Origin of the sequence: Flavobacterium pasteuri, assembly GCF_048286615.1 — a bacterium.
GTDB lineage: Bacteria > Bacteroidota > Bacteroidia > Flavobacteriales > Flavobacteriaceae > Flavobacterium.
On the sequence record NZ_JBLVPN010000006.1, the window covers coordinates 57672 to 173014 of the forward strand.

A 115343-nucleotide genomic window follows, 5' to 3' on the forward strand; every position below is an offset into this window, starting at 1 on the left:
GTAGGATGTGGAGCACAAGGTTTGAACCAAGGTTTGAACATGAGAGATTCTGGATTGGATATATCTTATGCTTTGCGTGCAGAAGCAATTGCACAGAAAAGAGCTTCTTTCATGAACGCCGCTGATAATGGATTCAAAGTGGGAACGTATGAAGAATTAATCCCAACAGCTGATTTGGTATGTAACCTTACACCAGATAAGCAGCATACTGCTGTAGTTACCGCAATCATGCCTTTGATGAAAAACGGATCAACTTTGGCTTATTCTCACGGTTTTAATATTGTCGAGGAAGGAATGCAAATTCGTAAAGACATCACTGTAATTATGTGTGCGCCAAAATGTCCAGGATCTGAAGTACGTGAAGAATATAAAAGAGGTTTTGGTGTGCCAACTTTAATTGCGGTTCACCCAGAAAATAATCCAAACGGAGAAGGTTTTGAACAAGCAAAAGCGTATGCAGTTGCTACTGGTGGTCATAAAGCAGGAGTGTTGAACTCTTCATTTGTAGCCGAAGTAAAATCGGATTTAATGGGAGAACAAACCATTCTTTGTGGAATGTTACAAACTGGTTCTATTTTATGTTTTGATAAAATGGTTGAAAAAGGAATCGAGCCGGCTTATGCTTCAAAATTAATTCAGTACGGTTGGGAAACAGTAACTGAAGCCTTGAAACATGGTGGAATTACAAACATGATGGATCGCTTATCAAATCCTGCAAAAATTGAAGCATATGAATTAGCAGATGAATTAAAAGACATCATGCGTCCGTTGTTTCAAAAACACATGGATGATATTATCTCTGGTGAATTTTCAAGAAATATGATGATTGACTGGGCTAATGATGATATTAATTTATTGACTTGGAGAGCTGCAACTGCAGAAACTAACTTCGAAAAAACAGCTCCAACAAGCGCAGATATTTCAGAACAAGAGTATTTTGACAATGGTGTTTTGATGATTGCGATGGTGAAAGCAGGTGTAGAATTAGCTTTTGAAACAATGACTCAAACAGGAATTATTGAAGAATCTGCGTATTACGAATCTTTACACGAATTGCCTTTGATTGCAAATACTGTAGCCAGAAAAAAATTATATGAAATGAACAGAATCATTTCGGATACAGCAGAATACGGTTGTTATTTATTTGACCATGCTTGTAAACCATTATTGACTGATTTCATGAAAACTGTAGATATAAATGTGATAGGGAAACCTTTTTCAACTTCTAACGGAGTAGATAATGCGGTTCTAATTGCTGTAAACAAAAGTATTCGTCAACATCCAATTGAAGAAGTAGGTGAGTGGTTGAGAGAATCAATGACCGCAATGAAAAAGATAGGATAATATAATAAAATTACCACACAAGAGGGTGTGTTGGGATTAGCTCTATATCATTTGATTTCATAATATTTTGAATTAGTTAAAACTTATTAAAAAATAAATGGATATGGATGCTTGTACATTCACTTGACTTTAAACGAGCTTAAAGTTGAGTGAAGTAGTCCCTAAAAGATTAAGAGTAGTTAAACTATTTGTGTTTATATTTTTAATAAACCATGTTTGAAAATTAGTAGTAGAATTCCTTGATTGGAACGAAATAGTTTTGGTTGATTATTGTTCAAAAAATCATCGTTTTTAGTACTAAAATAATTGTTGTTAAATTTTGTTGATACAGAAGGTGAGGTAGATTTAAATCTAACTCGCCTTTTTGTGTTTTACTTATTTTAGCAAAAACAGCAAAAATTAAACAAATTAGGATTAAAAGTGCTTTTTAATTTGAGAATCTATTTTTTTTAGCAAGTATTTATAATTTAAATAATTTCAAGAATAGCGAGAGATTTAATACTTTTATAAAAAATTATAACATGAGCTATTACAAAATTGAAAATCTAGAACAATATTTTAAACATTACAATAAATCAGTTCGTGAACCTAGAAAATTTTGGGGTAAAATAGCAGAAGAAAATTTTACTTGGTACCAACAATGGGATAAAGTTGTCGAATTTAATATGGCTGATGCCGATATCAAATGGTTTACTGAAGCAAAAGTCAATATTGTAAAAAATTGTATCGACAGGCACCTTGCTAAAAGAGGAGAAAAAACAGCAATTATTTTTGAACCAAATGATCCTTCGGAAGAGGCATTACACATAACATATAATGAATTGCATCAACGTGTTTGCAAAATGGCAAACGTATTGCGTGAACAAGGCATAAAAAAAGGAGATAGAGTTTGTATTTATTTACCAATGATTCCTGAATTAGCAGTTTCAGTATTAGCTTGTGCCAGAATTGGAGCCATACATTCGGTTGTTTTTGCTGGATTTTCAGCTACAGCCGTAGCCACTCGTATCAATGACAGTGAATGTAAAATGGTTATCACCTCAGATGGTGGTTTCCGTGGTAACAAAACCATTGATTTAAAAGAAATTATTGATGAAGCATTAGAAAAATGTCCTTGTATCGAAAAAGTTTTAGTAGCAAAAAGAATTAATTCTAATATTACTATGAAAGAAGGACGTGACCAATGGTTACAACCGCTGTTAGATCAAGCATCAGATAACAATGTTGCCGAAATTATGGATTCCGAAGATCCATTGTTTATACTGTACACGTCTGGTTCAACCGGTAAACCGAAAGGAATGGTGCATACTACAGCAGGGTATATGGTGTACACCGCTTATACTTTTAAGAATGTTTTCAATTATGAAGAAAACGATGTTTTTTGGTGTACAGCTGACATTGGGTGGATAACCGGACATTCCTATATTCTTTACGGTCCATTATTAAATGGAGCAACAACAGTAATTTTTGAAGGAGTTCCCTCGTATCCTGATTTTAGTCGTTTTTGGGAAGTAATCGAAAAGCATAAAGTAACACAGTTTTACACTGCACCAACAGCAATTCGCGCTTTGGCAAAAGAAAATATAGAATTTGTACAAAAATATCCATTGAAGTCGCTAAAAGTTATTGGATCCGTAGGTGAACCAATAAATGAAGAAGCTTGGCACTGGTACAATGACCACGTAGGTGATAAAAGATGTCCTGTAGTAGATACATGGTGGCAAACAGAAACAGGAGGAATTATGATTTCGCCTTTGGCATTTGTCACACCAACAAAACCTACGTATGCAACTTTACCATTACCGGGAGTTCAACCGGTATTAATGGATGAAAAACGCAATGAAATAGAAGGAAATCAAGTAGTTGGTAGTTTGTGTATTAAGTTTCCATGGCCAGGAATTGCCAGAACTATTTGGGGTGATCATCAACGGTATAAAGACACTTATTTCTCTGCTTTTCCAGGTAAATATTTTACTGGTGACGGTGCTTTGCGTGATGAAGTAGGGTATTATAGAATTACCGGTCGTGTAGATGATGTGGTAATTGTTTCTGGGCATAATTTAGGAACAGCGCCTATAGAAGATGCGATTAATGAACATCCAGCCGTTGCTGAATCAGCAATAGTAGGTTTCCCGCATGACATCAAAGGAAATGCTTTGTATGGTTTTGTCATACTTAAAGAAACTGGAGAAACAAGAAATAAAGAAAATCTGGCTAATGAAATTAATCAGCACATTTCAGATCATATTGGGCCAATAGCTAAATTAGATAAAATTCAATTTGTTTCCGGTTTACCAAAAACCCGCTCTGGAAAAATTATGCGAAGAATCCTTAGAAAGATTGCCGAAGGAGATTATTCAAACTTTGGAGATATATCAACTCTTTTAAATCCTGAGATTGTAGAGGAAATAAAAGAAGGAAAACTATAAGTTAATTAAAAGCCGTTTGAATAAAACGGCTATTTTTTTGAATAGAAATTATAAAAATTGGACGTATTCTGTACCAAATAATTATGTAAGTTTTATATGAAATAATATAGTTGCTTTCTCAAACAAATCCATAAATTTACTTCTATATGAAAAATAAAGAAGTTTTAATTATTGGAGGTGGTTTAGCAGGATTGACTGCGGCGATTCATTTGTCCAAAATTGGACTTCAGGTTACTGTAATTGAAAAAAATGAATTTCCAAAGCATAAGGTTTGCGGCGAATATATATCTAACGAAGTCTTACCTTATCTCAATTGGTTGGATTTAAACATAGCCGATTTAAACCCTTCAAACATAACAAATCTTGAGTTTTCAACAGCAAGTGGAAAAGTAATTAAAAGTGTTCTGCCTCTTGGCGGTTTCGGAATTAGTCGTTTTGCTTTAGATGAATATTTATATAAAAAAGCATTTGAAAACGGATGTAAAATTCTTCAAGACAATGTAGAAAACATACAATTTGAAGACAATCAATTTATAGCTACGACTGCTAATAAAACTATTTTAAAATCGGAAATAGTTATTGGTGCATTTGGAAAACGTTCTAACATTGACCAAAAATTAAATAGAGATTTTATTCAAAAAAAATCATATTGGCTAGCTGTTAAGGGGCATTATTCGGGAGATTTTCCAAATAATAGCGTTGGTCTTCATAATTTCAAAGGAGGATATTGTGGTGTTTCTAAAGTCGAAAAGGATATAATTAATATCTGTTATTTAGCAGATTACGAGACGTTTAAGCGGTTTAAAAATATAGAGGAGTATCAAAAAATTGTGGTTTCAGAAAATCCATATTTGAAAGTAATTTTAGAAAAGAGTAAATTGCTTTTTGAAAAACCTTTAACCATAAGTCAAATATCTTTTGATAAAAAACAAGCTGTAGAAAATCATATTCTAATGATTGGCGATACCGCAGGACTCATTCATCCATTGTGTGGAAACGGAATGGCAATGGCTGTTCATAGTGCTAAAATTGTTTCAGAATTAGTGGGGAAATATTATACCAACGAAATTAAATCCAGAAATGAACTTGAGGAAAAATACATTCAGGAATGGAATTTTAATTTCAAGAAAAGACTCAAAATGGGTCGGTTGTTATCGAATCTTTTGCAAAAGCAAAAATTTTCAGCTGTATTGATGCGTATATTAATTATATTTCCATTTTTATTATCAAAAATTATAAAGAATACGCACGGAACTCCCATAACTCTAAATTCATAAATGTTTCTAAATACCAAATTCAGAACCGATACACTTGAAACGATGGATGATTTTGCCATGGAGGGAGAAATCTTGCGTGATGCATTGGATAAAATAGCCAAAATCAATCAGCTTTTAGGAGGGAACCAGCTAACTTTACAAGGCGTTCAGGATTTGACAAGTAGTATTTCAAAATCAAATGAAATTGTAATTGTAGATGTAGGTTGCGGAAACGGTGATATGTTGCGGACTTTAGCTGATTTTGGATTGAAAAACAAGCTGAAATTCCAGTTAATAGGCATCGATGCCAATAGTTTTACAATTAGTCATGCACAACAATTATCTCAAAACTATCCTAATATTAGCTATCGTTGTGAAGATATATTTGATGCATCATTTAAGAAATTAAAATATGATATTGTGCTGTGTACTTTGACGTTGCATCATTTCAAAGACAATGAAATTATTGATTTATTAAACTTGTTTTATGCGAATTCAACTATTGGAATTGTTATTAATGATTTACAGCGAAGCGCAATTGCCTATCGATTATTTCAAGCATTGTGTTTTGTGTTTCGATTGAATGAGATGTCTCGTGAGGACGGATTAACTTCGATTTTAAGAGGTTTTAAAAAAGAAGAGCTGATTCAGTTTTCTGAAAAATTAAGTTTTAAGAACTATAAAATTCATTGGAAATGGGCTTTTAGATACCAATGGATAATTTCTAAAATATGAGTGTAAAAATCAAAACCGTAACAAAACAGTTACCAAAATATTCCAGAACAACTGAAGAAATCATTCCTTTTTTGGATGCTTGGCTCGTTGGGCAAGACGAACGCTTCATTAGAAAAGTAAAGAAAATTTTTGAAGGAGCCGCAGTTGATAAACGGTATTCCATCATGGATCCGATTGAAGTATTTACCAAAACTTCTTTTGAGGAAAGAAATGATATTTATGTTCGTGAGGTGATTGATTTAGGCGAAAAAGTTTTAGAGAAAGCCTTGAAAAAAGCGAACTGGAACCCTGAAGATTTAGATTATATCATTACAGTAAGTTGTACCGGAATCATGATTCCGTCACTAGATGCCTATTTGATTAATACATTAAAATTACGTCAGGATATTGTACGACTTCCAGTTACCGAAATGGGTTGTGCAGCAGGAATTTCAGGGATTATTTATGCTAAAAATTTCTTGCAGGCAAATCCCGGAAAACGGGCTGCCGTAATTGCTGTTGAAAGTCCAACGGCAACATTTCAATTAGATGATTTTTCGATGGCGAATATAGTAAGTGCTGCAATTTTTGGAGATGGTGCAGCTTGCGTTTTACTTTCTTCACATGAAGACGATGAAGGTCCTGAGATTGTAGCAGAACAAATGTATCATTTCTATGATAATATTCACATGATGGGTTTTAAACTAACGAATTCTGGATTGCAAATGGTTCTGGATATTGAAGTTCCAGAAACGATTGCATCACATTTTCCGGATATTATTCATCCATTTTTAGAAAAAAACAATCTAAAAATGGAAGATATTGATCATTTAATTTTTCATCCCGGAGGAAAGAAGATTGTTCAAACTGTTGAAAGTTTGTTTTCTGATTTGGGTAAAAATATAGATGATACTAAAGAAGTTTTGCGTTTGTATGGAAATATGTCAAGCGCAACTGTTTTATATGTTTTGGAAAGAATCATGGACAATCAGCCCAAAAAAGGAGAAAAAGGATTGATGTTGAGTTTTGGTCCGGGTTTTTCAGCACAAAGAGTTTTGCTAAAGTTTTAACAATGGAGAGTCAAAAGATTATATCTAAACTACCGTATTCTAAGCCGTTTTTATTTGTGGACGAAATAGTCCAAATCAATGAAAATGGGGTGGAAGGAACCTATACTTTTGATGAAAACCTTGACTTTTATAAAGGACATTTTAAAGATAATCCAATAACACCAGGAGTGATTTTGACGGAAGTTATGGCTCAAATTGGATTGGTTTGTTTAGGAATTTTTTTATTAGATGATTCATTTAATAAAACTACTTCAATCGCCTTAACATCAAATGAAATAGAATTTTTAAAACCTGTTTTTCCTAAAGAAAAAGTGACCGTTATTTCAGAAAAAATATACTTTAGATTTGGGAAATTGAAATGTAAGGTAAGAATGAAAAATGAAAAAGGAGAAGAGGTTTGTACAGGAATAATCGCAGGAATGGTAATTTCTAAATAAATGAAAAAACGTGTCGTAATTACTGGTCTTGGTGTTGTTGCTCCAAATGGAGTAGGACTTGATGCGTTTACACATGCCATCAAAAATGGAATTTCGGGAATCAAGCACGACGCTGAGTTGGAACGATTGCAGTTTTCTTGCCAAATCGCTGGAAAACCAGAGATTTCTACTGAACTAGCATTGCAATACTTCTCTGAATTGGAATTGCGAAATTTTAATTCTACTGGGATTTTATATGGCGTAATTGCTGGAATTGATGCATGGAAAGATGCTGGTTTATCGTTGGAAATAAATGAAGAACCAGATTGGGACAGCGGAACTATTTTCGGTACCGGAACTTCTGGAATTGATAAATTTCGCGAGAGTATTTATAAAATAGATGATTTTCAAACGAGAAGATTAGGCAGCACCGCCGTGGCTCAAACTATGAATAGTGGTGTGAGTGCTTATCTGGGAGGGAAATTAGGTTTAGGAAACCAAGTCTCCACTAATTCTTCGGCCTGTACGACTGGAACCGAAAGTATTTTGATGGGTTATGAAAGGATAAAATCAGGACAGGCAAAACGCATTTTGGCAGGAAGCACAAGCGATTCGGGACCTTATATTTGGGGTGGCTTTGATGCAATGAAAGTTTGTACTTTTAAGCATAATGAAAATCCAACACTTGGTTCAAGACCAATGTCTGCAAGTGCTTCGGGATTTGTTCCCGGAAGTGGAGCAGGAGCTTTGGTTTTGGAAGATTTAGAAAGTGCAATAGAACGCGGAGTTACAATTTATGCCGAAGTTTTGGGTGGGAATATAAATTCCGGTGGTCAACGCGGACAAGGAACCATGACTGCTCCAAATCCTATTGCTGTGCAGAAATGCATCCAGAATGCTATTATTAATTCTGGAATTTCTGCTGATGAAATCGATGCGATTAATGGACATTTGACCGCCACATCCAAAGACAGTCTGGAAATTAAGAATTGGAGTGAAGCATTGAGAAGAAAAGGAAAAGAATTTCCATATATAAATTCCTTGAAATCAATGGTAGGTCATTGTTTATCGGCTGCGGGAAGTATTGAAAGTGTGGCTTCAATACTGCAATTGCATCACGGATTTGTTTTTCCGAACATCAATTGTGACGATTTGCATCCTGAAATTACAGCAATAATTGATGAATCCAGAATCCCAAGACAATTAATCGAAAAGGAATTAAATATAATTGCAAAAGCCAGTTTTGGTTTTGGAGATGTGAATGGATGCATAATTTTTAAGAAATACATTTAGTCACATAATGTCAGGTAATTTTGAATTCAATGCATTAAAAAAAAGCAAAAAATATGAATAAAGAACAAACAATAGAAGAATTAAAAAATATAGTAAAGCCGTATATTCAAAATCAAGAAGCATTTGATTTGCTTACGGAAGATACTGATTTCATCAATGACTTAAAGATTAATTCTGCTAATTTAGTAGATGTTATTTTAGATATAGAGGAGAAATATGACATTGTAATTGATAATGAAGCTATGGAGCGTATGGTGAACGTAAAGTCAGCATTGGAAATTATTGAAACTAAATTATCAGAGAAAAATTAGTGAATCAGCTGTAAAAAAGTCTGTAAAATGATTGGAAACGATATAGTAGATTTGGCTTTAGCCAGAAAAGAAAGCAATTGGAAACGAAACCGGTTTTTAGATAAAATCTTTACTGCAAAAGAACAATTACTCATTGTTGATAGCCAAAATCCTGAAATAATGGTTTGGAATTTATGGTCTCGAAAGGAAGCTGCATATAAAATCTACAATCGAGAAACTGGAATAAGAGGGTATTTTCCTTGGCAACTGGAATGTAGTTATGAAAATGAAATTTCGGGTTCAGTTTCAATAAAAGGGAAAACCTATTTTACTAAAACGATAATTTCTAAGGAATTCGTACATACGATTGCCGTAGTGAAAAAAGATAATTTTGATACCGTCAAAAAATTAAATTCAAACGACACCATTATAAAATCGAATGGAATTCCTTATATAATTGATGAGCAGACTAAATTGATCAAACCAGTATCCATAAGTCATCACGGTCGATTTTGGGAAGGAATTACTCTGATTGATTAGAATAAATATTATTTTATTCCCAGCCTTGATTTTAATTTTAAGAATAATAATGCCGTTTTGTACGCATCTTCCGCAGATGAATTTCGATCACTTTTAGGAATATTATATACCGCGCAAAGTTCATCAAGAGAAAATTGTTTATCATTGATATCATGCAGTTTTCTATGCATAATATCAACATCTAAAGCTTCGTTTTTCAATCTCCCACAGTCAAGTCGTTCTAATGCAGCATTGATCATTTCTACATCAAAATCAATGTGATGACCCACTAAAACGGAATTTCCGATAAACTCTATCAATAATTTTATGGCTTCAGCTTCGCCAAGTTTTTTCATTTTGCTTTCCACCAAAAATTCATTTGAAAGACCGTTATCATGAAGAAACTTGTATTGTAGTAACACAGCCTCGAAACTATCCCCGATAACTATACTATTATCGATTACAGAAAAAGAACCAATAGATAAGATAACATCTTTAACAGGATTCAAACCCGAAGTTTCTGTAGATAAAACAACAAATCGGCTTGATTTCTTATCAAATTTAGAAAGATAGGTTTTCCAAAATTCTGGATATTCTTTATTAATACTTTTTAACCAGTCTAACATAATTATGAAAATTGAGTAAGTTGAAATTTATTTTTTATTAATTCTTCCAATTCTCTCATAGGAGCCAAAGCATTCTTTAATTTTTCCTTATCAATTTTTGATAATTCATTCAAATTTATAAATTGACCTGAATTATCATTTTTTAAGCCTTCTAAGGTTCTAAATTTTGATAAAATCAAAAAGGCTTCAGCACAATTAAGGTAAATTTCAGCATGTTTAGGGTCTGCAATTGCTAACTGCTTGAATCGCTGAAAGGTGTTGTTGATTCCTCGAATATCAAAATTTAAGGTAAACAAACGAGCACCATCAATCAATGGCATCAAAGCACGTGTTTTTATGTCAAATTTATCTTTGTTTGGACCTTCTTCTTCCACAATGAAATTTTTGAAAAAAGTCAGTGGTGAATTTTTTCTCAAAGCATCGTTTCCTAAGAAATCAAAGAACAGAGTGTTGTTTTTTGCATTTTTGAAAACAACATTTCCAATAGCATCTTCGATTCTTTGTTCTCCAAAAGTGATTTCATAATCAAAGAAAATACTGCTTAAATCATTGCTATTTTCACCTGGAGTATTCATCCAGCTGTCGTATTGTTTTGTCCAGTCAGTCAGTGATTTACACCAAAGCATATTACTTCCCATATGCCCGTTAGGACATAATTCATAACCAATTTTTTCAAGCGTAGCTGTTGTTCGTTTTCCAAGTTTAAGAAAATAATCTTTTACCTCACGATATTTATCAGCCGAAACGTCTTCGAAAATTAAAATACTATCTTGATCGGTTAATAATAGCTGTTCTTTTCTTCCTTGACTTCCAATACTTAGCCAGGCAAAACGGGCAGGAGGTGAGCCTAAATCTAAAATGGATAACTCTACAGAACGTTTAATTATTGCTAAATTAATTTCGCTGGCAATATTAAAAACGTGAGAAAGCGGTATGTTTTTAGAAATAGATGTTTGAATCAAATCTGTTAAACGTTCTCGAATTTGTTTTAATTCTTTAGGATTTTGGGAACGCTTAATTTCTTTAATTAAAACACCAGGATTATTTGCTTGCGCAACTATCAAATCATGTTCAGAAATAACTCCTTTTACATCAGATTTATCAGTTCCGTCGTATGTTACACATAAATGGGTCACATTATGTTTCAACATGAGCAGTTGAGCTTCGGCCAAGGAAACATTTTCCACAACAGTAATAACGGGAGATGACATTATTTTATCTACTGAAACGGTTACAGGGAATCGACCGGTTGCAATTTTGGAACGCATATCACTGTCAGTCACAATTCCTATTGGGAAATTATTGTCACAAACGATAACATTGTTTTTTAATGTTTCAGTCATTAATTGAGCAACTTCTTGCGCAATTGCAGTAATAGTTGTTTTTAATGGTGAAATAGTATAGGATAAAGATTGAAAATATTGCATTTCCGACTGCTGGTCAGAATAGAAAACATTGTCAGAGATAAGTTTGCCCTTTAAATTTTCTTTATCATTTGGATTTCGCGTATTTGTTGCAAAACTCTCCAGCAAAAAGTTTAGAACTTCTGAATTATTTACCACAAAAGGACGAAAAGTAGCTATTGGTATAGCATAAACAATACTTTCTTCTCTAGCTTTAGCCGTCATCATGTAATTATTCTTGGCAAAAAAGGGACGTAAACCAAAAATATCACCTTCATGACACTTATTTAATAAAGTTTCTTCTGCATCTGAAATCACAGATAAATTGATAGTACCTGAAGCAACAACATAAAAACTGTCATGCAAAACATCATTAATTTGGAATAATGTTTTATGTTTTTCTAAATTTACAACGCGAATACTTGTAGCTATCTCGGATAACTCCTCAAATGTCAAATGATTAAATGGTGGGTATTCCTTTAAAAAATCGGCAATGTGCTCAGCAATTGTATTCATAAGATAGTCAAATAAATGATGTTTTGTTGGTAAAAATAGTAAATTTAAAAATTATAACACAACCTACAATGAGGCGAAACAGTTAAATTATATATTACTTAATTTTTTCATAAATTATATGGTTAATATGATGAATTATAACAACTTTTTTTACTTTTATAACTTAACTAATACATCTAAATCATGAGATTACTTAAAAAAATCCACCATTTGCTTATTGCATTTTTGATTATTAATTCTTTAAATGCCCAAGAAAAACCAACCAGCACAAAAGAAGTGGTTACTGGACAAATTAATGGCGCTACAGTTACAATTAATTATGGCAGTCCATCAGTGAGAACAAGGGAAATTTGGGGTAAATTGGTTCCGTTTAATCAAGTTTGGCGTGCAGGTGCTAATGATGCAACAACTTTTGAAACCGATAAAGAAATTACTGTAGAAGGATCAAATTTACCTGCAGGAAAGTATTCTTTTTTTGTTTTACCAAATGACAAGGAATGTATCATAATTTTCAATAAAGAAGCTAAACAATGGGGCGCTTATAAATATAAAGAAAAAGAAGATCAACTAAGAGTTACAGTTAAGCAAAAAGTTGCAAAATCTAAAGCTGAAAAATTAGCGTATACAATTGATAAAAATACTATTACTTTGAGTTGGGATAATTGGGATATTCCAGTTTCTATAAAATAAGTTTCTTTTAATTATAAAACAGTATTACCAATAGGTGATGCTGTTTTTATTTAGTTTAATCTGCAATTACAAATATTTAATAATAAATTCTATTTTACATAATATAAATTATAGTGCATTTTATTACAATAGAATAGTATAGCTTTTTAAGAAATTTGAACACAAATGAATCTATTATTATTATTATTATGAACAATTTATTGAAATAAAAGAACCGAACAATAAATTACTAAGTTCGGTTCTTTTGATAAATTTATACAATTGCATCTGAAACGTCTAAAACATGAGTTTTCTTAGATTCTTTTAATGTTGAATACCCATAACACGCAACTACAGCCAAACATATTAAAGGTAAAATAAAAGAAAAATTCACCTCAGGAATAAAACCAAATAATTTAATATCAGCAAAACCTGAACCACCTAAATCCAAAATACTTCCTTGCATAACCGGCATCAATGCGCCACCAACGATAGCCATAACTAAACCTGCGGACCCAATTTTTGCTTCATCTCCCATATCTTTTAGTGCAATACCATAAATAGTTGGAAACATAACGGACATGAAAATAGAAATACAAACCAGCGAAATTAATCCAGACATTCCTTGTAATACAATCGCTCCAGCTGCGCAAATAACTCCTCCAATACCAAATACCATTAATATTTTTGATGGATTTATGGTTTTCATTAAACCAGTTCCAATCCATCTGCCTAATAAAAACAAAATCATAGCCGCTATGTTGTAATATGTGGCTGTTAATTCTAATCCGAATGTTTTGTTAATGTTGTCTACGTATTGAAAAATAAAGGTCCAACACATAATTTGCGCACCAACATAAAAGGCTTGGGCAATTACGCCGTGTTTGTAATTTTTATTGGCAAATAACTTTTTAAATGATTCAGATACTGACATTTTATCTTCTTGTGCTGTTTTAGGCATTTTTGTTAAAATAATAATGATTAAAATCACTAAAACAAAAATTCCCAATCCAATGTATGGAATGCTAATAATATCTAAATCATTTTCACGAATACTGGCCAACTCACTTGAAGTTAAAGCTTTATACGCTTCTTGTGTATAGTCATCTGATTTTATTTCTTTAATCACTAAAAACTGCGCCATCACTAGTCCAGTTATTGCTCCAATTGGGTTAAATGCCTGCGCTAAATTCAAACGTTGCGTTGCAGTTTCTTTATTCCCAAGGAATAAAATCAAAGGATTTGAAGTAGTTTCCAGAAACGCTAATCCACACGTAATCACCCATAATGAAACAAGGAAAAATGTATAACTTTGGTAATGTGCCGCCGGATAAAATAAAAAAGCACCGGTTGCATATAAAATTAGGCCTAAAATTATTCCTGATTTATAACTGAATTTTCTAATGAATAATGCAGCCGGCAATGCCATAAAGAAATAACCGAAATAAAAAGCAAATTGTACTAATGAGGCTTGGGTATTAGAAAGTTCTGGCATCACTTTTTTGAAAGTAGAAACCATTGGAGTTGTTAAATCATTAGCTATTCCCCACAGCGCAAATAATATGGTTATTATAATAAATTGAAAAGCGAATTCCTTACTGACTACAGGGATTTTTTTGAATTGATTCATTGTTATATTGGTTTAATTGGTTAGATATGAATAGTTGCTGATTCCTTGATTTTCGTTTCTATTTTATCAAATCCAGATAAAAAATCTTCTATTTCAGATGGAGAAATCACAGGATTTGCGCCTTCGTTTTGGGCAACAATTGCACCAACGGCACTGGCAAAATTAATGGCGTATTGTGGGTCTTCTTCATTGAGCAACATTATAATTAATGAAGCTAAAAATGAATCCCCGGAACCCACGGTATCAACTACATTCACTTTGAAACCACAATTGTGATAAAAAGTATCATTGCAATACAATACAGCGCCATGAGATCCTAAAGTGACACAAACCGTATCGGTATTAGTTTCTTTTGCAATGAATTTAATATTTTGCTCCAATGACCTTTTATTCGAATTTAAATCTTCGCAAATTTCATTTAACTCATCATCGTTAAACTTAATGAAATCAGCTGCATGCAATAAATCCAAAACATTTTTCTTAGTGTAATGCGGCACTCTTAAATTCACATCAAATATTTTATATTTAGCTACTGCTAAAAGTTGCTCCAATGTTTTTCTGGAAACTAAATCTCTTGAAGATAAACTCCCATAGACAAAAAAGTCTGCTTTTTCAACAATAGTAATATTCTCATTTGAAATTTCAATTTTGTCCCACGCCGATGGATAATTGATGTCATACGAAGCATTTCCTTTTTCATTCAAAATAACGTTGACTAAGCCTGTTGGATAATTATTCTTTACTTGAACAGCATCGGTGTTAATTCCTGAAACATTCAAATATTCTATTAATTCTTTTCCGTTTAAATCGTTCCCTACTCCACTGATAACGGAAACCTCCCCTCCTAGCGAATTTAGTCTTGAAGCTACATTTAGCGGAGCTCCACCAATTTTTTTGTGCTCGAGAAATACATCAAAAAGGATTTCTCCAAAACAAACTCCGTTTAATTTCTTTTTCATTTTTTTTGTAATTTTTTAAAAAAAGCATTGAATAACTACTTTTTTTAGGTTTAATTATTGTTGATTTTTATACCATTTGTCTACCATTTTCTTCATAAAAGCAAGACTACCTTTGGCGAGATCTTCTGAGTTGTATTTAGAAGGTCTCCACAAGGAAGTTGGGCCAACCAATGCTGTAATTTCTGAAGAAAAATTCTCCAGAACTAACGGACCTTGATAGTTAATAGTCGCCAAAGCTTTGAAAAAATCATCCCAATGCACGTTGCCTTCGCCGGTCATACCACGATCACTTTCCGTTATATGCACGTGTTTTAACCAGTTTCCTGCACGAATTATGGGGTCATAGAAATTATGCTCTTCAATATTCATGTGAAACGTATCGAGGTGTAATCCTAGATTTGTTGTTCCAATAGATTCAATCATATCAAGAACTTCATCTGCAGCAGTAAAAACGTAACTTTCATACCGATTAATGGGTTCGGGAGCAATAGTGATATTGCTTTTGTTAGCATAATCAGCAACTTCCGTAAATACTTGCTGAATGGTTATCCTTTCTTCTTTGGTACAAGGATTCCCGGTAAATGTTCCAATAGCGGAATGCAAAACCCCTCCTAAAAAATCACCATCCATTTCAGCTACTTTGTCAAGAGCTGATTTTATAAGTGAGGTTGCTTGTTCAGGATATAAAGGAATGTGACAGTTTGCTGGTAAATTGAATGTACAACGACCTGAAATACGATTATCGTCTAGTAGTTTTTTTGTTGTTTTAGCATCGAAATCTAATGAACTTGGCAAGATTATTTCAAGCATATCAAAACCATATTCTGCGGTCTTTTCTATTGCAAAACGTCCTCCATCGGTACTCCATCCGGGGATAAATGATAAAATTGTTGTTCCAAAAATTGGCATATCTATATAATTTTGAATTTATTTATTAAAATAACCACCATTCTGTTTTTACTCCAATAAAAGAGCCCCAACGTTTTTGGTTCACTTGTAAAAAAGGAGAATAGTTATGATTGCTTGCGTAATCGTTGTAGTGCGCTAACGTGCAAACAAGGCGAATATGCGGACGGCTCCAAGGGTCTTTTTTTCCTAATGGAACGATGGTAGGAACAAAAGAAAATTTCCACATATTGGCTTCGGGATTATCACCATCTTTTCGTACGGCATAATGTACTTCTTCAATTAAGTGCAACCATTTCGTTACATAATAGAAGCTTCTAAAACCCACTACGAAATCTGTTTTTTGATTATATAATTGATTACCATTGAAATACTCATCTGTATTTGTGCTTGTAGAACCGCCTTTACTTTTGGTGAAAACGCCATATCCGTTGATACTGAATTTCTGCGAAAGGTTTAGCAGAAAATGCTCCACCATGGTAAAGGAATACGCATTTGTATATTTTCCTTCAGAATCTGGAGCTCCGTAAGTTGCCCAGGTAAAAGTATTTCCATTATCACCTCCATTTGCAATTCCGGAACCATATCGAACTGATAGCTGATTGAACGAACCCGGTAAAGCGGTTTTGAATGGATTATTGAATTTAATACCAGCTACCCAACCTTTATCTGACGGATAATTTTTTGAAGCATTTTTTGAATTGGCAGAAACATAATGAAACTCACCCAAAAGTTTGATGATATTATCATTTTTCAAATGAAAACTGTGTTCGCCAATCCAAACCATGCGTTGGCGAATAGCAGGATTTGTCGCACCTGCAACGGTAACTTCATAATTATAAGGATACACATTTGTTGAATCAGCAGAAGCAGGCATCAACATCGTCAGTTCCGTATTTTTATGGCTTACGCCAAAACCTTGCGCAGAGTGATCATCAAAATAAAAATAATCACTGATGTGAATGTCATCATAACGACGGAAACGAGACCCAGCCCAAGCGGACCATTTGCTCCCCATGATATTTCGGGCTTCAATATACGCTTCGGGAAGGATAAAAGTCAGTCCATTATTGGAACGGGAATTTACATTCCCTACAAATTGTCCATTAGCTGAGTACATTCCTAAACGCATTTGAAAAGTTACGTTTGTGCTGTCTTTACCGTCAATTTTTGGAGAAAAGTGTATTGCAGGTAATATATCGATATAGTCTGTTTGTTCTAAACGTCCACCTAATGATCCTTGACCTGAAAGATTCAAAGGTTTCCACATGTTTCCTTCACCATTTGGCGAAAGCCCAACTCCAATCCTACCCGTTGTTCCCAACGAAAAATTCGAATTAGTTATTACCACCTGTGAATAAATTTGTATAAACAAGATTGAAAATAGGAAAGTAAAAAGTATTTTTTGCATGTAAGTATTTATTAAAAAAATGGTTTGAATAAGTTTTTTGGCAGTTTTAAGTTTGTAAAAATGGCACGTTTAGGTATTGAAATTTTATTGTTTATGACTTTTAAAATATTCAATATGCGAATTGATTTATTGAAATAAATTTAGATTTTTGAAAAATTATATATTTTTAAGTAATGAGCGTCATTTTGATTATTATTTTTCAAATGTATTATTTTTTTTTAATTTGCAATAAAAAAATCTATTTAAACATCTAAAATATTTAAATATAGGCTTAATTATATGCTTTTTTAATAAATATTATTCGATTTGTTATAAATAACATATAACGTAATAGTGACGTTTAATTTTACAAATTGCCAAAATGACAAAAAAAATATAATTACAAATAAATCATTAATTTTGTAGTGCTATAAGATTCAGTAAAACATTGTGTCTTTTAAAAACTAATTATATTATTTGTACTCTTATGATGTCTAAAATAATTCCAAATATATCTGTAGACTGCGTCGTTTTTGGGTTTGACATCAATACCAAATCGCTAAACGTATTATTAATAAAACGCTTTTTAGAATCTAAGGAAAATCAAGAGCCATTGGTAAATGATTATGTTCTTACAGGATATCATACATTAGAAGATGAAACCATAGATGAAACTGCTACCAGGGTTTTGAAGGAGTTAACAGGACTTGATAATGTTTATAAAAAACAATTTAAGGTTTTTGGAGACCCAAATCGTTTGATGAATGAAAAAGATATTATTTGGGCCAAAAATGAAAATTTTAATGAGCGAACGATAACTATAGCCTATTATTTTTTATTAAAAACTCAAGAAGTAAATTTAGAAAATAACAAATATGATCCGCAATGGTTTCCAGTTAATGATTTACCGGAATTAGGATTTGATCACAAAGATATTATCAATGAAGCCTATGCTGATTTAAAAGAAAAAGCATTATATAAACCTATTATTTTTGAGCTTTTACCAGACAAATTTACCTTCAATGAATTACAGGATACCTATGAATCTATTTTAGGAAATGAAATTGACAATCGCAATTTCAGGAGAAAACTGCTAACAAAAAAGTATATTATTACACTAGATGAAAAGCAAGTAGGCGTTTCAAAAAGGCCCTCTCAACTTTTTATGTTCAGTAAAGATGTTTATCAAAAAATGTATAAGGAAACCTATTTAATTAATATTTAGATTGCTGTTTTCTTTTAATGATCGATTGATATCAATTTATTATATAAAGTAGGAAAGTGTTTCGATTCGGGTCTTAATTATTTACCTTTGCAAAAAATTAAAAAATCCCAATTTTCATGAGCGATTCCGAAATGACAAAAACAAGATATATCAAATTGATCCTGATCCTAGGCTCATTAACAGCTTTAGGTCCTTTTTCAATCGACATGTATTTGCCTGGTTTTGCAGGAATTGCCAAAGATTTGAATACTTCTGTAGCTAATGTTTCCATGACTCTTTCCAGTTATTTCATTGGAATTTCTGCTGGACAATTGCTTTACGGACCATTATTAGACCGTTTTGGACGAAAAAAACCACTTTTTATAGGACTCTTAGTTTACATTTTAGCTTCTTTAGGTTGTGTTTTTGTAACCGATATTGATACTTTCATAGGTTTGCGTTTTATTCAGGCTATTGGCAGCTGTGCAGCGACTGTAGCATCTGTTTCTATGGTTCGTGATTTATTTCCTGTGAAAGATATTCCTAAAGTATTTTCTTTACTAATGTTAGTTGTTGGGCTTTCGCCAATGTTAGCGCCTACAGTTGGAGGTTATATAACAGAAGATTATGGTTGGCATACTGTCTTTTTTATATTGATGTGTATGGGAATTTTGATTCTTTTAGCAGCTCAAATTGGGTTGCCAAATACGTTTAAGCCAGACACTTCAATTTCATTAAAACCAAAACCAATTATTTCAAATTTCATCAGTATTGTAAAGGAACCACAGTTTTATACCTACGCGTTTACGGGTGCTATCGCTTTCTCAGGATTGTTTACTTATGTAGCGGCCTCCCCTATTTTATTTATGGACATTTTTAAAGTTGACGGAAAAACGTATGGTTGGATATTTGCTTTTATGTCATTAAGTTTCATCGGTGCCAGCCAGCTGAATTCATTCTTGTTACGAAAATTCACGAGTGAACAAATGATTTATGGCGCATTAATCACGCAATCTTTCATTAGTATTTCTTTTCTTATTTTGGCCATGAATGATCTTTTAGGCTTATACGAAACTATTGCGATGTTGTTTTTATTTTTAGCGTGCTTAGGAATTTCAAATCCCAATACAGCCGGACTTACCCTTGCTCCTTTTTCAAGAAATGCGGGAAGTGCTTCTGCATTAATGGGTGCGATTCAGTTAGGATTAGGTGCTTTAGCATCTTTTGCAGTGGGTATTTTTGTGAAAAATTCGATGTTGCCAATGGTTATCATTATGGCAGTTACAACAATTCTAGCATTGATAATTTTAATTTTCGGAAAACGAAACATAAAAAAAACTATCACAACTTCTCAAGATGAAGGAATTGCAATAGTTCATTAATTATAGATTTGACTTATTGTTGTTTTGGCTCCGTTTTTATTTTTTTATCGGGCCTGATAATCATACGTAACGATTGATCTTTGGCAAAATAAGCAATCATCCAATTGAAGAATGTTTTCACTCTGTTGCGATACGTTATCAATGAAATCAGGTGAATAAATAACCAAATTATCCAGGCAAAAAATCCTTTGAAATGCATTTTTGGTTTTGGTAAATCAACCACAGCCTTATTTTTACCAATAATAGCCATAGATCCTTTATCATTATACGTAAAGGGTTTTAATGGCTTTTTTTTACTCATTCGTTTAAAGTTATTAGCTAAATTTATCCCTTGTTGAATCGCAACTTGAGCCACTTGCGGGTGACCATTGGGAAAATAAGTATCAGTAAGTTGAATACAAGTATCCCCTATAGCATAGATGTTTTCAGTAGCATTCACTTTGTTGAAGGCGTCCGTAGCCATTCGTTTTCCGCGGCCATAACTTTCAGCTGGAATTCCTTCGAATATTTTTGCAGAAACTCCCGCTGCCCAAATTAAATTCTTGGTTTGAATGGTTTCCCCATTTCCAAAATACACGGTGTCATCAATATAATCCACCACAGTAGTGTTTAATTTTACCACGACACCCAATTTTGTCAACGCTTCCAGCGTATCTTCTTGCGACGCTTTACTCATTGGAGATAACACAGCATTAGCGCCATCAACCAAATAAATATTACTTGCTGTAGTACTTAATTCCGGATATTCTTTCAGCATAATATTTTTACGCATTTCAGCAAACATTCCTGACACTTCAACTCCTGTTGGACCTCCTCCGGCAACTACAATCGTTAACAATTTTCTGCGTTCACGAATGTCTTTGCAAATGGCTGCTTTTTCTAAATTTTTCAATAAAGTATTGCGCATCACAATGGCGTCATTGAGCGTTTTCATTGGGATAGCATTTTTCTTTACGTTTTCCATTCCAAAATAACTCGTTTCGGCTCCAGTGGCAAAAACCAAGTAATCGTATGCTAATTCTCCATTGTTGAGAATGATTTTATTTTCTGAAGGATTTACTTTTAATAAATTTCCCAGACGGAATTGTAGATTCTTTTTTCCAGAGAAAAATTTTCGAAAGGGATAACTTATACTTGACGGTTCTAAAAAAGCCGTTGCAACCTGGTATATAAGTGGTGCAAAAAAATTATAATTGTTTTTATCTACTAACGTTACATTAATTCCTTTTTCATTTACCAGTTCTTTAGCAAGATTAATTCCTGCAAATCCGCCTCCAATTATTACAATTTCCATATGGTAATATTTAATATTCAATTAAAAAAAAACATCCATAAATATACAATATTTATGGATGTAATTAATGTAACAAGTATTAAAAAACGTATAAATTTTACTTCATTTTTTGTCTTTTAACCGGTTTTTCAGTTGGCTCATTTTTGTTTTGCAACAAATAGTTAGCTAATAATTTTTCGATTAATTCATCTTTAGTCAAATGATGAAAAACTGTTTTTATTTTTTCTTTTAATTCTGCAGCAACATCATGATTGGGTTTAGTCTTGAAAATTTGCTTCGCCCATAATAATGTGTTATTTTCCTCGATACTGGCAACAGTTGGTTTTTTGAACTGTGTAAATTTTATTCCTAATTCTTTTTCGAAATCAGCAATTTCAACTACTTCTTCCGGTTGTAAAACCGTCAAAGAAAGTCCCTTTGCTCCTGCTCTGGCAGTTCTTCCGCTACGATGTACATAGGCTTCGTAAACATCAGGTAAATGATAATTAACCACATAAGAGATTTCCTTAACGTCAATTCCTCTTGCCGCTAAATCTGTTGCTACTAATATATTGATATGTCCTTCACGGAATTGCTCCATGATTCTATCTCTAATTCCTTGCGATAAACTGCCGTGCAATGCACCTGACGAAAACCTATTGATAGCTAAGTTTTTAGCTAATTTATTGACCGCTGCTTTTGTTTTACAAAAGATAATTCCGCGCTCTCCTTCTTTAGAATTCAAGAAATGCATTAAAATATCTAGTTTTTCAATAGGATCCACCACAATATATTCATGGTCAATCCCTTGGTTCCCTATCGTTTCCATGTTGGCGCTAACTTGCACCACATTTTTATTCAAATAGTTTTGAATTAACTGTTTTATAGTTCCAGGCATTGTTGCCGAGAATAAAAAAGTCTTGTGTACAGCAGGTAACTCGGCTACAATTTCATCTAAGCTTTCTTTTAGAATAGTTACCATTTCATCGGCTTCATCGAGCACAAGAAATTTGGTTTCTTTTAAGTTTATCGCTTTGCGCTGAATCAAATCAATCAATCTTCCGGGAGTTGCCACAACAATATGTGTAGGTGTTGCAAGTCGTTCGATTTGTGGTTTGATTGGAATTCCTCCACAAGTTGCTGCAATAGAAACTTGAGGTAAATATTTAGCAAAATCTTCTAAGTTTCTAAAAATCTGGTGTCCTAATTCACGTGTTGGAACCAAAACAACAGCCTGTACAACAGGTAAATTAGTATCTATTAATTGTAAAATAGGCAATCCAAATGCTGCTGTTTTTCCTGTACCTGTTTTAGCAAGTCCAACCAAATCCGTAGTGTTTGATAAAAGTAACGGAATTGTTTTTTGTTGAATTTCTGTTGGTACAACAATTTTCAATTCGGTAATCGCTTTTAATATTGGTGCTGAAATTCCTAAATCAGAGAATTGTTTTGGCATTTTTTTGGATTTTATATTTTATAAAAAATAGTTGTTTTGTAAACATAATTTTTAGCCCCGATGGAAACGGCATCCTGTTGTGGTCTCGTTTTTTTACGAGATCACAACAGATATAGTGTAAAGCGGGATTAGCTCCTTGAAAAAGAAATATTAATCTTCATCTGGTTCGTTCATGATTTTCTCACGATATTTTTTCCCGGTTAACAATACCAGTTTCAATTTGTAATCGTCAACAAGCCATTCGCGGTAATTTTTACTGCACTGACTCAAACATTTTGAATAGCGCTTGATTCGGCAATCGATATCATCATCCAGTAATTTCCCTAATGCTTTTGCTTCTTGTAATGTATCCGAATTGTCTACGCACATGGCCGCGTGCTGTTCCAATGATTTTTCGAGTACTTCTTTGGAGCGTAAATTTTGCTTGATGATGAGTTTGTGCTCTTCATCGACATCAAAAGTTACTACTTCGGTTTTACTGAATTTTGCACGGATTTCAGGAGGCATACTGTATTTGAAGTACAATTCAATTTCAGTATCATCACGTAAATTTTCTAAATAAAACTCGGGTGATTTGAAGATGTGTTGCCAGTTTACCGGCTCACTCCATAATCCAAATCGTGCGGCATTATTACCTAAATCGATAACACTAAAAGTATCTTTGTTAGGTAATTTTCTGGAACCACGACCAATCATTTGGTAATATAAGGTCAATGATTTTGTAGCTCTGTTCAGAATAATAGTTTCTACGGTAGGCTCATCAAAACCGGTGGTGAGAATCCCAACTGATGTTAAAATTGCATCCGGAGTATGCTTGAACCAATGTAAAATATCCTTTCTTTCCTCGTTATTACTGGTGTTGTCTAAGTGACGAATAGCATAACCGGCTTCTCTAAACGTTTCATATACATATAAAGATGTATTGATTCCATTATTGAAAATTAAGGTTTTCTTGCCCAAAGATTTCTCGGTATAGGCATGCAATAATTTTTCCTGCATGGCCATATTCGTGTATAAATCATCAGATGATTTAACGGTATAATCCCCATTGATACCGACTTTTAACGAAGTCAAACCTACATCATAACTATATGTGACTGCTTTGGCCAAAAATCCATTTGCAATCAACGAGCTAATGGTGTCCCCTACGATTAATTCATCGTAGCTTTCGTGCATTGGTAATTTAATATTTGAACTTAAAGGTGTTGCGGTAACGCCTAATATGAATGCATTTTTGAAAGAGCTTAATAATTTTCTGAAGGAATTGTAATGCGCCTCATCGATGATTACCAATCCTACATTATCTAAATGCAGTTTTTCATCATTGATACGGTTTTTCAAAGTTTCGACCATGGCCACAAAACAAGAATAATCGTTTTGGTCCGGAAGTTCTTTTACTTTACTGTTGATGATTTTGTTTTTTACATCAAAACCCTTCAACATTTTTGAAGTTTGCTTACACAACTCAATTCGGTGTGTTAAAACAACTACTTTTTTATCGTGTTGTGATAAATAACGGCGTACTATTTCTGAAAAAACCACAGTTTTCCCACCACCAGTAGGCAGTTGATATAACAAATGGTGTTGTGGAGGTGCATTATCTATGCGTTCAAATATGGCATCAATATCGCCTTGTTGATACGCATAAAGTTCTTTTTTGTCTTCGATTTCTATTTCTAAAGTGTTTTGGGACATTGCTTATTGTTGGATTTTTGCAAAAATACACCTAAAAAACAGTTTAATTGTCAATTTTAATTAAAAAAAACAGGATTGATTAAATAAAATTGAATTATGCAACCGCTCAATATTCAAATCGCTCTATTATAGCATTAAACTCCGGTTCGTTGAACCACTTCTGTTCTATGGTTTCCGTATGAATTCCTATTATTCTTTTTTTGAAATCATTGAGTATTCCATTTGCAATCAAGAAAATAACGGCTTGCTCAAAAGAATTGAACATACTTTTAAAAAATAAGTCTTGCTTTACGATATGCTCAGAGGAGAATGTTTGTGCAATTTCTATATTGTAGAGCATTACATCAGCAATTAGGAATGGATCTAAGCCTAAAAGTGCAAAATGCTTGATGTATTTTTGGGCAACGGAACGCCTCATTTTGGGTCTACTGCGTCTTCCTGCCTTTTTTAAAGGGTAATATTCATTCGAAATTTTGAGTTTGCATTCCTGCAAAAGCGTTTCTTCCTTTGGATTAAAAACAAAATTATAATAGACTTTTACGGGGCTGAATTTCTCGTACAATTCAATAATTTGTTCTTCGAGTTGCTCCTTATTAAGTTCGGCTAAATATTTTTTTAAATCGCGTTTGCTCATTATCAAAGTTTAAGAATACAAAAGTAATTTACTTTAGGAAGGAATGCATCGAAAATCAATGATAATACTTAATTTTGTCAATTATCACTTAAAATAAAATAAATGCTTAAGATTTTTAAGGTTACAGCAATAGTAGAAGGTATATCTGCCTTATTGTTATTTTTCTTTGCTATGCCAATGAAATACATTTTTAATGATCCTATTTATGTCAAACATATTGGAATGGCTCACGGCGTATTATTTACTGCCTACATCATTTTGGCAACAATTTTAAAGTTTAGTGAAAAGTGGGATTTGAAAAAGTATTTTATCATTTGTATTGCGTCAATTCCTCCTTTTGGCACTTTTTATATAGAAAAGAAATACTTAAAAAATGTATAAGTTAGTAGAAAAAATATTCAATTTTTTATATCCTATATTCAGAAAATGGGGATTAGGCAGCAGTTTTGCTTCATACCTGAGCCTATTTATTAATATAGCTCTCCTTTGCGTTTTATCATATGCTATTTATGTAGTCTTTCGTCTTATTTTGGTAACGATTATGGCGGTAATCGCCCAGAAAACTAAAACCAAATTTGATGATTTATTAGTGTCTAATAAAACGGCTAAATACATCGCACATTTAATTCCGCTATTATTTATTTACAAATCGGTTCCAATAATTCTGGAGCGATATGAATATTGGGAAGGTGTTTTTGGAAAACTTGTAGGCATTTATATTGTATTACTTGTTTTATGGATTATTCGAACCATATTCAATGCATTACGAGATTATTTAAAGCTAAAACCAAGATACAGTGATAAACCTATTGATAGTTTTATTCAGGTAATCATGATTGTGCTCTGGGCCGTAGGAATTACAGTGATTATTTCCAAATTATTTGATATTGATCAAAAAGAGCTTTTAACCATTTTAGGAGCTGTTTCTGCAGTGATAATCTTGATTTTTAGAGATACGATTTTAGGTTTTGTTTCTAGCGTTCAAGTATCCATAAATGATATGGTTCGAATTGGTGACTGGATTACAATGGATAAATTTGGTGCCGATGGAGATGTAATTGAAATCAATTTGGCAACAGTAAAAGTCCGAAATTTTGACAATACAACCACCACAATTCCTACTTACAGTTTAAGCTCCGATTCGTTTCAAAACTGGCGCGGAATGTTGAATTCAGATGGAAGACGTATCAAAAGACACATTCTTATTAAAACGAGTAGTATTCGATTTTTAGGAGAAGGAGAATTGAGTGACTTAAAGAAAATACATCTTATATCAGATTATATTGACACCCGAAAATTAGAAATAGACGAGTATAATGCTCTCAATAAAATTGATAAATCAATTGCGATTAACGGACGAAATTTGACTAATTTAGGTTTGTTTCGAAAATATATTACAGAATATTTATTCAATTATCCGGGATTAAATAAGGATATGTTGATGCTTTGTCGTCAATTACAATCTACATCACACGGAGTTCCTCTCGAGGTTTATGCCTTTTCACATGACAAACGATTTGAGAATTACGAGTACATAATGTCGGATATTTTCGATCACATTATTGCTTCTGTAAAATATTTTGATTTGGAAATTTTTGAAACGGTATCCGAAAATGATTTCAAAGTATAAAAAATTTAAATGTATTCTACATTAAAATGAGCGGAGAAAAAGACTTAGGTAAGTTGCTCAAAACAATGAAGCCGGAACATATTTTAGGAGAATATGTTTTTTGTGTGGTTCATGATTTGACAAATCTAAATCTTAACGATATCATGATGACATTCAAAGAGCAGGAAGGTACTACCATAGTGATCAAGAAGGAACTTGCCGATAGTCTAAAATTAGAATATTCTTTTATTGCTTCTTGGGTTACTTTAACAGTTCATTCTTCACTACAAGCTGTTGGGTTAACCGCTGCTTTTTCTAATGCTCTTTCGCAGGAAGGAATAAGTTGTAATGTGGTAGCCGCTTTTTATCACGACCATATTTTTGTAGATAAAAAAGACACTGATAAAACAATGGAAATCCTTAATCAATTTTCAAAATAAAAGCGAAAATATTAAATCTAATTACAAGCGATTCTTAACAAATTCTATTTCGGTTTTTCCGTGTGCTTTTGGTTTTCCGTTACCATCTAAATTTACCATTGTAGTGTGATCAATCGTAATAATTGTTTCGCGTGTCATCATATTTCTAGCTTCACATTTTAGCGTTAGCGAAGTATTTCCAAATTTTAAAACATCAATACCAATTTCTATAATATCACCTTGTTTTGCTGAGCTTCTGAAGTTGATTTCCGACATGTGTTTGGTTACAATTCTGGTATTTTCTAATTGAATAATGGTGTATAATGCCAATTCTTCATCAATCCAAGCCAATAATTTACCTCCAAATAATGTTCCGTTAGGGTTTAAATCTTCTGGTTTTACCCATTTCCTAGTATGAAATCGCATAATTTTTCTTTATATCTACAAAAATAAACTTTTCTTATGGCTATTTTCTTTATTTTTAAAGAAAAAAAAATGAGCGAACGTGATACTTTTTTAAAAGAATTCAGAGGACAAACAATAGGCTCCGTAACCAATCAATCTTCAACCGAAGAATCATTTCAAAATGAAGTACTTAGACCTATTTTAAAACTACAAAACGATTTGTTTATAGCTTCATTTATTAATTATGTAGCAAAAAATAAAGCAGACTTTTATAGCTACACCGTTGAAAAAAAGTTATCGGTTATAGAAAATGCTATCCAAAAAGACATCAAGTTTAGAAATGCTTTAAAAGGAATGATAATCGCATTATTCACTTTGGATGAGTATGCCGTATATAAAAAAAACTCGTCAAATATCAATAAAAGAATGATGAGTATGCTAATTGAAAGATTAAAAAGCCAAGTCCAATTGTTTGAATTAAAGGAAAACTAAAAAAAGGAATCTTGATTTTTTTAGTTTTAGAAATATGTTAAAAGGAATTGATTTGTTGTTTATTATTTAAAAAACAGCGACATATTCATTCAAATTTTACAATTAAATTACAATTTGACAATCGTAATGTTTTATACAATAAATCTTAATTAAGTATAAATGTTTATGTCATTTGCACGAATTTTTTCATTATAATTGTTAAAAATAAAGTTATGAAGGAAGAATATTTTAAATGGCATTCACCCAATCTTAACAGGGATATTGAAATGTTAGTTTTTGGACACGCAGGATATCCTATTATTTTATTTCCAACTTCGATGGGCAGTTACCATGAGAATAAGGATATGGGATTGATTGATTCCGCAAGATGGTACATCGATCAGGGGTTAATCCAAATATTTTGTCCGGACAGCATTGACAAAGAAAGTTTTTACAATAAAAACATACATCCCATTCATCGTATAGAAAATCATGTCAAATACGATAAAATGATTTGCCACGAAATAGTTGAAAAGGTAAAGAATAATACTTCCTCAGGAAAAGTTGTTGTTGCGGGTTGCAGTTTTGGGGGTTATCATGCGGCAAATTTTGCTTTTCGCCATCCAGGTTACGTGAGTCATGTATTTTCGATGAGTGGTGCTTTCAACATTAAAAGTTTTATGGATGGTTTTCACAATGATGATGTGTTCTACAACAGTCCTGAAGACTATTTATATGGACTTGATGATTATGAATTATGGAATATGGATATAGTTTTAGGGACTTCTAACTGGGACATTTGTTTTGATGCTAGTCTAAAATTAAGTAAAGTTTTGAGTGACAGGAATATTCATCATTGGTTAGACATTCGTCAGGAACGCAAACATGACTGGCCTGTTTGGAAAGAAATGTTTCCACATTATTTATCAAGAATTAAATTTTTTTAAAATTATAAACGTATCAAGATGAAAAAAATCGGAATTTTATTTGGAATGGAAGACACCTTTCCGCAAGCATTTATTGATCGTGTCAATTCAAAAAACGAAAAAGGAATCATTGCTGAAGCGGTTGCTATTGATAAAGTGGTTCAAAATAAAGATGAAGAATATGCTGTAATTATTGATCGAATTTCGCAAGATGTTCCTTTTTATAGAGCTTATCTTAAAAATGCTGCGTTAACAGGAACTAATGTAATTAACAATCCTTTTTGGTGGAGTGCTGATGATAAATTTTTCAACAATGCTTTGGCGGATACCCTTGGAGTTCCGTTGCCTAATACGGTAATTCTTCCTTCAGCGGAACATCCTACTGATACCACCGGAAAATCATTCCGAAATTTAAAATATCCAATGGACTGGGAAGGAATTTTTGAATACATAGGATTTCCAGCTTACATGAAACCGTATGCTGGTGGCGGTTGGAAAAATGTCTACAGATTAGAAAACAAAGAAGAGTTTTGGGAAAAACATCAGGAAACAGGACAATTAGTAATGATGTTACAAGAAGAAATTGTTTTTACGGAATATTTCAGAGTGTATTGTTTGGGCTGCAAAGCCGTTCGAATTATGCAATACGAACCTAGAAATCCGCATCATTTGCGTTATGTAATTGATGGTCCGCCGGTAGATAAAAAATTATTAACAACTATAAAAGACTACACTTTACGCCTTTGCAAAGGTTTAGGATATGACTTTAATACGGTAGAATTCGCAGTTCGTGACGGAATACCATATGCTATTGATTTTGGAAATCCCGCACCTGATGCTGAATTGACTTCGGTGGGTGCTGAGAATTTTGAATGGGTGGTGGAAGAATCTGCAAAAATGGCTATTGCTGCCGCAAAAAAACAAAAGCCAGGAAAGATAAATTTGACTTGGGGAACTTTTATAAAAGATGCTGCCGGAGGAAAGTAATCAGCGTTCAGTGTTTAGTTTGAGAAATCTCAACCATAAGGAACTGTATATAGAAATATTTAATTTTAAATAAAAATTTTGTTGATTATGAAATGCCCTAGCCCCGATTAAAGTGAAAATCCTTTTTTTGTCCTGAACTTTTCAGGACAAAAAAGATTGAAACGGAAAGCGGGACACGAGCTAAACGAACTGACGGAGTAAATAGCTCCTAAAAAAATAAATTAATGAAAAAATTACCCGTTTTTACACTTGGTGTGGAAGAAGAATATCAGATTATTGATCCAGAAACAAGAGATTTGCGGTCGCATTTATCAAAAATTGTTGATGGTGCTAAAATAATTTTAAATGAGCAAGTTAAGGCTGAAATGCACCAATCTGTGGTGGAAGTTGGAACTAATATTTGTCATAGTGTTAATGATGCCAAAAATGAGATTCGGTTTTTACGTTCTAAAATTGTTGAATTAGCGGATAAACAAGATCTTATTGTTGGTGGTGCCGGAACGCATCCTTTTTCAAAATGGCAGGATCAACCCATAACTGACGACCCAAGATACCACGATATTGTTAATGAATTGCAGGATGCGGCACGATCTAATTTGATTTTTGGAATGCATTGTCATGTAGGAATTGAAAACCGTGAAATTGGTTTGCAATTGATGAATCAGGCTACGTATTTCCTGCCTCACATATTTGCACTTTCGACAAATTCCCCTTTTTGGGAAGGTAGAAAAACAGGCTATAAGTCGTTTAGAACTAAAGTTTTTGACAAATTTCCAAGAACTGGATTGCCGGAATATTTTGACTCGGTGAGTTCCTATGAGAATTATTTAGAGACTCTGGTAAAAACAAATTGCATCGATAATCCAAAGAAAATTTGGTGGGATTTACGCTTGCATCCGTTTTATAATACGATAGAATTTAGGATTTGTGATATGTGTTTAACGGTTGATGAAACCATTTGTATTGTAGCTATTATTCAAGCAATTGTGGCTAAACTCTACAAATTAAATATGAATAATACGAGTTTCAATATTTATCGATTGGCTTTGATAAAGGAAAATAAATTTCGTGCAGCTCGTTATGGAATTGATAATAATATGATTGATTTTGGATTGCAAAAAGAAGTGGAAACTAAAATGCTTATCCTAGAATTATTAGATTTTATTGACGATGTTGTTGATGAATTGGGAAGCCGTGATGATATTAATTATGTTCATGAAATTTTGAAAAATGGAACCGGAGCAGACAAACAATTAACCGTTTTTGAAGAAACAGGTGATCTTTCTAAAGTGGTAGACTTTATAACTGGTGAATTTACAAGGGGATTATAAAATATAAATTATCTTTGCGTATTGTTTTTTAAAAATACCTATGTCGAATAAAATTATAAAAATAGCGCTTTTAGATATGTACAAAGGAGAACCTAATCAGGGGATGCGTTGTATAATTGATGTAGTTAACAGGTTCAGTCCTGTAGTTAGTTTTGAAATATTCGATGTTCGGGTAAAATGTGAATTGCCGGATATTAAAGAATTTGATATTTATATTTCAACCGGAGGTCCGGGAAATCCATTGATTGGTGACGGAAATTGGGATGTGAAATATTATGCTTTTATTGATTCGTTGAATATATGGAATAGTGAAAATGCAGTTAAAAAACACGTACTGTTTATTTGTCATTCTTTTCAAATGGCTTGCTTGCATTTTGGGTTGGCCACGGTGTCCCGAAGAAATGATACTTCTTTTGGTGTAATGACAATTCATAAAACGAAAGAAGGAGCAACAGACCCTTTATTTGAAGGGCTAGCAGATCCTTTTTACGCAATAGATTCCAGAGATTATCAAGTTGTACAGCCAAAACTTAGTGTTTTTGCCAAAAAAGGAGCTAAAATTATTTCACTGGAAAAAATTAGAGACCATGTTCAATACGAGCGCGCTATCATGGCGGTTCGTTTTACGGACTATTTTGTAGGTACACAATTTCATCCCGAAGCAGATCCGATAAGCTTTGTCTCTCATTTGAGAAACAAACAGGCAAAAGAAAAAATTAGGGCTATGAAAGGGAAAAGGAAGTTTAGAAACATGCTGGAAGATTTATTAGATGATGATAAAATATACCGAACTAATGAAACTTTGATTCCAAACTTTTTGCGAGCAGCTATCAATGACTTGATGAAAACCAAGAAAATGCTTTCTAATTAATAAATTCATTTTGAGATGATTTCAAAATATCGGGAGTTATTTAATGCTCAATTTACAGAAACAAAATATCAAGAATTTAAAGATGATATTGCTTCCGATTTTAACTATATGCCTACTTTTAGATTAGGTGAAACTCCTTTTTTTATTTCAAATGAGCTAAAAGCACAATTGATTGAAGGCTGCAATGAAGTTATAGCTTTCATTCAGAAAGAAGAATTTAAATTACTTACAGATAAATCATTAGAACTAAATCATAAAGTTCCAAATGAGGATGAGCATACCACTTTTTTAGCAATTGATTTTGGAATTTGTGAAGAAGATGGAGTTGTTATTCCTAAACTTATTGAAGTGCAAGGATTTCCTTCTTTGTATAATTATCAAATTAATTTATATGAAAAATTCAAGAACCACTATCCATTCCTCAGTGAGTTAACCCCATTTATCAATAACATTGAACCTCAGGAATATCTTGATATTTTAGAGGATGCGATTTGCAATAAGCATCCAAAAGAGAATGTTATTCTACTCGAAATTGAACCTGAAAGACAGAATACTAAGATTGACTTTTATTATTGCCGAAGAGATATTGGTATGCCCATAGTTTGCGTTACTGAACTCATAAAGAAAGGCAAACAACTGTTCTATAAAAACGAAAAAGGTGATGAAATCCGAGTAAAAAGAATCTATAACAGGGTTATTTTTGATGAATTGGATTTGCGAACCGATTTAAAATTAAACTTTCATTTCTCTGATGAACTTGATGTAGAATGGGCCGGACATCCCAATTGGTTTTTTCGAATCAGTAAATTTATTTTACCATTCTTAAAAGGGAAATATTTCATCGAAACAACTTTATTAAGTGAGCTCAAAGAAATCCCACAAGATTTAGAAAATTATGTTCTAAAACCACTCTTTTCCTTCTCAGGAACAGGAGTTATTTTTCATGTAACAAAAGAGGATATTGAAGCAGTTGTCGAAAAAGAACTTTATATTCTACAAAAAAAAGTAAACTATCTTCCTATTGTGCAATCTCCTGATGGAAAAGTAAAAGCCGAAGTGCGTGTACTTTGTATTTGGAAAAAAGAGGACGCAGCACCTACTCTACTTTGCAATTTAGTTAGATTGAGTCGTGGAGAAATGATTGGTGTAAAATTCAATAAAGACAAAGATTGGGTAGGCGGGACACTTGGATTATTTGAAAGGTAAATTAAATTAAGTTTTAAACGTTATTACATCTCATCACTATTTTCATTCTACTTTTAATTTTTTTCCGTTTCAAATAAGTAATTCAATTCTTAATTGTAGTTTATGTTTATGGACACTATTTAAAATTTACTTTTAAGTTTATTCTTTGGAGATAATGTCAATTTAACGCATTGAAATTTTTTAAAATGCAAATTGATTAGAATTTAATAAGTTATAACTGACTAAATAAAACTAAAAAAAGTATTAAAACAGATTTTCAAGTGTATTTAATTTTTTAAAATATTTTTTTTTGTTTGTTTTAGTAGATTAGGGATAGTGTTTAATGATTTTTTTTATGTGATTCCCTTAATAATTTGAAAAAAATGGAATTATTCAATAAATTAACATAAAAAAAATTAAGGTGTTTTTTTTTTCTTTATTATTGTAAGGTTATAATAATTTAAGAATAATATACAATTTTAATAATTAACAAATGAATAGAAGAGAAGCACTTAAAAGCGTTGCGTTTTTGATGGGAAGCGCAATCTCATCAACTACGATGGGCGTTTTATTTGAAAGTTTTACTTTGCCTGAAAAAGAGAAGAATCGAGTATTTTTTTCTGTTTCGGATGAGGAAGTTTTAGCTGAATTTGCCGATATCATTATACCGACTACAGCAACTTCACCAGGAGCTAAAGCCGCTGGACTTGGCGCTTTTATTCCTATGATGATTAAAGATTGTTATCCAGCACAAATGCAAGAGATTTTTGCTTCTGGAATGAAAGATATGCAGGCAAAATGTTTGAAAGATTTCAATAAAGATTTCTTACTAATGTCAATAGAAGAGCGTCAGAAATTAATGGGAGATTTAAGAGACGAAACAATAGCTAATGGAAAAGCACCTTCTTTCTTTTTGATTGCAAGAGATTTGACCCTTTTAGGTTATTATTCTTCAGAAATTGGTTGTACACAAGCACGTGAATACCTTCCTGTTCCTGGTAGATACGATGGAAGTGCTGAATACAAACCTGGACAAAAAGCTTGGGCTACCAACTAATTGTTAATGAATCTTTTGTTTTAAACTATTTAATTAAATAAAAAAACTAGACGTGAATATAAATACCAATTTAAAAGCGGAAAATACATACGATGCTATTGTAGTAGGATCAGGAATTAGTGGTGGTTGGGCTGCAAAAGAACTTACCGAAAAAGGTTTAAAAGTTTTGATGTTAGAACGCGGAATGAATATTGAACACATTACAGATTATGAATCTGCAATGAAAGCTCCTTGGGAATTTGAGCATGCCGGAAAAATGACCGAAGAACAAAAAAGAACACATCCAGTACAAACTCGGGATTATCCATATAATGAAGCTACTGAAAAATGGTGGGTTAATGACTTAGAATGCCCGTATACAGAAGACAAACGTTTTGACTGGTACAGAGGATTTCATGTTGGAGGAAAATCTTTAATGTGGGGTCGCCAAAGTTACCGTTTTAGTGATCATAATTTTGAAGATAATGCCAAAGATGGACATGGAAATGATTGGCCTATTCGTTATAAAGACCTTACTAAATGGTACGATTATGTGGAGAAATTTGTAGGAATCAGTGGGCAGGCAGAAAACTGGCCTTTATTACCAGATGGTAAATTTTTACCTCCAATGGATTTAAATTGTGTAGAAAAATCAGTTAAAGAAAGACTTGAAAAACATTATAACAAAACACGTATTCTTACTATAGGACGTACGGCTAACTTAACTGTACCTCATAAAGGACGTGGTAGTTGTCAATATAGAAATTTATGTAGTCGTGGTTGTCCGTTTGGAGCTTATTTCTCAACACAATCATCTACATTACCTGCTGCTATGGCTACTAATAGATTAACGGTCAGACCCTACTCTATTGTAAATCATATTATTTATGATAAAGACACCAAAAAAGCAAAAGGTGTAATGGTTATTGATGCAGAAACAAATGAAACTATGGAGTTTTATGCCAAAATTGTTTTTGTGAACGCATCTACATTAGGATCAACCTTCCTTTTATTAAATTCAACTTCAGAGGCACATCCAAATGGAATGGGTAACGCGAGTGGACAATTAGGACATAATTTAATGGATCATCATTTCCGTTGTGGTGCTGAAGGAAGTGCTGAAGGTTTTGAGGATAAATATACGTACGGTAGAAGAGCCAACGGAATTTATATTCCACGATATCAAAATGTAGGTGGTGATAAACGTGATTATTTAAGAGGTTTTGGTTATCAAGGTGGTGCGAGTAGAGGATTATGGCATAAAGAAGTTGCTGAATTGGCTTTTGGTGGTGATTTCAAAGATACGATGTCTTTACCTGCTGATTCCTGGAGTATGGGATTGGGCGGATTTGGGGAAATGTTACCTTATTACGAAAATAGGGTTTACATTGATCACAGCAAAAAAGACAAATGGGGTCAACCTGTTTTAGCAATTGACTGCGAAACCAAGGATAACGAAGCTAAAATGCGGGAAGATATGATGAATGACGCTGCAGAAATGCTGGAAGCTTCAGGAATCAAAAATGTAAAAACATACGATAACGATTATTATCCCGGAATGGCTATACACGAAATGGGTACTGCCAGAATGGGGAATGACCCTAAAGATTCAGTTTTAAATAAATGGAATCAAATGCATGAAGTTAGTAATGTATTTGTTACAGATGGTTCTTGTATGCCTTCTATCGCTTGTCAAAATCCATCATTAACATTTATGGCTTTAACGGCTCGTGCCTGTGATTATGCAGTAAAAGAATTAAAAAAAGGAAATATTTAGGTTCATCATTATGAGAAAATTAAGAATGGGCATGGTCGGTGGTGGCCAAGATGCATTTATAGGTGCAATTCACCGCTTAGCCGCCAATATGGATGGACTAATTGAATTTAGTTGTGGTGCATTAAGTATAAAACCAGAAACCGCAATTGCATCTGGTAAAGCCTTGTTTCTTCCAGAATCAAGAACGTACTTAACGTATGATGAAATGATTAAAGCTGAAGCGGCTTTACCTGCTGACGAAAGAATAGATTTTGTAACTATTGTTACTCCAAATTTCGCACATTTTGCACCTGCAATGATGGCCTTGGATCATGGTTTTAATGTAGTAATTGAAAAACCAATGACTTTTTCATTAGAAGAAGCAAAACTATTGAAACAAAAAGTAGAAGAGACTGGATTAATACTTTGTTTAACACATACCTATTCAGGATATCCAATGGTCAAACAAGCGAAAGCAATGATCAGAGAAGGAAAACTAGGTAAGATTAGAAAAGTTTTAGTAGAATATCCTCAAGGATGGTTAAGTAAACTTTCTGAAAGAGAAGGAAATGCACAAGCTGCTTGGAGAACAGATCCTACAAAATCAGGAAAAAGTTCTGTAATGGGTGACATTGGAACACATGCATCACATTTAGCTGAATATATTACGGGTGCTAAAATTACAGATGTTTGTGCTGAACTGAACACATTAGTCGAAGGTCGTGTAATGGATGATGATGGCGCAGTATTATTGAAGTTTGATAATGGTGCAAAAGGAGTTTTAATTGCATCTCAAGTTGCTGCTGGTGAAGAAAATGCTTTGAAAATTAGAGTTTATGGTGAAAAAGGTGGAATCGAATGGTTTCAACATGAACCAAATACTTTAATGGTTAGGTGGTTAGATGAACCTGCACAAATTTTAAGAGCGGGATCTAATTATGGATCTCATTTATCTTCATTTGCAACGCATAATTGTCGTACTCCCGGCGGACATCCAGAAGGTTATTTAGAAGCATTTGCTAATATTTATCGCAACTTTGCATTAACATTGGGTTGTAAATTAGATGGTACAGAACCTACCCCTGAAATGTTAGATTTCCCTTCTGTTGAAGATGGATTAAGAGGAATGGCATTTATAGATAACGTAGTAGCATCATCACAATCTGATAAAAAATGGACTCCTTACGTTTTGTAATAAAAAGGAATTCATAAAAGTTTTAGACAAAAAATATTATGACAACAATACAAGGTCCAGCAGTATTTTTAGCCCAATTTATCAGTAACGAAGCTCCTTTTAATTCCTTAGATGGAATATGTAAATGGGCCGCTGACTTAGGTTTTAAAGGTATTCAAATGCCAACATTAGATACTCGATTCATTGATTTGCAAAAGGCTGCAGAAAGTAAAACGTACGCCGATGAACTTAAAGGTACAATTGCTTCTTACGGATTAGAAATCACGGAATTATCAACGCATTTACAAGGTCAGTTAGTTGCAGTTCATCCGGCTTATGATGACTTTTTTGACGCTTTTGCTCCGGTAAATGTACATGGTAATTCTAAAGCCAGACAAGAATGGGCAGTGCAACAATTGAAATATGCTGCAAAAGCATCCCAAAATTTAGGCTTAAATGCACATGCAACTTTTAGCGGATCTTTGCTTTGGCAATATTTTCACCCTTGGCCACAAAGGCCTCCCGGCTTAGTTGAAGACGGTTTTGCTGAATTAGCAAAACGTTGGTTGCCAATTTTAAATGAGTTTGATCATAATGGGATTGATCTTTGCTATGAAATTCATCCAGGAGAAGATTTATTTGATGGAGAAACCTATGAAATGTTTTTGAAGGCTGTAAATAACCATTCCAGAGCTTGTTTGCTGTATGATCCGTCACATTTTGTATTGCAACAGTTAGATTACATTCAATACATTGATTTTTATCATGAAAGGATTAAAGCTTTTCACGTAAAGGATGCCGAGTTTAACCCTACTGGAAAACAAGGAACTTTTGGAGGATATCAAAGTTGGGTAAACCGTGCGGGACGTTATCGTTCCCCTGGAGATGGCCAAATTGATTTTAAAACTATTTTTAGCAAACTTGCACAATATGATTTCAAAGGTTGGGCAGTTATGGAATGGGAATGTTGCATAAAAAATCAAGAAGATGGAGCACGCGAAGGTGCCGAATTTATAAAAAATCATATTATAAAAGTTACCGACAAAGCATTTGATGATTTTGCTGCTGTGGAAACAAATAAAGCTTTTAATAGAAAAAACTTAGGATTATAAAACTTAAATAGAAATATAAATGAAATTAAAATATTTGCTTTTTGGGGTTGCTTTAATTAGCTTAACCTCATTTTCTAATGATAATTTAGATACAAAATATATTAAAGCCACTAAAAAATCAAACGCTATTTTTCAAACATCTGATGGAGAAAAATTAATTGCTAAATCTGATTGTATTGGATGTCATAAATTAGACAAAAAACTAATAGGTCCCTCCTATTTAGATATTGCAAAAAAATATCCATCTAATGATAAAAATATTGCTTATTTATCAGGTAAAATCATAAAAGGTGGATCTGGTGTTTGGGGAACAATTCCTATGTCAGCGCATTCATCTTTGAAAAAAACTGATGCAACTTCTATGGCAAAGTATATTTTATCACTGAAAAAATAATAGTAACAGGTGTTTGTAAATTTTTCCTCGTTGTAGATTATTTAAAACTTACGATTTCTTACAATATTTTATTTCTATTAATCAACGATATTAAAAAATAAATGAAACAAAAAGAAGACGAAAATAAAATCATAAATAACCGTCGTGATTTTATAAAAACTACGGCTATAGCTGCTGCAGCTTTTATGATTGTTCCCCGTCATGTTTTAGGAAGAGGGTTCGTAGCACCAAGTGATCGTTTATCAATAGCAAGTATTGGTGTTGGTGGAAAAGGAAAATCTGATATTGCTATGTTTGCCAGTAGCGGAAGAGCTGATATTTCATTTTTATGTGATGTTGATACTAGAAGAGCCGCTGCAAGTGTAAATGCATTTCCCAAGGCTAAATTCTACAAGGATTGGCGTGAAATGTTAGACAAAGAACATAAAAATTTCGATGCCGTTTCAGTTTCTACTCCAGATCATAATCATGCTATACAAGCACTAGCTGCAATGCAATTAGGCAAACATGTTTATGTTCAAAAACCTATGGCACATGATATGTACGAAGCGCGTATTTTAACTCAAGCTGCCAAAAAATATAAAGTGGTAACCCAAATGGGAAATCAAGGAGCCTCAAATGATGGTACGAGAATAATGAAAGAATGGTATGAAGCTGGCTTAATTGGTGATGTTCACACTATTCATGCTTGGACAGACCGCCCAGTTTGGCCTCAAGGTATTCCTTGGTCTGTCAATAAAGCGGACATTCCAAAAGAATTAGATTGGGATTTATGGTTGGGAACTGCTCCTTACAAAGAATACGTAAACAAATTAGTACCATTCAACTGGCGCGGTTGGTGGGATTACGGTACTGGTGCATTAGGAGATATGGGTTGCCATTTATTGGAAGCTCCGTTTAGTGTATTGAACTTAAAATATGCAAAAGATGTTCAATGCAGTGTTGGTTCTGTTTATGTAGATGAATTTCAAAGAGGTTATTTCCCTGAAAGTTGTCCTCCTTCAAGTCACGTAACCTTAACTTTTCCAAAAACAGAAAAAACAAATGGTGACATTGCAGTACACTGGATGGATGGAGGAATTCAACCTGAAAGGCCTACTGAATTAGGACCTAATGAAATTTTTGGCGATGGTGGAAATGGAACATTATTCACTGGTACTAAAGGAAAAATGATGTGTGATACGTATGGTTTAAATCCTCGTTTACTACCGCTTAGCAAAAATGAAAATCTAAATGTAGCTCAAAAATATAGTAGAGTAAAGGATGGCTCTGAAGGTCATTACAGGCAATGGGTTGAAGCCGCAATTGCAGGTTACGGGAAAAAAGAATTGAGTTCTCCTTTTGAAATTGCCGGACCATTAACTGAAGCTTTATTGATGGCAAATCTTGCAATCAGAGGGTATGATGTAATGAGAGAGGAACTTGGAGAAGAAGTATATCCGGGACGTTCTGCAAAATTATTATGGGATAATGATGCTATGAAAATTACCAATTTTGATGAAGTTAATCAATTTGTAAAACGTGATTATCGTCAGGGTTGGAAAGCTTTAACCTTATAAACAAGATTAATTATTAATTCAAAAAATTAAAAATGATTAAAAATATTTGTACTTCATTAATTGTTATGATACTAATTCAAACCGCAAATGCACAACAAGTTCCAATAGCAAAAGGATTTAAATCAATATTTGATGGACAATCAACAACAGGATGGCATACTTACGGAAAAAAAACTGCTGGTAGCGGTTGGAAAGTTGAAGATGGTGTATTGCATTTTGATCCTACTGCTGCACAGAATGGACAAGGAGGCGATTTGGTAACTGATGTAGAATACGAAAATTTTCATTTAAAATTAGAATGGAAAGTCGCAGCAAATGCAAATAGTGGTATTATTTTTTATGTGAATGAGGATTTGACAAAGTTCGAAAACACCTATGAAACAGGATTGGAAATGCAAGTATTAGATAATAATGGTCATCCAGATGCTAAAATTGAAAAACACAGAGCTGGTGATTTATATGATTTAATCAAAAGTACTTCGGAGCCTGTTAAACCCATTGGAGAATGGAATTCTGTTGATATTGTATGTAAGTTCGGGAAACTGACAATGTTATTGAATGGTGTAAAAGTAGTTGAAACTACACTTTGGGATGCTAACTTTAAAACTTTGGTATCAGGAAGTAAATTTGCTACTTGGCCAGGTTTTGCAGCATTCAAAAAAGGGAAAATTGCATTACAAGATCACGGAGATAATGTGTGGTTCAGAAACATTCAGATAAAAGAATGGAACTCTATGAAGATAACAACTGGATGTGAAGCCGGTATGTAACAGACTGTTTAACATTAAAAATTAACCAAAACCAAAAAAATAAAAACTTAAAAACCAATGAATACTACTACTCGAATTAAATTATCCATAATGATGTTCCTAGAATTTTTTATCTGGGGAGCTTGGTTTGTAACCCTTGGTACGTTTCTGGGGAATAATTTAAAAGCATCTGGATCAGAAACAGCCGCAATTTTTTCTACACAATCATGGGGCGCTATTATTGCACCATTTATTATAGGATTGATTGCTGATCGTTATTTTAATGCTGAGAAAATTTTAGGAATACTTCATCTTATCGGAGCATTTTTGATGTATCAAATGTATCATTCTGAAGAGGTTGGAATGTTTTATACTTACGTACTAAGTTATATGATTTTATACATGCCAACATTAGCATTAGTAAATTCAGTTTCTTTTAATCAAATGAAAGATCCGGAGAAAGAGTTTGCTAATATTAGAGTTTGGGGAACTATTGGTTGGATTTTAGCTGGTTTGTCAATTAGTTTTATTTTCCATTGGGATACTGCAGAAGCAATTTCTCAAGGATTTCTTAAAAACACGTTCCTTTTAGCAGGAATTGCAGCTTTAGTTTTAGGTATATTCAGTTTTTCTTTACCAAAAACACCACCAAAAGTAAGTGATGAAAAAATAAAAATTGGAGATATAATTGGTCTTGATGCTTTAAAGTTATTGAAAGATAAAAACTTCGCTATCTTTTTTATCTCATCAATTCTTATTTGTATTCCTCTTGCCTTTTATTATCAAAATGCACATCCATTTTTAACAGAAGCAGGCGTCGAAAATCCTACAGGAAAAATGGCAATTGGTCAAATATCTGAAGCTTTATTTTTATTATTGATTCCTGTTTTTTTTACTCGTTTTGGCTTTAAGAAAACCATCTTGGTAGGAATGTTAGCATGGGCAATTCGTTACGTTTTATTTGCTTATGGTAATGGAGATGATTTAAGCTTCATGCTTATTATAGGTATTGCTTTACACGGTATTTGTTATGATTTCTTTTTTGTTTCTGGTCAAATTTACACCAATTCAAAAGCAGGAGAAAAATATAAAAGTGCTGCTCAAGGTCTAATCACACTGGCCACTTACGGAGTTGGTATGTTGATTGGTTTTGCAGTTGCTGGCTGGATAACGGACAATTATAAAATGTTAGACGGCGCTATAAATTGGGAAATGGTTTGGATAATACCTGCTGGAATTGCTTTAGCAGTATTCCTTCTTTTTGCACTTTTATTCAACGAAAAAAACAAAGTTGAAGACACTTCTTCTGCTGTATAAAAAATAAAAAATGAGCACTAATTTAAATAGAAGATCTGCCATAAAAGGAATATTAGCCGGAACAGCGGCTATGGGAATTCCTTCTGGATTTTCTGTTTTGGCTATGCCAATGAATAGTACAGAAGCACAATTAGGCACGTTGAAAGGAAATATAAATCATTCCGTTTCTCGCTGGTGTTTTGATAGTCTTGATTTGGACACGCTTTGTATAGAGGCTAAAAAAATAGGGATTGCAGGTATTGATTTAGTTGGACCAAAAGATTGGCCTACACTGAAAAAATATGATTTAGTTTCTACAATGTGTAACGGTGCTGAGATTAATTTAGTCGATGGTTTCAATGAGATTAAGTTTCATGAAACGCTATTAAAGAACTATACTGATATGATTCCGTTGGTAGCTAAAGCCGGTTATAAAAATCTAATTTGCTTTAGCGGTAGCAGAAGAGGAAAAACAGATGAAGAAGGTTGGAATAATTGTGTTCTTGGTTTACAAAAACTAATTCCATTAGCTGAAAAGCATAATGTTATTTTGGTAATGGAATTGTTAAACAGCAAAATTGACCACAAAGATTACCAATGTGACAGAACATCATGGGGAGTAGAATTAGCAAAACGCTTGGACTCAGAAAACTTTAAACTCCTTTATGACATTTATCACATGCAAATTGATGAAGGTGATGTGATTAGAAACATCATAGATAATAATCAATACATTGCACATTTTCATACAGCTGGCGTTCCTGGACGAAATGAAATTGATAATACACAGGAATTAAATTACGAAGCAATAATGAAAGCAATTGCAAAAACTGGTTTCAAAGGTTTTGTAGGACAAGAATTTATTCCTAAAAACCCTGACAAACTAGCTTCATTGAAGCAGGCTATTACAATTTGTGATATATAACTAATCTAATAAATAACCCATGATAAAAAGAAGAGAATTTTTAATTAATGCTGGTTTAGCATTAGGCGCATTAGCCATTGCTCCTACATTTGCTTTTGACTCTAAAAAAAGACCCATCGGAATTCAATTATGGACACTGCGTGATACTTTACCAAAAGATGTCAAAGGAGTTTTGTCACAAGTTGGTAAAGCGGGATTTTGTGAAGTTGAAACTTTTGGTTACTCAGCCGACAAAGGTTTTTTTGGAACCTCAGTTCGAGATTTTAAAATGATATTGGATGATAATAATTTAAAGGCCACAAGCAATCATTTTGATTTTAATTCGATGATCAAAGATGGTTCGACGGATTTAGTTCAAAATTACATAGAAACTGCCAATTTATTAGGTAGTGAGTACGTAACAGTACCATATATAGTTTCAGAATTGAGAGGAACTACCGGTGATGATTACAAAAAACTAGCTTCACAAATTAATAAAGTGGGTGAACTTTGTAAAGCCGGAGGTTTAAAATTAGCCTATCACAATCATGCTTTTGAATTTACAAAATTCGGAGCAACTAACGGATATGAGATTTTATTGAATGAAACTGATAAAAATTTAGTTAGTTTTGAAATGGATTTATACTGGGTTTTTCGTTCTGGAAATGATCCTTTGCAATTATTTAAAAAATATCCCGGACGTTTCACTATGTGGCACGTAAAAGATATGGATAAAGTAAATCCTGATTGGAATGCCGAAATAGGAACTGGAGCAATTGATTTCAAATCGATTTTTGCTCAAGCTGAACTTTCTGGAATGAAACGTTTCTTTTTAGAGCACGAATCAAACTACAAACCAAATCCGATAGAATCCGCAGTAACAAGTTTTAATTACATTAAGAAGAATTTAATCTAAGTGTTTTAGAAATAATAAATTATAAAAAAAGGGATACTTATTGTATCCTTTTTTTATAATTTATTATTTATTTTACTCGGTAATATTAAAACTGGCAACATAAAAATTCTTATCTGTTTCCAATTTTGAATTTTCAGTATTTACTGGAACACGCTGCCATTCTGTTACTGGTTGAAGTAATTCTTCTTTTCCATTCAGTATTACTTTAACTGGCATGTTGAAACCCGAAACGCAATTTGTCCAGCGATAAACCACTTGATTATCCTTGAAAAAATATTCTAATGTTGGAATTCTGGTATCTCTTAAATACTGATTGAAAACTGTAGATAAATCGATTCCAACTTGCTGACTTAAATAATCATCAATTTGTTTTGTAGTAACAGTTTGGTGATAAAAAGTACTGTTTAAGCCTCTTAATATGCCTCTCCATTTTTCATCATCATTTACAATTTGGCGTAAAGTATGCAACATATTCCCTCCTTTTGGATACATATCACCAGAACCTTCGTTGTTTACATTATAATTTCCTATAATTGGTTTGTCATTTTTTATACCTTTTCTGGTTCCCAGAACATATTCAAATCCAGCTTCTTTTCCATAGTAATATTCTACAAAAAGACTTTCTGAATAGTTTGTAAAACTCTCGTGAATCCACATATCAGCAATATCTTTATACGTGATATTATTGGCAAACCATTCATGCCCAGATTCATGAATAATAATAAAATCAAATTTTAATCCCCAACCCGTTCCGCTTAAATCCCTACCACGATATCCGTTTTGAAAACCATTCCCATACGTTACGCTACTTTGATGTTCCATTCCTAAATACGGAGCTTCAACCAATTTGTAACTGTCTTCATAAAATGGATACGGTCCAAACCAATGTTCAAAAGCTTTTAGCATTTTTGGAACATCTTGAAATTGTTTTTTGGCTTTCGCCAAATTATCTCTCAAAACATAATAACTGCAATCTAAATCGCCTTTTTCTCCTTTATATTTTTCCGAAAACGAAACATAATCACCTATATTTATATTTACTCCATAATTATTAATTGGATTTGATACATACCAATTATAGGTTTTTGTTCCATCTTTTAATTGCTTTACACTTAGTAAACGTCCATTGGAAACATCCGTCAAATTTTTTGGAACATTTACACTAATCAGCATATTATCCACTTCATCATACATGTGATCTTTGTTTGGCCACCAAACACTTGCCCCCAATCCTTGACAAGAAGAAGCAATAAAAGGATTTCCATTACTGTCTTTTTTCCAAGTTATACCTCCATCCCAAGGTGGATTTACAGCAACTTTTGGCTTGCCTCCGTAAAATACTGTCAGTTCTTTTACAGCACCTTTGGTTTGAGGAGCAATTAATTCGACAAAAAAAGCATTTCCTTCTCTGCTGTATTTTAAAACCTTACCATCTTGAATAACTTTATAAATTTGCATTGGATTTTGCAAATCGATTTGCATCCTATTGTATTCCTGAACAACTTGATATTTTATTGTATTTGAGCCTGAAATAGTGCTATCAGCAGGATTTACTTTTATATCAAGATGGTAGTTTTTTACATCCCACCACGCTCTTTCTTTTGTGATACTTCCGCGCAAAGTGTCTTGTCTCGTGAATTTTTGCTCTTTTTTTTCCAAAAATCCTTGCGCTTTTGCTCCATTAAAAATAACAAAAGAGATAAAAATAAGACAGAATTGTTTTTTCATAGTGAATGTGCTTTTGACAAAAATAAACTTTAAAATTTAGAAATAAACTTCCTGAAATTTATTTTCCAGGATAGATTTGAACATATTCTTGCAACAGCTTATTATCTTTTCCTCTAATTTGCATGATTACCTTGTTGTTTTCAAAATCAAATTTTAATAAACCAAAATTAATATCTTTGATAATTTCTCCTTTCACATAAGGATTTTCCTCACCGGAAAAAGAAGCGTAAGTATGCGTCAATCCACTCGAGGTAAAATCTACTAACGGATAGGATAATCCAGTAACATTTTTGGAAGAAAAAGTTGCAATATGACGGTCTCCAGAGATTATAAAAGTGCCTTTTGCTTTTGTCGAAATAATCAATTTCTCTAGTTTTTCTATTTCATAAGGGAAATTTCCCCAAGCTTCAAAACCATGTTTATCTGATAGAAATTGAATACTGCTGACGATTACATTAAATTGTGCATCAGAATTTTGAAGTTCTTTTTCCAACCATTTCCATTGTGCATTTCCTAACACTGTTCCTTCACCGTATTTATTGGGTTGAAACCGTTTTTTAGAATCGGTGGCTTTCGTTAGTTTAGTTCTAAAAAAACGGGAATCCAATACAATTATTTTGACTTTATTTCCATTTACGGCAATAGTTTTGGCTGTATAAACACCATCTCTTTTTCGCTCAGGAGTAATCTTTGAAGTATCTAAAAAATCCAGGAATAACTGCTGGCTTTGTCTTTTAAAAGGATATTCTTCGCCACCGTCATTCGCTCCATAATCATGATCATCCCATGTTCCTAATACAATTTTGTCATTAATAAACTTAAGGTAATCAGAATCTTGTTTCTGAATTTCATAATTATTTTTAAGAAACTGCATATCCTCAGTATCCGAATACACATTATCACCTCCCCAAATCCAAACGGACGGATGATTTTTATCTATTGCTGGCCAAAGTTCATTTCTAATTTTCTGGTTGTCGCAGGAACCAAAAGCAATGGTATAATATTCATTTTGAACCGGTTTTTGAGATTCAATTAAACTAGTTGTATCATACGTTTTACAACTAATTAATCCTAAAAAACTAAAAATTAGAACCGTTTTTTTCATGTGTGGAGGATATGAAAACCGTTATTTATTATAGAGAATTTTGACGAAGATATAAAAATCTGTAAATTACTAGTTTACGTAAACTTTAAATAAAAAAGCGACTATCTCTATTGAAACAGTCGCTTTTTTTAGTTCTGTAATAACATTTAATGCAAGTTAGTTACCTTGTTTTGTTCTACTACAGCAGTAAAATTATTAGCTAAACGATTACCATAATCTTCTAATAGCTCTAAAACCCTTTCCTGTTTATCTGATTTTACAATCAATCCAGCATGATATTCTAACGGAACTCTGAAGCAAACTTCCGGATCTGAAAACGAAGATAAATTAGGATGTTGGAATTTTGACAATGTCAAAACGATACCTGCATATTCTTTTTTTACTTTCGGTAAAATGTATTTTGTTCCTTTTGCCAATGCATCTTCAATAGCAGCCCATTCCTTCCATAAATTAATATTAGAAGCTTCAGTTACCATTTCGGCCAAATGCGCTCCTCCTACTCTTGAAGAAGTTTCCAAAAAATAAATTTGGTCATCTTCATTGCATTTTATGAATTCAGTATGTGCGGCACCATGTTTCAGTCCGAAGCCTTTCATCACTTGCTCATTTAATTTTTTTATGGCTTTATCATCCTCTGAATTGTACTTAATGTTAGCTGAACGGAAAACACCGCCACCTTGAGAAATTTCCATTGGAGTGGCTAAATATTTTGAAGTCAAACTAAAAATCACTTTACTTTCTGAAATCAAACTATCACAATGATACACATCGCCAGGTTTAAATTGCTCCAATAAATATTTGAATCTGTTATTCCCCATTTCATTGATTTGAATCCACAAACTCTCTTTGTCATCTATTTTTATGATTCCTGTTGCCGAAGCTTCAGAACGTGGTTTCAAAACCCATGGAGCTAAAATCGTGTCTGCAAAAGTATTGATGTCATGATCATTAAATAACGAACAAAAAGCAGGAATAGGAATTCCACAACTTTTGGCTCTCATTCTCATCGCCAGTTTATCTCTAAAATAACGTCCCGTTGTTTGTCCCATCCCGTCAATACGTAGGTTTTCCCTTAGATACGTAGCTTTTTCGACATCATAATCATCTAAGGCAACAATGGAATCCACTTTAGTTGACTTCATAAAATTACCAACACCTAATAACAGATGTTCTAAATTCCAATCGACATCTTGACCTTCCATATAAAAAATCTCATCGATATGTTGATGGGGCCATGGCTTGTCTCTCAGTTTTTCACTTGTCACTAAATAGACTTTGTTGCCTAACTTTTTTAAATTAATTAAAAAATCGGCACCCTTGAAATAATTTGAAATACAAAGGAAGGTTTTAGAGTTTTCCATACGTTATAAATTTTCAATGAATTTAGTTAATAAATGAACTCCATATCCTGTAGCATGCTTACTTTTAGCAAACTCATCATCGCCAAATGCGACACCTGCAACATCAAGATGTGCCCAAGCTTTGTGTTCTTGGGTAAAATATTCTAAAAATTTAGCGGCACTTATTGCTCCTGCAACTGGTTTTCCGCTATAATTTTTCACATCGGCAATGTCACTCTCAATATCTGATTTATAAATATCCCAAAGCGGTAAAGGCCACAAACGCTCTCCTATTGCGTCTCCGTTTTCTTGTAGCTTCTTAGCCATTTCGACATTATTGGTAAACAAAGCACCACATTCATACCCAAAAGTACCAACACTACTTCCGGTTAGTGTAGCAATATCAACAATATATTCTGGTTTGAAATTTTTAATTAAATACGACAATCCATCCGCTAAAATGAGTCGTCCTTCAGCATCTGTATCAATGATTTCTATAGAATGTCCGCTATAACTGTGAATTACATCACTTGGCAAAAATGATTTGGCATCAACAGAATTTTCGGCACAAGGAACAATTGCAGTCACTTTTACAGGTAATTGCAAATCTGCAATCAATTGCATCGCCCCAAAAACGGCACCACCACCAGCCATATCGCACTTCATGTGAAGCATTCCCGCTGTTTTTATATTTAATCCTCCTGTATCAAAAGTGATTCCTTTCCCCACTAACCCAACATGTTTTAGGTGTTCCACATCGGCTGCAGGAGAGTAATTCATAATGATAAACTGTGGTTCATTTTCACTTCCTTTTCCAACTGCCAAAAAAGCACCAAGACCTGCAATTTTTGAAGCTTCATAACCAAGAACTTCTACGTCAAAACCATATTTTTCACCCGTTTCTTTAGCCCAATTGGCCAAATATTTAGGATTAATCGTGTTGGGAGGTAAATCCACCAAATTATAAGTTGCCAATTGTGCTTTGGCAATTTTAATTCCTTTTTTGGCTGTAGCCAAATAATCTTTTTCTGAAACTAAATTCAAGCTAAAATCTGGTTCTAAAAAAGGATGCACATTTTTATCCGATTTAAAATGACCTAAATCATACGTTCCTAAAAGTAAACCAGAAACTACGGCTTCAACTTGATCCTGAGTGAATTGTTCTGGTATAACTAAAGCAACATTCGAACTAAAATTTTCTTTTTGTTTCGATGAAATACGGCGAAAAATAGTTTTCAACGATTTATAGTCTATCTCTTTTCCTAAGCCAATAAAAACATACGCATTGTTATTTTTTTCAGCTAAATAGTGTGTATCTTTTTTTCCAAAAAAAACTTTTGATGTTATTTCTAATCCATTAAAAGTTATAGGAACAATGCTTTTTGAATACGTTTCAAAAACCGGAATCAAAATTGTTCCTGAAAAATCAGCTGCGTTTTGTAATGTATTTGTTTTCATTTATTCTTTTCTTTTTTCTATCTATTAATTCAATACCCTATGAATAGTGCTCTACGACTCTTTTGCATTAAAAAACAACCATTCTATTGCTTTAGGAAATTCATCACTCCAATAGGTTTCACTATGTTTTCCTTGCCTGTTAATGCTTAAATTAATATTAGATTTGTCTTTTACAAATTCGCTTGAAATCAAATTATCTTTAAAACTTTCTGTATGTTCAATCATTGTTTTGCTTTCATCGCCACCGGCATATAAATAAATTTTAGTATCGGCATTGTTGGCTTTCTTTGTGTCAATTTTAAGCTCTGGAACGACCCAAAGCGATGGTGAAAAAATCATTAATTTACCATATACTTCCGGGTTTCTTAATCCACTAAAAATACTGACTAATCCTCCCATCGAACTTCCACCAATCCCCGTAAATTCTCGTTCTTTTTTTGTTCGAAAATTGCTGTCAACAAATGGTTTTAAGGTGTCGGTTACAAAACGGATGTATTTTTTTCCTTGTCCCTTTCCCAATACTGTTTTTCCAACATTGTATTCTTTTATTCGATCTTCTTCAGCGTGCTCAATGGCAATAATTATAATCTTCCCAATTTTATACTCAGACATAACTGCCAGTTTTTTGTCAATTTCCCAATTACCAAATTCGGCTGATTCATTAAATAAATTTTGAGCATCCTGCAAATACATTACGGGATAATTTTCACTTGAATTATCATAATCATGAGGTAATAAAGCCCAAATTTTTCTGGTTTTATTAAGTTGCGGGATTTGAAATTCATCAGAAATTAACTGAACTTGTGGTAAAAAAGATTGTTTAAATGGCAACCAGTTTTTTCTCCATCTAGCAACATGTTCTTTTTGAATACCCGTATGCACTAATGTAGAACGATTTTCGGTACGATTACCATGACTGTCGATTTCTACTTCACTCCAATCCCCTTTCGTAAATTTATACAAAAGCTCGACAGGATAATCAAAATCATGTGAAAATTTATAATGGTAAAGATTATTACCAATTTTCTCCATCATAAACTCCTTGACCTGAGTACGCCAATTATTGAAATTTCCTGAAATATAAACAGGCCTTGCATCGTCTTCGTCAGTCGTAAGTATTATATAAAGCCCCGTATTAAGGATTGGATGGTTTAATTCTTTTAATATAATATTATCTAAATTCATCACTTGCATTGTGGTACTTTAATTTTAAAATAATAGTAAATATAGTGGATTGAAATTTGAAATAAAAGAAAAAACCCAATAGTATATTATTTACTATTGGGTTTAAACATGAAAATTACTTAAACTAATTTCTATTTCTGACGACTTTTTAGTACTTCAACAACATCATTTAGCTTAAATCCTTTGGCTTGCAACAATATAAGGTAATGAAAAAGCAAGTCAGCACTTTCGCTCAAAAACAAATCATCGTTGTCATCTTTTGCTTCAATAACCACTTCTATTGCTTCTTCGCCTACTTTCTGAGCGATTTTGTTCATTCCCAATTTAAATAAAGAAGCCACATAACTTTTCTCAGAATCAGCATTTTCTCTTCGAAGTTGGATTGTATCTTCTAAATTCGAAATAAAGCCATAATCAGCTTTGTTTTCATCAGCCCAACACGTATCTGTTCCTTTGTGACATGTTGGTCCTTCTGGTTTTACCTGAATTAACAATGTATCATTATCACAATCATTTTTGATGTCAATCAGATTTAAAAAGTTGCCACTTTCCTCGCCTTTTGTCCAAAGTCTTTGCTTGGTACGACTATAAAATGTCACTTTTTTAGTATCAACCGTTTTTTGATACGCTTCGGCATTCATGAAACCCAGCATCAAAACCGTTTTGGTTTCATTGTCTTGAATTATAGCAGGAATTAATCCGTCTGTATTTTTTGAGAAATCTATGTTCATATTTTTTATTTAAAGATTTAAAATTTAAAGATTGAAAATCATCTAATCAGATTATCTTTTCTCTTTATTCTATTACCTATTTTTATATTCTAACTTCAATATTGTTATTTTTAAGGGCTGTTTTTAAAGTTTTGATTTCAATTTCTTTAAAATGAAATACACTTGCGGCTAATGCTGCATCTGCTTTTCCTTCCAGAAAAGTATCTACAAAATGTTGAATGTTTCCTGCGCCACCAGAAGCTATTATTGGAATATTAACTAAGTCCGAAAGTTTTGCCAAAGCTTCATTAGCAAATCCGTTTTTAGTTCCGTCATTATCCATTGATGTGAATAAGATTTCACCTGCGCCGCGTTCTTCAACTTCTTTGGCCCAATCAAATAAATTCAATTCTGTAGGCACTTTTCCTCCCACTAAATGAACAATCCATTGCCCATTAATTTGCTTGGCATCAATCGCAACAACGACACATTGGCTGCCAAATTTTTGTGCCAAATCATTAATTAACTGCGGGTTTTTCACCGCCGATGAATTAATAGAAACCTTATCCGCACCGTTTTGCAATAAAATTTCAACATCTTCAACGGAAGAAATTCCACCACCTACAGTAAACGGAATATTAATAGTCGAAGCCACTTTACGTACCAAATCAACTAAGGTTTTTCTTCTTTCTTCCGTTGCCGAAATATCCAAAAAAACCAATTCGTCAGCACCTTCATCCGAATATATTTTGGCCAGTTCCACTGGATCTCCTGCATCCCGTAAGTCCACAAAATTAACACCTTTTACGGTTCTTCCGTTTTTTATATCGAGACAGGGAATAATTCTTTTTGTTAACATTTTTCTGAAATATAGTTTTCCAATTGTTTTAATGAAATTCTCCCTTCGTAAATTGCTTTCCCGATTATCGTTCCTTCACAACCCAATTCTGCCAATTTTGGTAATTCGTCAAAAGTAGAAATTCCACCTGAAGCAATTAATTTTATGCCGCTTGCTTTCGCCAATTTCTCGACTCCGCTCGAAGTGACAGAGCATTCGTTAAGTATTTTTTTATATAAATCAAAAGAGGGGCCTTCTAGCATACCGTCTTTGGCTATATCCGTACAAATTATGTACTGAATTCCTTTATTTTGGTAGTCTTGTATAAATGGAATTAAATCTTCATTTGAATCTTCTAACCAACCCGATACCGCTACTTTTTCATTATTAGCATCTGCTCCCAAAATGATTTTATCAGAACCATACTCCGCAATCCATTCTTCGAATAGTTCTCTGTTTTTGACAGCAATACTTCCGCCGGTAATTTGATTCGCACCACTTTCAAAAGCAATTTTCAAATCAGAATCCGATTTTAATCCACCCCCAAAATCAATTTTCAATTTGGTTTGTGTAGCAATTTGTTCCAGTATTTTGTAATTCACAATTTGGCTTGACTTTGCTCCGTCTAAATCAACTAGATGCAAGTATTCAATTCCGTGTGCTTCAAATGATTTTGCTACTTCAAGCGGATTTTCATTATATATAATTTTGGTATTGTAATCGCCTTTTGACAAGCGAACACATTTTCCTTCTATGATATCTATTGCAGGTATTATTCTCATTGGATTTTAGATTGAAGATTAACGATTTTTGATTTCAGATTTGTCATTGCGAGGAACGAAGCAATCTCACTTACTATCCTCATTGTTATTGCTATTGAATTTTGCTATTGCTATTGAAATTTATAACTTCAAAAAGTTTCCAAGGATTTGTTCTCCAATATCGCCACTTTTTTCTGGGTGAAATTGTGTTCCGTAGAAATTATCTTTTTGTAAAGCTGAGGCATATTCAACTTCATAATTCGTTATAGCAATAGCTTCAGGACAGTTAGGAGCATAAAAACTATGAACCAAATACATGTATTCGTTTTCATTAATTCCTTCGAATAAAGGCGATTTCAAATTATAAATTTGGTTCCAACCCATTTGTGGCACTTTTACTTTTGGCGTGAACTTAATCACATCAACATCAAAAATTCCTAAACCTTTAGTATTCCCTTCTTCCGATTTGTTGCACATCAATTGCATACCCAGACAGATTCCTAAAACGGGTTGTTTCAAGGTTGGAATCAAAGTTTCCAAACCACTTTCTAAAAGCATTTTCATTGCTGAACTGGCCTCACCAACACCCGGAAAAATAACTTTATCGGCTGCTTTAATTTCGTCAGGATTATTACTCAAAACGGCTTTGAATCCCAATCTCTCGATGGCAAACATAATGCTTTGAATATTTCCTGCGCCGTAATTTATGATTACTATTTTCATTTCTTTTTAACCATTAAGAAATTAAGCTTCATTAAGGATTTAACACTTAATAATTCATAATTTATAATTCATAATTTTTAAAGCATTCCTTTCGTACTTGGCAAAATCATCTTCTCCGTATCACGTTTTACGGCTACTTTTATTGCTTTTGCAAAAGCTTTAAAAATAGCTTCAATTTTGTGATGCTCGTTTGTTCCTTCCGCTTTGATATTAATGTTGGCTTTAGCACCATCAGAGAACGATTTGAAGAAATGATAAAACATCTCTGTCGGCATTTTACCTACCATTTCTCGCTTGAATTCCGTTTCCCAAACCAACCAGTTTCTACCTCCAAAATCAATCGCCACTTGCGCTAAACAATCGTCCATTGGCAAACAAAAACCATAACGTTCTATACCTAATTTATTCCCTAATGCTTTCGCAAAAACTTCTCCTAAAGCAATCGCTGTATCTTCGATAGTATGGTGTTCATCAACTTCTAAATCACCTTTCACAAGGATTTCCAAGTCCATTTGTCCGTGACGCGCAATTTGGTCGAGCATGTGGTCAAAAAAGGCAATTCCGGTTTCGATTTTACTTTTCCCAGTTCCATCAAGGTTTAAGTTGATAAAAATATCCGTTTCGTTTGTTTTTCTTTCTATGGAAGCGGAACGTTCTTCTAATTTTAAAAACTCATAAATTACTTTCCAATCTGTCGTTTGTAAAGCAATAACCGAATCCAATTCGTGTCTTTTAGAAGATATTTCATCTCCTCCCAAAGCTTCATCTCTGTTAATAAAAATAGCTTTTGAACCTAAGTTTTTTGCTAATTCCACATCAGTTATTCTATCACCTATTACGAATGAATTTATTAAATCATATTCCGGATTATCAATATATTTTGTCAACAAGCCAGTTGCAGGTTTGCGAGTTGGTGCATTTTCGTGCGGAAATGTTTTGTCAATTAATACTTCTTTGAAAACAACGCCTTCATTTTCAAAAGCTTTCATGATTAAATTATGAACGGGCCAAAAGTTAATTTCCGGATGAGAATCAGTTCCCAAACCATCTTGATTCGTAACCATTACCAATTCGAAATCCAATTCTTTAGCTATTTTTCCAAGATATTGAAAAGCATTTGGATAAAATTCTAATTTTTCAAAACTGTCTAATTGATAATCATTTGGTTCCAAAACCATTGTTCCATCACGATCTATAAAAAGTATTTTTTTCATTAAAAAAAGTTTAAAGTTTAAGGTTTAAAGTTGTTTTAACACCTCAATTAATTTCATATTTTCTTGTTCTGTTCCAACGGTCAGACGCAAACAATTATCACATAACGGTTGGGTTGTTCTGTTTCTAATTACAATTCCTTTTGCAATCAATTCAGCGTATCTTTTATTGGCGTCATCCACTTTTACTAAAATAAAATTAGCTTCCGTAGGATATATTTTTTCAACAAAATTTACATTAAGTAAAACTTTAAGTAACTCCTCTCTTTGTATTATTATAGATTCAATTTCCGATTTTATTTTAGCTGCATCATCTAATCGTTCTAAAGCTCTTTTTTGAGTCAACTCGTTTACATTATACGGAGGTTTAATTTTGTTTAAAACCGAAATCACCTCCGCAGATGCGTAACAAATTCCTAATCTAATTCCAGCCAAACCATACGCTTTTGATAGCGTTTGAGTAATGACTAAATTTGGATATTCATCTAATTCGTTAATCCAACTTTCCTTTTTAGAAAAGTCAATATACGCTTCATCAATCACAACCAAACCTTTAAAATTTTGCAAAAGTGATACTACAGTTTCATCCGAAAAGGAATTCCCGGTGGGGTTATTTGGAGAACACAAAAAGATTATTTTAGTATCCTCATTAACCGCTTCCATGATTTTCTCAATTTGTGGTTGAAAATCTTCTGAAAGTAAAATTTCTTTATTTTCTACTGCATTGATATTAGCCAAAACGCCATACATTCCGTATGTAGGTGGTAAAGTGATTACATTGTCCGTTTTTGGTTCACAAAAAGCTCTGAATAATAAATCCAACACTTCATCACTACCGTTACCCAATAAAATTTGATTCGTTTTGACATTTCTTTGTTTTGCCAAAATCCCTTTAACACTCATTTGTTGTGGATCTGGGTACCTGTTCACCCCATTTTCAAAAGGATTTTCATTGGCATCCAGAAAAATCATATCTGCAGTGTCAAAATCCTCAAACTCATCTCGTGCGGAAGAATAGGGTTTTAATTGCTTTACGTTTTCTCTGACTATAGTATTTATATCAAAATTATTTTTCATCTTCAATCGCTTTTAATCGTAATGTAACTGCATTTTTGTGTGCTTGTAAACCTTCGGCTTCTGCCATGATTTCAATAGCTTTACCAATATTTTGTATTCCTTTTTTAGAAATTTTTTGAAAAGTCATTGTTTTGGTGAAACTGTCTAAATTTACTCCGCTATAATTTTTAGCATATCCGTTAGTAGGCAAAGTGTGATTGGTTCCTGAAGCATAATCTCCAGCACTTTCAGGTGTATAATTCCCTATAAAAACAGACCCTGCATTTTGAACACCATTGCTGTAAAAATCATCAAATTCAGAACAAATAATAAAGTGTTCCGGTCCGTATTCATTGATTAATTCTAGGGCAATTTTATCATTTTCAACAAAAATTAATTTTGAATTTGCAATTGCTTTTTCGGCAATTGCTTTTCTTGGCAACGCTTCCATTTGGATTTGAATTTCAGCCTCTACAACATCCATTAGCTTTCTGGAAGTAGAAACTAAAATTACCTGACTGTCCGCTCCATGTTCTGCTTGTGACAATAAATCAGAAGCCACAAAAGCGGGAACTGCACTGTCATCTGCAACAATCAATAATTCTGATGGGCCAGCTGGCATATCGATTGCTACGCCATATTGAGTTGCCAATTGTTTAGCGACAGTCACAAATTGATTACCAGGACCAAATATTTTATAGACTTTAGGAATTGTTTCCGTTCCAAAAGTCATTCCTGCAATAGCTTGAATTCCGCCTACTTTTAATATTTTAGTCACACCACATAAGTTTGCGGCATACAAAATAGCTGGATTTATAGTTCCGTTTTTATCTGGAGGAGAACATAAAACAATTTCGTTACAACCTGCAATTTCTGCGGGAACTGCTAGCATTAATACTGTTGAAAATAAAGGTGCAGTTCCCCCTGGAATATACAATCCTATCTTTTGGATAGGTCTTTTTTCCTGCCAGCAGTTAACTCCTTCGATTGTTTCGACAGCAACTCTATCTGTTTTTTGAGCAGTATGAAATTTTCTAATATTTGATTTTGCAAGTAAAATAGCTTCTTTTAACTCGGTAGAAATTGATGCAATAGCCGCTTCAATTTCAGCTTTAGAAACCTCTAAGTTTTCGATTGATGCACTATCAAAAAGCGACGTATATTTTGCTACAGCAACATCTCCTTTTTTCTGTACTTCTTTGAAAATTTCTTTGACCGTGGCTTCAATATCATCAACAGTTTTTGTTGGTCTTTCTAAAATGGAAGTCCAGGTTTCTGGTTTTGGATTGTATATTTTATTCATATCAGCCCCCTAACCCCCAGGGGGGGCATTGTTACAGGAGAGGTTGCCTGTATTTCTTAATTTTCAAACTTTTTTTCAATTCCCCCTTCGGGGGGGTAGGGGGCTTTTTATAGCACCATTTTCTCAATTGGGCAAACCAAAATCCCTTCGGCTCCAGCTTCTTTCAATTGATCAATCACATCCCAGAAAGTATCTTTATCGATTACAGAGTGTACGCTACTCCATCCTTCTTGTGCTAATGGCAAAACGGTTAAACTTCTTAATACAGGAAGAATTTTTCCAACAGCTTCTATTTTGTCATTTGGAATATTCATCAAGATATATTTTGATTTTCTTGCTCTTAAAACGGATTCGATTCTGAATTTTAAGGTGTCGATTATTTTTTGGGATTCAGGACTTACTTTTGGAGAAACGGCTAAAACTGCTTCACTTTTAAAAATAACTTCTACTTCTTTTAGATTATTTTTAAACAAAGTACTCCCGCTAGAAACAATATCAACAATAGCATCGGCTAGACCAATGTTAGGAGCTATTTCAACCGAACCTGAAATCTGGTGAATATCAACTGTTACCCCTTTAGAATTAAAAAAATCAAGAACTGTTTTAGGGTAAGAAGTCGCAATACGCATACCATCTAAATCTTGAACGGATTTGTAATCAAATGCTTTTGGTACAGCTACGGAGACTTTACATTTTGAAAAACCTAATTTTTGAATTACTTCAATGTTGTTTCCTTTTTCGACTAATAAATTATCGCCAACAATAGCAATATCTACAACTCCATCTATTAGATATTGAGGTATATCTGAATTTCTTAAATATAAAACCTCTAAAGGGAAATTTGATGCTTCCGCTTTCAATTGGTCGATACCATTATCGATTGAAATACCTGCATCTTTAAGAATTTGAATGCTGTCTTCGTTTAAACGTCCTGATTTTTGAATTGCAATTTTTAATGTACTCATTTTTTGTCTTTTTTTTTGTTTAATTTTTTTGATTGAGTACAAATTTTGGGTAATAAAAAAACCCGTTTGATGTACTCAAACGGGTTTTTAGAATATGATGATTTACACACATACCATTAACACATCGCTTGAGAGCAATAATGAAAATGATGATGATGCAATTGATTTGTAAACATTTTTGTATTTCTTTTGTTTTTAATAATTCTTTTGCAAATATAAGTGATAAAATATTTAAAAGCAATTTTTATTTTAACTTAAAAACTAATTTTTGTTAAATGAATACTATTTATGTTCTTCTTTATAATCTTAAATACTATTGGTGGATTTTATCAAGTGCTGCAGAAACAGTGCTGTTTTCTCTAATTTCAGTATGGCGAATTGCACCTCCTGAAGTTCCTACTTTTTGGATTAAAAACAAACTCACTATCCCTAAACCAAGGATGATTAAAGAAACTATTTTTACTTTAGAATTCTTTTTGAAACTCAAAAATAAAGCCAAAAGAGACAAACCACCCATAAAGTCTAAAATTATTGCTAATTTTTCAGCAAATTCTTCATGCTCATGAATAATGGCTTTACCAATTTCTGGAAAATCTTCTACTATTTCTTCTGCTCCTTCGCCTGTTGACATGCTTAATATCCCAAAAATAGCAGCGATTATAAATAGATAATATGCAGTATTAATCACTGAATTATTTTTTAATAACAATCCAGTTATTAAAATTCCAATTCCAAAAATGGTTCCGATTATTGGAAAATGGTTTACGACCATGTGTAGATGAGCATCATTCATAATTTTTAATTTAAAGTTTATATTCTATTGATTTATAAAAAGCTAATTTTTTATCCTGCTAGTGAAACTCCAATCAAGGAACCAATTCCATAAGTTACCGCTGCTGCTACCAGTCCAAAAGAAACTTGTCTAAATCCAGAAAATAGAACGCTTTTCCCTGTCAATAAAGTAATTGCGGCACCTATTCCAAAAAGCCCGATAACACTGCTTCCTACACTCAATAGAATGGCATTCTTCCCCTCTAAAAACATAAAAGGATATAACGGAATAATGGCTCCAATAGCAAAAAGGACAAACGAAGCTGTTGCTGCTTCCCAGGCAGACCCACCTAATTCTTCTTTGTCAATTCCTAGTTCTTCTGTGATAATAGCATCAATAGCCGTTTCAGGATTTTCAAATGCTTTATCAGCCAGTTTTTGTGCTTCAACAGCATTCATTCCTTTGGCTTGGTAAAGCAATACTAATTCTTTTTTTTCCTCTTCGGGAGAAGCTTCGAGTTCTTCTGTTTCCAAATCAATTTGGCGCTGATTTAATTCTCTCGAGCTTTGTACCGAAAGCCATTCGCCTAAAGCCATTGAAATTGCTCCTGCCAAAAGTCCCGCAATACCGGTTAATAATATCGTATTATTAGAGACAGCCGCTCCAGCAACTCCCATTACTAAACTCATATTAGAAACCAGTCCGTCATTTGAACCTAAAACAGCCGCACGCAATGCATTTCCGCCTACTGATTTATGACGACTTTCAAATTTGGACAAAAAGCCACCCGAAACATTCAAAGCTGCATTATTGTTTACTGCTTCAATAATATTAAGATGATTGTGCTCAAAACCTGTTGGCTTTTCTCCGCTTTTAATCTTATTTTTAATTGAATTTACTGCAAACTGCTTTTCGATGCTTGAAAGGTTGCTGATTATAGAACTGTAACCAAAAATTTTACCCAACTTCAATTGAAATTTTGCTCTGGAAGAAGGCGAAGGCATTTTGTAATTTGGTTCAAATGTCAACACTTTATCAAACATATGTTTCGCATGTCTTTTTTCAATTTCACCCAAACTCAATAATACTCTTTTAAGATTATCCTCAGATTGAATGGCAGCAATACTATCATACAAAAAAGCCGTATCAACCTCTGTTTGCAACTGATCTTTTAGTTTATTCAAGTCCATTATTTGTCTAATTTACGATATCAAAAGTCCCTTTTACAAGAATTCCTGAAGAATCATTTATTATTTCAACTAAAGTAGCATTTTTGATTTGATGTTAATGCTTATCCAATTTATTACCTTGTTAACTTCAACGCGTCGTTCAATCGCATCGCCACGTTATCCCAATTGATGATATTGAAAAGTGCATCTACAAAATCAGTTCGCTTATTTTTGTATTTTAAATAATAGGCATGTTCCCAAACATCAATAACTAATATTGGAATTGCCCCCCATTGCGTTAGTTTTTCATGGTTTTCACATTGTAAAACTACAAGACTGTCACTATAAGGTTGATATGCCAAAATTCCCCAACCGTTACCATCAACATTTTTTGCGGTAGCTGCAATTAAAACTTTCAATCTGTCGAAACTACCAAAGCTTTTCTCAATTCGTTTTAGCAAATTTCCTTGAGGGATGTTGCTTTTATTTGTAAGATTCGTCCAAAATATGGAATGCAATATGTGTGATGAAAAGTGATACGATAGCTTTTTTGTCCATAAATCAATGGTTTCTAAACTATTTTCATCCAATGCTTTTTTTATCATCTGCAAATCCTTATTTGCTCCTTTTACCGCGCCACCGTGATGAAAAGTATAATGTAAGTGTAAGGTTTCAGCATCCATGTAGGGCTCTAAAAAACTTTCACTGTAGGGCAATGTTTGTTGAATATAATTACCATTTGCATCAACTAATTTATCAATAGAATTGTCTGATAAATTTTTAGCAAACGCGTTTGTAGTTGGAAGCACTAATGCAGCTGCGCCAAATAACGTACTTGATTTTAGAAACTCTTTTCTGTCCATATTGCAAATTTAGGTTTTTTATTCTTCCACATTCTTCATTTTCATTAAAAGTGAATAAGCCCCTTTTATCACAATAGTAGTTTCATTCAAATTTTCTGAAATAATTTCAGTAAATTCATTTTCTGTATTTCCTGTTGTAACTTCTTTCATTACAAATTGTTTGTTTTCTTTGGCAACAAAAACATAATTCTTGTTTTCATAATTTACAATAGCTTCTGATGGCAACACATTTGATTGTTGACTTTTTAATTCTATTTCAGCATTCATATACATCCCTGGCAAAAGTGATTTGTCATAGCTTGTAAAGTGACAGTGCATTTCTGTACTTCTGTTTTCGGAAAAGTCTTTACCAATTAAAATGATTTTACAAGGATATTTTTTTTTTGGATCAGTATTATTATAAGCTATAACTGACTGGCCAATTGCCATTTTGTTAATGTCTTTTTCGAATACGGTTAGTGCCAAATGAATATCAGAAGGATTTACAATCTCGAATAAAATATCGCTTGGATTTACATATTTTCCAGTATTTACATTTACTTTAGACACATATCCGCCTATTGGCGAATAAATATTGATGCTTTTTGAAATGTTTTTTGCAGTTACATTACTAGGATTTATCCCTGCGAATTTTAATTTCTCTCCATACGATTGCACCATTACCGATAGTGAGTTGTATTCTGATTGTGCTTGTTGGTACACTTTATCGCTGCTAGCTTTGCTTCGATTAAGTTCTTTTTGTCTTTCGAATTCAGCTTTTGCATACCCAATTTTTGCTTTTGCCAAAAGGTAATCTTCCTGTAATTGAATGTATTGTTGGTCTTCTACTACACATAAAACTTGTCCTTTGGTTACATACATTCCCTCTAAAAGCTTGGTGTATTTTAAATATCCTCCCATTGGAACGCTTATGGATACTAAATTTTGAGGTGGCACATCTATTTTTCCATTTAATTTTAATAATGATGAAATCTCTTTTTGCTCGATTTTTCCGGTTTCAATACCTGCATTTTTTATTTGTGCATCAGTAAGTGTTGTTGTGTTTTCGATAGCTTGAGAAGCTTCTCCCGAAGCTTCGGGATCGTTTTCTGTTTTATTATTTCCACACGAGTATAGAAAAAATAACCCTATTAAAGTAATGACTGTATTTTTCATTTATTTTGATATTAAATTTTCTAATTTAAAAATTGTTTCGTTGAATTTTCTAACTGTTTCAATGTAGTTACTTTGAATTTCTGTATTTTGATTGATCAACATTACCCATTCCAGATAATTGATGTCACCATTAATGAATTTATCATTAGCGGCTTTAGTTATCAAATCTACATTCTTTAAAGCCTGATTTTCGAAATAAGTAATAGTTTCTTGGTGTTTTTTCGATTCTTGAATTAATTCCTGATACTGACTTTCCAGTTTTAATTTTTCGTTAGTCAAATTATTTTCTGCAATTTGACTGTTGATTTCTAATGCTTTTTGTCTGTTTTTTATGTTTGAATTAAAAAGCGGAAGCGCCACTCCTAATTGTCCGTATACACCATTATAACCGTCTTGAAAAGACGTTTGTGTTTTGAATGTCTGCCAGTAAACACCGCCAATTAATTCTGGTAATTTTTTAGATTTTTCAAGTGAAATTTGCGCTTTGTTGCTATTTACTTCTTGCTCAAATAATTTTATACTGGGTTGATTGTCCGTAGTATTTTTTTCTAAATTTCCGGCAAAATTCATTTTGAATGTATCTGAAACCGGGATAAAGTCTTTATCGGTGTTCAGGACATATTTAAATTGCAATTGTGTCATTTTATAATCACTTTGTAACTCTCGAAGTTGAATTTTTATTTGTCCTGATTGATTTTCGGCAGTTGCTTTTTCTAATATATTGCTTTCTCCTTTCTCAAAACGAAGTGTTGATTTCCTTAAAAATTCAGAATAGATACTATCACTTTTTAGCAATAGTTTTTCTTTTTCTTTGAGATAAATCATTTCATAAAACACAGTTGTAACTTGCTTGGTCAATTCCTTTCTTTGTAAGACTTCGTTCCATTGACCAGTTTTGGCCTCTTCAATTAGCAGTTGTTTCTGCCTTTTATAAACCGTTGGGAATTTTATGCTTTGTGAAACACCAATTTTTAAATCATTTAGATTACTGTTAAACTGACCGTACTCGCCAATAATTCCCGTGTTGGAAATATCATAGCCTGTTTTGGTCATTTGTTGCAAATATTCTGAATTTAGTCTTTCATTTTTAATTTTGATATTATTTAAAAGAGCCGTTTCAATCGCTTTGTCAATTGAAATTTTTTCCTGAGCATGTGCATTTTGGAAAGAAAAAAACAGTCCCAATACCATGATTGTTGTAATTGATTGCATTTTTTTTGATTTTAATTTAGCTCCTTTTTCGAACATAATGTATAAAATTGGTAAAACAAATAAGGTTAAGAAGGTGGCCACCAATAATCCTCCAATCACAACAGTTGCCAATGGTTTTTGTACTTCGGCTCCGGAGCCGTTGCTTAATGCCATGGGCAAAAATCCTAATGAGGCAACAAATGCAGTCATTAAAACAGGACGTAAACGTATTTTAGTCCCTTGTAAAACAATCGCTTTCAAATCGGTTTCACCTGATTTCTGAATACTGTTAAATTCTGCAATTAATACCAAGCCATTTAGAACCGCTACACCAAATAAGGCTATAAAGCCAACTCCGGCACTGATGCTAAAAGGCATTCCACGCAATGCTAAAAAGAAAACACCTCCAATTGCCGAAAGTGGAATCGCGGAATAAATCAATAGCCCTTGTTTTACGGAATTGAATGCAAAATATAGCAAAATAAATATTAATAATAATGAAACCGGAACAGCTATCATTAAACGATTTTTTGCTTCATTTAGGTTTTCAAATGCACCGCCATACGTAGGATAGTAACCCGCGGGAAATTTCATTTGGGCTTCGACTTTTCCTTGCAACTCTTTTACTATACTTTGCACATCGCGGCCTCGAACATTAAAACCAACCACAATTCTACGTTTAGCGTCTTCTCTTTGTATTTGATTCGGACCTTCAGTAATTTCAACTTTTGCCAATTGGGATAGCGGAATTTGCAAACCATTTGGTGTTGGAATTAATAAATTTTGAACATCTGCCAAATCCTGACGTTTTTCGCCTTCCAGACGAACTACTAAATCAAATCTTTTTTCACCTTCGTAAATAACTCCGGTGCTTTGTCCTGCAAACGCGGTATTTACTATTCGATTAATATCTTCAATGTTCAATCCATATTGCGCTATTGTTGACCGATTGTAGTCAATTACCACTTGTGGCATTCCGGTAACGGTTTCTATATAAAGATCAGAAGTACCCTCGACCGTATTCACAATTTTGCCCAGTTTATTAGCATACAAAGCTAAGGTGTCTAGATTTTCTCCAAATATTTTACAAACCACGTCTTGTCTTGCGCCCGTCATTAATTCATTAAAACGCATTTGTACCGGATATTGAAAACCGTAAGAAACACCTGGAACAGCTTCTAATTCCTTAGCCATTTTTTCTGATAATTCGTCAAAAGTTTCTGCAGAAGTCCATTCGCTTTTATCCTTTAAAATAATCATCATATCGCTGGCATCAATAGGCATTGGATCGGTTGGTACTTCGCTGCTTCCAGTTTTACCAACAATTTTCTCTACTTCGGGAAATTTTTCTATTAGTATTTTTGCGCCCTGCGAAATAGCTGTCATCGAAGTTTGCAAATTACTTCCCGGTAAAACCCTTGTTTCTACAGCGAAATCCCCTTCTTCTAATGAGGGCATAAATTCACCACCCATAAACGAAAGTGTAATTAACGCCAAAAGAAATAATCCCAAAGTTACAGCAATAATTGTTCGAGGAATTCCTAATGCTTTGTTCAGAAGAGGTTGATAGAAATTTTCTAATTTTTCCATCATTCTATCTGAGAAGTTTTTTTTGTGGGATATGTTTTTATTCAAAAACAAAGCAGTCATCATCGGAACATAAGTCAACGATAATATAAAAGCACCAAACAGAGCAAACGCAATTGTTTGTGCCATTGGCAAAAACATTTTTCCTTCAATACCTCGCAAAGTAAAAATTGGAATGTACACTATCAAAATAATCAGTTCTCCAAAAACGGATACATTACGCATTTTTATAGACGTTTTCAATACGGTGTTATCCATTTCTTGCTGTGAGATTTGAGAAGTTTTCCTGCTGTGTAAACTAAACAAACATGCTTCAACAATAATAACGGCACCATCTACAATCAATCCAAAATCTAATGCTCCTAAACTCATTAAATTACCGCTCACACCAAAAATATTCATCAGTATGACTGCAATTAACATCGCTAAAGGAATAACCGATGCAACGATTAATCCTGCTCTTATATTCCCTAAAAAGAAAATTAAAACAAATAGGACTATCAATGCTCCTTCTAATAAATTAGTTTCTACCGTTGAAATGGAATTATTTACCATTTTTGTTCGGTCTAGAAAGGGTTCTACAATAACGCCTTCGGGTAAGGTTTTTTGTATTTGCTCAATACGTTCTTTAATTTTTTTGATAACCACATTACTGTTAGCACCCTTTAACATCATCACTACTGCACCTGAAACTTCGCCAGATGGCACTCCTTTTTTATTAAAAGTCATTGCACCATATCGGATAGCACTACCAATACGAACATCGGCTACATCACGGATAAATAAGGGACTACCGCTACTGATGTTTTTAATAGAAATCTCTTTTATATTTTCAATGGTATTAATCAATCCTTCACTTCGAATGTATAAAACTTTAGGTCCTTTCTCTATGTAAGCACCACCAGTATTTTGATTGTTTTTTTCTAATGCTGTAAAAACATCAGCAATCGTAATATTATACGATTGTAATTTATTGGGGTCAATGGCAATTTCAAATTGTTTTAATTTCCCACCGAAACTACTCACTTCTGCAACACCTTCCACGCTTAATAATTGGCGGCGAACAATCCAATCCTGAATGGTTCTCAACTCGGTTACATCGTATTTTTTTTCATAACCAGGTTTTGTTCGAACCGCATATTGGTAAATTTCACCCAGCCCAGTAGTTACTGGTGCCAGAAATGGATTCCCTATTCCTTTTGGAATTTGGTCTTTAACAGCGCTTAATCGTTCTGTTACTTGTTGTCTAGCCCAATAGACATCCGTTGCATCATCAAAAACAATGGTTACCACTGATAAACCGAAACGAGAAAAACTACGAATTTCTTTAAGTCCAGGAATATTGCTACTGGCCTGTTCTATTGGAAATGTAATTAGTCGTTCAATATCAGTTGCGCCCAATGATGGTGCTGATGTGATTATTTGAACTTGATTATCCGTAATATCAGGGACAGCATCTATAGGTAATTTGGTGAATTGATAACTTCCATATCCTATCAGTGCAATAATAAAAAGGCCAATGATGAGTTTATTTTTTATTGAAAACTCAATTATTTTATTCAACATAATTTATAATTATTAATTATTTTTCTAAGAATATGCTGTAATACAAATGCTCATCAATGTATAGACGATGATGAATTGTAAAAAAACATTAAAAATAATTAACAATTTTTTGGAGGCCTCCAGATAGATAGTAGAACTCTTGAAGAAAAATGATTTTGTAAAAAAGCAATTTTTTGTGGTTCTTTAAAATAATAGTTAGGAATAAATTTGATTAATTTTATTTCTACGTTTATTGCTAAATTTTGATTAAATGAAAAGTCAGAATGATTATGCAGAGGTAAATCTCCATGCTCATCGTGTTTCTCATCATGATGCTTGTTTAAATAATGATCCGCCAAGAAATGAACCAAAGTAACGGCTCTATGATTATTGTTGTGTTGAATGAAATGTGAAACCAAAATAGGTAGGCGCAAACTATCCTCAACAACAAAAGGAATTGTTAGTTGTAGGCAAATGATTAAAGTTATTATGTTTTTTAAAAATTTCACAAAACAAATTTAAGTACTTTTTTAGATTTTATTTTAAATGATATACTTAAGCATTGACACATTACGTTTCTTATTTTAAAGAAAATTAAATAATCTGGTGACTTTTGTAAAATATTAAATTCATAACTTCATGATTATGTATAATCAATTAAAGAAAGCACAAATGTAGAACATAAATTTAAGGATTTACTTAAGAATTACTTAAGGTCTGCTTCTAATAAACTTAATATCACTCGTGTTCCTATGTTTTCTTCACTGGTTAATGTAATATCAATAGTAAGTAACGAACACAGTCTTTTTACAATAGACAAGCCCAATCCGGTTCCTTTTATTTCAGGGTGAGCATTCGATTGTGAACGATAAAATTGATTGAAAATATTCTCTAAGTCATCCGCAGGAATTCCTATCCCAGAATCTGTGATATGACATTCAATTCTAGAAGCTAAACTCTTTATATGTACTGTTAAATTCCCGTTTTGATTCGAATATTTCAACGCATTAGAAATCAAATTATTGACAATAATTAAAAATAGATAACTATCTGTTTCTATGTAATAATCTCTCGAAAATTGTGTAGTGATAGTAATGTTTTTAGACTGTATCGCAGTAGAGTTTCTGGCAATAGTATCTAAAAATATAGCGTTCAAATAGACTTTTTCTATTTTTAAACTTTGTTTTTGATTTTCAAATCGGGCCAATAAAAGCAATTGATCAACCAAATGATTCAACCGATCGACTTCGGTAACACAAAAATTAATTTTTTCTTCATATTCAGCAGGATTTCGAGGTTTTCGAATCAAAACTTCCAATGTTCCTTTGATAACCGTTAAAGGCGTTCTTAATTCATGCGATGCATCCGAGGTGAATTGTTTTTCTCTTTCGATAGCTGTTTCAATTCTATCTAATAAATTATTTATGGTTTGAGACAGAATATACAATTCGTCACGGTTTTGTGGCAATGGAATTCTGGATGTCAGATTGTCTTTAGTAATAATATTAGAAGTTGTGATTATGGAACTAATAGGTTTTATGCTCCTTCCGGCAATAAATCGTGCTATAAAGAAAAGTACCATTAGAATTAAAGGATAAGCAATAAGCAAGACCTCAAATAAATTATTAAGTACCATCGTAGCATCTTCTAAGGACATTGCAATTATGATATACCCAATAATTTTTGTTTTATGATAAATGGGAACCTGAATTTGTCGAATAGAATTATCGGCTAATTTTGTATCAAAGAGCTTGTTCTCCGCATTGTTTTCATTAAAGATAAGAGACGATTTTTTGAGATTAGGCGATTTTTCAATCACATTTCTATTTTTATCCACAAACTGAATAAATACAGGATTTACATCCAGCGTATTGTGTTCTCGTTCTTTCCATTCTTCTTCATGAATTAAATGAAAACTATTACCCACAATTTCAATTTCTGATCGATGTTTATCAACTTCACTGGTAATATCATTATTCACATGACTGTAAACACTGAATTTAACAATAGAATAGATGATAAAGAAAACTACAGAAATCAATAAAGCTGTAGTCACTATATAATGGGAGGCAATTCTATTTTTAAAAGAAAGTTGTTGCATTTTTATTAATCATTAGCGATGTAACCTACACCGCGAACTGTTTTTATGTAGTCTTGTTCAATTTTTAAATTTAATTTTTTACGAATTGCATTCATAAAAACATCAATCACACCCGTATCATATTCAAAATGAATGTCCCAAACATCCTCGATAATTTGGGTTCTGGTACATACTTTGCCTTTATTTTTGACTAAATACGTCAATAGATCAAATTCACGTTGAGTCAAATTCACTTCAGTATCACTAACGAAAACACTATGCTTAGTAATGTCAATTTGAATTGTTCCAAGAGTCAGAATTTCATCTTCATTTTGATTTCTGAAATGAATTTTGATACGTTCGAGCAATTCGTCAAAACTAAATGGTTTTTTGATATAATCATTGGCACCAGCTTTCAAACCTTCAATTGTTTCTTGCACAGTATCTTTGGCCGTCAAAAATAAGATTGGCGTATGACTATTTTTTAATCGAATGGATTTACAAAGTTCCAGTCCTGTCATTTTTGGTAACATCCAATCTAATAAAATCAGATCGAAATTGTTTTTTTGAGTCAGTTCAAACCCTTTTAAACCATCCGAAGCACTGGTGATTGTATATCCTTCTTCTTCTAATCCTTGCTGAAGAAATTGAACAATTCCCGCTTCATCCTCCACGATTAATATGTGCATGATTGTATAAATTTAGGCTTTATTGCATGACAAATTTAAATGCAATCGTACCAATGTTAGCATTTAAATTATCACTTCTTTCATAATGATTGAATCTAAAATCAATATTTTTCAAACCAAATTTCAAAATTTTTGTACCTGTAAAAATATCAGTATAATTGATTCCAAAACCATATTGATTCGCATCAAATGTAGCTAAATCTGCATCAGAGGTATAATATCTTTCTGTTGATAAATGGGTTTCATAAGGCGCATAATATTTTGAAGCCGTTTGAGTGTAATAACGATACATTGGAAAAACGGTAAACCTATCAGATAATTTTATAGGAAGCTCAATCGTTGCGGTATGCGATTGAATATCCCAATTATCGGAATAAAAACGGTAATAGGTTCGCAATATAAATCGTTCATTAATGTAATAATTCAAACGCGCTCCAACTGGGATTTTAAATCGGGAATCCGGTAATCTTTCGATATCATCAGCCAGTTTATAAACTCCAGTATTCGTTGAACTTTCGTAAGTATTAATGTATTGTGCCTGACCGATATAATAATTAGCTTTATCAGCAAAATAAATTCGGTGATACGGTGAAGACAATAAGCCTTGTTGCTGTAAAATATCGAAGAAGATTGAAAACTGTAGTTTTTTAGTTAAAACCTGTGAGAAACCAACATAAGCCGAATAAGAGTTTCTATTTACGCCACTTACCGTTTGAAATGCTGATGGCAAATAATTTGTTGTGGCTTGCCCATTTTGATCTAAAACTGATACGCCATTAAAATAGCCTTGATTTAAAAAATTAGCACCATATTTTGAATATTCGTCTAATTCCGTTGGATAAATAGGCCTCCATTGATCCAGATACACATTGGCTTTCAAGCTTAATTCGGTATTTTTTTCATTAAAAAGAGTCGCAATTCCTCCTCCAAAACCAACCGAAGTATAATCATACTCATTTGAAAAAGAAACATCAGTATTCCAAATAAAATTCCTAGAATCACTACTATGACTATAATTAGCAACAATTGATACTAATTGATCGCTTTTAGAAGCTCCAGAGGAAGCTTGCCAAGGAGTCCCACTGGGTCCGCCTGAACTGGAAGCTCCAGTTGAATTAAACGGGTTGATGTTACTTGATGATGCTGATGAATAAGCTGATATTCCTAAATCAATCGTTAAAACATCATCATCATTTAATGGCATCGCCACCACAATATTTGAGGCAATATCAGTAAGTTTCTCCGAACCAATTCCACCTGAAACAGCTGATCTTGAACCGTCCTGATTGTAATAACTAGCTAAAAAATCGACCTCAGTACTCTCTAATACTCGTTTTTTAAATGCTGGTGCAGTAGTTTTGTCTTGCGAAAAGGCAATGCTACTGATTAATACTAAAAGAAATAAAAATTTTATTTTCATTGTATAGAAATTACTAATTACTATCTAAATTGTTGTTTTGTAAATTAGTTGCAACCACAACCACCACCTGATTTACCACCATTGGCTCCAGCAGCTGCTTCACGATATATTTGAAAAGAAGTTTCATATCGCTCTGCAGTTCTTGCCGTTAGTTTCATTTCAGGATCATTTATTTTTTCTTTTTCGTATTCTTTTGCTGAACTACACGATTGTAAAATCAGCATTACAAAAAACAAAACCGTTATTGTCTTTATCATTTTGAATGTCTTTTATTAATTATATTTTTTAACATCAATTCCTTTTGACGAATGGATTTTACCTTTATCATCAACAATAATACATTCAATCCCTTTGAGCTGATTGACTAAATCCAACCCTACTTCTACTCCAAGAACAAAAATTCCTGTAGCCAAAGCGTCAGCAATTTCAGTCTGCTTTGCAAATACAGATACACTCACCACACCAGTTGCCGGATAACCAGTTCTGGGATCAATAATATGGGAATACCGTATTCCATTAAAAATAACATACTTCTCATAACTTCCTGAAGTTTCTACAGCACTATCTTTTAATGGAAATGTGGCAAAAACTTTATTTTTATTCAAAGGATTTACAATTCCCACATTCCAAGGTTTCTCATCGGGTTGTTTTCCCCAAGCATTAATATCTCCGGAAACATTTACAATTCCTGAACTACATCCTTTTGAAACCAATAAATCTTTCACTTTATCGGCAATATAGCCTTGACCAATCCCACCCAAACCTAATTTCATTCCTTCTAATTTCAGGAAAATGGTTTGTTCTTTCTTGTTTATAATAATATTTCTGTATCCAATTTTTGCAACTGATTTTTTTATGGCTTCTTCTGTCGGCATTACTTTCATCGAACCATCAAATTTCCATATTTTGTCCATGGAAGCGTATGATATATCAAAGGCGCCATCGGTAATTTGAGAAATTTTAATCGCTCTTTCGACCAATTCCAAAACTTCAGTACTCACTTTTATAGGTTTAATACCTGCATTTCGGTTGATTTCTGAAATTTGTGTAGTCGGGATCCAATCAGAAATTAAATTCTCTATGCGTTTTACTTCGGCTACAGCCAAATCTATATACTCATTACTTTTCAGAGTGTCATTTGCAACAGCTGTAATCTCAAACGGGCTTCCTAACATCGACAACTTTCTTTTATGGGCGACTTGACCAACGGAAATGAAAGTTGTCAATACTAAACATATGGAAATTATGCTCTTCATCATTTTTCAAAGGAATGGATTAATTTGATATAATCAGCTGGAGAAAGGTTTTTGAAACCTGTAATTCCTAACACATTCCCAGTTTTGTCCAAAAGTAACACTAATGGAAAATTTCCTGATTTATTATATTTTTCAGCTAATTTTTTATTGCTCTCCATCAACTCTGGTTCGAGTTGATTTGCTTTTTTCTTTGGAAAATCAGCTTTGTAAATAACCCAATTTTGGTCGGCTTCCTTTTTAAATTCTTCTGATTTCCAAATGGTATTTTCTAATTTAATACATGGAGCACACCAATCTGATCCTGAAAAGACAAGAAGGATATTTTTATCTTCTGATAGTGAGTGCGCTATTGCTTCTTCAAAATTGGATTTCCAGTTTTGAGAATGTCCTAACGTTCCTATAAAAAGAAACAAGAACATGACCTTTTTTTTCATCTTTTAAATCTATTTTGACACCGTAAAAGTATTTATTTCTAGTGAAGTATAGTTTTCTGATTGTAAAAATTAAGACAGAATTAATTTAACAAATTTAGTACAGCTATACACGTTTTTTTATTTGTTGGACTAGACAATAACGGTCAAAGTTGTTCCAGATAATGTAGTCTGATATTGTTTTAAATTGGATGGCGCAGGTCCTGAAATTACAGTGCCTGAACTTGTAAACTGAGAATTATGTCTTGGACAAACAAAAACATTACCTGACTTTTCATAACCAAGCGTTACTCCTTCATGAGTACAAGAAGACGATACTGCCAAAAAAGTTCCTGTAGTAGTCCGTGCAATAATAATTCCTTTCATTACTATAAAACCTCCATTTGTGGCCAAAGTTCCTGTACTGGTATCAACTGTAAAATTACCTGTGGCGGCTGGTGTTGATGAACCGGAGCCACTAGTACCTGAATCGTCTGAGCTACAACTTGTAGCTAAACCGGCTATACAAGCAGGCAATAAAACTGTTGCTGCCCCAAATCCTACTCTTGCAAAAAATTCTTTTCTAGTCATGATTATTTTATTTTAGGTTGGTTAATACTATTACTTACGAAAAAAAAATACCGATAGTTTTTTTTTTCGTAAAAAACAGTTTTTATAAAGATGCAAAATAATTTTATGTCTGTTTTAAAATTTTAACAGTATTTATTAAGATTAATTAAACCTTATTGCTCTTAAATTTAGTTTTCTCAAAATATTAAGCAATTCTTAAAAAAAAGCACTAAAAAATATGTATACTTTTGTAAATAAAAAAAATATTATGAATTTTTTAAAAAAGTCTTCTCCTTTTTATTATTTATTACTCTTTTACATTGCCGTAAGCTTTGTTTTAAGGGTCATACTATTTTTTCATCCTATAACACAAACCTCATTTACTTGGGCAGATACGCTGACTTTATTTTTTTTAGGGTTTGTATCTGACTTTTTTATTTTTGTTTTACTTAGTGGCTTTTTATGGGTCTATCTTATTTTCATCTCCAATTCGAAGTATTTGCAACCCTACGGTTATATTATTTTTGGATTGCTATTAACGCTATTACTTTATGTTGCATCAGGCAAAACAATACTTAATGAATATGGCAGTGCTTTACCCACGATTGCAATTGGTTTTGTGGCAATAAAAACACTTTTGTTTGGATTATTACTTTTTCTTCCTAAATACCGAAGTCAAATCAGGTTTTGGTTGTTTTCATTTGTGATTTTTCTTTATGTGATTTTAATTTTACAAAATGGAATCAGTGAATATTTTTTCTGGAATGAATTTGGCGTAAAATACAATTTCATTGCGGTAAATTATTTGGTTTACACCAATGAAGTTATTGGAAATATTATGGAGTCTTATCCTGTGATTCCATTGTTTTTAGTACTCTTTATAATTGCAGGATTTGTAACATATCTAATTGTAAAAAAATCAAAAAACTCTATTGAAAGTATTCCTGCCTTCGTAGAAAAAATAAAATTATCAGGGATTTATTTAGCACTATTTACCCTTTCTTTATTTGCAATTCCATTTTTTGCCAGCAAAGAAAGCTCTCATAATGTTTTTGCAAATGAACTTCAAGCAAATGGTATTTACAAATTCTACTTGGCATTCATGCACAGTGAATTGGATTACTTCAAGTTTTACAAAACACTTCCCAGTAGTAAAGCATTTGCTCAATTAAAGCAACAAATTCCGTCCATTTCTGGACAAACAACTTGGAGACAAATAGAAAATGAAGCTGCCGAGAATCATAAAAATGTAGTGCTGATAACTATCGAAAGTTACAGCGCCGAATTTATGAAAATGTATGGTAACGAAAAAAACATTACTCCATTTCTTGATAGTTTAGCAACCAAAAGCTTAGTTTTTACAAACCTTTATGCCGCAGGAAACAGAACTGTTCGCGGTCTAGAAGCAGTTACTCTATGTTTCCCTCCTACCGCTGGTGAAAGTGTGGTAAAACGTGAAGACAATAAAGATAAATTTTCGACAGGAAACATTTTTAAACAGAAAGGATATACTGTGAAATTCATGTATGGAGGCGATGCTTTTTTTGATAATATGCAAGATTTTTTCAAAGGAAATGGATATGAAATTGTGGACAAAAAAGCTTTTGAACCTACTGAAATCACTTTTTCTAATATTTGGGGTGTATGTGATGAAGATATGTACAACAAAGCAATTAAGATAATGAATAAAGAAAGTGCTACTAATAAGCCGTTCTTTAATCACATTATGACGGTAAGCAATCACAGGCCATTCACGTATCCAAACGGGAAAATTGATATTCCGGGAGATGCAAAATCTCGTGATGGTGGTGTCAAATACACGGATTATGCGATCAAAAAATTCTTTGAAATAGCTAAAAAACAGCCTTGGTTTGCCAATACCATTTTTGTTATTCTTGCGGATCATTGCGCTTCCAGTGCAGGAAAAACAGAACTTCCGGTGGAAAAATATAGAATTCCAGCCTTGATTTATAGTCCGGGTTCAAAACCCCAAAAATATACAAACCTAATGTCGCAAATAGACATTATGCCAACTTTATTCGGGTTATTAAATTTTGATTACCAAAGTAAATTTTACGGTCAGGATGTTTTAAAACCAGATTATAAACCTCGCGCTTTGATTGCAACCTATCAAGATTTGGGATTGATTAAAGACAATGTTTTAACGATTATTTCGCCTAAACAAAAAGTAAAACAGTTTAAATTGACTTTGAAACCCAACCAAAAAGTAGCTCGTGATTTCCAAATTCATTACGAACAAATAGTGTTGAAAAAAGAAAGGCCAGATTTAATAAACGAAACAATTTCATACTATCAAACAGCCTCGGATATGTTAAAGAAAAAGAAATATCAAAAAATAGATTGACATAAAAAAACGGGTGAAATTAATATCTCACCCGTTTTTTTAATTGAAAATATAGGATTACTCTCTTTCGTTTGTCAAACCAAAAAGATTCCCTTTTTTAAAAGTTTTTAAATCCTTTTTTAAGGTTTTGCTATTGCGTTTTGTAAGTTCTTGAGCATCAAGATTACTTAAGTCCGGTTTTCCTGCATTTACCCAAGCCGTGTACCAAAAACTTGCTGTTGCAGTAATGGCTTTTTTCATTTGTTTTTGAACCATTCCGTTTAAATCCGTGTGTAATTTAGCCGCATATTCATCGGAATATAACATTCCACCGTATTTATTTTTGACTACATTTCCAGTAGCATCAGTTACATACATCTTGTTTTCTGCAGTTGAAATTCTTAGTCTTTTATCAGTCGCCAACAAAGGATCTACTAAACTGTGTGTATCAAAAATGATATCCCAAGTTGCTTTATCCACATCCTCTAAATATTTACCTTGTGCAACATTTAATTTATAATCTTTAGCAAACAATTCCGGCAAACGACTTTCCCACAACGAATGAATTCCTTTTTGGTTGGTGTTTTGTCCATCGTGATTGTCAGAAGTATGCAAGGGCATGTGCGCATCTGCAATATAATGTCCTAAATCACCTGCAATGAATAATATTTCGTTTTTTCTTTTGTCTTTGAAAGCCTTAGTCAATTTGACCATCATATCCTGAATGTACCAGGGTAATATTCCGTTTTTATTTAAAAATTTTTCATCGTATTTTAGTTTTGCTTCTTCCATAGTTTTAGGAAAAGTGGCCACATCACCAAAATTCTCCATGTCAAAATAATGACGTGGAGGCTCTGCTTTATCATTCAAAATATTTCTTCTCAAATCAGGAACCGTAGATTCTTGAGTAATAAAATCAATATGATTGTAAAAAAAAGTCTGTAATGGTTTTGGAAGTGCCATTACCGCCGCTCTATTGATTCGTTCATGACCGATAACTCCCCATGACAAGAGAAAAAAAGCAATTCCAAGAGTAGATAACGCAATAAGTGTAGGTCTGATTTTAAAATTTTTCATTAAATTTATTTTTTTGAAATGCAAATGTATTTCTTTAAATCGTTATTAGAAAAAATTGGCTTTAAGATTCTGTTAATTAAAAAAGAAAACAACAAATATGTTTCGACATCAAGGAAAAAACAGAACTTTTATTCACAATCTTCGTTTAGCCACCTTATTATCTTTTGTAGCCGGAATTGTAAATGTTACGGGAGTTTTATCTATGCAAACATTAACTACCAATGTTACGGGGCATTTCGCCTACTTTGCTGAAGAAATCATGAAACGAGATTATGCAGCCGCAATTACCTTTTTTGTATTCACTATTTTCTTTTTATTGGGCGCTTTTACCTCTAATTTTTTAACCGAATTGATTTCCAAAAAACATCCAAATTTATCTCATGTAATCCCAATTTCATTAGAAATGATTGTTTTAATTAGTGTTGGGCTTTTTGGAGCACAATCATCATTGTCCAGTTCAGAAGGAAAATGGATTGCTTTTTCGATGCTTTTTGCCATGGGAATACAAAACTCTTTGGTGACAAAAATTTCTCAATCAACGGTCAGAACAACCCATTTAACTGGACTTTTTACTGATTTAGGAATAGAACTTTCGCAATTATTCTTTTATAAAAAACCCGATGAAAAGAAAAAATTAAAAACCAGTATTTACCTGAGATTATCCATTATTATTTTCTTTTTTATCGGTTGTATTTCAGGTGGTTTTCTTTATAATTTATTGGAAATGAAAACCCTTTTTGTTGCGGCAATCTTTCTATTATTTGCGCTTTTGTACGATTATATTAGATTGCAATTTCATGTGATTAAACGAAAAACCTTTCATCATAAAACTATTTTAGATAAATAATCGAAATCAAAGTCGCGGTTGCAATGAAGCCCCAAAGTAAAATTCCTTGAGCCAGCGGTTTTAACCCCACTGATTTCAGAACAGTTCTATTTAATCCTGCTCCAATTAAAAACATAGTTACCGTAAGACCTATTTTTGCAACTGAAACAAAATGCGGTCCTATACTCTTCATTTGAGGCAGATACGTATTGGCAATCATGGCCAGAATGAATAATCCGATGAAATATGGGATTTTTATTTTCCCCGATTTATTTTTGAAAATAAATGCCGTAATCAATGCTACAGGAATAATCCACAAAGCTCGGGCTAATTTTACCGTCGTAGCTATTTGCAAGGCTTCCGGACCATATTTACTGGCGGCTCCTACGACTGAACTCGTATCATGGATGGCAATGGCACTCCATAATCCAAATTCTTTTTGTGATAAATCCAACCAATCACCTACCGCTGGAAATAAAAATAGCGCCACCGAATTCAGAATAAATATCACTCCCAAAGCAACTGAGGTTTGTTTTTCATTGGATTTGATTACTGGGGCAATCGCGGCTATGGCGCTTCCTCCGCAAATTGCAGTTCCGCATGAAATTAAATGAGAGGTTTTCTTCTCCGTTTTCAACCATTTCCCTAAAAAAGTTCCTAAAACTAAAGTGCTCACAATAGAAATAATCGTAAACAAAAAGCCTTCTTTACCAGCAGAAACTGCACTGTGGACATTCATTCCAAATCCTAAACCAACTACTGAAAATTGTAGTAAAAAATGAGTGGCTTTATGATTTAACTCTAAAAAAGGATGCCCAAAAAGGTTGGCTACAATCAATCCTAATACTAAAGCAATTGGCGGAGAAACAAAAATGGTAGTGCAAAACAATAGTAATGCAACAAAAATGAATTGCTGCAATGTGGCATTTACTTTAAAAAAAATAAAAGATTCTTTTTGAATTATTTTTTGATGCGTTTCCAATGTAAAGTTGTTGAATTATTACAGTACAAAGGTGGAACGATAAATCTATATATACCAATCGCAAATTATAATCTCCTATAACTTTAAATTATAATGATTGGAAATATTCTGGATAAACAAATCGGATAACGAATCCGTTTTTCCTTGTAACGTAATAACGTAAAAGAAACGTTCTATTACCAGATCTTTAATATCTAAGATAGCTAATTCATTGTTTTGAAGTTCTTTTTTTATAGCATGAATCGATATAAAAGCCACACAGTCAGAGTTCATCAAATAAGATTTTATGCTTTCGGTACTTCCTAATTGCATTTCTATTTTTAATTCTGATAATTTAATTTCAAATGGTTTTAACGCATGTTCAATAACTTCAAGTGTTCCTGAACCTTGTTCCCGCATCAAAAAATACATTTTTTTAAGATCTTCCTGGGTCACTTCATCACGACTTACTAATGGATTGGAACTCTTACAGACTAAAACTAATTCGTCCTTTAAAAACTCCGTATATTTAATAGACTTATTTTTTGATTGTCCTTCAACAATTCCTATTTCGATTTCCTGTTTTAATAAAGCATTTTCTATTTGTTCCGTATTTCCATTTAGTAAACTTACTTTTACATCTTGTAATTTTTGATGAAAACGAGCTAAAAGTGGCGGAATTATATACTGAGAAATTGTCGTACTAGCTCCTAATCGCAACAATCCGGATCGTTGATTTATCAGCGTACTCATATCAAAATCTATCTCACGGTATATTTCAAAAATACTTTTGGTATGCTTCAGTAAGACTTCACCTGCAGCTGTCAGTGAGATTTTAGAACCGTTTCTTTCAAAAAGTTTGATTTTATATTGTTCTTCTAATTCCTGAATATGCTTTGAAATCGCAGGTTGCGTAATAAACAATTCAGTTGCAGCTTTTGTGAAACTCAACCGATTAGCAACGGTATAGAAAACTTTTAGTCTAAAATCCATGTTGTTTAATTGTATTTTATTACAGTAATCCGTTATATTTTCGAACAAACCATTCGGTTGCCAACAAAATTGAAATCAAAATCAATAACCAAATCCAATCAATCAAAGGTGTTTTGGTAACAATATTCTTTTGTATCGCCTTATATTCCTCATTTTCCAAAAGCGATTTAATCAACACATCAACTTGGTCCGAAAAATACGCTTTCCCTTGTGTTTGCGTAGCCAATTGTGTCAATTTCTCCAGATCTGGATTGACAAATTGTTTTTCGATATCAAAATCAAGAATTTCAAAACTACTGGAATACGTCGATTTAGAATTCAATTCTTTTACCGTAAACGCGTAAGGTCCCGCTTTAAGCCCGTCAAGATTGACTTTATAGGAATTATTTCCTTTTAATAAATCGTAATTTTTTGTTTGTTTCGTTTTGGTATTCGTTACCGCAATAGTCAAACGTGCTTTTTCATCAAACTCATAATTCTTATTGAAATATTGCGCGGTTATTTCAATGGCTTCACCGGAATTATAGAAACTTTCATGTTCTACCACTAATGATTTTTTAGAATTATTAGAAGCCAAAAATTGAATAATCTTATCCATGAAAACATCATATTTTTCAAATGATTGATTGTTGACATGTGTTTGCAAACGCCATTTCCAGCTGTTTTCTCCCAAAAGATAAGCGGCTCGCCTGCCTTGATTTTCTGCAAAAGCTAGTAAAGGCGCATTCGTATCTATTGTTCTAATTTTGGATGAAAGCAAAACGGACACCGCTCCTTTTGTAGTTACGGTTCCAAAAGCATTTTGCAAAGGCGGTAAATTTTCAAACCCAATATTATCAACCGCAAACAAATTAAACTGCGCATTAAAAACCGACAAATAATCTTCTTTTTGTCCACTCATTTTAAAGTTCAAATTATCCTGTTGCTGATTCAGAAAATTAAAATCGGTGTTGTTACCAGTAATAATAAATGTATTGATTCCAACACCTTTATTACTCTCAAAAATGTTTTTAAATTCGGCTGTTGGCTGGTATAAAATTAAAACATTAAAATCTTGTAACGTATTAATATCATTAGGTTTAACGATAGTTACTTTACGCTGTACATTTGATTCAATTGCTCTTTTTAGTGCGCCTAAATCAGGATGAGTTATAGCTGATACTATAGCAATATTTGTTTTTTGGTCAATAACTTCAACCGCAAAATTCTTAGTGTTATTGTACGTGTTTTTTTCTTTTTCTTTAGATGAAATAGTAGCTTTAAAAATCTGTAATCCTATTTTATCAGCTGGTAAAAGCACGCTTACGGTTGCCGTTTTTTTGGAAGGTGAAAAGGCAATCGATTGTTTGCTGAATACCGAATTTCCTTGTGAAATAATAAAATCGGCCGTTATGCTTTTAGTTCCTGAATACTGTAAAAAAGCTTCTACAGGAAATTTATTCTTATGAAAAGCATATTTATTAACATTCAGTTGATTGATTTTAAAATCTAAGAAAGTTGTCGTATCGCCAACGATTACAGGATATACTTTATTCGCAGTATCAAAACTAAAGACATAATCATTTCCCGAAGTTTGGTTTCCATCCGTAATTAAAACTGTTGGATAGATTGCATTTTTATAAATGCTTTTTAGATTTTTGGCAACAACATCAATATTAGTTTGAGTTCCTTTAAAATCAAATGTTTTAGTCGGTTCAAATTCATCTGAAAACTGATACGATTGCAAATCGAATTTCTCTTGTAAATCAGAGTTTGATTGTATTTTTTTGTACAATTCTAATGCTTTTTCATTGGCATTCAAAAAAGAAATAGAACTCGAATTATCAACAACAATGGGCAAAGGCGTTTTTACCGTTTCAAGCGTATTTTTAGTTACTATTGGATTAATTAACAATAATAAAATTCCAAAGATGGATGAAAAACGCAAAAAAGCCAAAAACCAACCGATTTTCGATTTGTTTTTGGCTTTGTAGATATATTGAAAAAATGACAAACCGCCAGCTATTAGTAAAGAAAGTAGTAATAATAGAACGGTTGTTGTTGTCATTCTTTTTTTATTTTAAATGATGAATTTTAAATTTTAAATTTTCACATCATTTAAAATTCATCATTTATAATTTATAATTATTTTAGGTAAGCATTCCTCCACAAACATTCATAACCTGTCCAGTTACATACGCACTCATATCCGAAGCAAAGAAAAGACATGCATTAGCAACGTCCTCAGTCGTTCCGCCACGTTTCAAAGGGATTCCGTCTCTCCATCCTTTTACCACATCTTCGTTTAATTTTGCCGTCATTTCCGTTTCTATAAATCCAGGAGCAATTACGTTACAACGAATATTACGTGATCCTAATTCCAATGCCACTGATTTAGAAAAACCAATAACTCCCGCTTTAGAAGCAGCATAATTAGTTTGTCCTGCATTTCCTTTCACTCCTACAACTGAACTCATATTGATTATAGAACCAGAACGTTGTTTCAAGAAAGTACGTTGAATTGCTTTAGTCATATTAAAAACTGATTTCAAATTGACATCCATCACTTTGTCAAAATCTTCTTCGGACATACGCATCAATAGGTTGTCCTTAGTAATACCTGCATTATTTATTAGAATATCAACTGTTCCAAATTCAGCTAAAACGGCATCTACAAAAGTTTGTGCTTCATTAAAATCGGCTGCATTCGATTGGTATCCTTTGGCTTTAATTCCTAAAGCGTTCAATTCGTTTTCTAGAGCTAAAGCTGATTCCACTGACGAACTATATGTAAATGCAACATTTGCACCATGTTGAGCAAAAACTTCTGCAATTCCTTTTCCTATTCCACGACTTGCACCAGTAATAATGGCAACCTTTCCTTCTAGTAATTTCATATTCAAAAATTAGTTTATTTTTTATTTGGAGCTATTCCTGCTATCCGTTTCAATCTTTTATGAACACTAACGCTCACATAAAAGGATTTTCACTACTATCAGGGCTATCTTACACCCGTCAAATATATAATAATTCCCTTTTTAAAAAAAATTCAAAAGCAATTACAATCAAAAATTCAATTCTTAAATTTTAAAGAATCGCTTTGTCCATTTGTCCCAAAACGAAATATAAATAGCCACCAATGTGAAAATTAGTAAAAATAAATGGTACCAAGCATTACTAATTAAGTCAAAGAAATCTAATTTCCCGTTAGCGTAGCTCAATATAAGCAATACTTGAGCGCCATACGGTAAAACTCCTTGAATTATACACGAAAAAATATCCAGGATTGCAGCCGTTTTTCTAGGATTCAATTCATATTCATCATTAATTTCTTTGGCAATAGGTCCTGTAATTACAATAGAAACCGTGTTGTTCGCTATTGCTAAATTAGCAAAACCCACTAAAGCACCAATTCCCGCTTGAGCTGATTTTTTACTTTTAATTCTTTTTTTAATTTGAACTAATAAATACGTTATTCCACCCGCTTTATCTACCATAGCTGCTAAACCTCCAGTAAGCATTGACAATAAGAAAATATCAGTCATACTGGTAAAGCCTTCATATATCTTTTGAGTGAACTCCATTAACGTAAACGAACCACTAAAATAACCTATGATTCCTGCCAATAAAGTTCCAATAAGCAATGTTGAAAATACATTAACACCTACTACCGCCAATACTATTACTAATATATAAGGTACAATTGCAATCCAGGAAAAATCATTTTTTGCAATGGAAACAGTCACAATATCTGAGTTTAAACCAAGATAAAAGAAAACCATAATAGTCAAAATTGCAGCAGGAAAAGCAATAAATAAGTTAATCTTAAACTTATCTTTTAGGTCACATCCCAATGACTGCGTTGCTGCGATGGTAGTATCAGAAATCATCGAAAGATTATCTCCTAACATAGAGCCACCTAATAAAGCGCCTGAAATTAAAGGTAATGAAGCACCGCTTTTATCAGCTAAAGCGACAGCTATCGGGCCAATAGCTACAATTGCACCCACTGATGTTCCTGTAGCAGTTGATAAAAAAGAAGCAATCAAGAAAATCCCTAAAGGAAAATAAGCAACATCAATAGTATTTATCCCAAGATTCACCACAGCATCAACACCGCCCATTGCTTTACTTACTACTGCGAAGGCTCCTGCTAGCAAATAAATTAAACACATGGTCATGATCTTACTTTCACCACATCCCGCAATCAATGTAGCAACTTTTTCATCAGTAGTGGATTTGAAAAGTAAAAAGGCTGCTATGATACCAACTACAACTGCCACTGGCGATGGAAAAGCATAAAAATCATTCAGAACAATTCCTGCTCCTAAAAAAGTAAAAATAAAAACCAATAAAGGAATCAAGGCAAAGGCATTTCCTTTTTCTTTTGAAAATAAAGTCATAAAAATAATTTAAAATTAAAAATTATGACGAAAAACAAAGCTAAATATGGGAATGTAAACAACATTTTTTCCAAAGGATTTGGCTTATCGTTTTAGCACCTTGCTTGTTGTTGCAGGTTGCTATCCTATTGCAGGATTCGTGATAACGGGTGCAAAAGTAATTAATTATTTATGAAATTAGCCTAATTTTATTCCAAAAAAAGATAATTCAAAAAAAGCGCCACATGAAAAATGTAGCGCGATTATAATTAAGATATTAAAAGGTAGACTTTAAATAATTAAAAAGCTACATTCCATCTTGGCAGTCTTCCATTTTCGTCAAGGAAGTTTTGTAAAACTTGCCCTTCTGCGAATGTTGGAATCACTTTAGTTTTATCATTAAATGTTTCATACCAAACCACTTCAAGTGTGCTGATATCTTCAATTTTCATTTGTGCTGGCCAAGAATATTTTCTTCCAGTTTTAGCAAATTGGTGTCCTTCTACAATTTTATCCTTCAGTCCACCATTTTTAATTTTCAAAGTTCCGTTGTTTTGAACAGTTCCAGTAGAACCAACCATAATTAACTCCTTTTCATCTCCAACAGAGTAAACTAAAAATACTCCAGATCCTTCTGATGCGTTGCAAACTTCTGCTAAACTATCTTCTGTAGTAAATGAAAACTGATTGGTAACTTTGAATTTTTTTAACTCTTTGTACATATTATTTTATTTTAATTTGAATTGGCTTTGACAAAAAAATACCCCACAAAATCGTGAGGTCCATTAGAAACCATTCGTTTATGTTTATTCTTATTACAATTGAATCTGCAAAAACAGAAATATTTAATAAAGTGCAAAGATATTTCTTTAATTCAATTAATAATAAAAAAGCCCCACAAATTGTGAGGCTTTTAAAATATTTAATAAGAGTTTAGATTAACCTAAAACTTCTTTTACTTTTTTACCAATTTCAGCTGGAGAATCTACAACGTGAATTCCACATTCTCTCATGATTTGCTTTTTAGCTTCAGCTGTATCGTCAGAACCTCCAACGATTGCACCAGCATGTCCCATTGTACGTCCTGGAGGAGCAGTAACTCCTGCAATGAAACCTACAACTGGTTTACGGTTACCATCAGCTTTAATCCAATGAGCAGCATCAGCTTCTAATTGTCCACCAATTTCACCTATCATTACGATACATTCTGTTTCTGGGTCATTCATCAATAATTCAACTGCTTCTTTTGTAGTTGTTCCAATGATTGGGTCTCCACCAATACCAATTGCAGTAGTAATTCCTAATCCTTGTTTTACAACTTGGTCAGCTGCTTCGTAGGTTAATGTTCCCGATTTAGAAACAATACCAACAGTTCCTTTTTTGAAAACAAAACCTGGCATAATACCAACTTTAGCTTCACCCGGGGTGATTACACCTGGACAGTTAGGTCCTATTAATCTAGAATTTCTTTCTTTAACATAACTATTTGCTTTTATCATGTCAGCAACAGGAATTCCTTCAGTAATTGCAATGATTACTTTTATTCCAGCATCTGCTGCTTCCATAATTGCATCAGCAGCAAAAGCTGGCGGAACAAAAATGATAGTTGTATCAGCTCCTGCTTGTTCTACAGCATCTTTTACAGTATTAAAAACTGGTCTGTCTAAGTGAGTAGTTCCCCCTTTTCCAGGAGTTACACCACCAACAACGTTAGTACCGTACTCAATCATTTGAGAAGCATGGAAAGTTCCTTCGCTTCCTGTAAAACCTTGAACAATTATTTTGGAATCTTTATTAACTAAAACACTCATGATATATTTTTTATGTAGTTTTTAAAATTGTTATGCAAAAGTATAAAATAGTAATCAGTAATCAGTATTCAGTATTCAGTTTTTTGACACTAAATTATGATAATTGACTCATTTGATACCCTCGAAATAGTTTATTGTCTTTTATTTGCCAAATAACCATAAAATGCGCCAATAACATTTCTTCTCTGGGATTCTCAATCGTTTTTACAAAATGAGAATATCGTACCGAAACAGTATCATTTTCACTTACAATATGGCTAATCCTAACCTTTGAACGAACGTAAGCTTTACTCAAATCATTGGAAAGGCTTAATAAAGAATCATAATTCAATTGAACTAATCCCTTACTACTGTTCCATTCAACGATAACTTCTGGATGCAAAAAATCTTTTATGACTTCGTTGTCAATTAGCGCATCTGATTTGTAAAACTTCTGAACGATTTCTTTAGCAGACATATTACTTTAGTTTATTAAGAATTTCTGGTATCTTTTTGATATTAGCCAGTTGTTTCAATTTTTCTCTTGATTCTTCTATTGGTGTTCCAAAATATGATTTGCCACCTTCTACTGATTTTGTAACTCCGGTTTGACCAAGAATGACAGCCTTTGCTCCTATTGTGATACCACTTGTGGTTCCTACTTGTCCCCAAATAGTAACTTCATCTTCAATAATAACACAGCCCGCAATTCCGGTTTGTGAAGCTATTAAACATTTTTTGCCAATAACGGTATCATGGCCAACATGTACTTGATTGTCAATTTTTGTACCTTCTCCAATAGTAGTATCGCCAGTAACACCTTTGTCAATCGTACAAAGCGCTCCTATTCCCACATTATCTTTGATGACAACTCTTCCACCGGAAAGTAATTGATCATATCCTTCAGGACGTTTTTTATAATAGAACGCATCAGCACCCAGAACAGTTCCTGCATGAATCATTACATTATCGCCTATTACGGTATAATCATAAATGGAAACATTAGAATGGATCAAGCAATTCTTACCTATAACGACATGATTTCCAATAAATGTATTTGGCTGTATTAGAGTCCCTTCACCTATTGAAGCTGAAGTAGCTATTGAAACATTTGAGAATTGAAATGGCTTGAAATAATTTGTCAATTTATTGAAATCTCTAAAAGGATCTTCAGAAATTAACAATCCTTTCCCATCTGGACAAGCTACATTTTTATTGATTAAAACAACAGTCGCTGCAGAGTTTAATGCCTTGTCATAATACTTAGGATGATCCACAAAAACAATATCTCCAGATTCAACAACATGTATTTCATTCATTCCAGTCACTGGAAAATCTTTATCACCAACATATTCACAGCCGATGATATTTGCAATTGCTTCTAAAGAGTAAACTTTTTGGAATTTCATTTAATTAGTATTCAGTGTTCAGCAATCAGTGTCCAGTATATCTGATTACTGAACACTGATTACTGTAAACTATTCTTTAACTCGTTCCATGTAAGAACCTGATGCAGTATCAATTTTAATTTTATCACCTTCATTAATAAACAAAGGGACATTTACAGATGCACCAGTTTCAACAGTTGCTGATTTTGTTGCATTTGTAGCCGTATTTCCTTTAATTCCTGGCTCAGCGTATGTCACTTCAAGAATAACTGAAGCTGGCATATCTACTGAAAGCGGTAAATCAGTCTCAGTATTGATGCTTACCATTACATTTTCTCCTTCTTTCAATAAATCTGGCGAGTCTAAAATGTTTTTGTTTAAAGTAATTTGTTCGAAAGTCTCCGTATTCATAAAATGAAATTGATCACCTTCAGGGTACAAAAATTGGAATTTATGGTTTTCTACTCTAACTTCTTCGATTTTATGACCCGCAGAAAAAGTGTTGTCCAAAACTTTCCCGTTAGTTAAACTTCTAAGTTTAGTTCTAACAAAAGCAGGACCTTTTCCTGGTTTTACGTGAAGAAATTCAATGATTTTGTAAATATCATTGTTGTATTTAATACACAATCCGTTTTTAATATCTGATGTAGATGCCATTATTTTTTGATTTTTATTACTATTTTTATTTTTTGGTAACTAAAAACTACTTTTTAGTAGTTTCCAGAATATCCTTTCATAACTCCTCTTGATGAATTTCGAATAAAATCAATGATTTCATCTCTTTCTGGTGTCGCTTCCATCTCTGCTTCAATAATACCCAAAGCTTGAGTGGTATTGTAATTTTTTTGGTATAGAATTCTATAAATATCTTGAATTTCTCTGATTTTTTCAGTTGTAAAACCGCGTCTTCTCAATCCAACAGAGTTAATTCCAACATACGACAAAGGCTCTTTTGCTGCTTTTGTATAAGGAGGAACATCTTTTCTTACCAAAGATCCACCTGATATCATGGCATGATCACCAATTTGAATAAATTGATGTATTGCTGCCAATCCACCGATAACCGCAAATTTCCCTACAGTAACATGACCTGCCAAAGCGACTCCGTTTACAATAATTGCATTATCCCCAATGTGACAATCGTGAGCAATATGTGCTGTTGCCATTACTAAACAATTATTACCTAAAGTAGTTTGTCCGGATGCTATTGTACCTCTATTGATAGTGACACATTCTCTTATGGTACAATTGTCTCCAATTATTGCTAAAGAATCTTCTCCACCAAATTTTAAATCCTGCGGAACTGCTGAAATAACTGCACCTGGGAATATATTACAATTTTTTCCAATTCTTGCGCCTTCCATTATTGTAACATTCGAACCAATCCAAGTTCCATCTCCAATAACTACATTATTGTGAATGGTGGTAAATGGTTCAATGACAACATTTTTAGCAATTTTGGCGCCTGGATGAACATAGGCTAGTGGTTGATTCATATTCTTTGTTTAATCGTTTAACTGTTTAATTGATTAACCGAATACACGATTAACCAAATCAACAAAAAAATTACTGTTTCTTAGCAATTTGTGCCATTAATTCCGCTTCAGCAACTAGTTTTCCATTTGCGTAAGCGTTTGCTTGCATGTGACAAATTCCTCTTCTAATAGGTGTAATTAAATCACACTTAAAAATTAAGGTATCACCAGGCAATACTTTATGTTTGAATTTAACATTATCTATTTTCATAAAATAAGTCAAATAATTTTCAGGATCCGGAACAGTGCTTAATACTAGAATTCCACCCGTTTGTGCCATTGCTTCAACAATTAAAACACCTGGCATAACTGGAGCTTCAGGAAAATGTCCAACAAAGAAATTCTCATTCATGGTAACATTTTTCATACCGACAACATGAGATTCAGACATTTCAATGATTCTGTCAATCAATAAAAACGGTGGTCTATGAGGAAGAACAGCCATAATTTTATGAATGTCCATTAAAGGTTCTTGATGTAAATCATAAACAGGAACATAATTTCTTTGTTCTATTTTTATGATTTTCGCCATTTTTTTAGCAAACTGTGTGTTTACAAAATGACCTGGTTTATTAGCAATTACTTTTCCTTGAATTCTTGTTCCAATTAAAGCCAAATCACCTACTACATCAAGTAATTTGTGTCTTGCAGCTTCATTTGGATAATGCAAAGTAAGGTTGTCTAAAATACCGTTTGGTTTAACCGTAATTTCGTCTTTTCCAAAAGCAACTTTTAAATTTTCCATTGTAGCTGCTGATATTTCTTTATCCACGTAGACAATAGCATTATTTAAATCGCCACCTTTTATCAAACCATTTTCTAACAATGATTCTAATTCATGTAAAAAACTGAAGGTTCTAGACTCTGATATTTCCGTTTTAAAATCTGAAATACTTTTCATTGTAGCATTTTGAGTACCAAGAATTTTAGTACCAAAATCTACCATTGCAGTAACTGAATAATTATCGTTTGGCATTACCAATATTTCACTACCAGAAGCTTCATCTGTAAAAGAAATTACTTCTTTTACTACATATACATTTCTTTTAGCGTTTTGTTCTTCAATTTCTGCTTTTTCAAGCGCTTCAACAAAATATTTTGAAGAACCATCCATAATAGGAAGTTCAGAAGCATTCAATTCAATGATTACATTATCTAAATCACAACCAATTAGTGCTGCTAAAACATGTTCAGGAGTCTGTATTTTTACCCCTAATTTTTCTAAATTAGTTCCTCTTTGCGTATTTACAACATAATTTGCATCTGCTTCAATAATAGGTTGTCCTTCCAGATCTACTCGAACAAAAGTAAAACCATTATTCACTGGAGCAGGTTTAAAAGTCATTTTTACTTCTTTTCCTGTGTGTAATCCAACTCCAGTTAGCGAAATTTCTGTTTTGATGGTCTTCTGTTTAACCATTGTTTCCATTTTTTTGGTTTAATATTTGTTTTTTTAATTCTTCTATTTCTGCAACAATCTTTGGCAAATTTTTGAAATGGACATACGATTTACTAAAATCATTATATCCAAATGTAGGGCTTCCTTGCAAGATTTCATCATCTTTTATATTTCGTCCCACACCTGATTGCGCTTGGATTCGAACATTATTACCAATGGTTAAATGTCCCGAGATTCCAACTTGTCCGCCAATCATCCCACTTTTTCCAATTTTTGTAGAACCTGCAACTCCTGTTTGAGCAGCAATTACGGTGTTCTCACCAATTTCAACATTATGGGCAATCTGAATTTGATTGTCTAGCTTTACTCCTTTTCTAATAATTGTAGATCCCATTGTAGCTCTGTCTATTGTAGTACATGAGCCTATGTCTACGTTATCTTCAATAATTACATTTCCTATTTGTGGAATTTTAGTGTACGTTCCATCTGGATTGGGTGCAAAACCAAAACCATCAGCGCCAATAATAGCTCCGGAATGTATCGTACAATTATTCCCGATGACAGTCTCCGAATAGATTTTTGCACCAGCGAATAATATTACATTATTCCCTATTACCACATTGTCTCCAATGAAACAATTAGGATATATTTTTACATTTTCACCCAAAACTACATTTTCACCCACATAACTAAAGCTACCAAGATATAACTTATCTCCGTATTTTACACTTTGTGACAGGAAGGAAGGCTGTTCTATTCCGCTTTTATTCAATTTCACCTGATTGTAAAACTCTAATAATTTAGAAAATGCAGCATACGCATCTTCCACTTTTATAAGTGTAGTGGTTAAAGATGATTCAGGCACAAAAGTCTCATTAACAATTGTTACTGAAGCTTTTGTAGAATATATATAATTGAGATATTTAGGGTTTGATAAAAAAGTTAGCGATCCATCAGTACCTTCCTCGATTTTTGACAATCTAAAAACTTCCGCCATGGGATTACCTACAACTTCTCCTTCTAAAATCCCTGCTATTTGTTCTGCTGTAAATTTCATTGCGACAAAAATATAAAAAAATAGATTTTAAATGACCTTTTTATAGCAGTTGTTTTGGGAAACAGATATAATACTTGGTCACTAATTTAGATAACGATTTTAAATTCAGCTGGTCAGAAGATTCTATAACGTCCTCAATTGTGCTGTCTTTTTTCAAAATTCGTATCGGTTCGGCTTCTTTGCTATACGCTTGATTTTTTATTTTGCCTTTAAAAATAAAATAATTGGTTTCTAGTAATGAAATGTTATTTTCTAATGCAAAACGCTCTTTTAGCGGTTGCAATTCTTCAATCGCTACTTTTTCACTAGTTAATTTTATTTTTAATAAATCTCGGTTTACTATCATTTTACTTAAAGACGATAATATAAAATCATCTTGTTTTTGCCAAGATTTTAATGCTCCAATAATATCAAAATCATCTAGTTGAGCAAATAAATCCAAGGTTTCAGCATCAAAAGTGTCAATCGTAACTTTGTTTTGCATGAAAAACAATAACGGCTCACTACAAGGCAATTGCATACCTTTTAATGTTAATTCTTTGGCGCGCTTTAAGATTTTCATCAAAATTAACTCTGCCACTAAACTTGTTTTGTGCAAATACGCCTGCCAATACATCAAGCGTCTGGACATCAAAAACTTTTCGACAGAATAAATTCCTTTTTCTTCAATTACCAAATAATCGTCTACCACATTCATCATTTGAATCAGTCGTTCTGAGTTGACATTTCCTTCTGCCACGCCAGAATAAAAGCTATCGCGTTTCAAATAATCCATTCGATCCATATCCAACTGACTCGAAATCAACTGCAACATGAATTTCCTGTTGTATTCTCCTTTAAAAACCTGAATAGCCAAACTTAACTGACCGTTAAATTCAACATTCAATTGGTTCATGAATAGTAGCGATATTTCTTCATGATGCACATCTTCTACAATGCTTTTTTCCATAGCGTGCGAAAACGGTCCGTGCCCAATATCATGCAATAAAATAGCAATATACAACGCATTTTCCTCTTCGGGAGAAATTGAAACTCCTTTGAAACGCAACACATCGACTGCTTTTTGCATCAAATGCATACAACCTAAAGCATGATGAAAACGGGTGTGATTAGCACCAGGATATACTAAATACGACAATCCCATTTGGGAAATTCGACGCAATCTTTGAAAATAGGGATGCTGAACTAAATCGTAGATTAAGGCATTTGGAATGGTAATAAACCCATAAATGGGATCATTGAATATTTTAAGCTTATTGATTTGACTCACTATAAGTTTGTTTTTAAGGTCAACAAATATAAGTAAATTAGATTTTAAAACAGAGACGTTCCTTATTCTGATTTTAGCCAAAAAAAACGGAGCGTTTGTTGCGCTCCGTTGGTAAACTTTTTAAAGTTTTCTAATCCAAATATTTCTGAATTGATTTTTAGAATCATGATCTTGAAGCGAAATAACATCATCGCCATGTGACGATGGATAATTATGCAAACCAATATAAAGTGTTAACCCGTTTATAGTGGTATTATTTTGTACCAAAACACCATTCAAAAATACAGTGATTCTGGCCGGAGCATCAATTCTTCCATCTGCTTTGAATCGAGGGGCTGTATAAATTACATCATAAGCATTCCACTCTAATGGTGTTTTTACGGCGTTTACTAATGGTGGATGGTCTTTATAAATACTTCCCGCCTGACCATTATTGTAGGTTCTGTTATTATAGGAATCCAATATTTGCAATTCATATCTGTTCTGGAAAAACACACCACTGTTTCCTCTAGCCTGTCCTCCGTCTAAAACAATATCCGGTGCGCTCCATTCTAGGTGCAACTGACAATCACCAAAAGCCATTTTCGTTTGAATGGCTCCAGAACCCGGAACAACTTCCAAATAATCTTTGTCAACAATTTTCCATCCTGCAGGTTTGCTTGCATCTTTTTGACTTACCCATTGATCTAAGTTTTTACCATCAAATAAAATAATGGCATCCGAAGGTGCATTTCCAAGAGTTTTTGCAGGTGTAATAACTTTCACTTCCGGTTCCCAAATTTCAGTCATTTCTGGTTTCATAGGCATTGGGGAAACCTCCGGTGGAGTATTCACATATTTATGTTGCGCCATAGCTGCTGTTGCAGAAAACAAAGCAATCATTAAAAAAGAGTTCTTGAAGTTTTTAGATTTCATAGTTACATTCATTTGGTTTAATAAAATATAGGGTAATTGTTCTCTTTTCAATATTAAGCATTTTTTTTTCACAAACTAACTTTTAATTTAAATATAACTAATTGATGGTTAAACTTTAGATTCCACACCAAATCATCCCAAATAAATTGCTCAATCAATTTTAAAAATGAAATGTATTTTTCTATTGATATGTATCAGTTGCTAAAATAGCGTAGCCGTAATTATCAGACCAACCAGATGATAACGGTAATAATTTTCGGGTGTGGGCTTCTCTTGTCATTCCGGTTTTTTCTAAAACATGTATGGAACCAACATTCCCAACAGCACAACCTGCTTCAATCCGATGCAGATTCAGTTCATTGAAACCAAAACGGAGAATTTCTTTTAAAGATTCTGCAGCGTAGCCTTTGTTCCAATGGTCTTTGTGAAATTTAAACCAAACTTCGGCATTTTTATATTTCACTTTGCCCAAATTGATTCCAATTAATCCTATATTTTGGTTTCGCGTACTTAATTCGACTGCAAAAGTAAAATGGGTTGTAGGTTCTTTATTGTTTTCAGAAATCCACTTTTCTAACAGGAGTTTTGTTTCTTCGACATTTGCCGGAATCCCTAACGTATTGAATTCATCTGTTTCTTTCAACGAATGCAATTCATGAATATAATCCAAATCCAATAGTGTGATTGGTCTTAAAATCAATCGTTCTGTTTTGAGAATTATGGTGTTCATTTTTTGTTTTTAATAATTTTATCGTTTTCAAAAGTCCCAAGCAAGCGCGAGCGTCCCGCTCGCACTAGCAGGGAGCTGTGTTTTTAGTCCGTTGAATATAATATTCCCCAAGCTCCATACTTCATTTCTTTTTTAAAAACTTCACCGACTTTATATTTTCGGTATACTTCTAAACTTATTATTTCATTTGTTTTTGGATTTTTAAAATCAATGTAATGTCTTAATCTTCCATTTTTTGTTATATCAGTTTTGTATTCTTCAACAGGCTCATTAATTTTTACGATTTCAGATTTTTCGACTAACTTATTTGTTGTTATTATTAGCGAAAATGCAACACCAAAAAATATTGCGGTTACACAAATAATCATCATAATTATTGAAATAACATCACGTGCATTTTCTTTGAATTCAGTTTTTGGCTTATTATTATCAAGTGGTTTCACTTTTCTATAATAAAACTTTGGTCCAATAATCAGTAAACAAATAAAGATTGGTAATAATAAATATTTGGCGGCTATGTTGAAAGCTGTGTATGTTTCAAAATAATCTATAGCAAAGAATGGATAACCAATTATGAAGGCGCAACCAATATAAAAAAGTATAATTCTATATTTCCAATTTTCCATTTCTTTAGTTTCGTTTTTTTTCTAACTTAGCCCATAACGTCAGTCTGTGAAAAAACTTCCGTTGTATTATCATCAAATATAACAAAATACTAGTATAAAAAGAGGATTTTTCGTATTTTTAATCATGCAACACATCACAGGAATTTCCCGTCAACAACTGCGTTTTTCAAGTTTAGAAGACGCTATAGCTCCCGATAATCAGGTGCGATTTATAGATGCCTTTGTTGAGTATATAGACCTCTCAAAACTTGATTTTGCTGTAAAAACGCTCAAGACCGAAGGTCGTCCGAGTTTTAATAGTAAAGTATTTCTAAAGATCTATTTATACGGGTACCTCAACGGAGTCAGAAGTAGTCGAGATCTAGAAAAGGAATGTTTGCGAAACATGGAAATGCAATGGCTTTTAGAAGCTATTGTTCCTAATTACCACAGCATATCCGATTTTAGAAAAGACAATTCTCTTGCCTTGAAAAAGCTATTCAAACTCTATGTTTTGTTCCTTAAAGATGCCGATTTGATAGGATGCGAAATTATTGCTATCGACGGTACGAAAAGCCGAGCCCACAATAGCAAGAAAGCCAATTTCAATCAAAAGAAAATCGACAAACATGTAGATTATATTGAAGTAAAAACCCAAGAATACTTAAAAGCTTTGGAAGAAAATGATGTTAAAGAAAGTCCAGCTAAAATCCAAAATATCCAACAAAAGATAGACCGACTAAAAGGGAATAAATTACGCTATGAATTGCTGGAAGAAAAGCTAAAACAAAGCGGCCAGCCTCAGATAAGCACTACCGACAGCGACGCTAGAGCTTTGTTGGTTCAAGGACAAGTTGTTGAGATTTCATTCAATATCCAAGCTGCAGTCGATGCCAAACACAATCTAGTGGTAGCCACGCACACCATCAACAAGAATGACCGCAGTGCCTTGTCAGCTATTGCCATAGAAGCAAAAGAGAATTTAGAAATAGAAACCTACACGGCTTTGGTAGACAAAGGATATCACAATGGCAAACAAATAGAAATCTGCAAACAAGCCAACATCACTACAATTGTAGCACAGCCAGAACAAGGAAAAAATAAAGAAAGGATAACCGAGAATTATCTAATCTCTAAATTCCAATACAATCCAACCACCGATACCTACACTTGTCCACAGGGTGAAACGCTTAAAACCACTGGCCACTGGCACAAGAAAACCACAGACAAAGACAGTTATGAGTTTAAAAGATACCGAACACCCAAATGCAGAGCATGCCCAGTAAAGCATTTATGTACCAGCAGAATGGCTGGTCGCGACATAGATCGCAGCCAATATGCCGATGCCGTAGAAGAAAACAACAAGCGCTATCATGAAAACCCACAGCTCTACCGCAAAAGACAGGAAATCAACGAGCATATTTTTGGCACCATCAAACGGCAATGGGGTTACAACCACACCAATTTAACGGGACTAGAAAAAGTAAATGGAGAACACAGTTTAATCATGCTGGTTTACAACATCAAACGCAGTATCAATATCTTGGGCGTTCCTGATTTGATTGCCAAACTCAAAAAATGGAACTCACCCTACAAGGCAAAAATCTTGCTTTTGCTAAAAACGAGGTATTTAAAGCTTCAATTAGACTTCATTTTTTATCAAACTAAATTTGCAGCCTAAAAAAAGAGCCTTCTCAGAAAGCTTTACTTAAGTTGTAGCGTCTTGAAATTTGAAGATTTTAATCAAAAAAAGAGGTTTTTTCACAGCCTGACGTTCTCGCACTACAGTTTGGGATTAAGCAAGCGTAATCTTTCGGATTTGCCAAATCTTCCAAATACAAGCCAATTTTTCCATTAAGCCTAATGCCAAATTGCTTGTAGCGTGTGCTGCCAGCAGTACAAGTTACTACTATTGATAAAGGATTTTTGCAGTCTTAAAAAAATTAATCCATTTGTCTTTTAAGTTTGGGGGAACTGTGGATTCTTTAACCGCTCTAAAATTTACGTATAATGATGTTTTGCCTTGTGTTATGAACCAAAGTTGTGATTCAGGATTTTTGTAGCCTTTAGATTTAGGACTTTCGATTGTAAAAATTATCCACGGATATTCTACACTTTCATCTTTTTCAATAAATGTTAATTTAGCGTTTGGTGAGCTTTCTTTTAACCTTTCAAATTGCATTGCCATTGCTTTATCCATAGGTATATTTTTTGCACCTTTTATAGAAATCATGGTTCCAATTTCTGTCCAATTATCGAAGGTTTCATTTGAAGGGATTAATTCAAGCATTGCCATCTCATCGTTTTCTTGGTTGCTTCCAATTTTCCAGTTTTCACTTTCTGGCCAATGAAGAGATAAAGATTCACCATCTTGTTGTTCATTACCACAAAACTGACTTAAATATCTATCAGCTTGTTTATCTCCAATTTCTTTTGCTTTGTTAAAGTCTGAACAAGCACCTTTTTTGTTTCCTGTCTGGGCTCTAATTTGTCCACGTAAAGTTAAAGCATTTGGGAATTTTTGGTCAAGTTCTATTGTTTTGTCAAGGTCAGGCAAAGCCTCTTCATATTTTTCTTGACTTACATAAACGCTTGCTCTACTATAAAATGCTTTTATAAAAGTCGGGTCAAGTTCAATTGTTTTGTCAAAGTCTTTTTTTGCGGATTTAAAATCTTTTAAGCCAAGTTCGCAAACTCCACGATTATAATATCCAACTTTTAAATCTTTATCCGCTTTGATTGCTTTACTATATTCTTTAATTGCACCTTCATAGTCTTTTGAGTTGTGTTTTTCAATTCCACTTTTCAGATATTCGTCTGCGGTCTGTCCAAATGAAGTTGATAAAAATGCGAATGCTAAAATTGTAAAAAGTTGTTTCATGTTTATAGTTTTTTTATGTATTGCTGGCAACTTATTTATATGTATGACAAAGTCACACAAAGCCAACCATTTTTGAGTGGCTTTGTGTGATAAATATCCGATTTTTGTTATTTTCAAATATATAATAAATTCATTACAAATAATACAATCCAGTTTTGTTTCTGATAAATCTTCTTCTCAAACGTAGTACTAAACCCCAATCATTTTCGCAAGTGCGTGAGGGATGTAAGCGGCATCCTTTCCTTTTTTCTTTAAAAAGGAAAGATACAGCGTACAGCCCGACCCGGACGGAGTTTACGGAGGATGGGACTCGCCCAGAACCAAACCTAAAACAAAATGAAAGCGAATTTCGGTTTTATAAAATGTAGCGTAAGTGTGTTAAAAAATTATCATAATATTAGCAGGTAGCCGTTGCAAAAAAATGTAATTTGGCACTTTAAATAGTTCTTTAGAACACTTGTTGATACAATTATGGATAAAATAAAAATACTTTGGGTTGATGATGAAATCGACCTTTTGAAACCACATATACTATTTCTAGAAAAGAAAAATTACGAGGTAACAACCTGTAACAACGGGCTTGACGCCATTGGGATTTTTGAGGAAAATAATTTTGATATTGTTTTCTTGGATGAAAATATGCCCGGAATGAGCGGTCTAGAAACGCTATCAGAAATGAAGGAGAAAAAATCTGCGGTTCCCATGATTATGATTACGAAAAGCGAGGAAGAATATATTATGGAGGAAGCCATAGGTTCTAAAATTGCCGATTATTTAATCAAACCTGTGAATCCGAACCAGATTTTGCTGAGTTTGAAGAAAAATCTGGATCATTCCAGATTGATTTCACAAAAAACAACGCTGGATTACCAGAAGGAATTTAGAAAAATCACCATGGAAATGGCGATGGTAAATTCCTATGAAGACTGGATTGAGTTGTATAAGAAATTGATTTTTTGGGAACTGGAATTGGAGAATATCGATGATCAGAGCATGATTGAAATTTTGGAATCCCAAAAAACTGAAGCCAATTCGCAATTTGGAAAATTCATTGAGCGCAATTATGAGGATTGGTTCGCTCCAAAAGCCGAAAAACCGGTTCAATCACACACGTTATTCAAAGAATTAGTACTTCCTGAACTTAAGAAAAAAGATAAGCCCATTTTGTTTGTCGTGATTGACAACCTACGTTACGACCAATGGAAAACTTTTGAAAGTGTAGTGGGAAATTATTATAAACTGGAAAAAGAAGTACCCTACTACTCTATTCTTCCTACGGCTACGCAATATGCGAGAAACGCGATTTTCTCTGGTTTAACGCCATTAGAAATGGAGAAACAGTTTCCGCAATACTGGAAAAATGACCCGGAAGAAGGCGGAAAAAATCTTTTTGAATCAGAATTTTTGACGGCGCAATTGAAACGATTGGGTTTGAATATCAAGGAAGATTATTTTAAAATTACCAGTCTTGCCGGCGGAAAAAAATTATCCGAAAGTTTTAAAGCCTTAAAAGATAATGACCTTGTGACAATAGTTTACAATTTTGTTGATATGCTTTCGCATGCCAAAACAGAAATGGATGTAGTGAAAGAACTGGCCTCTGATGATAAAGCGTACCGCTCGCTGACGTTGAGTTGGTTTAAGAATTCCCCGCTTTTGGAAATCATTCAACAGGCTCAAAAAATGGGTTTCAAATTGATTTTGACTACCGATCACGGGACAATAAATGTAAAAAATCCATCGAAAGTGGTGGGTGACAAAAACACGAGTTTGAACTTACGTTACAAAACAGGACGCAGTTTGACGTATGAACAAAAAGATGTTTATGCCGTGAAAGAACCAAAAAATGTTGGTTTGCCTGCAATAAATATGAGTAGTTCTTATATTTTTGCAAAAAATGATTTGTTTTTGGCGTATGTCAACAACTACAATCATTATGTGAGTTATTACAAAAATACGTATCAGCACGGAGGAATTTCATTGGAAGAAATGATTATTCCGTTTTTAGTTTTTAATCCGAAATAAAAAAGTAGTCAGTCTCAGTTTTCAGTGTACGGCAAGAACCTTAAACTTTAAACTTTAAACCATTTTATAAGAATGAATATCATTTTTTCTATAGACCAACTCGAAGAAGTTGCACAAAAAATAATAGCCGAAAATCCTAAAAAAGTAATTCTTTTTCACGGAGAAATGGGCGTTGGAAAAACAACGTTAATTAAGCAATTGTGTAAAACGCTTGGCGTTACTGGAGCAACGAGCAGCCCAACCTTTTCTTTAGTTAATGAATATGAATCCGATGATAATCAGCTGGTTTACCATTTTGATTTTTATCGATTAAACAAAGAAGAAGAAGCTCTAGATATGGGAATTGATGATTATTTGTATTCTGGTAATTGGTGCTTTATAGAATGGGCAGAGAAGATTCCAAATTTGATTCCTGAAACACATTCCGTTATTACTATTTCACTGCTTACTGATGGAAAAAGATCTTTAACCTTAAGCTAAAAGTAATTATGAGTTTAGACAATACTGTAGAAATCATCCCTTTTTCAACAACATTAGCAGCGCCTATAAAAACTTTAAATCTGGAATGGTTACAAAAACATTTTAGGATTGAACCCAAAGATGAACTTGTACTTTCGGATCCGCAAGGTCAGATAATAGACAAAGGTGGAATGATTTTTTATGCAAAATATAAAGTTGAAATCGTAGGAACGGTTTCCTTAATAAAAATTGACGATACGACTTTTGAACTGAGTAAAATGGCAGTTACTGATGGTGTTCAAGGATTGGGAATTGGCAAGAAACTAATGTTGCATTGTCTTGCTGTTGCCGAAGCAAAAGGAATGGAGAAACTGATTTTATATTCGAACCGAAAATTACTGTCGGCTATTCATTTGTATGAAAAATTTGGTTTCGTAGAAATACCGTTGGAAGATGGCGTTTATGAACGAGCCGATATAAAAATGGAAAGAATTATTCGCTAATTGTAAATGAAAGTTAACTTATATTTATCCCCATAAATCGTGTACTTTTTTTAAAAGTTTTTACGTAAATTGTACCCTTAATTTAACAACATCAATGTCAATTACTATAACGCCATTCACAAAACAACAGCTATTACCTCAAGAAGAAAAACTAGAGGTTGCCAGAAAAAAAAGCGAACTTTTTATAGGTATTCCAAAGGAAACCAGTTATCAGGAACGCCGTATCTGTCTTACTCCAGACGCTGTGAACTCGCTGACTTATCATGGGCATCGGGTAATGATTGAGGCTGGCGCTGGATTAAATTCCAGTTATACGGACAAAGAATATTGTGATGCCGGTGCAGAAATTACAAATGATACCAAGAAAGTTTTTAGTTGTCCGATGATATTGAAGGTAGAGCCTGCAACGCTTGCTGAAATTGAAATGATGAACCCTCAAACGATTTTGCTATCAGCCATTCAACTTAAAACCCGAAAGAAAGTCTATTTTGAGGCTTTGACAAAAAAGAAAATTACTGCACTTGCTTTTGAATACATAAAAGATGAAGATGGAACGTATCCTGCGGTGAAATCCTTGAGCGAAATTGCCGGAATTGCCTCGATTCTTATTGCAGCCGAATTGATGATTACGAATGAATTTGGAAAAGGATTGTTATTTGGTAATATTACAGGCGTTCCACCTACCGATGTTGTAATTCTTGGTGCAGGAACTGTTGGAGAATTTGCCGCTAAAACCGCTATTGGTTTAGGTGCCAATGTCAAAGTTTTTGATAATTCTATTACCAAATTACGTCGTTTACAAAATAATTTGAATCAGCGTATTTTTACTTCTACTATACAACCAAAGTCCTTACTGAAAGCATTAAGACGATGTGATGTCGCTATTGGCGCTATGCGAGGCAAAGAACGTTGTCCCGTAATTGTTTCGGAAACTATGGTCGAACACATGAAAAACGGTGCTGTAATTGTAGATGTTAGTATTGACACCGGCGGTTGTTTTGAAACTTCAGAAGTGACGTCACATGAGAAACCAACTTTTATCAAAAACAATGTATTGCATTATTGCGTACCCAATATTCCTTCCCGATATTCTAAAACGGCTTCGTTATCCATTAGTAATATCATAACACCGTATTTGCTGCAAATTGCTGCAGATGGTGGGATTGAAAGTGCTATTCGTTGTGATAAAGGATTAAAAAATGGTGTTTACATGTACCATGGAATTCTCACAAATAGTGCCATTGGTGATTGGTTTGATTTACCCAATAACGACATTAATTTAATTGTTTTTTAAGAAAACTTTCTTCTACCTTTGCCAAAAATATAATTCATGAAGTTTATACACCGTTTTGCCTATTATCTAGTAGGTTTAGTAATAGGACTGTTTTTTGTAGCGTTAGTTTTTAGTGGTAAAGATACCCGTTGTAACTATTTTCCAAATGCGAGAGTCTTAAATGATTTGAGAAACAAACCTTTCCATTATTCGGATAAAGCATCACAGATTTTGGCTGAAAAATGGATTGATACTGCCGATATAAAAAACACATTACAATATGGTGATGTAGATTTCGACCAAAGTAATAAAGAACTTAAAAAAGGAAAGCTATATATCATCGAAGGAAAAACAATCAAAAACCAAGAGGTAACTTTGAAAGTCATTAATTACGCTGACAAAGCTGTTTTAGAGGATATTATTAAAAAATAATTACTCTTTATACCAACAAAAGTAAATTTTAGAAAATAGTACTTTTAAAATCAAACCATTAAGATATTTAGAAAATTAAGTTTTAAAACCTTAATTAAACTTAATTTCTTAATGGTTCAGAAAAAATAATTTGAAAATAGTTTAAAAAACTACAACCATTTTATAGGTTCTAAATTATTACTTTTCAAATACGCATTCGTCTTACTAAAATGTTTATTTCCAAACCATTTTCCTTGATTGGCGCTCATTGGCGAAGGATGCCCGGATTCTAAAACCAGATGTTTTGTTCGGTCGATTTTTAATCCTTTTTTGTGCGCAAAATTTCCCCAAAGCAAGAAAATAACATGCTCTTTTTCTTCCGAAATTTTCTGAATTACTGCATCAGTATAAAGATTCCATTTCAAGTGTTTGTGACTATTCGCATTGTCTTCTCTGACCGTCAGCGAGGCATTCAACAACAAAACGCCCTGCTTTGCCCAAGCTTCAAGATTACCGGAAGTGGGCATGAAAATAGTTTCCAAATCCTCACTCATTTCCCTGAAAATATTACGTAAGGAAGGCGGAATTCGAACACCATCATTCACAGAGAAACACAAACCATTGGCTTCGCCCTTGCCGTGATAGGGATCTTGACCAATCATAACCACTTTTACATCTTTGAAACTGCAATGATTAAAGGCCGCAAAAATCAATTCTTTCGGAGGATAACACGTATGACTTTTATATTCTTCGTCAACCGTTTCCATTAATTCCTGAAAATAGGGCTTCTGAATTTCATCATATAAAATGGATTGCCAAGTGGGATTGAGATTGATTTGCATAATTAAATATTAGAAAGCAAAGATACAGAGAGAATATTTTTTTTGAATCATAAAAAGGATAATAAACATTCATTAATTCTTTGTGAAAGTCTGTTAAATAGTCTTAACTATTAGCTATTTTTGTATTGAAAAGAATTATACGATAAATGATATCCATCACTGAAAAAACATTACAAGATTTACAATTTCCAACTGTTCTCGAAACCATTTCTACAATTTGTAATACAGACATCGGAAAACAAAAAGCATTAGAAATTACCCCTTTTAAAGACAAGGAAACATTGATGCAAGCATTAATGCAAACCTCAGAATATGTTTCGTCTTTCCAAAATAACAATGCCATTCCCAATCATGGTTTTGATGCTATCACGCATGAAATAAAGTTTCTGGCCATTGAAGACAGTTTCTTAGAAGTGGGCAGTTTTAGAAAAATTGCCACCATTTCTTCAACGGTTAATTTCTTGTTGAGTTTTTTGAGAAAATTCGAAGATTATTATCCAAATATAAACGCAAGAGCAAGCCAAGTCGAACTAACCAAAGAAATCATTACGATGGTGGATGAAGTAGTCGATAAATATGGTGAAATTAAAGACAATGCCTCACCGGATTTATTGAACATCCGACGTAGCATGAATGCTGTTCGCGGAAAAGTCAATCAAAGTTTTGGAACTGCATTGACGCACTACAATTCGCTGGGATATTTGGATGATATTAAAGAAAGTTTTGTGCAAAACAGGCGAGTTTTAGCAGTTTTAGCTATGTATCGCCGTAAAGTCAAAGGATCTATTTTAGGCAGTTCAAAGACAGGAAGTATCGCCTATATCGAACCCGAAGCTACTTTACAATATTCCCGTGAATTGAGTAATCTTGAATACGAAGAGAAAGAAGAAATCACCCGAATTTTAAAACAGTTATCTAATTATATTCGCCCATATTTACCGCTTTTAATTAAATACCAGGATTTTCTTAGTGACATTGATGTGATTGCTGCGAAAGCAAAATATGCAAATAAAATCAATGGAATTTTGCCAACAATTACAGAGGAACGCCGCCTTTATTTTAGAGAGGCCTACCATCCTATTTTGTACTTGAACAACAAACAGAAAAACGAAATTACGCATCCACAAACCATTGAATTGGGTCAGGAAAACAGAATAATTGTGATTTCGGGACCAAATGCCGGCGGGAAAACTATTTCGTTAAAAACCGTTGGACTACTGCAATTAATGCTGCAATCCGGAATGTTGATTCCGGTACACGAACGCAGTGAAACGTTTTTATTTGATAGAATTTTAACAGATATTGGTGACAATCAATCTATTGAAAACCATCTAAGTACATACAGTTACCGATTAAAAAACATGAACTATTTTCTAAAGAAGTGCAATAGAAAAACCATGTTCCTTATTGATGAATTTGGTACAGGTTCTGATCCAGAATTAGGAGGCGCTTTAGCCGAAATTTTCTTGGAGGAGTTCTACCATCGAGAAGCGTTCGGGATTATTACAACGCATTATTCAAATCTAAAAATTCTGGCTAACGAATTACCTTTTGCCACCAATGCGAACATGCTCTTTGATGAAAAATCATTGGAACCTATGTACAAATTGGCTTTAGGTCAAGCCGGAAGTTCCTTTACGTTTGAAGTGGCTTTGAAAAACGGAATTCCTTTCAGCTTAATCAATCGAGCGAAAAAGAAAATTGAAGTTGGAAAAGTACGTTTTGATAAAACGATTGCAACACTTCAGAAAGAACGTTCTAAAATGGAGAAAACTTCGCAAACGCTTAAAGAAGAAGAAACCAAAGCGCGTGAAGAAGGTAAGAAAATGGAAACCATTAATGTAAAAATCAAACAAAAACTGGAAAGCTATCAAGAATTGTATGACAGTAACCAAAAAACGATTTACATTGGACAAAAAATTGAAGACATTTCAGAAAAATATTTTAATAATAAAAACAAGAAAGAACTCCTTGGTGAATTTTTGAAAATCATTGAAATTGAAAATTCAAAGCGTAAGAAAGCCACAACCAAAGAGTCGAAAGCGCTAATTGAAAAGAAAAAAGAAGTCATTCAAGAAGTTACGGTGCAGGTTGAAGAGATCCGAAAAGAAAAGAAAGAGAAGAAATTGAAAGTAGTGATTGAAAAACCAAAACCAGTTCTAAAAGTAGGTGATCGCGTGCGAATGTTTGACGGAAAAGCGGTGGGAACGATTGATTCTATTGAAAAAAATAAAGCAACCGTAAACTATGGTGTATTTACTTCAAAAGTAAGTCTGGAAGCGCTGGAATTTGTGGAAGCCGGGAAAAAGTAAACTAAAGTCATTGCGAGGAACGAAGCAATCGCACTAACAGGAAGCAAGTTGAGCAACCTAATACGATGGCGCCCGTTTCTCAAAATGACATAACAAAACAAGAAAATGCTCAATATTCCTAAAGACAAAAAAATAATTCTCTTTGACGGCGTTTGCAATCTATGTGATTCGGCGGTGCAAACGATTATTAAGCATGATAAAAAAGATATTTTCCGGTTTGTAGCTTTGCAATCTGATTTAGGTCAAAAAATCATCAAACACTTGGGAATTGATACTAAAAAAACAGATAGTATTATTCTGTATCAGCCTGGTTTTGCTTACTATTATAAATCCCAAGCTGCTTTAGAAATTGCTAAACATTTGGGAGGAATATTTTATTTTGCTTCACTATTTTCAATATTACCCACTTCATTCAGTAACCATATTTATGATTATATCGCTAAGAACCGGTACAGATGGTTTGGAAAAAAGGAAACTTGCCTGATTCCCACAAAGGAGCTACAAGCCAAATTTTTAGATTAAACACCCAATCATGATAATTATCATACCTTTTATTTTGCAAGAATAATATATTTGGACAATCTAAAATTTAATTAATCATGAAAGACACTACACTTTTTTCTTGGGATAACGGAACTTTTATAATGGTTGTCGTATTTGGTTTAGTAATCATTGGACTGGTTGCCGCAGTTTTAATTATGATGAATTCCGACAGAAAAAAATAACAGCATAAAAAAGAGGATGCCTTTATGGACATCCTCTTTCTGTTATAAACTATAATTAGAAAAATTAACTTCTAATTAATTTTCTGTATTTCAATCGTTTTGGAGTTAAATCACCACCTAAACGTTTCTTTTTGTTTTCTTCATACTCAGAGAAACCACCTTCAAAACAGTACACTTCAGAGTTTCCTTCAAAAGCTAGAATATGTGTACAAATTCTGTCTAAGAACCATCTGTCGTGAGAAATAACTACCGCACAACCTGCAAAACTCTCCAAACCTTCTTCTAATGCACGAAGTGTATTGATATCCAAATCATTCGTAGGCTCATCCAGCAAAAGTACGTTTCCTTCTTCTTTCAAAGTCATTGCTAGGTGCAAACGGTTACGTTCTCCACCGGAAAGCATAGAAACTTTCTTGTTTTGTTCTCCACCACCAAAATTAAATCGTGACAAATAAGCTCTTGAATTTACTTGTTTTCCGCCCATCATAATCAATTCCTGACCATCAGCAAAGTTTTCCCAAATTGATTTGTCTGGATTTATATTAGAATGCGCTTGATCTACATAAGCGATTTTTACAGTATCTCCTATTGAGAACTCACCTGAATCTGGCTTTTCTTCACCCATTATCATCTTGAAAATGGTTGATTTACCAGCCCCGTTGGGTCCGATAATCCCAACAATTCCTGCTTGTGGCAACGTGAAATTTAAATTATCATACAGTAATTTATCACCAAATGCTTTAGCAACATTTTTAGCTTCAATTACATTCGTTCCTAAACGTGGACCATTTGGAATATAAATTTCTAGATTTTCATCCAATTGTTTTTGGTCTTCATTCAATAATTTATCGTAGTTCTGCAAACGCGCTTTTTGTTTCGTTTGACGCCCTTTGGCTCCTTGACGAACCCAGTCCAACTCGCGTTCTAAGTTTTTTCTGCGTTTCGAAGCTACTTTTTCTTCTAATGCCATACGGCTTGATTTTTGGTCTAACCAAGAAGAATAATTCCCTTTCCAAGGAATACCTTCACCTCTGTCTAATTCCAAAATCCAACCGGCAACATTATCCAAGAAATATCTATCGTGCGTTACTGCAATTACAGTTCCTGCATATTGTGCTAAATGTTGTTCTAACCAAAGTACACTTTCTGCATCCAAGTGATTCGTAGGTTCATCCAAAAGCAAAACATCAGGTTGTTGCAACAACAAACGACATAAAGCTACACGGCGACGCTCACCCCCAGATAAATTCTTTATTGGCGTGTCACCTTCCGGAGTACGCAACGCATCCATGGCAATTTCAAGTTTGGTATCGATTTCCCATGCACCCAATGCATCAATTTTATCTTGCAAAAGCGCTTGACGATCCATCAATTGCTCCATTTTATCTGCATTCTCATAGACTTCTGGCAAACCAAAACTATCATTGATTTTATTAAATTCATCAAGAACTGCCATCGTTTCAGCAACTCCTTCTCTTACAATTTCAATAACCGTTTTACTATCATCTAAAATAGGTTCCTGTTCTAAATAACCTACCGTATAACCAGGTGCAAAAACGACATCACCTTGATAGTTTTTATCAACACCGGCAATAATTTTTAATAAGGAAGATTTTCCAGAACCATTTAAACCTAAAATACCAATCTTAGCTCCGTAAAAGAAACTCAAATAGATGTTTTTAAGTACTGGTTTATCTGCTCCTTGATACGTTTTACTCAATTTTGACATTGAGAATATCACTTTTTTATCGTCTGCCATCTCTATTTTTTAATTTAAATTATATTATCTATTTGGTCTTAAGTCTAAAATCTATATTAAAAATTACTACTAAAGTCTGCCTTTAAGCGAACTAAACACCCAAGCATTAGCCAAAAAGCCAACACCTACAGCTGCAAATCCCCAGCCTGCTACATCATCATATCTAAAAGCGCCTAATGCGATAAGCAATAAACCCATTACAATCATTATCAAAGTAGCCCAACCTAAAATAGTGTTTTTATTCATTCCCATAATTGTGGTATTTATTTTAAATAACCCGATTCCAAAGTGTCGGAACAGGAGTGCAAATATCGGAAATTTTTGTCCTTTAATTAAATATTTTATAAAGCATTTCTCGTAACAAATCAGATTGAGACATTGCATTAGCACCAACACCTTTACTTTTTACATCAATATCTCTTAAAGCGCCAACAATTTGACTTACTTTTTTCATCGGATAGTTTTTCAAAGCCACATCATATTCTTTTAAAAAAAATGGATTTACGCCTAATACAGCTGATACATTTTTTGGATTTCTGTCCTTCAAACCGTGGTATTTCAATAATTGGATAAAAAATCCAAAAACTAAACTTGTAGTAACCACCATTGGATTGTCTTTTGGATTCTGAGCAAAATTTTCAGCAATTGTATAGGCTTTTAATTGGTTGCGTTCGCCAAGAGCTTTTCGCAATTCAAATACATTAAAATCCTTACTGAACCCTATATTTTCCTCGATATGTTTGGGAGTTATAGTGCTTCCAACCGGAAGAATAATTTGTAATTTTTCGAGTTCGTTGTTTATTTTACTCAAATCTGTCCCAAGAAATTCTACCAACATAGCATTTGCTTTAGGCTCAATCGAATATTTTTTACCGGATAAAACGCGCTTAATCCACTCTCCTACCTGGTTTTCATATAGTTTCTTACTTTCATAAACGATACCGTTTTTGGCTAACAGTTTGGTTACTTTTTTACGTTTATCAAGCGTTTTGTATTTATAACAAAAAACTAAAACTGTTGTTGCCATTGGGTTTTCAGCGTAACTTTCCAGTTTATCTATGGTCCTGATTAAATCTTGGGCTTCTTTAACAATGACCACTTGACGTTCCGCCATCATTGGATAGCGTTTTGCAGTCGAAATGATATCTTCTATAGAAACATCTCTTCCGTATAAAATGGTTTGATTGAAGCCTTTTTCTTCTTCGGATAAGACTTTTTCTTCAATATAATCTGAAAGTTTGTCAATATAATATGGTTCTTCGCCCATCAAAAAATAGATTGGTTTGATGTTCCCGCTTTTTATATCATTTACAATTTTTATGACCTCGTCCATTCCTTTTTGTTTAAAGTTTGAAGTTTAAAGTTTGTTGCTTCGAATGAAACTTTTAAACCCTAAATTTTAAACTTATTTAATACTTTTGCTTTATGCAAAAACTAAATTTTCAGCTTTATAATTTTCGTTTCAAAAATAGCGAAAATAAAGTCTCCATTTTTGATGAAATCAGGAAAAAATTTATCATTCTTACACCCGAAGAATGGGTTCGTCAGCATGTAGTCCATTTTTTATTGGAAGAAAAAAAATACCCAAAATCATTGATTAATGTAGAGAAAGTTTTAAAAGTCAATGGCTTGCGCAAAAGATACGATGTAGTGGTTTTCAATTCTGATGGTTCTATTTTCATTTTAATTGAATGCAAAGCACCTGAAGTAAAAATTGCACAAGCGACTTTTGATCAAATCGCCCGTTATAACATGACTATGAATGCACAATTTTTGATGGTAACCAATGGATTGAATCATTACTTTTGTCAAATGGATTTTGAAAATGAAAAATATCAATTCCTCCCTGAATTGCCAATGTATAAAATTGTTTAATCAAATAATCTAAATGAAAATAGCTGTTGTCATCCTGAATTGGAATGGAATTTTATTGTTAGAAAAATTTTTGCCTTCAGTGCTGAAATATTCTCCGGAAGCCACGGTGTATGTTGCTGATAATGCTTCTACAGATGATTCTGTTTCCTATTTGAAAGCTTTTTTTCCTTCGGTTAAGATTGTAAAAAACGATACTAATTTAGGATTTGCAGATGGATACAATCAAGCTTTAAAACATATTGAGGCTGATATATATGCCTTGTTAAACTCGGATATTGAGGTGACCGAAAATTGGTTACAACCTATTCTTAAAACTTTCGAGAATGAGCCAAAAACCGCTATAATTCAGCCTAAAATATTGGATTTTAAAAATAAGGAATACTTTGAATATGCTGGTGCTGCCGGTGGTTTTATAGATCAATATGGATATCCGTATTGTCGCGGTCGTATTTTTGACACTTTAGAAAAAGACAACGGACAATACGATGACAATTGCGAAATATTTTGGGCAACCGGAGCTTGTTTTTTTATTAGAAGCGTCGTTTATAAAGAATTAATGGGTTTTGATGATGTTTTTTTTGCACACCAAGAAGAAATTGATTTGTGTTGGCGCGTCTTTAATAAAGGATATAAAATAAAATACATTTCAGAATCAGTTGTTTATCATGTAGGAGGAGCAACTTTACAGCAGGGAAACCCAAAGAAAACGTTTTTAAATTTTAGAAACTCCTTATTGATGTTGACAAAAAACCTTCCTAAAAATAAATTATATTCGATTATTTTGAGCAGAATGGTTCTGGATGGTATTGCTGGAATACAATTTCTTATGAAAGGAAAATTCAATCATTTTATTGCCATTTTAAAAGCACATTTTTCTTTTTACAAACTTTTTTTAGATCATTATAAAAAAAGAACTAAATTTCAAAAGCAAAAATACTACAACACAAAAAGCATCGTTTACATCTATTTTATTAAGAAAATCGTCGTTTTTAACGATTTATTTAGAACAAAACAAATATAAAAAAGTAAATTTGTCTTTAACATTTAATTAAATTAATACCATTTATGAAAAAAATAGTAATTGCCTTATCTGTATTAGCGCTATTGACTTCATGTGTTTCTAAAAAGAAATACACTGATTTAGAAGCTAGAAATAAAGAAACTCAAGACTTATTAAATACTGCAACAGTAAAATTAAATGCTTGTTTAGAAGAAAAAGCAGGGCTTTCTGCTACTGCATCGCTATTAAAAGAGCAAAACCAAGGATTAATAAGTACTTCTAAAGACATGACGATCTTGTCTACAAAAGGAGCTGAAAACATTGAAAAAGCTTTAGAATCTATCAAAGAGAAAGATTTAAAAATCAGCAGAATGCAAGATGCTTTGACTAAGAAAGACAGTGTAACACTTGCTGTAGTTACTAGTTTGAAAAGCGCTGTAGGAATCTCTGATCCAGATATCGAAATAAATGTTGAAAAAGGAGTTGTATTTATATCTATTGCTGACAAATTGTTGTTTAAAACAGGAAGTTACGATGTAACTGACAAAGCAAAAGGTGTTTTAGCTAAAGTGGCTAAAGTAGTAAATGACAAACCAGATTTTGAATGTATGGTTGAAGGTCATACTGATAATGTTCCTTACAATGGCTCAGGTATTTTATTAGACAACTGGGATTTAAGTGTAAAACGTTCTACTTCTATCATTCGTGTATTAACAACTCAATTAGGTGTTAAACCAGAACAATTGATTGCAGCAGGAAGAAGCTCATATATTCCTTTAGTAGCAAATGATTCCGCTGAAAACAGAGCTCGTAACAGAAGAACTCGTATTGTTGTTTTACCTAAAATCGATCAATTTTATGAAATGATTGAAAAAGAGATGAAAAAACAAAGACCATAATTTCAGATTATATTTGAAATAAAAAACGTCCCGAATATCGGGACGTTTTTTTATGGTTTTTACGGAACACTAATCCCGACTCTTCAGGACTGAATACTAATTAAAGAATGTCCAAACTTCCTTTACCTTCTCTCACTACAATAGGTTCATCTCCTGATAAATCAATAATTGTTGACCCCATATTATCACCATAGCCGCCATCAATAACCATATCGACTAGGTTTTGCCATTTCTCAAATATGAGTTCCGGATCAGTCGTATATTCGATAACATCATCTTCATCGTGAATAGAAGTGGAAACAATTGGATTCCCTAACTGCTTCACAATTTCTATAGCTATCGCATTATCAGGAACCCTGATTCCAACAGTAGTTTTCTTTTTGAATTCCTTTGGTAAATTATTATTTCCGGGTAAAATAAACGTGTAAGGTCCTGGCAAAGCTCTTTTTAATAGTTTAAAAGTAGGTGTGTCAATTTGCCTTACATAATCGGATATATTACTCAAATCGTGACAGATAAAGGAAAAATTAGCTTTATCCAGCTTTATTCCTTTAATCTTTGCGATACGTTCCAAAGCTTTGGTATTAGTAATATCACAACCCAAACCATAAACGGTATCCGTTGGATAAATTACTAATCCTCCATCTTTTAAAACCTTAACTACTTTGGCAATTGCCGCTTCATTAGGTTTATCTTCGTATATTTTTATAAATTGAGCCATCAGATTTAAGATTTTTGATTAATGATTTCTGATTTAAAACTTCAGTCATCTGATTTTATATTTAGTCAAACTGCCTCTGAACACTGAAGAACTGACCACTTGGTACTATCCAATAATATCCAGTTTCGCAAAGCGTAACAATAATTTCTTTATACCACCAACCTCAAATTTGATTTCGGCTTTTTTATCTGCTCCCACTCCTTCCAGGTTTAAAACTTCGCCTTTACCAAAACGTTCGTGCATTACAATATTTCCGGCAACTAATTTATTATCAAACAAATTTGCACTACCGCTTGAAGTTGCAGTATTGGATACAGGTTTCAATTTACGAATATTTATATCCGATTTGGGTTCACTATCATTACTATATTTGACTGGTGGAGTTCCGTTGGCTGGTTTTGCCAGACGCAATTTGGATTTATCTACATCTCCAAAAATATCACTGTCAATCATTGGTTTATACCTATAATTTGATTCAGCCGGAGTTAGATATTCTAAATACTGTGCATCAATTTCCTCAACAAATCGAGATGGTTCACTATCAGTTAATTTCCCCCAACGATAACGAGATTGTGCATACGTCAAATACGCCTGATGCTCCGCACGAGTCAAAGCCACATAGAACAAACGACGTTCTTCTTCGAGTTCACTTCTTGTACTCATACTCATTGCACTCGGGAACAAATCTTCTTCCATTCCTACTACAAAAACATGAGGAAATTCCAATCCTTTTGCCAAGTGAATTGTCATCAAAGCCACACGATCTTCATCGCTGGTATCTTTGTCTAAATCTGTTGCCAAAGCCACATCTTCCATAAACTCAGACAAGGCGCCACGAGCACCATCGATTTCTTTTTGCCCTTCGGTGAAATCTTTGATACCGTTTAATAATTCCTCTATATTCTGGATTTTGGCCATTCCTTCCGGAGTAGCATCTTTCTTTAATTCTTGAACCAATCCTGTTTTTTTGGCAACGTGATCGGTGATATAAAACGCATCTTGATTTTGATCAATAACCTGAAAACTCTGAATCATCGTTACAAAATCCTGTAGCTTTTGCTTGGTTCCCGAATTCAGTTTCAAGTCAATTTTATCAATATTCTGCATCACTTCCCAGATGGAACGTTTGTAGTGATTGGCGGCAATCGTAAGCTTTTCAACAGTTGTATCTCCAATTCCTCGAGCCGGATAATTGATTACGCGAACCAAAGCTTCTTCATCTTTTGGATTGATAACCAACCGCAAGTAACACAATACATCCTTGATTTCTTTCCTTTGATAGAAAGACAAACCACCATAAATTCGATACGGAATATCTCTTTTTCTAAGGGCATCTTCCATCGCACGGGATTGCGCATTGGTACGATACAAAATTGCAAAAGAGCCATTACTAAGCTGGTTTTGCATTTTTTGTTCGAAAATAGTACTGGCTACAAAACGCCCTTCTTCGGCATCAGTCATGCTGCGGTGCACTTTTATTTTTGGACCAAAATCATTGGCAGTCCAAACTATTTTATCCAGCTTTACTTTATTCTTATCAATAATAGTATTTGCGGCTTCTACTATATTTTTTGTCGAACGGTAATTTTGTTCCAATCTAAAGGTTTTCACACCTTCATAATCTTTCTGAAAATTCAAAATGTTGTTGATATTCGCACCACGAAACGCATAAATACTTTGTGCATCATCACCCACCACACAAATATTCTGAAATTTATCTGATAAAGCACGAACAATTAAATATTGAGAGTGGTTCGTATCTTGGTACTCATCGACCAATATATAACGAAAACGGTTTTGATATTTAGCCAAAACTTCTGGAAAACGAGTCAATAATTCATTAGTTTTCAACAATAAATCATCAAAATCCATTGCGCCTGATTTGAAGCATTTATCAACATAATTTTGATAAATTTCTCCTAATCTTGGCTTTTTAGCCATTGCATCCGCTTCTTGTAATTCAGGATTGTTGAAATAGGCTTTAACGGTAATCAAGCTATTTTTATAACTGGAAATTCTGCTTAAAACCTGTTTTGGTTTATACACATCTCTGTCCAATTGCATTTCTTTGATAATCCCAGAAATACAACGCAATGAATCTTGGGAATCATAAATCGTAAAATTCGAAGGATATCCCAAATGATCTGCTTCGGAACGTAAAATCCTGGCAAAAACCGAGTGAAATGTTCCCATCCAAAGATTTTTGGCCTCACTTGCTCCAACAATTTGAGAGATTCGGGTTTTCATTTCCCGTGCCGCTTTATTGGTAAACGTAAGCGATAAAATATTGAAGGCATCAACACCCTGATTCATCAAATAAGCAATTCTAATAGTCAACACACGCGTTTTCCCGGAGCCCGCACCAGCAATTATAATCATTGGCCCGTCTTTTTGAAGAACAGGTTCACGTTGGGCTTCGTTGAGTTGATCGATATATTTATGCATGGAGAAATTTAAATTTATTATGCAAAAATAAGAATTTAAGATTTAGAAAACAGGTTTAAATTACAATCATAATGAGTTCTGATTTAACCAAAAATTCACTTGCTATAAAGTCATTAGCAAAGTTGCTAATCTTTAAAAAACACATCGTACGCAAAACGGATTAAAGTCCCGACTACCACTACCAAAAAGAAAATCCGGATAAAACTATTTCCTTTATTGATGGCCAGTTTGGCGCCAATCCAACCTCCCAAAGCATTACTGGCAGCCATTGGAATAGCAATTGCCCAAATGATTTTACCTTTTAAAATAAAAAGACAAATGGAACCAAAATTAGTCGACAAATTCACCATTTTAGCATTTGCGGAAGCATGTAAAAAATCGAATCCCATAATGGCTATAAAAGCAACTACCAAAAAACTTCCGGTTCCCGGTCCGATAAATCCATCATATAATCCAACTATGAAACTGATTCCAATAGCATTCCAAATTTGGGTTCTCGAAGAATGATTCTTTTCAATATGTTGCCCAAAATTTTTCTTGGCGTAGGTATAAATCACTAAAAAAGAAAGAACAACCAGCAATAATGGTTTCATGAAATCATTGCTCACATACGTCAATAAAGTAGAGCCTAAAAATGCCGAAGGAAATGCCAAAAGCATCATAATAGCTAGCAATTTCCAGTTCATATCTACTTTTTT

The 115343-nt window shown here is 33.3% G+C and carries 108 protein-coding genes and 1 riboswitch (2 of these 109 cut by a window edge); of the genes, 45 read left to right on the plus strand and 63 right to left on the minus strand.

The window, feature by feature from the left end:
• The 9 genes from ilvC to ACNQF6_RS10325 all read left to right on the plus strand — a co-directional run.
• Positions 1 to 1344 carry the 3' portion of a ketol-acid reductoisomerase gene (ilvC, locus tag ACNQF6_RS10285; protein WP_417965588.1) on the plus strand. It extends 126 nt beyond the left edge of the window, so only the last 1344 of its 1470 coding nucleotides appear in the window; its start codon lies beyond the left edge, outside the window; it ends in the stop codon at positions 1342 to 1344.
• A gap of 521 nt (positions 1345 to 1865) precedes the next feature.
• Entirely contained in the window at positions 1866 to 3773 is a 1908-nt protein-coding gene (gene acs / locus ACNQF6_RS10290) for an acetate--CoA ligase (RefSeq protein ID WP_417965590.1), read from the plus strand.
• Between the two features lie 146 nt (positions 3774 to 3919).
• Positions 3920 to 5050, plus strand: a complete 1131-nt coding sequence (locus ACNQF6_RS10295) for an NAD(P)/FAD-dependent oxidoreductase (RefSeq protein ID WP_417965592.1) — start codon at positions 3920 to 3922, stop codon at positions 5048 to 5050.
• Complete coding sequence (locus ACNQF6_RS10300; RefSeq protein ID WP_417965594.1) at positions 5051 to 5764, plus strand: methyltransferase domain-containing protein; 714 nt, start codon at positions 5051 to 5053, stop codon at positions 5762 to 5764.
• Positions 5761 to 6813, plus strand: coding sequence for a type III polyketide synthase (locus ACNQF6_RS10305; RefSeq protein WP_417965596.1), 1053 nt, complete (start codon positions 5761 to 5763; stop codon positions 6811 to 6813). The genes ACNQF6_RS10300 and ACNQF6_RS10305 overlap by 4 nt, the downstream gene beginning before the upstream one ends.
• A gap of 2 nt (positions 6814 to 6815) precedes the next feature.
• Entirely contained in the window at positions 6816 to 7250 is a 435-nt protein-coding gene (locus tag ACNQF6_RS10310; protein ID WP_417965598.1) for a 3-hydroxyacyl-ACP dehydratase FabZ family protein, read from the plus strand.
• On the plus strand, positions 7251 to 8522 hold the full coding sequence (locus tag ACNQF6_RS10315) for a beta-ketoacyl-[acyl-carrier-protein] synthase family protein (protein ID WP_417965600.1): 1272 nt from the start codon (positions 7251 to 7253) through the stop codon (positions 8520 to 8522).
• 53 nt (positions 8523 to 8575) lie between these two features.
• Positions 8576 to 8833 carry an acyl carrier protein gene (locus ACNQF6_RS10320; protein ID WP_282742667.1) on the plus strand — a complete coding sequence of 86 codons (258 nt, stop codon included), beginning with the start codon at positions 8576 to 8578 and terminating at the stop codon, positions 8831 to 8833.
• A gap of 27 nt (positions 8834 to 8860) precedes the next feature.
• On the plus strand, positions 8861 to 9352 hold the full coding sequence (locus ACNQF6_RS10325) for a 4'-phosphopantetheinyl transferase family protein (protein ID WP_417965602.1): 492 nt from the start codon (positions 8861 to 8863) through the stop codon (positions 9350 to 9352).
• An 8-nt stretch (positions 9353 to 9360) separates the two neighbouring features.
• Here the strand turns inward: ACNQF6_RS10325 and ACNQF6_RS10330 are convergent, their stop codons facing one another.
• Entirely contained in the window at positions 9361 to 9957 is a 597-nt protein-coding gene (locus tag ACNQF6_RS10330; protein WP_121342024.1) for a 3'-5' exonuclease, read from the minus strand.
• A 2-nt stretch (positions 9958 to 9959) separates the two neighbouring features.
• On the minus strand, positions 9960 to 11876 hold the full coding sequence (locus tag ACNQF6_RS10335) for a DUF294 nucleotidyltransferase-like domain-containing protein (protein WP_417965604.1): 1917 nt from the start codon (positions 11874 to 11876) through the stop codon (positions 9960 to 9962).
• Between the two features lie 183 nt (positions 11877 to 12059).
• On the opposite strand from ACNQF6_RS10335, the gene ACNQF6_RS10340 reads away from it, so the two are divergent.
• The gene (locus tag ACNQF6_RS10340; RefSeq protein ID WP_417965606.1) at positions 12060 to 12566 is read left to right on the plus strand and encodes a DUF2911 domain-containing protein; all 507 of its coding nucleotides are present in this window, start codon (positions 12060 to 12062) and stop codon (positions 12564 to 12566) included.
• A gap of 253 nt (positions 12567 to 12819) precedes the next feature.
• Here the strand turns inward: ACNQF6_RS10340 and fucP are convergent, their stop codons facing one another.
• Genes fucP through ACNQF6_RS10360 form a run of 4 tightly spaced genes read right to left on the minus strand, consistent with a single transcriptional unit; the run spans position 12820 to position 17451 of the window.
• A complete protein-coding gene (fucP, locus tag ACNQF6_RS10345) occupies positions 12820 to 14175 on the minus strand; it encodes an L-fucose:H+ symporter permease (protein WP_417965608.1) in 1356 nt (451 codons plus the stop codon).
• 20 nt (positions 14176 to 14195) lie between these two features.
• Positions 14196 to 15134: a carbohydrate kinase family protein gene (locus ACNQF6_RS10350; protein WP_417965610.1), complete on the minus strand. Its 939-nt coding sequence runs from the start codon at positions 15132 to 15134 to the stop codon at positions 14196 to 14198.
• A 54-nt stretch (positions 15135 to 15188) separates the two neighbouring features.
• Positions 15189 to 16043 carry a sugar phosphate isomerase/epimerase family protein gene (locus tag ACNQF6_RS10355; protein ID WP_417965612.1) on the minus strand — a complete coding sequence of 285 codons (855 nt, stop codon included), beginning with the start codon at positions 16041 to 16043 and terminating at the stop codon, positions 15189 to 15191.
• A gap of 25 nt (positions 16044 to 16068) precedes the next feature.
• Positions 16069 to 17451, minus strand: a complete 1383-nt coding sequence (locus ACNQF6_RS10360) for a carbohydrate porin (RefSeq protein ID WP_417965614.1) — start codon at positions 17449 to 17451, stop codon at positions 16069 to 16071.
• A gap of 466 nt (positions 17452 to 17917) precedes the next feature.
• Between ACNQF6_RS10360 and ACNQF6_RS10365 the strand changes: the two genes are divergently transcribed.
• Positions 17918 to 18655 carry an NUDIX hydrolase gene (locus ACNQF6_RS10365; RefSeq protein ID WP_417965616.1) on the plus strand — a complete coding sequence of 246 codons (738 nt, stop codon included), beginning with the start codon at positions 17918 to 17920 and terminating at the stop codon, positions 18653 to 18655.
• Between the two features lie 131 nt (positions 18656 to 18786).
• Positions 18787 to 20016 carry a multidrug effflux MFS transporter gene (locus ACNQF6_RS10370; protein ID WP_417965901.1) on the plus strand — a complete coding sequence of 410 codons (1230 nt, stop codon included), beginning with the start codon at positions 18787 to 18789 and terminating at the stop codon, positions 20014 to 20016.
• 13 nt (positions 20017 to 20029) lie between these two features.
• On the opposite strand, the gene ACNQF6_RS10375 is transcribed toward ACNQF6_RS10370, so the two are convergent.
• The 4 genes from ACNQF6_RS10375 to ACNQF6_RS10390 form a co-directional block, all read right to left on the minus strand.
• Positions 20030 to 21310 (minus strand): NAD(P)/FAD-dependent oxidoreductase, encoded by a 1281-nt coding sequence (locus ACNQF6_RS10375; protein ID WP_417965618.1) that lies wholly within the window; start codon positions 21308 to 21310, stop codon positions 20030 to 20032.
• Between the two features lie 97 nt (positions 21311 to 21407).
• Entirely contained in the window at positions 21408 to 22745 is a 1338-nt protein-coding gene (locus ACNQF6_RS10380) for a DEAD/DEAH box helicase (RefSeq protein WP_417965620.1), read from the minus strand.
• Between the two features lie 150 nt (positions 22746 to 22895).
• A complete protein-coding gene (locus tag ACNQF6_RS10385) occupies positions 22896 to 24440 on the minus strand; it encodes a DEAD/DEAH box helicase (protein WP_417965622.1) in 1545 nt (514 codons plus the stop codon).
• Positions 24441 to 24546: 106 nt separating this feature from the next.
• A complete protein-coding gene (locus ACNQF6_RS10390) occupies positions 24547 to 25074 on the minus strand; it encodes a DUF6155 family protein (RefSeq protein WP_417965624.1) in 528 nt (175 codons plus the stop codon).
• 102 nt (positions 25075 to 25176) lie between these two features.
• Between ACNQF6_RS10390 and ACNQF6_RS10395 the strand changes: the two genes are divergently transcribed.
• From ACNQF6_RS10395 to ACNQF6_RS10405, 3 genes are read left to right on the plus strand one after another with little or no spacing between them, the layout of a single operon-like run.
• A complete protein-coding gene (locus ACNQF6_RS10395) occupies positions 25177 to 25455 on the plus strand; it encodes a DUF3817 domain-containing protein (protein ID WP_282712979.1) in 279 nt (92 codons plus the stop codon).
• Complete coding sequence (locus ACNQF6_RS10400; protein WP_417965627.1) at positions 25448 to 26704, plus strand: mechanosensitive ion channel family protein; 1257 nt, start codon at positions 25448 to 25450, stop codon at positions 26702 to 26704. The genes ACNQF6_RS10395 and ACNQF6_RS10400 overlap by 8 nt, the downstream gene beginning before the upstream one ends.
• 26 nt (positions 26705 to 26730) lie before the next feature.
• Complete coding sequence (locus tag ACNQF6_RS10405; RefSeq protein WP_417965629.1) at positions 26731 to 27123, plus strand: ACT domain-containing protein; 393 nt, start codon at positions 26731 to 26733, stop codon at positions 27121 to 27123.
• A gap of 21 nt (positions 27124 to 27144) precedes the next feature.
• Here the strand turns inward: ACNQF6_RS10405 and ACNQF6_RS10410 are convergent, their stop codons facing one another.
• The gene (locus ACNQF6_RS10410; RefSeq protein ID WP_099715534.1) at positions 27145 to 27528 is read right to left on the minus strand and encodes an acyl-CoA thioesterase; all 384 of its coding nucleotides are present in this window, start codon (positions 27526 to 27528) and stop codon (positions 27145 to 27147) included.
• Positions 27529 to 27597: 69 nt separating this feature from the next.
• Here ACNQF6_RS10410 and ACNQF6_RS10415 point away from each other — a divergent pair, with 69 nt between their 5' ends.
• The 16 genes from ACNQF6_RS10415 (at position 27598) to ACNQF6_RS10490 (ending at position 44174) form a co-directional block, all read left to right on the plus strand.
• On the plus strand, positions 27598 to 27999 hold the full coding sequence (locus ACNQF6_RS10415) for a glyoxalase (protein WP_417965631.1): 402 nt from the start codon (positions 27598 to 27600) through the stop codon (positions 27997 to 27999).
• A gap of 212 nt (positions 28000 to 28211) precedes the next feature.
• Positions 28212 to 28925: an esterase family protein gene (locus ACNQF6_RS10420; RefSeq protein ID WP_417965633.1), complete on the plus strand. Its 714-nt coding sequence runs from the start codon at positions 28212 to 28214 to the stop codon at positions 28923 to 28925.
• Positions 28926 to 28943: 18 nt separating this feature from the next.
• The gene (locus tag ACNQF6_RS10425) at positions 28944 to 29891 is read left to right on the plus strand and encodes an ATP-grasp domain-containing protein (protein WP_417965635.1); all 948 of its coding nucleotides are present in this window, start codon (positions 28944 to 28946) and stop codon (positions 29889 to 29891) included.
• A gap of 224 nt (positions 29892 to 30115) precedes the next feature.
• Positions 30116 to 31222 carry a carboxylate-amine ligase gene (locus ACNQF6_RS10430; RefSeq protein WP_417965637.1) on the plus strand — a complete coding sequence of 369 codons (1107 nt, stop codon included), beginning with the start codon at positions 30116 to 30118 and terminating at the stop codon, positions 31220 to 31222.
• Between the two features lie 40 nt (positions 31223 to 31262).
• Positions 31263 to 32093: a type 1 glutamine amidotransferase gene (locus ACNQF6_RS10435; protein WP_417965639.1), complete on the plus strand. Its 831-nt coding sequence runs from the start codon at positions 31263 to 31265 to the stop codon at positions 32091 to 32093.
• A gap of 15 nt (positions 32094 to 32108) precedes the next feature.
• Positions 32109 to 33299, plus strand: coding sequence for a hypothetical protein (locus ACNQF6_RS10440; protein ID WP_417965640.1), 1191 nt, complete (start codon positions 32109 to 32111; stop codon positions 33297 to 33299).
• 472 nt (positions 33300 to 33771) lie between these two features.
• Positions 33772 to 34335: a gluconate 2-dehydrogenase subunit 3 family protein gene (locus tag ACNQF6_RS10445; protein ID WP_417965642.1), complete on the plus strand. Its 564-nt coding sequence runs from the start codon at positions 33772 to 33774 to the stop codon at positions 34333 to 34335.
• Positions 34336 to 34387: 52 nt separating this feature from the next.
• A complete protein-coding gene (locus tag ACNQF6_RS10450; protein ID WP_315209882.1) occupies positions 34388 to 36091 on the plus strand; it encodes a GMC oxidoreductase in 1704 nt (567 codons plus the stop codon).
• A gap of 10 nt (positions 36092 to 36101) precedes the next feature.
• Positions 36102 to 37265: a Gfo/Idh/MocA family protein gene (locus tag ACNQF6_RS10455; protein ID WP_417965644.1), complete on the plus strand. Its 1164-nt coding sequence runs from the start codon at positions 36102 to 36104 to the stop codon at positions 37263 to 37265.
• Between the two features lie 38 nt (positions 37266 to 37303).
• Positions 37304 to 38356, plus strand: coding sequence for a sugar phosphate isomerase/epimerase family protein (locus ACNQF6_RS10460; RefSeq protein ID WP_417965646.1), 1053 nt, complete (start codon positions 37304 to 37306; stop codon positions 38354 to 38356).
• 19 nt (positions 38357 to 38375) lie between these two features.
• Positions 38376 to 38750, plus strand: coding sequence for a c-type cytochrome (locus ACNQF6_RS10465; RefSeq protein ID WP_417965648.1), 375 nt, complete (start codon positions 38376 to 38378; stop codon positions 38748 to 38750).
• A gap of 101 nt (positions 38751 to 38851) precedes the next feature.
• Positions 38852 to 40309 (plus strand): Gfo/Idh/MocA family protein, encoded by a 1458-nt coding sequence (locus ACNQF6_RS10470; RefSeq protein WP_417965650.1) that lies wholly within the window; start codon positions 38852 to 38854, stop codon positions 40307 to 40309.
• A gap of 32 nt (positions 40310 to 40341) precedes the next feature.
• A complete protein-coding gene (locus tag ACNQF6_RS10475; RefSeq protein ID WP_417965652.1) occupies positions 40342 to 41079 on the plus strand; it encodes a 3-keto-disaccharide hydrolase in 738 nt (245 codons plus the stop codon).
• Positions 41080 to 41136: 57 nt separating this feature from the next.
• A complete protein-coding gene (locus ACNQF6_RS10480; protein WP_417965654.1) occupies positions 41137 to 42375 on the plus strand; it encodes a nucleoside permease in 1239 nt (412 codons plus the stop codon).
• Positions 42376 to 42385: 10 nt separating this feature from the next.
• Positions 42386 to 43279, plus strand: coding sequence for a hydroxypyruvate isomerase family protein (locus tag ACNQF6_RS10485; protein WP_417965656.1), 894 nt, complete (start codon positions 42386 to 42388; stop codon positions 43277 to 43279).
• Between the two features lie 19 nt (positions 43280 to 43298).
• Positions 43299 to 44174, plus strand: a complete 876-nt coding sequence (locus ACNQF6_RS10490; protein WP_417965658.1) for a sugar phosphate isomerase/epimerase family protein — start codon at positions 43299 to 43301, stop codon at positions 44172 to 44174.
• A gap of 72 nt (positions 44175 to 44246) precedes the next feature.
• Here the strand turns inward: ACNQF6_RS10490 and ACNQF6_RS10495 are convergent, their stop codons facing one another.
• From ACNQF6_RS10495 to ACNQF6_RS10620, 26 genes are all read right to left on the minus strand, one after another.
• Complete coding sequence (locus ACNQF6_RS10495) at positions 44247 to 45902, minus strand: M1 family metallopeptidase (protein ID WP_417965661.1); 1656 nt, start codon at positions 45900 to 45902, stop codon at positions 44247 to 44249.
• Positions 45903 to 45960: 58 nt separating this feature from the next.
• On the minus strand, positions 45961 to 47007 hold the full coding sequence (locus ACNQF6_RS10500) for an alkaline phosphatase D family protein (protein WP_417965663.1): 1047 nt from the start codon (positions 47005 to 47007) through the stop codon (positions 45961 to 45963).
• Between the two features lie 146 nt (positions 47008 to 47153).
• Complete coding sequence (locus ACNQF6_RS10505; RefSeq protein ID WP_417965665.1) at positions 47154 to 48368, minus strand: ATP-grasp domain-containing protein; 1215 nt, start codon at positions 48366 to 48368, stop codon at positions 47154 to 47156.
• 3 nt (positions 48369 to 48371) lie between these two features.
• The gene (locus tag ACNQF6_RS10510; RefSeq protein WP_417965667.1) at positions 48372 to 49805 is read right to left on the minus strand and encodes a leucyl aminopeptidase family protein; all 1434 of its coding nucleotides are present in this window, start codon (positions 49803 to 49805) and stop codon (positions 48372 to 48374) included.
• 51 nt (positions 49806 to 49856) lie between these two features.
• Complete coding sequence (locus tag ACNQF6_RS10515) at positions 49857 to 50990, minus strand: alpha/beta hydrolase (protein ID WP_417965669.1); 1134 nt, start codon at positions 50988 to 50990, stop codon at positions 49857 to 49859.
• A gap of 131 nt (positions 50991 to 51121) precedes the next feature.
• Positions 51122 to 51721: a bifunctional phosphoribosyl-AMP cyclohydrolase/phosphoribosyl-ATP diphosphatase HisIE gene (gene hisIE / locus ACNQF6_RS10520; RefSeq protein WP_417965671.1), complete on the minus strand. Its 600-nt coding sequence runs from the start codon at positions 51719 to 51721 to the stop codon at positions 51122 to 51124.
• Positions 51722 to 51803: 82 nt separating this feature from the next.
• On the minus strand, positions 51804 to 52559 hold the full coding sequence (gene hisF, locus ACNQF6_RS10525) for an imidazole glycerol phosphate synthase subunit HisF (RefSeq protein WP_417965673.1): 756 nt from the start codon (positions 52557 to 52559) through the stop codon (positions 51804 to 51806).
• The gene (gene hisA / locus ACNQF6_RS10530) at positions 52553 to 53320 is read right to left on the minus strand and encodes a 1-(5-phosphoribosyl)-5-[(5-phosphoribosylamino)methylideneamino]imidazole-4-carboxamide isomerase (RefSeq protein WP_417965675.1); all 768 of its coding nucleotides are present in this window, start codon (positions 53318 to 53320) and stop codon (positions 52553 to 52555) included. The genes hisF and hisA overlap by 7 nt, the downstream gene beginning before the upstream one ends.
• A 120-nt stretch (positions 53321 to 53440) precedes the next feature.
• Complete coding sequence (gene hisH / locus ACNQF6_RS10535) at positions 53441 to 54022, minus strand: imidazole glycerol phosphate synthase subunit HisH (protein ID WP_417965676.1); 582 nt, start codon at positions 54020 to 54022, stop codon at positions 53441 to 53443.
• 77 nt (positions 54023 to 54099) lie between these two features.
• Positions 54100 to 55236, minus strand: coding sequence for a bifunctional histidinol-phosphatase/imidazoleglycerol-phosphate dehydratase HisB (hisB, locus tag ACNQF6_RS10540; RefSeq protein WP_417965678.1), 1137 nt, complete (start codon positions 55234 to 55236; stop codon positions 54100 to 54102).
• Between the two features lie 24 nt (positions 55237 to 55260).
• Positions 55261 to 56310, minus strand: a complete 1050-nt coding sequence (gene hisC / locus ACNQF6_RS10545) for a histidinol-phosphate transaminase (RefSeq protein WP_417965680.1) — start codon at positions 56308 to 56310, stop codon at positions 55261 to 55263.
• Positions 56300 to 57592, minus strand: coding sequence for a histidinol dehydrogenase (hisD, locus tag ACNQF6_RS10550; protein WP_417965682.1), 1293 nt, complete (start codon positions 57590 to 57592; stop codon positions 56300 to 56302). Before hisD ends, hisC begins: the two co-directional genes overlap by 11 nt.
• Before the next feature lie 107 nt (positions 57593 to 57699).
• Positions 57700 to 58557: an ATP phosphoribosyltransferase gene (gene hisG / locus ACNQF6_RS10555; protein ID WP_417965684.1), complete on the minus strand. Its 858-nt coding sequence runs from the start codon at positions 58555 to 58557 to the stop codon at positions 57700 to 57702.
• A gap of 313 nt (positions 58558 to 58870) precedes the next feature.
• Positions 58871 to 59350, minus strand: coding sequence for a hypothetical protein (locus ACNQF6_RS10560; protein WP_417965686.1), 480 nt, complete (start codon positions 59348 to 59350; stop codon positions 58871 to 58873).
• 50 nt (positions 59351 to 59400) lie between these two features.
• Positions 59401 to 60519, minus strand: coding sequence for a VIT1/CCC1 transporter family protein (locus ACNQF6_RS10565; protein ID WP_417965688.1), 1119 nt, complete (start codon positions 60517 to 60519; stop codon positions 59401 to 59403).
• Between the two features lie 113 nt (positions 60520 to 60632).
• Positions 60633 to 61361, minus strand: a complete 729-nt coding sequence (locus ACNQF6_RS10570; RefSeq protein WP_282712951.1) for a superoxide dismutase — start codon at positions 61359 to 61361, stop codon at positions 60633 to 60635.
• Positions 61362 to 61379: 18 nt separating this feature from the next.
• Complete coding sequence (locus ACNQF6_RS10575; RefSeq protein ID WP_417965691.1) at positions 61380 to 62516, minus strand: efflux RND transporter periplasmic adaptor subunit; 1137 nt, start codon at positions 62514 to 62516, stop codon at positions 61380 to 61382.
• Positions 62517 to 66860, minus strand: a complete 4344-nt coding sequence (locus ACNQF6_RS10580; RefSeq protein WP_417965693.1) for a CusA/CzcA family heavy metal efflux RND transporter — start codon at positions 66858 to 66860, stop codon at positions 62517 to 62519. It lies immediately after the preceding gene.
• 98 nt (positions 66861 to 66958) lie between these two features.
• The gene (locus tag ACNQF6_RS10585) at positions 66959 to 67348 is read right to left on the minus strand and encodes a hypothetical protein (RefSeq protein ID WP_417965695.1); all 390 of its coding nucleotides are present in this window, start codon (positions 67346 to 67348) and stop codon (positions 66959 to 66961) included.
• 197 nt (positions 67349 to 67545) lie between these two features.
• On the minus strand, positions 67546 to 68940 hold the full coding sequence (locus tag ACNQF6_RS10590; protein ID WP_417965697.1) for a sensor histidine kinase: 1395 nt from the start codon (positions 68938 to 68940) through the stop codon (positions 67546 to 67548).
• A gap of 5 nt (positions 68941 to 68945) precedes the next feature.
• The gene (locus tag ACNQF6_RS10595; RefSeq protein ID WP_282712946.1) at positions 68946 to 69608 is read right to left on the minus strand and encodes a response regulator transcription factor; all 663 of its coding nucleotides are present in this window, start codon (positions 69606 to 69608) and stop codon (positions 68946 to 68948) included.
• Between the two features lie 19 nt (positions 69609 to 69627).
• Positions 69628 to 71028 (minus strand): DUF3570 domain-containing protein, encoded by a 1401-nt coding sequence (locus tag ACNQF6_RS10600; RefSeq protein ID WP_417965699.1) that lies wholly within the window; start codon positions 71026 to 71028, stop codon positions 69628 to 69630.
• Positions 71029 to 71072: 44 nt separating this feature from the next.
• The gene (locus ACNQF6_RS10605) at positions 71073 to 71285 is read right to left on the minus strand and encodes a DUF4266 domain-containing protein (protein ID WP_417965701.1); all 213 of its coding nucleotides are present in this window, start codon (positions 71283 to 71285) and stop codon (positions 71073 to 71075) included.
• A gap of 15 nt (positions 71286 to 71300) precedes the next feature.
• Positions 71301 to 72284 (minus strand): FAD:protein FMN transferase, encoded by a 984-nt coding sequence (locus ACNQF6_RS10610; protein ID WP_417965903.1) that lies wholly within the window; start codon positions 72282 to 72284, stop codon positions 71301 to 71303.
• Positions 72284 to 72718, minus strand: coding sequence for a thioredoxin family protein (locus ACNQF6_RS10615; protein ID WP_114754549.1), 435 nt, complete (start codon positions 72716 to 72718; stop codon positions 72284 to 72286). The genes ACNQF6_RS10610 and ACNQF6_RS10615 overlap by 1 nt, the downstream gene beginning before the upstream one ends.
• A 129-nt stretch (positions 72719 to 72847) precedes the next feature.
• The gene (locus ACNQF6_RS10620; RefSeq protein WP_417965704.1) at positions 72848 to 73285 is read right to left on the minus strand and encodes a QcrA and Rieske domain-containing protein; all 438 of its coding nucleotides are present in this window, start codon (positions 73283 to 73285) and stop codon (positions 72848 to 72850) included.
• 247 nt (positions 73286 to 73532) lie between these two features.
• Here ACNQF6_RS10620 and ACNQF6_RS10625 point away from each other — a divergent pair, with 247 nt between their 5' ends.
• Complete coding sequence (locus ACNQF6_RS10625; RefSeq protein WP_417965706.1) at positions 73533 to 75629, plus strand: LTA synthase family protein; 2097 nt, start codon at positions 73533 to 73535, stop codon at positions 75627 to 75629.
• A gap of 57 nt (positions 75630 to 75686) precedes the next feature.
• On the opposite strand, the gene ACNQF6_RS10630 is transcribed toward ACNQF6_RS10625, so the two are convergent.
• Positions 75687 to 76685, minus strand: a complete 999-nt coding sequence (locus ACNQF6_RS10630) for a zinc dependent phospholipase C family protein (RefSeq protein ID WP_417965708.1) — start codon at positions 76683 to 76685, stop codon at positions 75687 to 75689.
• 97 nt (positions 76686 to 76782) lie between these two features.
• On the opposite strand from ACNQF6_RS10630, the gene ACNQF6_RS10635 reads away from it, so the two are divergent.
• Entirely contained in the window at positions 76783 to 77532 is a 750-nt protein-coding gene (locus tag ACNQF6_RS10635; RefSeq protein WP_417965710.1) for a YoaK family protein, read from the plus strand.
• Here the strand turns inward: ACNQF6_RS10635 and ACNQF6_RS10640 are convergent.
• From ACNQF6_RS10640 to ACNQF6_RS10720, 17 genes are all read right to left on the minus strand, one after another.
• Complete coding sequence (locus ACNQF6_RS10640) at positions 77516 to 78493, minus strand: YeiH family protein (protein WP_417965711.1); 978 nt, start codon at positions 78491 to 78493, stop codon at positions 77516 to 77518. The two genes, ACNQF6_RS10635 and ACNQF6_RS10640, sit on opposite strands and share 17 nt — an antisense overlap.
• Positions 78494 to 78568: 75 nt before the next feature.
• Positions 78569 to 79465 (minus strand): LysR family transcriptional regulator, encoded by an 897-nt coding sequence (locus ACNQF6_RS10645; protein ID WP_417965713.1) that lies wholly within the window; start codon positions 79463 to 79465, stop codon positions 78569 to 78571.
• 19 nt (positions 79466 to 79484) lie between these two features.
• Positions 79485 to 81512, minus strand: a complete 2028-nt coding sequence (locus ACNQF6_RS10650; RefSeq protein ID WP_417965715.1) for a hypothetical protein — start codon at positions 81510 to 81512, stop codon at positions 79485 to 79487.
• 82 nt (positions 81513 to 81594) lie between these two features.
• Entirely contained in the window at positions 81595 to 82341 is a 747-nt protein-coding gene (gene fabG / locus ACNQF6_RS10655) for a 3-oxoacyl-[acyl-carrier-protein] reductase (protein WP_417965716.1), read from the minus strand.
• Between the two features lie 183 nt (positions 82342 to 82524).
• A complete protein-coding gene (locus ACNQF6_RS10660) occupies positions 82525 to 83847 on the minus strand; it encodes a Na+/H+ antiporter NhaC family protein (protein ID WP_417965718.1) in 1323 nt (440 codons plus the stop codon).
• 54 nt (positions 83848 to 83901) lie between these two features.
• Positions 83902 to 83998: riboswitch (SAM-I-IV-variant riboswitch) on the minus strand.
• A gap of 127 nt (positions 83999 to 84125) precedes the next feature.
• Positions 84126 to 84548, minus strand: a complete 423-nt coding sequence (locus ACNQF6_RS10665) for a hypothetical protein (protein ID WP_309759922.1) — start codon at positions 84546 to 84548, stop codon at positions 84126 to 84128.
• A gap of 216 nt (positions 84549 to 84764) precedes the next feature.
• Entirely contained in the window at positions 84765 to 85637 is an 873-nt protein-coding gene (gene sucD, locus ACNQF6_RS10670) for a succinate--CoA ligase subunit alpha (protein WP_282712933.1), read from the minus strand.
• 94 nt (positions 85638 to 85731) lie between these two features.
• The gene (locus ACNQF6_RS10675) at positions 85732 to 86094 is read right to left on the minus strand and encodes a nuclear transport factor 2 family protein (RefSeq protein ID WP_417965721.1); all 363 of its coding nucleotides are present in this window, start codon (positions 86092 to 86094) and stop codon (positions 85732 to 85734) included.
• A gap of 1 nt (position 86095) precedes the next feature.
• Complete coding sequence (locus ACNQF6_RS10680; RefSeq protein WP_417965723.1) at positions 86096 to 87025, minus strand: UDP-3-O-(3-hydroxymyristoyl)glucosamine N-acyltransferase; 930 nt, start codon at positions 87023 to 87025, stop codon at positions 86096 to 86098.
• Positions 87026 to 87094: 69 nt separating this feature from the next.
• Positions 87095 to 87661 carry an elongation factor P gene (efp, locus tag ACNQF6_RS10685; RefSeq protein WP_099715484.1) on the minus strand — a complete coding sequence of 189 codons (567 nt, stop codon included), beginning with the start codon at positions 87659 to 87661 and terminating at the stop codon, positions 87095 to 87097.
• Positions 87662 to 87714: 53 nt separating this feature from the next.
• The gene (gene lpxA, locus ACNQF6_RS10690; protein ID WP_099715483.1) at positions 87715 to 88500 is read right to left on the minus strand and encodes an acyl-ACP--UDP-N-acetylglucosamine O-acyltransferase; all 786 of its coding nucleotides are present in this window, start codon (positions 88498 to 88500) and stop codon (positions 87715 to 87717) included.
• A gap of 70 nt (positions 88501 to 88570) precedes the next feature.
• Positions 88571 to 89959: a bifunctional UDP-3-O-[3-hydroxymyristoyl] N-acetylglucosamine deacetylase/3-hydroxyacyl-ACP dehydratase gene (locus ACNQF6_RS10695; protein ID WP_417965725.1), complete on the minus strand. Its 1389-nt coding sequence runs from the start codon at positions 89957 to 89959 to the stop codon at positions 88571 to 88573.
• The gene (lpxD, locus tag ACNQF6_RS10700) at positions 89952 to 90995 is read right to left on the minus strand and encodes a UDP-3-O-(3-hydroxymyristoyl)glucosamine N-acyltransferase (protein ID WP_417965727.1); all 1044 of its coding nucleotides are present in this window, start codon (positions 90993 to 90995) and stop codon (positions 89952 to 89954) included. Before lpxD ends, ACNQF6_RS10695 begins: the two co-directional genes overlap by 8 nt.
• A 40-nt stretch (positions 90996 to 91035) precedes the next feature.
• Entirely contained in the window at positions 91036 to 92265 is a 1230-nt protein-coding gene (locus ACNQF6_RS10705; RefSeq protein WP_417965729.1) for an HD domain-containing protein, read from the minus strand.
• A 120-nt stretch (positions 92266 to 92385) separates the two neighbouring features.
• Positions 92386 to 93252, minus strand: coding sequence for a 3-keto-disaccharide hydrolase (locus ACNQF6_RS10710; protein WP_417965731.1), 867 nt, complete (start codon positions 93250 to 93252; stop codon positions 92386 to 92388).
• A gap of 109 nt (positions 93253 to 93361) precedes the next feature.
• Positions 93362 to 93910, minus strand: a complete 549-nt coding sequence (locus tag ACNQF6_RS10715) for a GNAT family N-acetyltransferase (protein WP_417965733.1) — start codon at positions 93908 to 93910, stop codon at positions 93362 to 93364.
• Positions 93911 to 93993: 83 nt separating this feature from the next.
• Entirely contained in the window at positions 93994 to 94536 is a 543-nt protein-coding gene (locus ACNQF6_RS10720) for a hypothetical protein (protein WP_417965735.1), read from the minus strand.
• Between the two features lie 124 nt (positions 94537 to 94660).
• On the opposite strand from ACNQF6_RS10720, the gene ACNQF6_RS10725 reads away from it, so the two are divergent.
• On the plus strand, positions 94661 to 96196 hold the full coding sequence (locus ACNQF6_RS10725; protein ID WP_417965737.1) for an IS1182 family transposase: 1536 nt from the start codon (positions 94661 to 94663) through the stop codon (positions 96194 to 96196).
• A 228-nt stretch (positions 96197 to 96424) separates the two neighbouring features.
• On the opposite strand, the gene ACNQF6_RS10730 is transcribed toward ACNQF6_RS10725, so the two are convergent.
• Complete coding sequence (locus tag ACNQF6_RS10730) at positions 96425 to 97396, minus strand: tetratricopeptide repeat protein (RefSeq protein WP_417965739.1); 972 nt, start codon at positions 97394 to 97396, stop codon at positions 96425 to 96427.
• A gap of 471 nt (positions 97397 to 97867) precedes the next feature.
• Between ACNQF6_RS10730 and porX the strand changes: the two genes are divergently transcribed.
• From porX to ACNQF6_RS10755, 5 genes are all read left to right on the plus strand, one after another.
• The gene (gene porX, locus ACNQF6_RS10735; RefSeq protein WP_417965741.1) at positions 97868 to 99421 is read left to right on the plus strand and encodes a T9SS response regulator signal transducer PorX; all 1554 of its coding nucleotides are present in this window, start codon (positions 97868 to 97870) and stop codon (positions 99419 to 99421) included.
• Between the two features lie 72 nt (positions 99422 to 99493).
• Complete coding sequence (gene tsaE / locus ACNQF6_RS10740) at positions 99494 to 99901, plus strand: tRNA (adenosine(37)-N6)-threonylcarbamoyltransferase complex ATPase subunit type 1 TsaE (RefSeq protein ID WP_282742790.1); 408 nt, start codon at positions 99494 to 99496, stop codon at positions 99899 to 99901.
• Between the two features lie 8 nt (positions 99902 to 99909).
• Positions 99910 to 100383: a GNAT family N-acetyltransferase gene (locus ACNQF6_RS10745; RefSeq protein ID WP_417965743.1), complete on the plus strand. Its 474-nt coding sequence runs from the start codon at positions 99910 to 99912 to the stop codon at positions 100381 to 100383.
• A gap of 94 nt (positions 100384 to 100477) precedes the next feature.
• Positions 100478 to 101677 carry an alanine dehydrogenase gene (locus ACNQF6_RS10750; RefSeq protein WP_282742793.1) on the plus strand — a complete coding sequence of 400 codons (1200 nt, stop codon included), beginning with the start codon at positions 100478 to 100480 and terminating at the stop codon, positions 101675 to 101677.
• A gap of 36 nt (positions 101678 to 101713) precedes the next feature.
• Positions 101714 to 102088 carry a DUF4258 domain-containing protein gene (locus ACNQF6_RS10755; protein ID WP_282742795.1) on the plus strand — a complete coding sequence of 125 codons (375 nt, stop codon included), beginning with the start codon at positions 101714 to 101716 and terminating at the stop codon, positions 102086 to 102088.
• 149 nt (positions 102089 to 102237) lie between these two features.
• Here the strand turns inward: ACNQF6_RS10755 and ung are convergent, their stop codons facing one another.
• On the minus strand, positions 102238 to 102909 hold the full coding sequence (gene ung / locus ACNQF6_RS10760) for a uracil-DNA glycosylase (RefSeq protein ID WP_417965746.1): 672 nt from the start codon (positions 102907 to 102909) through the stop codon (positions 102238 to 102240).
• A 146-nt stretch (positions 102910 to 103055) separates the two neighbouring features.
• On the opposite strand from ung, the gene ACNQF6_RS10765 reads away from it, so the two are divergent.
• The 3 genes from ACNQF6_RS10765 (at position 103056) to ACNQF6_RS10775 (ending at position 105946) form a co-directional block, all read left to right on the plus strand.
• Positions 103056 to 105221: an endonuclease MutS2 gene (locus ACNQF6_RS10765; protein WP_417965748.1), complete on the plus strand. Its 2166-nt coding sequence runs from the start codon at positions 103056 to 103058 to the stop codon at positions 105219 to 105221.
• Positions 105222 to 105326: 105 nt separating this feature from the next.
• Positions 105327 to 105743 carry a thiol-disulfide oxidoreductase DCC family protein gene (locus ACNQF6_RS10770; protein WP_417965750.1) on the plus strand — a complete coding sequence of 139 codons (417 nt, stop codon included), beginning with the start codon at positions 105327 to 105329 and terminating at the stop codon, positions 105741 to 105743.
• A 77-nt stretch (positions 105744 to 105820) separates the two neighbouring features.
• A complete protein-coding gene (locus ACNQF6_RS10775; protein WP_417965752.1) occupies positions 105821 to 105946 on the plus strand; it encodes a hypothetical protein in 126 nt (41 codons plus the stop codon).
• A 64-nt stretch (positions 105947 to 106010) separates the two neighbouring features.
• Here ACNQF6_RS10775 and ettA read toward each other — a convergent pair whose 3' ends face one another.
• The 3 genes from ettA to holA all read right to left on the minus strand — a co-directional run bounded on the left by ettA (position 106011) and on the right by holA (position 109038).
• Positions 106011 to 107705 carry an energy-dependent translational throttle protein EttA gene (ettA, locus tag ACNQF6_RS10780; protein WP_395380189.1) on the minus strand — a complete coding sequence of 565 codons (1695 nt, stop codon included), beginning with the start codon at positions 107703 to 107705 and terminating at the stop codon, positions 106011 to 106013.
• A 69-nt stretch (positions 107706 to 107774) separates the two neighbouring features.
• Positions 107775 to 107957, minus strand: coding sequence for a CAL67264 family membrane protein (locus tag ACNQF6_RS10785; protein WP_091169561.1), 183 nt, complete (start codon positions 107955 to 107957; stop codon positions 107775 to 107777).
• Positions 107958 to 108033: 76 nt separating this feature from the next.
• On the minus strand, positions 108034 to 109038 hold the full coding sequence (gene holA / locus ACNQF6_RS10790) for a DNA polymerase III subunit delta (RefSeq protein WP_417965754.1): 1005 nt from the start codon (positions 109036 to 109038) through the stop codon (positions 108034 to 108036).
• A gap of 92 nt (positions 109039 to 109130) precedes the next feature.
• On the opposite strand from holA, the gene ACNQF6_RS10795 reads away from it, so the two are divergent.
• The 3 genes from ACNQF6_RS10795 to ACNQF6_RS10805 are packed head-to-tail and all read left to right on the plus strand — an operon-like array spanning position 109131 to position 111479.
• Positions 109131 to 109580: a type I restriction enzyme HsdR N-terminal domain-containing protein gene (locus ACNQF6_RS10795; RefSeq protein WP_417965756.1), complete on the plus strand. Its 450-nt coding sequence runs from the start codon at positions 109131 to 109133 to the stop codon at positions 109578 to 109580.
• Positions 109581 to 109593: 13 nt separating this feature from the next.
• Positions 109594 to 110601, plus strand: a complete 1008-nt coding sequence (locus ACNQF6_RS10800) for a glycosyltransferase family 2 protein (protein WP_417965758.1) — start codon at positions 109594 to 109596, stop codon at positions 110599 to 110601.
• Between the two features lie 44 nt (positions 110602 to 110645).
• The gene (locus ACNQF6_RS10805; RefSeq protein ID WP_282742808.1) at positions 110646 to 111479 is read left to right on the plus strand and encodes an OmpA/MotB family protein; all 834 of its coding nucleotides are present in this window, start codon (positions 110646 to 110648) and stop codon (positions 111477 to 111479) included.
• A gap of 100 nt (positions 111480 to 111579) precedes the next feature.
• On the opposite strand, the gene ACNQF6_RS10810 is transcribed toward ACNQF6_RS10805, so the two are convergent.
• The 3 genes from ACNQF6_RS10810 to ACNQF6_RS10820 all read right to left on the minus strand — a co-directional run.
• Positions 111580 to 112200, minus strand: a complete 621-nt coding sequence (locus ACNQF6_RS10810; RefSeq protein ID WP_315163760.1) for an L-threonylcarbamoyladenylate synthase — start codon at positions 112198 to 112200, stop codon at positions 111580 to 111582.
• Between the two features lie 105 nt (positions 112201 to 112305).
• The gene (locus tag ACNQF6_RS10815) at positions 112306 to 114645 is read right to left on the minus strand and encodes an ATP-dependent helicase (protein ID WP_417965761.1); all 2340 of its coding nucleotides are present in this window, start codon (positions 114643 to 114645) and stop codon (positions 112306 to 112308) included.
• Positions 114646 to 114770: 125 nt separating this feature from the next.
• A protein-coding gene (locus ACNQF6_RS10820; RefSeq protein ID WP_417965763.1) for a sulfite exporter TauE/SafE family protein crosses the window boundary here: on the minus strand, positions 114771 to 115343 show its 3' portion. 198 nt of this gene lie beyond the right edge of the window; only the last 573 of its 771 coding nucleotides appear in the window; the start codon falls outside the window, past its right edge; its stop codon occupies positions 114771 to 114773.

Coding starts and splice junctions, on each gene's coding strand:
- acs (WP_417965590.1), top strand. CDS start 1,866: ATGAGCTATTACAAAATTGAAAATCTAGAACAATATTTTAAACATTAC.
- ACNQF6_RS10295 (WP_417965592.1), top strand. CDS start 3,920: ATGAAAAATAAAGAAGTTTTAATTATTGGAGGTGGTTTAGCAGGATTG.
- ACNQF6_RS10300 (WP_417965594.1), top strand. CDS start 5,051: ATGTTTCTAAATACCAAATTCAGAACCGATACACTTGAAACGATGGAT.
- ACNQF6_RS10305 (WP_417965596.1), top strand. CDS start 5,761: ATGAGTGTAAAAATCAAAACCGTAACAAAACAGTTACCAAAATATTCC.
- ACNQF6_RS10310 (WP_417965598.1), top strand. CDS start 6,816: ATGGAGAGTCAAAAGATTATATCTAAACTACCGTATTCTAAGCCGTTT.
- ACNQF6_RS10315 (WP_417965600.1), top strand. CDS start 7,251: ATGAAAAAACGTGTCGTAATTACTGGTCTTGGTGTTGTTGCTCCAAAT.
- ACNQF6_RS10320 (WP_282742667.1), top strand. CDS start 8,576: ATGAATAAAGAACAAACAATAGAAGAATTAAAAAATATAGTAAAGCCG.
- ACNQF6_RS10325 (WP_417965602.1), top strand. CDS start 8,861: ATGATTGGAAACGATATAGTAGATTTGGCTTTAGCCAGAAAAGAAAGC.
- ACNQF6_RS10330 (WP_121342024.1), bottom strand. CDS start 9,957: ATGTTAGACTGGTTAAAAAGTATTAATAAAGAATATCCAGAATTTTGG.
- ACNQF6_RS10335 (WP_417965604.1), bottom strand. CDS start 11,876: ATGAATACAATTGCTGAGCACATTGCCGATTTTTTAAAGGAATACCCA.
- ACNQF6_RS10340 (WP_417965606.1), top strand. CDS start 12,060: ATGAGATTACTTAAAAAAATCCACCATTTGCTTATTGCATTTTTGATT.
- fucP (WP_417965608.1), bottom strand. CDS start 14,175: ATGAATCAATTCAAAAAAATCCCTGTAGTCAGTAAGGAATTCGCTTTT.
- ACNQF6_RS10350 (WP_417965610.1), bottom strand. CDS start 15,134: ATGAAAAAGAAATTAAACGGAGTTTGTTTTGGAGAAATCCTTTTTGAT.
- ACNQF6_RS10355 (WP_417965612.1), bottom strand. CDS start 16,043: ATGCCAATTTTTGGAACAACAATTTTATCATTTATCCCCGGATGGAGT.
- ACNQF6_RS10360 (WP_417965614.1), bottom strand. CDS start 17,451: ATGCAAAAAATACTTTTTACTTTCCTATTTTCAATCTTGTTTATACAA.
- ACNQF6_RS10365 (WP_417965616.1), top strand. CDS start 17,918: ATGATGTCTAAAATAATTCCAAATATATCTGTAGACTGCGTCGTTTTT.
- ACNQF6_RS10370 (WP_417965901.1), top strand. CDS start 18,787: ATGACAAAAACAAGATATATCAAATTGATCCTGATCCTAGGCTCATTA.
- ACNQF6_RS10375 (WP_417965618.1), bottom strand. CDS start 21,310: ATGGAAATTGTAATAATTGGAGGCGGATTTGCAGGAATTAATCTTGCT.
- ACNQF6_RS10380 (WP_417965620.1), bottom strand. CDS start 22,745: ATGCCAAAACAATTCTCTGATTTAGGAATTTCAGCACCAATATTAAAA.
- ACNQF6_RS10385 (WP_417965622.1), bottom strand. CDS start 24,440: ATGTCCCAAAACACTTTAGAAATAGAAATCGAAGACAAAAAAGAACTT.
- ACNQF6_RS10390 (WP_417965624.1), bottom strand. CDS start 25,074: ATGAGCAAACGCGATTTAAAAAAATATTTAGCCGAACTTAATAAGGAG.
- ACNQF6_RS10395 (WP_282712979.1), top strand. CDS start 25,177: ATGCTTAAGATTTTTAAGGTTACAGCAATAGTAGAAGGTATATCTGCC.
- ACNQF6_RS10400 (WP_417965627.1), top strand. CDS start 25,448: ATGTATAAGTTAGTAGAAAAAATATTCAATTTTTTATATCCTATATTC.
- ACNQF6_RS10405 (WP_417965629.1), top strand. CDS start 26,731: ATGAGCGGAGAAAAAGACTTAGGTAAGTTGCTCAAAACAATGAAGCCG.
- ACNQF6_RS10410 (WP_099715534.1), bottom strand. CDS start 27,528: ATGCGATTTCATACTAGGAAATGGGTAAAACCAGAAGATTTAAACCCT.
- ACNQF6_RS10415 (WP_417965631.1), top strand. CDS start 27,598: ATGAGCGAACGTGATACTTTTTTAAAAGAATTCAGAGGACAAACAATA.
- ACNQF6_RS10420 (WP_417965633.1), top strand. CDS start 28,212: ATGAAGGAAGAATATTTTAAATGGCATTCACCCAATCTTAACAGGGAT.
- ACNQF6_RS10425 (WP_417965635.1), top strand. CDS start 28,944: ATGAAAAAAATCGGAATTTTATTTGGAATGGAAGACACCTTTCCGCAA.
- ACNQF6_RS10430 (WP_417965637.1), top strand. CDS start 30,116: ATGAAAAAATTACCCGTTTTTACACTTGGTGTGGAAGAAGAATATCAG.
- ACNQF6_RS10435 (WP_417965639.1), top strand. CDS start 31,263: ATGTCGAATAAAATTATAAAAATAGCGCTTTTAGATATGTACAAAGGA.
- ACNQF6_RS10440 (WP_417965640.1), top strand. CDS start 32,109: ATGATTTCAAAATATCGGGAGTTATTTAATGCTCAATTTACAGAAACA.
- ACNQF6_RS10445 (WP_417965642.1), top strand. CDS start 33,772: ATGAATAGAAGAGAAGCACTTAAAAGCGTTGCGTTTTTGATGGGAAGC.
- ACNQF6_RS10455 (WP_417965644.1), top strand. CDS start 36,102: ATGAGAAAATTAAGAATGGGCATGGTCGGTGGTGGCCAAGATGCATTT.
- ACNQF6_RS10460 (WP_417965646.1), top strand. CDS start 37,304: ATGACAACAATACAAGGTCCAGCAGTATTTTTAGCCCAATTTATCAGT.
- ACNQF6_RS10465 (WP_417965648.1), top strand. CDS start 38,376: ATGAAATTAAAATATTTGCTTTTTGGGGTTGCTTTAATTAGCTTAACC.
- ACNQF6_RS10470 (WP_417965650.1), top strand. CDS start 38,852: ATGAAACAAAAAGAAGACGAAAATAAAATCATAAATAACCGTCGTGAT.
- ACNQF6_RS10475 (WP_417965652.1), top strand. CDS start 40,342: ATGATTAAAAATATTTGTACTTCATTAATTGTTATGATACTAATTCAA.
- ACNQF6_RS10480 (WP_417965654.1), top strand. CDS start 41,137: ATGAATACTACTACTCGAATTAAATTATCCATAATGATGTTCCTAGAA.
- ACNQF6_RS10485 (WP_417965656.1), top strand. CDS start 42,386: ATGAGCACTAATTTAAATAGAAGATCTGCCATAAAAGGAATATTAGCC.
- ACNQF6_RS10490 (WP_417965658.1), top strand. CDS start 43,299: ATGATAAAAAGAAGAGAATTTTTAATTAATGCTGGTTTAGCATTAGGC.
- ACNQF6_RS10495 (WP_417965661.1), bottom strand. CDS start 45,902: ATGAAAAAACAATTCTGTCTTATTTTTATCTCTTTTGTTATTTTTAAT.
- ACNQF6_RS10500 (WP_417965663.1), bottom strand. CDS start 47,007: ATGAAAAAAACGGTTCTAATTTTTAGTTTTTTAGGATTAATTAGTTGT.
- ACNQF6_RS10505 (WP_417965665.1), bottom strand. CDS start 48,368: ATGGAAAACTCTAAAACCTTCCTTTGTATTTCAAATTATTTCAAGGGT.
- ACNQF6_RS10510 (WP_417965667.1), bottom strand. CDS start 49,805: ATGAAAACAAATACATTACAAAACGCAGCTGATTTTTCAGGAACAATT.
- ACNQF6_RS10515 (WP_417965669.1), bottom strand. CDS start 50,990: ATGAATTTAGATAATATTATATTAAAAGAATTAAACCATCCAATCCTT.
- hisIE (WP_417965671.1), bottom strand. CDS start 51,721: ATGAACATAGATTTCTCAAAAAATACAGACGGATTAATTCCTGCTATA.
- hisF (WP_417965673.1), bottom strand. CDS start 52,559: ATGTTAACAAAAAGAATTATTCCCTGTCTCGATATAAAAAACGGAAGA.
- hisA (WP_417965675.1), bottom strand. CDS start 53,320: ATGAGAATAATACCTGCAATAGATATCATAGAAGGAAAATGTGTTCGC.
- hisH (WP_417965676.1), bottom strand. CDS start 54,022: ATGAAAATAGTAATCATAAATTACGGCGCAGGAAATATTCAAAGCATT.
- hisB (WP_417965678.1), bottom strand. CDS start 55,236: ATGAAAAAAATACTTTTTATAGATCGTGATGGAACAATGGTTTTGGAA.
- hisC (WP_417965680.1), bottom strand. CDS start 56,310: ATGAAAAATAATTTTGATATAAATACTATAGTCAGAGAAAACGTAAAG.
- hisD (WP_417965682.1), bottom strand. CDS start 57,592: ATGAATAAAATATACAATCCAAAACCAGAAACCTGGACTTCCATTTTA.
- hisG (WP_417965684.1), bottom strand. CDS start 58,557: ATGAGTACATTAAAAATTGCAATTCAAAAATCAGGACGTTTAAACGAA.
- ACNQF6_RS10560 (WP_417965686.1), bottom strand. CDS start 59,350: ATGAATGATGCTCATCTACACATGGTCGTAAACCATTTTCCAATAATC.
- ACNQF6_RS10565 (WP_417965688.1), bottom strand. CDS start 60,519: ATGGACTTGAATAAACTAAAAGATCAGTTGCAAACAGAGGTTGATACG.
- ACNQF6_RS10570 (WP_282712951.1), bottom strand. CDS start 61,361: ATGGACAGAAAAGAGTTTCTAAAATCAAGTACGTTATTTGGCGCAGCT.
- ACNQF6_RS10575 (WP_417965691.1), bottom strand. CDS start 62,516: ATGAAAAATACAGTCATTACTTTAATAGGGTTATTTTTTCTATACTCG.
- ACNQF6_RS10580 (WP_417965693.1), bottom strand. CDS start 66,860: ATGTTGAATAAAATAATTGAGTTTTCAATAAAAAATAAACTCATCATT.
- ACNQF6_RS10590 (WP_417965697.1), bottom strand. CDS start 68,940: ATGCAACAACTTTCTTTTAAAAATAGAATTGCCTCCCATTATATAGTG.
- ACNQF6_RS10595 (WP_282712946.1), bottom strand. CDS start 69,608: ATGCACATATTAATCGTGGAGGATGAAGCGGGAATTGTTCAATTTCTT.
- ACNQF6_RS10600 (WP_417965699.1), bottom strand. CDS start 71,028: ATGAAAATAAAATTTTTATTTCTTTTAGTATTAATCAGTAGCATTGCC.
- ACNQF6_RS10605 (WP_417965701.1), bottom strand. CDS start 71,285: ATGATAAAGACAATAACGGTTTTGTTTTTTGTAATGCTGATTTTACAA.
- ACNQF6_RS10610 (WP_417965903.1), bottom strand. CDS start 72,284: ATGAAGAGCATAATTTCCATATGTTTAGTATTGACAACTTTCATTTCC.
- ACNQF6_RS10615 (WP_114754549.1), bottom strand. CDS start 72,718: ATGAAAAAAAAGGTCATGTTCTTGTTTCTTTTTATAGGAACGTTAGGA.
- ACNQF6_RS10620 (WP_417965704.1), bottom strand. CDS start 73,285: ATGACTAGAAAAGAATTTTTTGCAAGAGTAGGATTTGGGGCAGCAACA.
- ACNQF6_RS10625 (WP_417965706.1), top strand. CDS start 73,533: ATGAATTTTTTAAAAAAGTCTTCTCCTTTTTATTATTTATTACTCTTT.
- ACNQF6_RS10630 (WP_417965708.1), bottom strand. CDS start 76,685: ATGAAAAATTTTAAAATCAGACCTACACTTATTGCGTTATCTACTCTT.
- ACNQF6_RS10635 (WP_417965710.1), top strand. CDS start 76,783: ATGTTTCGACATCAAGGAAAAAACAGAACTTTTATTCACAATCTTCGT.
- ACNQF6_RS10645 (WP_417965713.1), bottom strand. CDS start 79,465: ATGGATTTTAGACTAAAAGTTTTCTATACCGTTGCTAATCGGTTGAGT.
- ACNQF6_RS10650 (WP_417965715.1), bottom strand. CDS start 81,512: ATGACAACAACAACCGTTCTATTATTACTACTTTCTTTACTAATAGCT.
- fabG (WP_417965716.1), bottom strand. CDS start 82,341: ATGAAATTACTAGAAGGAAAGGTTGCCATTATTACTGGTGCAAGTCGT.
- ACNQF6_RS10660 (WP_417965718.1), bottom strand. CDS start 83,847: ATGACTTTATTTTCAAAAGAAAAAGGAAATGCCTTTGCCTTGATTCCT.
- ACNQF6_RS10665 (WP_309759922.1), bottom strand. CDS start 84,548: ATGTACAAAGAGTTAAAAAAATTCAAAGTTACCAATCAGTTTTCATTT.
- sucD (WP_282712933.1), bottom strand. CDS start 85,637: ATGAGTGTTTTAGTTAATAAAGATTCCAAAATAATTGTTCAAGGTTTT.
- ACNQF6_RS10675 (WP_417965721.1), bottom strand. CDS start 86,094: ATGTCTGCTAAAGAAATCGTTCAGAAGTTTTACAAATCAGATGCGCTA.
- ACNQF6_RS10680 (WP_417965723.1), bottom strand. CDS start 87,025: ATGAAATTCCAAAAAGTTTACTCTTTAGAAGCAATTGCAAATATCATC.
- efp (WP_099715484.1), bottom strand. CDS start 87,661: ATGGCATCTACATCAGATATTAAAAACGGATTGTGTATTAAATACAAC.
- lpxA (WP_099715483.1), bottom strand. CDS start 88,500: ATGAATCAACCACTAGCCTATGTTCATCCAGGCGCCAAAATTGCTAAA.
- ACNQF6_RS10695 (WP_417965725.1), bottom strand. CDS start 89,959: ATGGTTAAACAGAAGACCATCAAAACAGAAATTTCGCTAACTGGAGTT.
- lpxD (WP_417965727.1), bottom strand. CDS start 90,995: ATGAAATTTACAGCAGAACAAATAGCAGGGATTTTAGAAGGAGAAGTT.
- ACNQF6_RS10715 (WP_417965733.1), bottom strand. CDS start 93,910: ATGAACACCATAATTCTCAAAACAGAACGATTGATTTTAAGACCAATC.
- ACNQF6_RS10720 (WP_417965735.1), bottom strand. CDS start 94,536: ATGGAAAATTGGAAATATAGAATTATACTTTTTTATATTGGTTGCGCC.
- ACNQF6_RS10725 (WP_417965737.1), top strand. CDS start 94,661: ATGCAACACATCACAGGAATTTCCCGTCAACAACTGCGTTTTTCAAGT.
- ACNQF6_RS10730 (WP_417965739.1), bottom strand. CDS start 97,396: ATGAAACAACTTTTTACAATTTTAGCATTCGCATTTTTATCAACTTCA.
- porX (WP_417965741.1), top strand. CDS start 97,868: ATGGATAAAATAAAAATACTTTGGGTTGATGATGAAATCGACCTTTTG.
- tsaE (WP_282742790.1), top strand. CDS start 99,494: ATGAATATCATTTTTTCTATAGACCAACTCGAAGAAGTTGCACAAAAA.
- ACNQF6_RS10745 (WP_417965743.1), top strand. CDS start 99,910: ATGAGTTTAGACAATACTGTAGAAATCATCCCTTTTTCAACAACATTA.
- ACNQF6_RS10750 (WP_282742793.1), top strand. CDS start 100,478: ATGTCAATTACTATAACGCCATTCACAAAACAACAGCTATTACCTCAA.
- ACNQF6_RS10755 (WP_282742795.1), top strand. CDS start 101,714: ATGAAGTTTATACACCGTTTTGCCTATTATCTAGTAGGTTTAGTAATA.
- ung (WP_417965746.1), bottom strand. CDS start 102,909: ATGCAAATCAATCTCAATCCCACTTGGCAATCCATTTTATATGATGAA.
- ACNQF6_RS10765 (WP_417965748.1), top strand. CDS start 103,056: ATGATATCCATCACTGAAAAAACATTACAAGATTTACAATTTCCAACT.
- ACNQF6_RS10770 (WP_417965750.1), top strand. CDS start 105,327: ATGCTCAATATTCCTAAAGACAAAAAAATAATTCTCTTTGACGGCGTT.
- ACNQF6_RS10775 (WP_417965752.1), top strand. CDS start 105,821: ATGAAAGACACTACACTTTTTTCTTGGGATAACGGAACTTTTATAATG.
- ettA (WP_395380189.1), bottom strand. CDS start 107,705: ATGGCAGACGATAAAAAAGTGATATTCTCAATGTCAAAATTGAGTAAA.
- ACNQF6_RS10785 (WP_091169561.1), bottom strand. CDS start 107,957: ATGGGAATGAATAAAAACACTATTTTAGGTTGGGCTACTTTGATAATG.
- holA (WP_417965754.1), bottom strand. CDS start 109,038: ATGGACGAGGTCATAAAAATTGTAAATGATATAAAAAGCGGGAACATC.
- ACNQF6_RS10795 (WP_417965756.1), top strand. CDS start 109,131: ATGCAAAAACTAAATTTTCAGCTTTATAATTTTCGTTTCAAAAATAGC.
- ACNQF6_RS10800 (WP_417965758.1), top strand. CDS start 109,594: ATGAAAATAGCTGTTGTCATCCTGAATTGGAATGGAATTTTATTGTTA.
- ACNQF6_RS10805 (WP_282742808.1), top strand. CDS start 110,646: ATGAAAAAAATAGTAATTGCCTTATCTGTATTAGCGCTATTGACTTCA.
- ACNQF6_RS10810 (WP_315163760.1), bottom strand. CDS start 112,200: ATGGCTCAATTTATAAAAATATACGAAGATAAACCTAATGAAGCGGCA.
- ACNQF6_RS10815 (WP_417965761.1), bottom strand. CDS start 114,645: ATGCATAAATATATCGATCAACTCAACGAAGCCCAACGTGAACCTGTT.